Below are 109,435 nucleotides of genomic sequence, written 5' to 3' on the forward strand. Positions count from 1 at the left end.
CTCATGTGGAGCCGCTTGGCGAGCGTTCCGTAGCTGAGCCCGGACCGGTCCTTCAACTCCCGCAGCAGCCGGGCGAACCCGGCCCCATCAGTGTCTTCCGACACTGCTTCCTCCCACCCCGTGTCCCGTCCCGCGTCCCAGGAACGAACCGTTTCAGCAGCTCAGAGCCTGTCTAACCGTCCCTGTATCCCTGACCGCGCGCCGGATGTCGCGGCTGGGACGGATCACCGCACAGGCTGAGGCCATCCAAGCACACGGCCCCCGGCACCGGTCCCGACCGACCACCGCCCTGGCCATGCCATATGAGAGGGAATCAGCCATGACCGCGCTCCGCACCGCACGCATCAACCGCACCGCCCGCACCACCCGACGTCTCGCGAGTGCAGCCGCCGTCGCCCTCACCGCGCTCGCCGTCACCGCGTGCCAGAACGACACGGGCCTCAAGGACGGAGGACCCGCGACCTCCTCGGGCTCCGTTACGGACACCCCCTCCCCGGCGGGCGGTTCGAGCACCCCGACTCCCGGCTCCACGACAACTCCCGGCGCCACGAAGGCCGGCACCGGCACCGGAACGGGCTCCGGAACCGGCGGCGCAGACGCGAAGGGATCGTCGGCCCCGTCCGCCGCTGGCGACCGTGCCCTGTGCAACGGCTCCAACACCGAGGTGACCGTCCAGCCCGTCACCCGCCCGCTCAACCACATGCTGATCTCGGTGAAGAACACCGGCTCGAAGCCCTGCGACCTGACGTACTACCCCGTGCTCCGCTTCGACGAGATGCAGTGGGCGCCGACCGCCCTGAAGGAGACCCGGCCCCAGGCGGTGGTGTCCCTCGCGCCCGGCGAGTCGGGCCACGCGGGAGCCCTCCTGGAGGCGGCCGACGGCAGCGGTGAGGGCGGGATGACCGCACAGCGGCTCACGATCGCCTTCCAGGGCCGTACGCCCAACAGCAGCGGCGGCGCGTCCGCCACCCCGGCCCTGCCGGCCAAGGGCGTCTACTACGACAGCTCGCTGACGGTCACGTACTGGCAGCAGAACATCGAGGACGCACTCGGCTCTTGAGCCGGAGCGCGGAGCCACGGGGTCCGACGCATGTGCGACGCCCCTTCGCCATACTCTCCGGTATGAAGATCACCCCCGTCGTCCCGGCCGGACGGATGCGTTCGCTGCCGCAGCCCGTGCTCGACCTGCCCGGCGGGTGGCTGCTGCGGCCGTGGGAGGCGGGTGACGTTCCGACGCTCGTCGCCTCCGGCGCCGACCCGGACATCCAGCACTGGAACCGCACCGGCCACTTCACCGAGGCCGGCGCCGCGGAGCGGATCGCGCGCTACCGCGACAACTGGGACACCGAGAGGGCCGCGATCTGGGCCTTCGCCCCCGCCGCCGACGGCCCGGCCGCCGGCCTGATCGGGCTGGCCGACCTCGACCTCACCGGAGGCAGCGGCGAGATCCTGTACTGGCTGCTGCCCGCCGGCCGCGGCAGCGGCCTCATGGTGCCGGCCACGGAGGCCGTCACCCGCTGGGCCTTCGACGACCTCGGCCTGCACCGCGTCCGCATCACCCACTCCGTGGCCAACCCGGCTTCCTGCGCCGTCGCGACGAAGGCCGGGTTCCCGCTGGAGGGCACCATGCGCGGCGCACTCCTGCACACGGACGGCTGGCACGACGAGCACCTTCACGCCCGCCTGCGCACCGACTCCCCGGTGTAGCGGGGTCACTTGGGCGGGCTCGGACTCGCCGCCTTCTCGCCGGAACGTGCCTTCTCCAGGAGCTCCCGGTACGGCGTCTGCGCCGTGGCGCCGCGCACCTGCGAGAGGCCGTACCGCTCCGTGGCCTCTCGGTTCTGCAAGGGCAGGTTGGGAACGAAGGAGATCCGTTGACCCGGGGGTGACACATGCACATCGACACGCGGCCAGTTGCCCATGTCGACCCTCCACACGGTGATGCGCTGCCGACCTCGGGTCACGTTCAACATTTCGCTGCTGTTCGAAATGTTGGTCCAATAACGCGACTTCGCACCGGGCGGATCCCCCTGCTCGCACCTCACTCCGAAACTCGGCTTCTCCAGGTTGGCGCGCTTGAAGTCCGTGGCCAGTGTCATTCTGTCTTTCCTGATCACGTACACCTCGGTCTGGGCCCTGATCGCCTCATAGCCGCGCTTCTCAGGATCCTTGATCTCCACGACCACGTCCTGCGCGACTTCTTCCCCCGGATTCAACACCTGGCCCACCGGAGTCACGAACTCGCCATCGTAGATCAATTTGTAGTCGGTGGCCTTCACCTCGGGCGGACCGCTCGCAGGTCCGCCATGGATCCAGTAGATGCTGCCGAGGACGTAGACGGGAACCTGTCCGGCGTTCTTCACGTACAGATGGGCCGTCACATACAACGACGCCCCGGCCTTTTCCTGGTTCGACTCCTTGAACTCGGCCCCACTCAGTATCAGCGGGGTCGTCACATAGGGAACGTAGATCTGCGCATACGCCAGGTTGGCGATGGCGACAAGGGCGGAACCGATCACCCCGATCGTAATTTTTTTGGGAATGCTGAGACCCTTCCACGCCCGACATTTGGCCAGTTCGACCAGGACCGCCGAAGACCAGACGAGGAGGCCTATCGCGATCAGGGTGTAGCCGGTGAAACGCTCGCCTATCTGCAGCAGAACGACGGAAGTGCTGCAGAGGAGGGTGATGACGACTCCGATCAGAACGACCACCCCCGAATAGCGCCACAGCCGCATTTCCCAGAAGTCGACAGCGGCCACGGCGGCGATCACCTCCACACCGGCCACGACAAGAATGGTGAATCCCGCGATGCGTCCGCCGTAGGTCAGGGCATCACCACTGTCTGCTATTCCGATCCGGAACAGCAGACATGCGGTCACGAGGAGGCCGAAAACCACGATGCCGCCGATGGCTCGTCGGCTCCGCGCATGGTCCGGCCAGTAACTGCCGTCCTCGCCGAGAAAACGGATGGGGTGTCCGTCCTCCACACCTTCACGCGTGAGGAGTTTCTTGAGTTCCTCCTCGGACCAGACCCTGCCCACCGACCTGCCGTCGATCAGAACCTTCCGCAGACCAAGGTCATCCGGCGCTCCCACGGTCACGATGCGCGTGTTCGCCATGACTCCAGCCTGACGCTTGTCCGCGGGACGCGCTTCCGGAGCGCGCACTGCCCGTGTGCCCGCACGTCAGGGTGCGCCCGGCGCGGCGCAGGGGGACGCTGGTGTGGAGGTGTTGGCGTCCCTCGTCCCCCACGGGAGTTCTCATGCGAACACGACTTCTCGGCTTCACCGCTGCCCTCGTACTGGCCGCGCTCGGTGCCACGGTCCCCGTTGCGCAGGCCGCCGTACCGGCTGTCACCGGACCGGCGTGCGCGGACGGAAGCGGAGCGGTGCAGTACGACTCCACGTCCGGCCAGTGGATCTGCATAGGCGGCGCGTACGACGGCGAGCTCATCACCAAGACCTGAGCGCCGGCCGCACGCGCTTCCCGCAAACGACTCAGCCAGCGGCGGTACGCAGGAACCGCGCCAGGTCATCGGTGGTGTAGCCGAGCTTCGGGCCGCGTTCGGCGGCCATCAGCAGCAGCTGGCCCACGATCTCCGCGCCCCAGCCGTCCGCACCGTCCTGCGACCACTCCCACAGCTTCTCGATGCCGAGGTCGGACATGAGCAGCCCGTGCTCCGCCCGGATCCCCCGGCAGGTCTCGGCGACGGCATCCAGCAGCCGCGCGCCCGGCCGCTCGCAGCGGAGCCCGAAGTACCCGCCGACGTCCTCGACCACGCACCCCTCGGGCGGCCTCGCCTTGAGCCCCTCGTAGCGCGGATCGTCGAACCCCGGATGTTCCCCGAACGGGCAGTGGATCAGCGTGAACCGCTGCCGGCCCGGCGGCAGGGGCGGCAGCGGCCGCCGCGCCGTCAGTCCGAAGGCCTCGTGCACCAGCGCCCCGGCCTCGTCCGCCGTACCGGCCGACCGCCGCTCCCGCCGGTCCCCGTCATCGCCGACCGCGGTCCACTGCCCGCTGTCCTCGTCGTACTGCACGCGCACCGAAAGCCCCATGCCCCTGCGCTTCCACCCTCCACAACCGAGCGCGGCCTCCAAGCCGCGCAGCTTCCAGCCGAGTTCGAAGGCGAACTGGGCGGCGTCGACCGCCTCGCTCACGCGCCCGCCGCCCGCTCGTGCAGGACGGCGGCCAGCCGGAGGGCGGTGTCCAGGTTGCAGCGGCCCAGGTCGACCAGGGGCAGCCCGTAGCTGCCGGCGGCCGAGACCCGTTCCACGTCCAGGGAGGGGAAGACCACACCCACCCCGCCGAGGGCCTCCTTCAACTCCCGTACGGCCTCCTCGGCCGCCTGGACCCGTTCCGTGGGCGTGAGCACCATGACATGTCACCTTTCTACTCTGAGTGGTCGGGTTCTGCACACAGAGTGGCGACGCGCTGGCTAGCCTTTCAAGGAAGCACCGAGAACAACCCCACCTGTTGGCCCGGGAGTTGCCATGGCAGGTAAGAACCTCGACCCCTCCTCCTCACCCCGCGCCCTGCTCGGCGCCGAGCTGCGCGTGGCGCGCGAACGAGCCGGACTCAGCCAGGCCGAGTTGGGCGAACCGCTCTTCGTCAGCGGCTCGTTCATCGGCCAGCTCGAAGCCGGCACGCGCCGCATGCACATCGAGTTCGCGCGCCAGATAGACGACATCCTCGACACGAACGGCTTCTTCGTCCGCAACTGCGGGGCCTTGGCCAAGTCCAAGTACCCGAACCACTTCGCTGAGGCGGCTGAGGCAGAAGCCGAAGCGAAAACGATCCGCGAGTACGCGCCTCTGGCACTGCCCGGGATGCTCCAGACGGAGGCGTACGCACGGGAGGTCTTCATCGCCTACCAGCCGACGGCCACGGACGAAGTCATCGCCGAGCTGGTCGCGAACCGGCTCGACCGCGCCAAGCTGCTGGCAAATCCAACAACCCCACTGTTGTGGTGTGTGCTTGACGAGGCAGTCATCCGGAGGGTCGTCGGCACCAGGAAAGTGATGGCAGAGGCACTACGGCACATCGCGACCCTGATCCGTACGCGCCGGATCTTCGTGCAGGTACTGCCGTTCAGTGCAGGAGCACATTCGTCGATGGGAGGCACCCTGAAGCTGATGACCTTCGAGGACGCTCCTCCACTCGCCTACGTCCAAGGCAACGCGATAGGCGTACTGGTGGACGATCCGGCCACGGTTTCCCGTCACTCGCTGACCTACGATCTCCTCACGGCCAGCGCGCTGTCACCGACCGAATCGCTGGCCATGATCGAGTCCGCGGCGGAGGATTACGAGCATGACCAGCATGCGTGAGTACGACCTGTCGGCGGCCATCTGGCACAAGTCCAGCTACAGCGACGGAACCGGCGGCGACTGCCTGGAGATGGCCACCTGGCGGAAGTCCACCCACAGCGGCGGCGACGGCGGCAACTGCCTCGAAGTCGCCGACGGCCACCCCGGCATCGTCCCGGTTCGGGACTCCAAGGTCCCGGACGGACCCCACCTCACCTTCCGGGACACCGCCTGGACGGCGTTCGTCACCAGCCTCTGACCTTCGCCAGCACCACGTACGACGGCAGTTCACCGGCCGGGTCCAGGTTCACGAACGTGTAGCCCTCGGGGCCCTGCGGGTAGATCTCGAACCGTCTGCCCAGCGGGACCTCGCGGAGGATCGTGGGCTCGGCCTTCGCCCTGCCCGTGGTCCCGTCCAGGTGCCACAGGTGCGTCCGCGCGGCGGTCGACGTCACCACGTCGACCCCGCCCGGTCCGCGGCCCTGCACCAGCCCGAGGACCGTCGCACCGTCCAGCGCGGCGTGCCACACCCGCTTGCCGTCCAGCACCGAGTACGCGGAGACCCCCGGGACCTTGCCCTTCACCGGGGTGATCAGCAGGTCGCCGCTCACCACCGGTGCGGGCCCCTCGGTCAGGTCCTCCTTCGGGCCTGCCACCGGCACCGCGCCCCGCTCCCGCCCGGAGTCGTCGAAGAACCGCACCGAGCCCCCCGCACGCAGGACGATCGGCTGCGCCGACAGCATCCGTACCTCCGCCGACTGGCCTGCGGTGCGCAGCGGGCTCTGCCAGGCCTGGGTGCCGGTCCTGGCGTCCAGCGCGATCAGCCGTGCCGTGCCGCCGCCGGGGCAGTCCTCCACGTACAGCACGCGGTCGGCGGCCCCGTCGAGCGCGCGGACCCGGCAGCCGGCCGGTACCGGCGCCCGCCAGCGTTCGTCGCCCGTGCGCAGGTCCAGGCCGAGGAGGGCGCCCTCCGTCACGGCGACGGCCGTGTCGCCGACCGCGGCCACGGGCACCTCGTCCGCGTCCCGGCCCGGCGCCGCCGGGAGGTCCTTGGCCCACAGCTTCTCGCCGTCGTTCAGGTCCACGGCCAGCACCTTCGCGCCGCAGCCGTCCGGGGTGCGCGCGGCGGCGACCAGCCCGATGTCGTTCGGGATGGTCCGGCTCACGGCGCAGAAGGTGACGTCCCCGCCCGCGCCCAGTCCTCCGGCCGAGCGGCCCCCGCTGTTGTAGAGGTGGAGGCCGTCCGTGCGGACGCGTACGAGCCCCGCCGACGGGCGCAGCCAGGCGCCGACCGGCCGGGCCGACTCCGGCTTCTCCCGCTGCCACCAGGTCCACACGTACGCCTGCGGTCCGCGCATCCCCTCGTACGCCTGCCAGGCGGGCCACAGCGCGGCCAGCGCGACGGTCGCGGCGAGGCACCAGAGCAGCGCGCCCCTGGCGGCACCGCGGGCTCGGGCCAGCAGCACGTACGCGAGGAGCCCCAGGGCGGGGGTGAGCAGGAGCAGCCGGCCCCTGCCCCGGGTCCAGTCGACGAAGGCCATCCGGCCGAGCAGGACGAGGTACAGCACGGTCACGGTGGCGACCGCCGTGCCGGCAACGAACAGGGCGCGCGGCAGCCACCGCGCGCCCTGAGATGTGTGGTTGTCCATGATCCCCCCTGGACGCAGCCTAGTTGGCGTGCCCCTCGGGGGATCCGGTCACCCGGTCCGGGTCAGAGACCGGCGGTGAAGAGCAGCTTGTTCGGGCTGGCGGGGCTGAGCTTGCTCAGCACGTCCTTGGTGGTTTCCTGCTCGAGGAACTCGGCGATCTCTTCGGGCGCGGCGCTCGGGTGCGCCTGCTTGTAGAGGACGGCGACACCGGCGGCGTGCGGTGCGGCCATGGACGTGCCGTCCAGGGCCACGCTGCCACCGCCGAGCTTGGCGGAGACGATGGCCTGGCCAGGTGCGTACAGGGTGACGCACTGACCCCAGTTGGAGAAGTCGGTCTCCTCGTCCCACTGGTTGCTCGCCGCGACCGTGACCACCTTCCCGGCAGACGCCGGCGAGACCCCGCACGCGTCCTTCGCGGAGTTGCCGGCCGCGACGACCGGCAGCACACCCGCGTCGGTGACCGCGTCCGCGGCGTCGTTGACCGCGGCGGACTTGTCCCCGCCCAGGGAGGCGTTCAGCACCGCCGGCTGCTTGGCGTTCTTCGCGACCCAGTCCAGGCCCGCGATGATCCCCGACCAGGTGCCCTTGCCGTCGCAGCCGAGGACGCGAACGCTGACCAGGCTCGCCTTGCTCGCGATCCCGTACGTCTTTCCGGCGACCGTGCCGGCGACGTGCGTGCCGTGGCCCTGGCAGTCCTGCCCGTTGCGCCCGTCACCGATGGCGTCGAAGCCGAAGGTGGCACGGGTGGCGTCGGGCCCGCCGAATTCGGTGTGGTGGTAGTCGATACCGGTGTCGAGGATGTACGCGGTCACCCCGGCGCCGTTGCCCTCGGTGGTGAAGCTGCTGTCCAGCGGCAGGTTCTTCTGGTCGATGCGGTCCTGGCCCCACGAGTCCGACGGGGACCGCATCCCCTCCGCGGAAGCCGGCATCGGCACGGACTGGACCGAGGCGTCCTCCTCGACCGACTTCACCCCCAGGCTGTTGCGGACCAGCGTCAGCTCCAGCGAGTTCAGCGGCACCGCGAAACCGGTCATCGCAGACGTGTAGACGAACGACGGCTTCAGGCCCAGCTTCTTCGCGAGCTTCGCCGCGTCCTGCCCCTTCTCCAGGGTCACGATGTACTTGCCGGGCACCGGGTTGGCCGACTTGACCAGCGGGGCCGGGTCCGGCTCCGGGGCCGCGGCGGAGGCGGTACCGGCCGCTACCGGGGTGACGGCGAGGAGCGTGGCGGTGGCCAGGCGTGCGAGCAGGCGCATGGAAAGAACTCCCTGACGGGGTTGCAGATCGGCATGGGTGAGCCGCCCTCACGGCACCAGGTGCTCCTGCGGGGCGGCCCTCAGCTCCATCGGTGCCACCTCTCGGCGGCTTGAACCACCCGCTCACCTGGATGCCCCTCCGGCGCCCGCGCCGACGCGGGCGGTCGCACGCCGTGCAGAAAGGGTTGTCCCGCTGCGCCTCCACGTCCGCGCCCCGGACCGCGCACCCCACACCACCCCACCAAGATCACCCGTACGGCCCGCCCCCACACCAGGGAGCGCACGGCCAGTGCGCCGCCCGTGCCCCCGCCTCACCCCGGGACCTCGTTGACCTGCACCTCAGCGCGTGGTGCCCTCCCCCCATGCGCAACCGTCTGAGCCGAGCCCTGCCCGTGGCCGTCGCCGTCCTGGCTGCCGTCACCGTCGCCCTGCCCGTGTCCGCAGCCACCGCCGCCGAATCCGTACCCGTATCGCACACGGCTCCCGCCGACCACGCCACGTACATCGTCACCGTGCACCCCGGCCTCGACCCGGCCGCCGTCGCGGACGCGTACGGGATCACCCCGCTCCACGTCTACCGCGAGACGCTGAACGGCTTCGCCGCCCGCCTCTCCCCCGAGCAGGTCGAGGACCTGCGGGGGACCGCGGTCGTGGAGTCGGTCGAGAAGGACGGCAGCGCGTCCTCGTTCGGCCCCGGCGTCTGACTTCCGCGGGCTCCCCGACCACTCACCGCCCTGTCGCGTTGCTTAAAGTGATGCGGATCAACTCATCGGTTGATCGGGGCGGTCGGGGGGATCGGGGAGGCCGATGAACAGCGCGACCGAGGTGTTCGAGCCGCTGCACGCGGAGGATCCGCAGACCGTCGCCGGGTACCGCCTCGCGGCCCGGCTCGGCGCGGGCGGCATGGGCCGGGTCTACCTTTCGCACACCCCGGGCGGCCGCCCGGTGGCGATCAAGGTGGTCCGGCCGGAGCTGGCCGAAGACCCCGCGTTCCGGCGGCGGTTCCGCCGGGAGGTGGTGGCGGCCCGGCGGGTCCGGGGGGCCTACACCGCCGAGGTGATCGACGCCGACGCGGACGCGGTGCCGCCGTGGCTGGCCACCCTGTACGTACCCGGGCCCTCCCTGTCGGAGGCCGTCGCCAGGCGCGGACCGCTGCCGGTGCCCGCGCTCCTGTGGCTGGTGGCGGGCATCGCCGAGGCCCTGCAGGCCATCCATGCCGCGGGCGTCGTGCACCGTGACCTCAAGCCGTCGAACGTGCTGCTGGCCGCCGACGGGCCCCGGGTCATCGACTTCGGCATCTCGACGGCGTCCGACACCACCGCGCCCACGGCCACGGGCGGCACCATCGGCACGCCCCAGTACATGGCCCCCGAGCAGGCGCTGGCGGGCGAGACCACCCCCGCCACCGACGTCTTCGCGCTGGGTCAGACGGCGGCGTACGCGGCGCTCGGCGAGCCGCTGTACGGCACCGGTCCGTCCATGACCGTGCTGTACCGGATCGTGCACTCCGAGCCCGACCTGTCCCGGCTGCCGGAGCAACTGCAGCCGCTGCTCGCCCGGTGCCTGGCCTCCGATCCCGAGAAGCGGGCCACCCCGACGGAGATCGTGGAGTGGTGCCGACAGCAGCTGGGCGAGGACGCCGACGACACGAGCGGCGGCAGCCCGGCCGTCTGGCGGGAGATCCTGGGGCCTGAGGTGGAGGTCCCGGATCCGGCCCCGCAGCCCGCCACGGGGCCCGCGACGCCGATGGTCTGGGGGCCCACGCCGCAGACGCCGGAGGAACGGCGCAAGAGCCGGCGGCGTGCCGCGGTGGCCGTCACCGCGGCGATGACGGTGGGAACGCTGGTGCTGGGCGGCCTGGCCTGGACGGTCAAGGAATCCGCGAAGCGAATGCTCGACGGGGAGGCGTCCGCGGCCAGGTCCCCCGGCCCGGCCGTGTCCGCCTCGGGCCCGGCCGGCGCGGCCGCCACACCCGGCCCGAGCGCGTCCCAGCCGCCCAAGGCGAACCCGTACCCCGCTTTGCGCCTGGACGACGAGCAGAGCTCGATCACCCTGGGGGAGACGCTCGTGCGCCAGGACCGCAGCGGAGAGATACGCATGAGCTGCAAGAGGAGCATCTGCAGCCTGGAGAGCGACACCGCCACGATCATCATGCTGTACGGCCAGACGCAGGGATCCCTCGACTCGTGCCGGGCCACGCTGGAGCTCACGACCGACCGGAGCTGGACGCTGGCCGGGGCGGCGGGCGGCAGCCAGTTCTGCATCAGGAACAAGGCGGGGGACGTCGGGTTGTACGTGCTCCAGTTCAAGTCGACCGCAGACGTGGCGGGGATGCCCCAATGGATCTCCGGGGACATGACCGTCTGGCGGCAGGCGATGCCCGCGACCTGACGGTCCGTCCCCGCCGGGCCGCCGGCCCGGACGCGGCTCAGAGGCCCGCGCCGCCGGTCGCGTCGACCACCCGCCCCGTCACCCACCGCGCGTCGTCGGAAGCGAGGAAGCCGACGATGTCGGCGATGTCCTCGGGGCGGCCGACCCGGCCGAGCGCGGCGAGCGAGGCGGCGTGCGCCTCGGCCTCCGCGTTGCCGCGCAGCCAGTCGGCGTTGACGTCGGTGTCGACGATGCCGGGGGCCACCGAGTTCACGGTGATCCCGCGCGGGCCGAGGGCCTTCGCCAGGTTGAGCGTGAGGGTGTCGAGCGCACCCTTGGTCGCCCCGTAGGCGAGGATCTCGGGCATCGCGATCCGGGCGGCGCCGCTGGAGATGTTGATGACCCGGCCCCCGTCGCGCAGCCGCCCGAGGGCCTCCTGCACCACGAAGAACGGCGCCCGTACGTTGACGGCGAAGACCCGGTCGAAGTCCTCCTCGGCGACCTGGCCGAGCGGAACGGGCAGTCCTGTGCCGGCGTTGTTGACGATGATGTCGACCCCGTCGAGCCCCAGCGCGTCGTACGCCGCCCAGAGCGCGGCGGCGTCGCCGTGGTGCCCGAGCTGCGCGTGGAGCGCGTGGGCCCGGCCGCCGTCGCCGGTGATCCGCTCCACGGTCTCGCGGGCCGCCGCCTCGTCGTTCGCGTACGTCAGCACGACGGTGGCCCCGTCGGCGGCGAGCCGCTCGGCGATGGCCCGGCCGATGCCCCTGCTGCCGCCCGTGACCAGCGCGTTCTTGTTCTGCATGGGTCCCCCAAATTCCGTAATGATCACTACAGAAAGACCGTAACACGATTTCCGTAACGGTCACTACAAAAACTTGGAGCCCCGGCTAACCGCGCGCGGCCTCGACGAAGGCGCGGATCAACTCCGGCGACTTCACCCCGCGTTCGCGCTCCACCCCGCTGGACACGTCCACACCCCAGGCCCCGGTCACCTCGACCGCCTCCCGCACATTGCCCGGATTCAGCCCGCCGGCCAGCAGCCACCGCCCCTCGGGCGCGGTGAAGTCCGCCGAGCCCCAGTTCCACGGCTTGCCGGAGCCCGGGTCCGGGGCGTCGAGCAGGAGCAGGTCCTCGCCGTACTCGCCGCAGCGCTTCACGTGCTCGGCGGTGGCCCGCAGCAGCGTCCGGCCCCCGGCGCGCAGCGCCGCGAAGTCCTCGGGGCCCTCCTCGCCGTGCAGCTGCACCCCCCGTACGCCGCTCTCCTCGGCGAAGCGGCGCACCTCCTCGACCGCCTGCCCCCGGAACACCCCGACGGTGAGCACCGAGTCCGGCACCCGCGCGGCGAGCTCCCGTGCGGTGGCGGCATCGACCGTGCGCGGACTGCCGGGCGCGAACACGAAGCCCACGGCATCGGCCCCGGCCGCCACCGCGGCATCGACGTCCCGCGCGGTCTTGAGCCCGCAGATCTTGACGAAGAGATCAGCCATGCGCCCAGCCTATGCCGACCCGGCCGGGGGAACGCCCGAGGGCGGCACCCCCCGTGGGGGGTGCCGCCCTCGTTCGAGAACAGCCGATCAACCGGTGGCCGGAGCCAGGGGTCGATCAGAAGTCCATGTCGCCGCCCGGCATGCCGCCCGGGGCGCCGGCGCCGGCCTTCTCGGGCTTGTCGGCGATGACGGCCTCGGTGGTGAGGAACAGCGCGGCGATGGACGCGGCGTTCTGCAGGGCAGAGCGCGTGACCTTCGCCGGGTCGATGATGCCCTCGGCGATCATGTCGACGTACTCGCCGGTCGCGGCGTTCAGGCCGTGACCGATCGGAAGGTTGCGCACCTTCTCGACGACGACGCCACCCTCGAGACCACCGTTGACGGCGATCTGCTTCAGCGGGGCCTCCAGGGCGAGCTTCACGGCGTTGGCGCCGGTCGCCTCGTCACCCTCGAGCTCCAGCTTGTCGAAGACCGCGGAGGCCTGCAGCAGGGCCACGCCACCACCGGCGACGATGCCCTCCTCGACGGCCGCCTTCGCGTTGCGAACGGCGTCCTCGATGCGGTGCTTGCGCTCCTTGAGCTCGACCTCGGTCGCGGCGCCGGCCTTGATGACGGCCACGCCGCCGGCCAGCTTCGCGAGGCGCTCCTGGAGCTTCTCGCGGTCGTAGTCCGAGTCGGAGTTCTCGATCTCGGCGCGGATCTGGTTCACGCGACCGGCGACCTGGTCGCTGTCACCGGCACCGTCGACGATGGTGGTCTCGTCCTTGGTGATGACGACCTTGCGGGCGCGGCCGAGCAGGTCGAGACCGGCGTTCTCCAGCTTGAGGCCGACCTCCTCGGAGATGACCGTGCCGCCCGTGAGGATGGCGATGTCACCGAGCATGGCCTTGCGGCGGTCGCCGAAGCCCGGGGCCTTGACGGCGACGGACTTGAAGGTGCCGCGGATCTTGTTGACGACCAGGGTCGACAGGGCCTCGCCCTCGACGTCCTCGGCGATGATCAGCAGCGGCTTGCCGGACTGCATGACCTTCTCCAGGAGCGGCAGCAGGTCCTTGACCGAGCCGATCTTGGAGTTGACGATCAGGATGTACGGGTCGTCGAGGGACGACTCCATGCGCTCCATGTCGGTGGCGAAGTACGCCGAGATGTAGCCCTTGTCGAAGCGCATGCCCTCGGTGAGCTCGAGCTCCAGACCGAAGGTCTGCGACTCCTCGACGGTGATGACGCCTTCCTTGCCGACCTTGTCCATGGCCTCGGCGATGAGCTCGCCGATCTGGGTGTCGGCGGCAGAGATGGAGGCCGTGGAAGCGATCTGCTCCTTGGTCTCGACATCCTTGGCCTGGGCGAGCAGGGCGGCGGAGACGGCCTCGACGGCCTTCTCGATACCACGCTTGAGGGCCATCGGGTTGGCGCCGGCGGCTACGTTGCGCAGGCCCTCGCGGACGAGCGCCTGGGCGAGCACGGTGGCGGTGGTCGTACCGTCGCCCGCGACGTCGTCCGTCTTCTTGGCGACTTCCTTGACCAGCTCGGCGCCGATCTTCTCGTACGGGTCCTCGAGCTCGATCTCCTTGGCGATGGAGACACCATCGTTGGTGATCGTGGGGGCGCCCCACTTCTTCTCAAGGACGACGTTGCGACCCTTGGGGCCAAGGGTGACCTTGACGGCGTCGGCGAGCTGGTTCATCCCACGCTCGAGGCCGCGACGGGCCTCCTCGTCGAACGCAATGATCTTGGCCATCTGAAGTGGTCCTCCCGGACAGCGGTGGATTGCTCCCAGGACCGCGCCCGCGCCCGCGACGGACGGCCTGCGTGCCCGGCGGTTCCTTCCCACCGGACCCTGCGGGCCTCACCGACCCGGTCCTCGTTCAGTAGCACTCTCACCGGGAGAGTGCTAACGCCAATGATTAGCACTCGACCCCTCCGAGTGCAAGCGGCTCGGGTGAACGCCCCGCCACTACCGGGCACACAACGCGAGGGGCCCACATCCCGTGTCCAGGATGTGGGCCCCTCGTGGGTCTTCCGGGGGTCTTCCACGGAAGACCGAGCGTCGGTGGTCGATGCTCCAGGACTAGCCGAGCGCGAGCTTGACCATGTCCGCCTGCGGACCCTTCTGGCCCTGCGAGATCTCGAACTCGACCCGCTGACCCTCTTCAAGGGTGCGGTACCCGTCCATCTGGATGGCGCTGTAGTGGACGAACACATCCGCACCACCGTCGACCGCGATGAAGCCGTAGCCCTTCTCCGCGTTGAACCACTTGACGGTGCCCTGAGCCATGCCTAACTCCCCTATTACTGGCCCTTGCGCGGGAACGCACTTCGCGTTCCCGGGTCAGAACTTGCGTCGGAACGCGTCGACCGAGGCTGAATGTATCTGCGCGAGTGCTGTCTGCAACAGGTCAATCCGACGAGAATTCTGGACACGGGGAAACATTGAAATAGAGTGAAAATTTGCCATACGTCAGGGCAACTCGGGCCCCGCATATCTCGCCAAAGCCCCATACCGCACTTGCATGTTGACCCGATGTCGACCCTCACGCGACCCGCACATATGCGGCGGGCAAGTCCGGCGGAGGGGACTTCCCCAACTCTACCGCGCCCAATCAAGCAGAATTGCCCCCTCCGCTTTTAGCGGAGGGGGCAATTTCGGTTTGCGCGTGTCACCTATCAGGTGACAAAGGGACCGACGGGATCAGCAGCCGCCCGCGACGGCCGGGATGATCGAGACGCCGGCGCCGTCCGGCGTCTTCGCCTCCAGCCCGCCCTCGAAGCGCACGTCGTCGTCGTTGACGTAGACGTTCACGAAACGGCGCAGCTTGCCCTGGTCGTCCAGGACGCGCGCGGCGATGCCCGGGTGGCTCGCCTCCAGGGACTGGATGACCTCGGCGAGGGTCGCGCCCTCGGCGGGCACCTCGGCCTGACCGCCGGTGTAGGTGCGCAGGATGGTGGGGATGCGGACGTTGACGCTCATGGCGCTACTGCCTTTCCGGTAGAGCAGGGGGAGATGGTCAGGCCAGGCCGGCGGCGCGGAACGCGTCCAGGCTCGGGCGGATGGTGGCGGTCTGCCCGCTCTCCGCGGCCACCGCCTCCAGGGTCTTGAGGCCGTCGCCGGTGTTGAGGACGACGGTGGTCAGCGTCGGGTCGAGCTGCCCGTTCTCGATGAGCTTCTTCGTCACGCCGACGGTCACGCCGCCCGCGGTCTCGGCGAAGATGCCCTCGGTCTGCGCGAGGATCTTGATGGCCTCGACGACCTGCTCGTCGTTCACGTCCTCGACGAAGCCGCCGGTGCGGCGGGCGATGTCCAGGACGTACGGGCCGTCCGCCGGGTTGCCGATCGCGAGGGACTTGGCGATGGTGTTCGGCTTCTGCGGGCGGACCACGTCGTGACCGGCCTTGAAGGCGGTCGACACCGGGGAGCAGCCCTCGGCCTGCGCGCCGAAGATCTTGTACGGCTTGTCCTCGACGAGGCCGAGCTTGATCAGCTCCTGCAGACCCTTGTCGATCTTCGTCAGCTGCGAGCCGGACGCGATCGGGATCACGAGCTGGTCGGGGAGCTGCCAGCCGAGCTGCTCGCAGATCTCGTAGGCGAGGGTCTTGGAGCCCTCTCCGTAGTACGGGCGCAGGTTGACGTTGACGAAGCCCCAGCCCTCGCCCAGCGGGTCGCCGATGAGCTCGGAGCAGAAGCGGTTGACGTCGTCGTAGTTGCCCTCGATGCCGACCAGGTCGCCGCCGTACACACCGGCCATGACGACCTTGCCCTGCTCCAGGTCGTGCGGGATGAACACGCAGGAGCGGAAGCCGGCCCGGGCGGCCGCGGCGCCGACGGCGCCGGCCAGGTTGCCCGTGGAGGAGCAGGAGAGGGTGGTGAAGCCGAAGGCGCGGGCGGCCTCGACGGCGATGGCCACGACGCGGTCCTTGAAGGAGTGCGTCGGGTTGCCGGAGTCGTCCTTGACGTAGAGCTTGCCGGTGACGCCGAGCTCCTTGGCCAGGTTGGCGGCGTCCACGAGCTTGGTGAAGCCCGGGTTCAGGCTCGGCTTGGAGGCCACGTCCGCGGGGACGGGCAGCAGCGGCGCGTAACGCCAGATGTTGTTGGGGCCGGCCTCGATCGCGGCGCGCAGGGCCTTGGGGTCACCGGTCGGGAGGTCGTAGGCGACTTCCAGCGGTCCGAAGCACTCGGCGCACGCGAAGATGGGGCCGAGCTCGAAGCGGGTATCGCACTCGCGACAGGAAAGACCGTTGGCAGGTCCGAGATCGACAGAGGTGGCGACAGTCTGTGCAGCCATGATGGCGAGGCCCTTTCTCCTCATCTTCCCCATGGCGCACTTCGCCATGAGACGGAATTGGCACCTTCCCTAGCCGGGGACCTCGCTGACGTCGCTGACGAGCGATCGCGAGAACCGACTGGAGGGTTGCCGGGGCTTCAACGGGCCGTGTCCCTCTGCCCCTCTGGATGAGCGGTATGGCACCGGCACACGCGCTCTGTGGCGCGCCGGTGCGTTTGTACGCGGGGACCCCCGGCATGCGGTGGTCCTTCGCGTTGTTCAAGACTGTAACCGAAGGGCCGGGCGGTTGAGACAGCCGTCCGAACCGCGAGATGGATCACATAACGGCCGATAACGCCGACAAGCAGGGAGTGCTGAGGGTGCTGGAAGAGGTGGAGCGCTGGCTGGCAGACCGCTCCTGGTCAGCCGCCGACCGACCGCTCGACCAGCTGCTCGACCGGAAACGGGCGGCCGGGACCACGGTCAGCGTGGTGCTGCCCGCGCTGGACGAGGAGGCGACGGTCGGCGCGATCGTCGAGGTCATCCGGCGCGAGCTGATCGAGGGACTGCCGTTCCCCCTGGTGGATGAGCTGATCGTGATCGACTCGGGCTCGACCGACCGTACGGCGGAGGTCGCGGCGAAGGCCGGAGCCCGGGTGGTGCACCGCGACGAGATCCTGCCGAGGATCCCGGCGCTGCCCGGCAAGGGCGAGGTGCTGTGGCGCTCGCTGCTGGCCACCAGCGGGGACATCGTCTGCTTCGTCGACGCCGACCTGCGGGACTTCTCCTCCGCCTTCGTCTCGGGGATCGTGGGACCGCTGCTGACCGAACCGGACGTGCAGTTCGTCAAGGCCATGTACGACCGCCCGCTCGGCGACGCCCCCGGCCAGGGCGGCCGGGTCACGGAACTGGTCGCCCGCCCCCTCCTCAACCTGCACTGGCCGCAGCTGGCCGGCTTCGTCCAGCCGCTGGGCGGCGAGTACGCCGTACGCCGCTCCCTGCTGGAGCGGCTGCCGTTCCCCGTCGGGTACGGCGTCGAGCTGGGCCTGCTGGTCGACGCCCTGCACACGGTCGGGCTGGACGCGCTCGCCCAGGTGGACGTGGGCGTACGCGTCCACCGCCACCAGGGCGGGCAGGCGCTCGGCCGGATGGCCGCGGCGATCTACCGCACGGCCCTGGTGCGCCTGTCGCGCGGGCACCTCCTGCGGCCGGAGCTGACGCAGTTCGAGCGGGGGCCGGAAGGGTTCGTGCCGCGGACGTACCCGGTGGACACCGAGGAGCGGCCGCCGATGCTGGACATCAAGGAGTACGCGCTGCGCCGCGTGGCGTGACGTCGGTCTGGAAAGTTTGAGCGAGTGCGGGCCGGGCTAGGTTCGCCGCATGGCTTCTCAGGTACTCGTAGCCGCCAACCGCGGCCCCCTCTCGTACGCGATCGATGCCGAAGGCGGTCTCAGCGCCCGGCGCGGCGGGGGCGGTCTCGTCTCCGGGCTCTCCGCGGCCCTCGCGGAGCAGCCGGGGGCGCTGTGGATCTGCGCGGCCCTGTCGGAGGCGGACCGGGAGGCGGTCCGCCGGGGGGTGGCCGAGCCGGGCGTCCGGATGCTGGACATCGATCCCACGGTGTACGACGCCGCCTACAACGGCATCGCCAATTCCGTGCTCTGGTTCACACACCACCACCTGTACGACGTCCCGCGCGAACCGGTCTTCGACGCGGAGTTCCGGCGGCGGTGGGGCTCGTACGTCGCGTACAACGAGGCCTTCGCGCGCGCCCTCGCCGAAGAGGCGGCGGAAGGGGCCCGTGTCCTGGTGCAGGACTACCACCTGGCGCTGGTCCCCGGGCAGTTGCGGGAGCTGCGGCCGGACCTGCGGATCGGGCACTTCACGCACACGCCGTGGGCCTCGCGGGAGTTCATGGAGATGATCCCGGACGACATCCAGAGCCAGCTGGTGTGGGGGATGCTCGGCGCGGACCGGCTGGGCTTCCACACGTGGAGGTGGGCGTCCAACTTCGCCACCGGCGCGAGCAGGGACGACGCGGACGGCATCGCGGAGGCGTACTTCCCGTCCGGGTCCCCGGAGCGGGGAGTGTGGCACCGCCGGGCGTCCCCGGACGGGCGCGGCTACGGGAAGCGGCAGTTCACCGAAGTGACCGGCTACCCCCTCGGGGTGGACGCGGACGAACTGCGGGCGCTGGCGCACCGGCCGGAGGTGGACGAGAAGCTGGCGCAGCTGCGGGCGGAGGTCGGCGGCCTGAAGACGATCGCCCGGGTGGACCGGACCGAGCTGTCGAAGAACATCCTGCGGGGGCTGCTGGCGTACCGGGAACTGCTGACGGTCCACCCCGAGTGGCGGGGCCGGGTCGTCCACCTGGCCTCGGCGTACCCGTCGCGGCAGGACCTCGAGGTGTACCGGGCGTACACGCAGTCGGTGCGGGAGCTGGCGGCGGAGATCAACGAGGAGTTCGGGACGGCGGACTGGCAGCCGGTGCTGGTGTCGGTGCAGGACGACTTCGCGCGGTCGCTGGCGGTGTACCGGATGGCGGACGTGGCGCTGGTGAACCCGGTGCGGGACGGGATGAACCTGGTGGCGAAGGAGATCCCGGTGGTGTCGGAGGCGGGGTGCGTGCTGGTGCTGTCCACCGGGGCGGGGGCGTACGAGGAGCTCCGCCAGGACGCGCTGACGGTGAACCCGTACGACGTGTCGGCGACGGCCGAGGCGTTGCACACGGCGCTGGGCATGCCGGACGCCGAGCGTGCGGAACGCACGAAGCGCCTGGCCGCCGCCGCCACGGCCCTCCCCCCGGCCGCCTGGTTCGCAGCCCAACTGACCGACCTCCTGCCGTGACCGGCCACATCAGCCTCGCCGGCGTTTGAGGCGCGGGGGTTCGGGGGCTGGCCCCCGGCGACGGCGCCGCGCCTGACCACGTACTTCGGCGCCCGCGCCGCTGCTGGGGCTCCGCCCCAGACCCTCCCCCAGACTCCGTCCGGGGGGACCCCCACTCCTCAAACGCCGGAGGGGCTGGATTCTCCAGCCTCGCCGGCGTTTGAGGAGCGGGGGTCCGGAGGCTGGCCCCCGCAGCGGTGCGGCAGGGGCCTACGGCCTGGTCAGGCTCGGGCGGCCTTGGCCAGGGCGGCCAGGAAGGCGACCACCTCGCCGGGTCCGGCCAGGACCACGTCGGCCCGCGCGGCGAGCTCGGGGACCTCGGCGGAGCCGCTGCACACCAGCAGGCCCGGGAGGCCGTCGGCCCGGCGTTTCTCGACCGCCGAGTACGCCGCCAGGTCACCCAGGTCGTCGCCCGCGTACAGCACCGCCTCCGCGTCCCGCTCCGCCAGGAACTCCGTCAGGGCGACGCCCTTGTCCATGCCCGGGGGACGGAGCTCCAGGACCGCCCGGCCCGGCTCCACCATCAGCCCGTGCCGCGCCGCCAGCTCCGCCAGGGGCTCGCGCAGGGCCGCGAAGGCCGCCGCGGGGTCCGCGGCCCGGCGGGTGTGCACGGCCAGCGCCCGGCCCTTCTCCTCGATCCAGGTGCCCCGCCAGGCCCCGATCGAGTCGAGGAACCCCGGCAGCTCGGCCCGTACCGCCGCCACCCCGGGGTGCTCGGCCGGGGCGTGCACGATCCCGGTGACCGCGTCCCAGCGCTCCGCGCCGTAGTGGCCGAGGACGACGAGGTGTTCCAGTCCGGGGACCCCGGCGAAGCCCCCGTAGCGGACGGCGACGCCCGCCGGCCGGCCGGTGATCACGGCGACCGAGGCGACCTCGGGGGCGAGTGCGGAGAGGGCCGGGACGGCTCCCGGGTGGGCTCTGGCCTGGTCCGGGTCCGGGACGATGTCGGCGAGGGTGCCGTCGAAGTCCAGGGCGACCACGGACCGGCGGGGTGCGCGGAGCAGGGCTTCGAGTCCCTCGCGTCCGGCTGCGGTGACGGGCATCGGCAGGTCGTGCGGATGGCTCCCCATACGGACGACCCTAACGGCCCGGCCCGGCGACGGCTATGGCACGGGCAGGGGCTATCGCCGGGCCCGCTGGGCCTCGCGGATCCGCCGCAGCCGGTTGACCGTGCCCGGTGCGTGGGCCAGCGCCCGCGGGTCGTCCATCAGCGCGTTGAGCAGCTGGTAGTAGCGGACGGGGGTCATCCCCAGTCCTTCCCGTATGGCCCGTTCCTTGGCTCCGGGCCCGGGCCAGGTACGTCCCTCGTACGCGAGCACCGCGGCCTCCGTGGCCGTCAGCTGCCCGTCGTCCGTCATACCGCCAGATTAACGCCGCACGCCGACAGCGGCCGATGCCGGCATCGGGACCGCCGGCATCGGCCCCGCCGCACCGGCCGGCGCTACCTCGGGTCCGCCGCCCGCGCCGCCGTGGCGATGTCCTCCAGGACCTTCGCCGGCTGTCCGCCCGGCTGGACGGTCTTGCCGATGTCCTGCTTGATGTCCTCGCTGACGCCGGCCCAGGACTTCTTGCCGACCGGGTACAGCCGCGAGCCGGGCAGCGCCGTCAGGAAGGGCTTCAGCTTGGCCGCCTGACCGCTCGTGGCGGCCTGCTTGGCCTGGTAGCCGCTGGTGGTGGCCGGCAGCAGGTCGTACTGGTCCGTGAAGGCCGCCACGTTCTTCGGCTGGTACAGGAAGTCCAGGAACTTCCCGGACTGCTCGCGGTGGCCGTTCTTGAAGGCCATGACCCAGTCCGCGACGCCCATGGCCGGCTCGTCGGACCCGGTGGCGGTCGGCAGCGGCACCATGCCGAACTTCACGCCCTTGGCCTCGGCCTGCTTCATCAGCGACGGGTGTCCGTTGAGCATGCCGACCTCGCCCTTGGTGAAGGCGTCGAAGGCGGCCTGCCGGTCCAGCTTCCCCGGCTCGACGGGTCCGGTCAGCCCCTGGCCGACCATCTTGTCCCGCAGGAACTCCAGCGTCTTGATGTTGTCGGCGGAGTCGATGGAGTACTGCTCTTCGTTGTCGGTGTAGCCGCCACCGCCCGAGAGCATCCACATCATCGTCTCGGCCTGCGCCTCCTCGCGGCCCAGCGGCAGCGCGAAGGGGGTGGGCACGCCCGCGCCCTTGAGCTTCTTGGCCGCCGCCTCCAGGTCCGCCCAGCTCTTCGGCTGCCAGCCGGCCTTGGCGTCCTTGCCGATCACGCCCGCGTCGGCCAGCAGCTTCTCGTTGTAGAAGAGCAGCCGGGTGCTCGACACGAAGGGCAGCCCGTACTGGACCTGCTTGACCTTGCCCGCGTCCGCGAGCGGTCCGAGGAAGTCGGCCTCGGTCTTCACGGAGAGCAGCTCCGACGCCGAGTACAGCTTGCCGGCGGCCGCGTAGTCGGCGTAGGCGCCGATCTGCGCGATGTCGGGGGCCTTGCCGGCCTTGACCATCCCGGCGACCTTGGCGTCGACCTCGGACCACGAGAAGACGGAGACCTCGACCTTGACGCCCGGGTTGGCCTTCTCGAAGCCCTCGGCGAGGCCCTTCCAGTACGCGGCCGAGGAGTTCTGCGGATTGTCCCCGTAGTCGGCCGCCACGACCCGCAGGGTCACCTCGTTGTCTTCGGTGAGTCCGCCGAGGGCTCCGCAGCCCGTCAGCGTCACGGCAGTCAGGCACAGCGCGGCGCCGGACGCGGCCAGGCTCAGGTAACGGCCCTTCACAGTTCTCGATCCACCCCTTGTTGTACGTACGATCCACGTAAGGTCTACACCACTTTGGCGGCTCGTCCACATCCGGATCCCGACCAGGGTCCCCAATTTGTATGGCCACTCAACAATCCCTCCCAATGGACTAGACCTTTCCCCGCCGAGCACGCGAGACTGTCTCTGTGAAACCCGTGAAACACGTCATCGCCCTCGATGTGGGCGGCACCGGGATGAAGGCCGCCCTCGTCGCCGACGACGGCACCCTGCTCCACGAAGCGCGCCGGGCCACCGGCCGCGACCGGGGCCCCGACGCCGTCGTCGAGACGATCCAGGACTTCGCCGCCGAGCTGCTCGACACCGGCCGGGACCGCTTCGGACGGACCGCCTCCGCCGCCGGAGTCGCCGTCCCCGGCATCGTCGACGCCGACAACGGGATCGCCGTCTACGCGGCGAACCTGGGCTGGCGCGACGTGCCGATGCGCGCCCTGCTCAGCAGACGCCTCGGCGGCATCCCGGTGGCCCTCGGCCACGACGTGCGCACGGGCGGACTCGCGGAGGGCCGCATCGGCGCCGGCCGCGGCGCCGACCGCTTCCTCTTCGTCCCCCTCGGCACCGGCATCGCCGGCGCCATCGGCATCGCCGGCCGCATCGAGGCCGGCGCCCACGGCTACGCGGGCGAGATCGGGCACATCGTGGTACGCCCCGGCGGCCCCGCCTGCGGCTGCGGCCAGCATGGCTGCCTGGAGACCCTCGCCTCCGCCGCCGCGGTCAGCCGCGCCTGGGCGGCCGCCTCGGGCGACCCCGGGGCCGACGCCGCGGACTGCGCCAAGGCCGTCGAGTCCGGCGACGCGCGCGCCCGGGAAGTCTGGCTGGCCGCCGTCGGCGCCCTCGCCGACGGACTGGTCACCGCGATCACCCTGCTGGACCCGCGCACGCTGATCATCGGTGGCGGGCTCGCCGAGGCGGGGGAAACCTTGTTCACACCACTACGGACGGCCGTGGAGGAGCGCGTGACGTTCCAGCGGCTCCCCCACATCGTGCCGGCGGCCCTCGGGGACACCGCCGGCTGCCTGGGCGCAGGGCTGCTCGCCTGGGACCTACTCGCCACGGAGGTACCTGCCTGATGTCCGGAAGCGCACACAGCACTGTTCTCTCCGGTGCCAGGGTGGTGCTGCCCACCGGAACCGTGGCCAACGGCCGGGTCATCGTCGACGGCGACCGCATCGCCGGCAGCGCCCGCGAGGGCTCGCGGACCGTGGACCTGTCCGGGCACTGGATCGTCCCGGGCTTCGTGGACATGCACAACCACGGCGGCGGCGGCGCCTCCTTCACCTCCGGCACCGCCGAGGACGTCCTCAAGGGCGTCCGCACCCACCGCGAGCACGGCACCACCACCCTGATCGCCTCCACCGTCACCGGCGACCTGGACGAACTGGCCCGGCGCGCCGGGCTGCTCGCCGAGCTGACCCGGCAGGGCGAGATCGCGGGCATCCACTTCGAGGGGCCGTTCATCAACCCCTGCCGCAAGGGCGCGCACAAGGAGGACCTGCTCCGCGACCCCGACCCGGCCGAGGTCCGCAAGCTGATCGACGCCGCGCACGGCACCGCCCGCATGTTCACCCTCGCCACCGAGCTGCCGGGCGGCCTGGACTCCGTACGGCTGCTGGCCGAGCACGGGGTGATCGCCGCGATCGGGCACACGGACGCCACGTACGAGCAGACGCGCGCCGCCATCGACGCGGGCGCGACCGTGGCCACCCACCTCTTCAACGCGATGCCGCCCCTCGCACACCGCGAACCCGGCCCGATCGCCGCGCTGCTGGAGGACGAGCGGATCACCGTCGAGCTGATCAACGACGGCACCCACCTGCACCCGGCCGCCCTGGAACTGGCCTTCCACCACGCGGGCGCGCACCGCGTGGCGCTGATCACCGACGCGATGGACGCCGCCGGCTTCGGCGACGGGACCTACCACCTCGGCCCGCTGGAGGTCGAGGTCAAGCAGGGTGTGGCCCGGCTCGTGGAGGGCGGCTCCATCGCCGGCTCCACGCTGACCCTGGACACCGCCTTCAAGCGCTCGGTGACCCTCGACAAGCTGCCGGTGGAGTCCGTGGTCCAGGCGATCTCCGCCAACCCGGCCAAGCTCATCGGCCTGTACGACGAGATCGGCTCGCTGGAGCCCGGCAAGTACGCGGACCTCGTCGTCCTCGACGCCGCCTTCGACGTCAAGGGCGTCATGCGGCGCGGTGAATGGGTCGTCAGCCCCCTCGCCGCGGCGGCGGTCTGACGGCCAAGCGGCTGTAGATGCGAAGGCGGTGGGCCCGAGGGCTGGGCCGACCGCCCCGCGTTTGGCATGATCCCGGCAGCAACAGACCCGGGGGTGCCCATGATCCTGACCGTGACGCTCAACACCGCACTCGACGTCACGTACCGCGTGCCGAGGCTGCTCCCGCACGCCTCGCACCGGGTCGCCGCCGTCACCGAACGTCCCGGGGGCAAGGGGATCAACGTCGCCCGCGTCCTGGCCGCGCTCGGCCACGAGGTGACGGCGACGGGCTTCACGGGCGGCCCGGTCGGCACCGTCGTACGCGAACTGCTCGCGCGGTCCCCGCGGGTGGTGGACGCCCTGGTGCCCTGCGCGGACGGCAGCCGCCGCACCCTGGCCGTGGTCGACGACTCCTCCGGCGACACCACCCAGTTCAACGAGCCGGGCCCGCTGATCACGCCCGCCGAGTGGTCCCGGTTCCTCGCACAGTACGGGGAGCTGGTCCGCGGCGCCCGCGCCGTGGCCCTGTGCGGCAGCCTCCCGCCGGGCGTGCCGGTCGGCGCGTACGCGGTCCTCGTACGGGCGGCCCGCGCGGCCGGGGTCCCCGTCCTCCTGGACACCAGCGGCGAGGCCCTGCGCCGCGGGGTCGCCGCCCGGCCCGAGATCATCAAGCCGAACGCCGCCGAGCTGGCCGAGCTCACCGGATCCCGCGACCCGCTGCCCGCCACCCGCGACGCCCGCCGCCGGGGCGCGCACGCCGTGGTCACCTCGCTGGGCCCGGACGGCCTGCTGGCCGCCACCGCCGAGGGCACCTGGCGGGCGGCCCCGCCGCGCGCCCTGTCCGGCAACCCCACCGGAGCCGGCGACTCCGTCGTCGCCGGCCTGCTGTCGGCCCTGGTGGAGGGTGCGGACTGGCCGGACCGCCTCACCCGCGCGGTCGCCCTGTCCGCGGCCACGGTCGCGGCCCCGACGGCGGGGGAGTTCGACCCCGTCGTCTACGAAGAGCTGCGGCACGCCGTCTCCGCCAGTGTCGCGATCGGAAGTTGAATGCGAAGGAAATGAGCGTCCGTCAATATGGGGTGCAGCTCACGCTGTTGACGGACCATCGCGCACACGAGCAGGAATAAGGGCCATCTGAGATCAACACGCACAAATGATCTTCAAGGGCTCGTGTGGCGCCGGGTACCGCCAGCAGGACACCTTCCCGCTCGGCGACAACCAGGGCGTCTCCGGAGCCGGCGTCCTCTTCCTGTACTACAACGGCTCCAACGGCACGAACTACGCGATCCTGCGCCGCGACTCCCGGTTCAAGGTCACCGACGGCATGGGCGTCTCGCTGAAGGACAACGCCGGCAACGGCGTCGCCGACGGGCAGCGCGCCTACACCCAGTTCGCGGGCCCCGTCTACCTCAAGGCGCCGGGCCGGTGCGTGCAGGTCCGGGGCACGGTCACGGGCTACTGGCTGACGGAGAACTCCACCTACCTGGATAAGGAGCACGACGGCGGCAGCGGCTGGGTCCACTGCGGCTAGACGTCCCATGTGAAACGAGTCCGGCTCCACCGCGCGTGCGGTGGAGCCGGACTCGTTTCGCGTGTCGGTGGAGCGAGGGCCCGGGCGAACCCCTGGGGATCAGAAGTTCTCGAGCCAGAGCTGGTCGATGTTGACGTTGCAGCTGTTGCCGGCCTCGCACGACAGCTTGATCGTGTTGGTGCCCTTGTCGAGGTTCACCTGGCCCCAGGTCGTCTGCCAGCCCTTCTCCCAGTCGCCCTTGGGCGACTTGGCGAAGTTGCGCATGCTGATGGGAGCGTCGTTCGCCTTGCCGTTGACGGTCAGGGTGCCGTTGGCGTCCTCACCCGGGATGCCGAAGCGCACGTAGAACCTGTACTTCCCGGCCTTGGGGACCTCCAGGGTCCAGGTCACGGCCGCGCCGGGCTTGTTGAACCCGCCGACGTACTGGCCGCCCGAGCTCTTCGCCCCGGGCACCGTGCTCTCCAGGGCCGCACCGCCCGTGATGGACATGCCGGCGCCGGCCGCCTCGCCCTTTGGCAGCGTGGCCTGGGAAGGCGCGGGAGAGCCGCTCGGGGGCGCGGACGAGGGGTTCTGCGGGGCCGCCGACTGCTGGCCTCCGTTCGCCTCGTCCCCGCCCTTCTTGTCCTTGTCCTTGTCGCCGAAGGCCAGGGCGGCGCCGATGCCGATCACGACCGCGCCGACCACCGCGACGGCGGCGATCAGCAGACCGCGACGGCTGGAACCGCCGCCACCGCCGCCGTGGCCGCCGGAGTGCGCGATCGCCTGGGTCTGGTGCTGCGGGGCCTGCGGCTGCTGCGGAACGCCGTAGCCGCCCGCCTGGAGCGCCTCCGGGGCCTGGTACTGGGCCTGGTAGGCCGGCTGCTGCGCGGGCACCTGACCGCGAGGGCCGCCGTTGCGGCGGTCGCCGACCGTCCGCACCTGGTGGTGCGAGGTACGGGGGACGCCTGGCTGCGCTCCGGGGTGACCGCCGGCCGACGCCCCGGGATACCCGTATCCACCGCCCGACGTGGGCGGGGTGGCTCCGGCCGCCTGGCCATCCTCGTAGAGGTAGCCGAACGGATCGTCGTCCTCGGGCTTGTTCGCCCCACCGTGCGGGCCGTTGTTCGCGGGCGTCGTCATCGCAGGTCACTCCTTTCGACCCCCGGGAGCCTACCCCGAACAGGTGCGCCCACGGGCGACAGACCGCCTCAGCCGGCCCTGCGGTGCGCCTTGGAGCGGGACCGCTTCTCGATGTACATCCGCTGGTCGGCGGAGCGCAGCACCTCGTCCGCCGACATCCCGCAGCTCGCCCATCCGATGCCGAAACTGGCGCCGACACGGACCGCACGGCCGTCGACCCGGATCGGCGGGATGATCGCGTTGCGCAGCCGGACGGCGAGATCGGCGGCGTCCGCCGCACCCAGGCCGTCGGCGAGGACGACGAATTCGTCACCACCCAGCCGAGCGACGGTGTCGCCGTCCCTGACGCCCGTCGTCAGCCGCCGCGCGACCTCGATCAGGACCGCGTCGCCCGTGTGGTGCCCGAACCGGTCGTTGATCGACTTGAAGCCGTCGAGGTCGCAGAAGAGCACCGCGAGCCCCTTCGTCCCGTCGTCGATGTCGGTCGCGGGCGCCACCGTGTGCACGTGGTGGTCGTACGGGCCGTCCGCCGCCGGGGCCGGCGCCCCGGGGAACTCGAAGGGATCGGACCCCGTGTACCGGTCGGATCCGTCGGCCTGAAAGCCGTGCTCACCGGCACCACCCGCCTCGGCACGCACCTCGTGGCCGTCGTACACGGCGCGCCCGTCGTGTCCGTCGCGCCCCTCGAAGGCCGCGTCCAGGGCCTCGACCGCGGTGGCGCGCACTGACTGTGGCCTGCGGCACAGCCGCGCGCCGAGCCGGGACCTCAGCTCGGCGCTGTTGGGCAGGCCGGTCAGCGAGTCGTGGCTGGCCCGGTGGGCGAGCTGCAGCTCGTGCCGCTTGCGCTCCTCGATGTCCTCGACGTGCGTGAGGAGGAACCGGGGCCCGTCGGCGGCGTCGGCGACGACGGAGTTGCGCAGCGAGACCCATACATACGTGCCGTCGCGCCGGCCCAGGCGCAGCTCGGCGCGGCCGCCCTCGGCGGAGGTGCGCAGCAGGGTGCCGATGTCCTCGGGGTGGACCAGGTCGGAGAAGGAGTAGCGGCGCAGTACGGAGGCCGGCCGGCCGAGCAGCCGGCACAGCGCGTCGTTGGTCCGCAGCAGCCGGCCGTGCTGGTCCCCGCCCATCTCGGCGATGGCCATCCCGCTGGGCGCGTACTCGAAGGCCTGCCGGAAGGACTCCTCGCTGGCACGCAGTGCCTGCTGTTCACGCTCCAGCCTGACCAGGGCCCGCTGCATGTTCGCGCGCAGCCGCGCATTGCTGATCGCAATCGCGGCTTGGAAGGCGTACATCTGGAGCGCTTCGCGGCCCCAGGCGCCGGGCCGGCGCCCGTTGCGCGGTCTGTCCACCGAAATGACACCCAGAAGTTCCCCGCCGGACGCGTACATGGGGGCGTAGAGCCGGTCCTCGGGGTGCCACTCGTCCTCGAAGCGCGGATCGGGGCCGTCCGTGTGCCACTGCGGGACGTCGTCCTCCAGGAGGACCCAGCCCTCGGTGTGCGGGATGAACCGGAGCCCGTCCCAGTTCTCACCCATCGTCAGGCGGCGTTCCCAGGAGGCGCGGGAGCCGACGCGGCCGGTGATGAGGGCCTCCGCAGCAGGGTCTCCGGCGAAGGCGGCGACGACCAGATCACCGTCCGGGCGTACGAGGTTGACACAGGCGAGTTCGTAGCCGAGGCCCACGACGATGCCGTCCACGACGGTCTGCAGAGTGTCCGCCAGGCTCCTGGCCGTATTGAGATCGGCCACCACCCGGTGCAGCTGCCGCAGGGTCGCAAGACGGACGTACGGCTCCGACTCGGTCTCCATTGCTCGCTCTCCCCGAGACCTCGACAGCAACTCCAGGTTTGTCATCGGCGTTTCGTTGCGGTGTCCCGTCCACTGAATCACAGTGAGCTGTGCGGCAGGTACACAGGGTCAACAAATCTTGCCCTCTGTGACTCAAGTCACATGGGATGAAAATCGGTGCGTGGTGGGGCTCGTGACGACTGGGAGCGCTCCCCCACATTCCCGAGAGCAAACGATACGCCCGGGCCTAGGCCAAGGGGCGGGGGCGCGACTCGGACCAGGGCCCGATGTGCGGCGCGAGGGGCGAGATTAGCGTTCCACCGTGCTGAAGACGACCCCCCTGCCCCGCCCGCCCCACGGAAACCCGCATGCTGAGGGAGTGAGCAATGACGAGTTCCGGGCCGCGATGTCCCGGCTGGCGGCGGGCGTGTGCCTGATCACCGCGCACGAGACCCCCCTGGCGGCGGACGGGCCGCGCGGCGAGGACGTCGGCATGACGGCGACCGCCTTCATGTCCGTGTCCCTGGACCCGCCGCTGGTCCTGGTGAGCCTGCGCGAGGGCTCCCGGATGGACGACCTGCTCGCGGAGCAGCCCCTGTGGGCGGTCTCGGTCCTCGCCGACCACCAGCTCCAGGTCGCGGGCCGCTTCGCGATGAAGGGCCGCATCAGCGACCGGCTGCTCTTCGCGGACCTGCCGTACGTACGCGGCGAGGCCTCCGGCGCGCCCCTGCTGACCGGCGCCCTGGCCACCCTGGAGTGCCGCACCGAGAACCGCGTCGAGGCGGGCGACCACACCCTGGTCATCGGCCGCGTCCTGACGGCGGCCCTCCCGTCCCCGGACCACCAGCCGCTGACCTACTTCCGAGGCCGCTACCGGCACTTGGGCCAGTAGGCCGGATCGGCCGCGGCGACCGGACGACTGGGCGACTGGGCGACTGGGCGACTACCAGTCGCGCCCGGTCCGCCCCCGCTTGGTCTCGGCCCGCGCCTTCTTCTCCCGCAGCCGCCGCTCGTTGATCCCCCGCGGGATCTTCGTCGCCCGCCGCTGCCTCGGCGGCGGGGCCGTCGCCTCCGCCAGCAGCGAAGCCATCCGGACCAGCGCCATCTCCCGGTTGCGGAACTGCGAGCGGTGCTCGGAGGCCCGTACGGTCACCACCCCGCCCACCAGGCGGGACGCCAGCCGTTCCAGCGCCCGCTCCCTCCACACGTCCGGCAGCGCCTTCGTCGCCGCCAGGTCGAACATCAGCTCCACCCGCGAGTCGGAGGTGTTGACGTGCTGCCCGCCGGGCCCGGAGGACCGCGAGAAGCGCCAGGCGAGCTCGCCCTCGGGGAGCACGACCGAACCACGGATGACATAAGGACCAGGCATGCCCCCTATGATCCGCGCCCGCCCCCGTCCCCGTCACTCAGATTTCACGGCGGGAACCCGACAGGCCTCTCGTCGCGTTATAGGGGGCAGCGGTAGTTTGACCGCCTGTACGTGCATGTTGGATGAGGAAAGGGACATTCCCATGGCTGTCAGCCTGTCCAAGGGCGGCAACGTCTCGCTCACGAAGGAGGCCCCCGGCCTCGCTGCCGTCACGGTCGGCCTCGGCTGGGACGTCCGTACGACGACCGGTGTCGACTTCGACCTCGACGCCTCGGCCATCGCGGTCAACCCGACCGGCAAGGTCGTCTCCGACGGCCACTTCGTCTTCTTCAACAACAAGTCCACCCCGGACCAGACCATCGTCCACACCGGTGACAACCGCACCGGCGAGGGCGCGGGCGACGACGAGGCCATCAACGTCAACCTCGCCGGCCTGCCGGCCGACGTGGACAAGATCGTCTTCCCGGTCTCCATCTACGACGCCGAGGCCCGCAGCCAGAACTTCGGTCAGGTCCGCAACGCGTACATCCGCGTCGTGAACCAGGCCGGCGGCGCCGAGATCGCCCGCTACGACCTCTCCGAGGACGCGGCGACCGAGACCGCCATGGTCTTCGGCGAGCTCTACCGCAACGGCGCCGAGTGGAAGTTCCGCGCGGTCGGCCAGGGCTACGCCTCGGGCCTCACGGGCATCGCGCAGGACTTCGGCGTCAACGTCTGAGTCCGGTAGGCAGCCCGGGTCGCCCCGGCGATCAGCCCCCGTACGCCGGGCGCTGATCGCCGAGCGGACACCTGTGCCGAAGCCCCCTCCCGGCCGTCCGGGGAGGGGGCTTCGCTACCGTTCGGTAGGTGATCCTCCAACCGCTCGTCCCCGTCGACGGCGCCCTCCCCGGCCCGGTCCTCACCGAAATCGCCGCGCTCTACTCGACGAACCACGCGTTCTTCGAACTCAGCGGCGACTTCCCCGACCCGGACCGCATCACCGTCGAACAGGTCGCCGCCGCCCTCGCCGACGAACTCGCCCATGACGGCGCCGAGGTCCTCCTCGCCCGTTCCGCCGGCCGCCTCGTCGGCCTGGCCGCCACCCTGGCCCACCACCCGGACCCGGCCTCCGCCGGCACCGACCCGTGGATCGGCCTGCTGCTCATCGACGCCACCGCGCACCGCGAGGGATACGGCCGCGCCGTGGCCACCCTGGTCGAGGACCGCTTCCGCGCCGCCGGACGCACGGGCGTGCAGATCGCCGTACTGGACAACAACCCCAAGGCCCTCGCCTTCTGGCGGTCCCAGGGGTACGCCGAACTGCGCCGGGCCGAGGACCGCGAGCTCGGCCGCGACTGCACGGTGCTGCGCAAGCCGCTCGAAACCCCGTAGAAGACCGGCCGGCCACGTGGCGGCGGCCGACTACCCGGCGGCGGCCGGCTACTTGGGGCGGCCCTCGCCGTACAGCCAGACGTCCCAGACCTTCTTCAGGTCGTGCCCCGTCTTCTCCTGCGCGTAGGCGGTGAAGTCGGCCGTGCTCGCGTTCCCGTGCCGGTGGTCCGCGGCCCAGCCGCGCACCAGGGCGAAGAACTTCTCGTCGCCCACCACCTGGCGGATCCGGTGCAGGACCATCGCACCCCGGTAGTACACCGGCGCGTCCGAGATCCGATCGGGCCCCGGCGGGGAGGCCGGCGGGAAGGCGTCCCAGTCGGAGTCGGCCGCCTCGTCGACGGCCGTGTCGCCCGCCAGGAACGCCTCGAAGTGCCGCTGCGCGGTGGGCCCGCCGTGGTCCTCGGCCCACAGCCACTCGGCGTAGGTCGCGAAGCCCTCGTTGAGCCACATGTCCTTCCAGGACTTCGGCGACACCGAGTCGCCGAACCACTGGTGGGCGAGCTCGTGCAGGACGAGTTCCTCGCTCTCGGGCGCACCGGAGAAGACGGGCTTCGTCTGGGTCTCCAGCGCATAGCCGAGGGTCCCGGCCGGCAGCACGACCGCGCCCGCCGTGCCGAAGGGGTACGGACCGAACCGGCCGCTGCCCCACTCCACCATCTCCGGCAGCCGCGCGAGCGCGCCCGCGCTCGCGGCCGCCTCCCCGGGCGCCACGGCGTTGTAGAGGCCGGTCCCCGACGGCGTCCGCCCCGTCGTCACCTTGTACGGGCCGACGACGGCGGTGGCCAGGTAGCTCGCCATCGGCTCGGGGCTGTGCCACGCGAACGCGGTCCGCCCGTCCGCGCCTTCGGTGCGGGAGCGCAGCTCCCCGTTGGACACGGCCTCGTAGCCGCGCGGGACGGTGAGCGTGATGTCGTAGGTGGCCTTGTCGCTGGGGTGGTGGTTGCCCGGGAACCAGGTCATCGACCCGACCGGCTCGCCGACGCCGACCGCACCGGCCCGCGCGTCCGCGTCGGCGGGTGCGCCCCCGCCGTCCTCGGTGGTGATCCACCCCTCCTTGGAGCCGTCCGCGTCCGTGAGGGCCTTCGGCTTGCCGCCGTACTCGACCTCCGTACGGAAGACCTCGCCCTTCTTCAGGTCCTCGGCCGGGCGTACGGTCAGCTCGTTGCCGGTCCGGTTGTACCGGGCCCCGACGCCCTGCACGGTCACGCCCTCGACGTTCAGGCCGCTGAGGTCGAGGTTGAAGGAGCTGAGCCCCTGCTCGGCGCGGGCGGTGATGACGGCCGTGCCGTGCAGCTCACCATCGGCGGGGTCGTAGTCCAGGTCCAGCGCGTAGTGGTCGACCTGGTAGCCGCCGTTGCCGGCCTTGGGGAAATACGGGTCGCGCAGCCCCGACGCACCCGGCCGCCCCTGCACCGTGCCCCCCGTACACGCCGTGGTGAAGGCGAGAAGGGAGGCGACGGCAGGGACGGCGAGACGGGAGAGCGCGCGGTGTTCCACGCACTCGATCCTAGGCGGGCTGCCCGTATGAGCTGCTTACCTTACTTACCGAGCGCGTCGACGCCGGCCTTGGCGAACTTCTCGTCCAGGTCACCGCTCGGGGCGCCGGCCACGCCGATGCCCGCGACGGGCGCGCCGTTCGCCTGCACCGGGGTGCCGCCGCCGAGGAAGAGGGTGCCGGGGATGTCCTTCAGGTTCGGGGTCTGGGCGAGGCGGCCCACGAGCACCGAGGTCGGGGCGTTCCAGGACACGGCGGTGAAGGCCTTGCGCTGCGCGGACTCGTAGGACTGCGGGCCGGCGCCGTCGCCGCGCAGGGTGACGATGGTGTTGCCGTTGCGGTCCACCACCGCGACCGTCACCTTCTGGTTCTCGGCCTGCGCGGCCTGCAGCGCGGCCTGCGCGGCGCGGGTGGCGGCGTCGACGGTGAGGTGCGTCGTGGTGGTGAAGTTCTTGTCGCTCGGGCCGTCCTTCTTCGCGGCGACCTCGGCGGCGACCGGAGCGGCGTCGGCGGCGGGGGTGGCGCTGGCGCTCACGGCACCGAAGGCTCCGGCGCCCAGGGCGACGGCGAGGGCGGTACCGGTGAGAACGCGGGTGCGGGTGTTCATCTCTGCTCCTGAGAACGGTGACACGGTGACGGCATCGGGTCGGTCCGGGCCGGTCGGACCGGCTCCTTCACTGCTCCAAGCCTGTCCCCGAACCCCCCGCCACCCCGTCCCCGTACCGGCTCGCCCCGCCCACCGCACCGGTTGACCCCAGGGTCATCCAATCGGTCGATGCGGCCCGCCTCCGGCGCGGTATTTCCTGGTCAGACCCTCGCAAGCCCAGCCCCGCCGGCGTTTGAGGCGTGGGGGTCCCCCCGGACGGAGTCTGGGGGAGGGTCCGGGGCGGAGCCCCGGCAGCGGCGACGCACCCGCCCCACGCACCGCCACCGCCACCGCCACCGCCACCGCCACCGCCACCGCCACCGCCACCGCCACCGCCACCGGCGACAATGGACACACCCGCGAACCAGGAGCCCCGGTGAGCCACCCCACCCGCAATCCAGACACCCGGACGCTGGCCACGGTCGCCCACACCGCCTTCTTCCTCCTCCTCGGCGCCTCCCTGCTCCGCTTCCTCCTGCGCCACCCCGGCGAACCCCGCACCCCGTGGATCATCGCCCTCAGCATCACCCTGGCCCTGCTCTACGTACTCGGCCCCGCCCTCGGCGCCGCCCCCACTGCCCGCCGGCTCCTCTGGCTCGGCCTGGTCGTCACCACCTGGGTGGTCCTGGTCGTCCTCGCGCCGAGCTTCGCCTGGTGCGCCGTACCGCTCTTCTTCACCGCCCTGCGCACCCTCCCGCCCCGCGCCGCCGTCGTCCTGGTCGCCCTCCTCACCGGCTTCGTGGTGATCGCCCAGCTGAAGCTGTCCAAGTCCTTCGACCCCAACCTGCTCCTGGCCCCGCCCGCGGTCGCCGCCCTCGCCACCGCCGTCTTCGTCCACATGGAGCGCCAGGCCCAGGCCCAGCGGGAGCTGATCGACGACCTGATCCGCACCCGCCGGGAACTGGCCGCCACCGAACGCCGCGAAGGCACCCTCGCCGAACGGCAGCGGCTGTCCATGGAGATCCACGACACCCTCGCCCAGAACCTGTCCAGCCAGCAGATGCTGCTGCAGGCCGCGGACCGCACCTGGGACACCGACCCGGCCACCGCCCGCGGGCACGTCCGTACCGCCACCGGCATCGCCGCACACGGCCTGGCCGAGGCCCGCCGGCTCGTCCACGACTTGGCCCCGTCCGAGCTCGCCGACGGCGCCGGCCTCGCCGAGGCCCTGCGCGCCCTGGGCGCCGGCCCGGACATCGAGGTCCGCTTCCACCTCGAGGGCACCCCCGCCCCGCTCCCGGACCGCGTCCAGTCGGCGCTGCTGCGCATAGCCCAGGGCGCGCTGGCCAACATCCGCGAGCACTCCGGCGCCCGCACGGCCGCACTGACCCTCAGCTTCCTCGGGGACCAGGTGGTCCTGGACATCGCCGACGACGGCCACGGTTTCGCCGAGCCCCGCACCGGCGCCGCCGAGCGCGGGCACGGCCTCCCCGCGATGCGGGCCCGCGTCCGCCAGCTCGGCGGCACCCTCACGATCGAATCCACGCCGGGCGAGGGCACCGTCCTCTCCGCGGCCATCCCCCTGGAGCCGGCCCCATGACGACGATCCTGCTCTGCGACGACCACGTGGTGGTCCGCGCCGGCCTGCTCGCCCTCCTCGGCAGCGAGCCGGACATCGAGGTCCTCGGCGAGGCGGGCAGCGGCGAGGAGGCGGTGGCCCTGGCCGCCAAGCTCCGCCCCGACGTGGTCCTCATGGACCTGCAGCTCGGCGAGGGCATCGACGGGGTGGAGGCCACCCGCCGCATCACCGCCGCCCCCAATCCCCCGCACGTCCTGGTCCTCACCACGTACGACACCGACGCGGACATCACCCGGGCCATCGGCGCGGGCGCCACCGGCTACCTCCTCAAGGCCGAGCGCCCGGAGGAGCTCTTCGCCGCCATCCACTCGGCCGCCCAGGGCCGCACCACCCTGTCCGCACCCGTCGCCAGCCGCGTGATGGCCCACATGCGCGGCACCCGTCCCACGCTGACCGACCGCGAGCTGGACATCCTCGGCCAGCTCGCCCGCGGCCTCGGCAACCGCGACATCGCCCGCGCCCTGTTCATCAGCGAGGCCACGGTCAAGACCCACCTGGGCCGCATCTACGACAAACTCGGCGTCGACACCCGCGCGGGCGCGGTCTCGGTGGCGAAGGAACAGCGCCTCCTCCCTTCCTGACGCGTCCCCCGCACTACTAGGCCGGCACCCGTCCGGGGTGGGGACGTCCCGGGACCCGTGACACCATCGGGTACGTGCTCGACATCGGCTACTCCCTCTCCCGGCGTTTCCCGGACCCCCCGCAGACCGACTACCGCTCGGCGGACGTCCACTCCCTGCGCCACGACCTGTTCTGCGGGGACGTCTACCTCGCCGACACCAACGCGGACCGGGAAGTGTCCACAGCCTGGGGATGGGTGCCCGTACTGGACTTCGCCTGGGCGCTGTGCGACATCGTCGAGCAGCTCGACCAGGACCCCCGCGGCAACCGCTCCGCCAACCGCCAGCACGCCGAGCTCGACTTCACCGAGTCCACGGACCGGATGCTCTTCGAGCGCCGCTTCGGCTGGGTCGACGTCGAGGCCGACTGGATGCCGGCCGAGGAAGCCCCGCTGACCTTCAGCCACCGCCTGCTGCGCCGCGAGGCCCGCGACTTCCTGCACGACCTCGTCGCGGACCTCATCGACATGCACGACGGCCTCGCCGACAACCCGGTCATCTGGACCCTCCAGGCCAAGTTCCCCCGCGTCCCGGCGTGAGCACGACCGATTCCGGCGCGACCCGTCCCGGCCTGACGGACGCCGGCGCGGCCGACCCCGAGGCGGCCGACCCCGATGAGGCCGACCCCGACGAGGCCGCCGCCCGCGCGCGGCTCGACCGGGCCCTGGACCGGCTGGCCGTCACCTTCCGCGGGATGACCGCCCGCGCCGACGAGGTCCAGTGCGACTGCCACTGGGGCAGCGCCGAGGAGCTCGCCCGGTTGAAGGTCCCCGACACGGAACTCGACCCCGACCTGCTGCACCTCGCCTGGAGCACACCCGACTGGAGCGACCACGGCGCCGTGCTGCGCCGCGTCCTGCCGCAGTTCGCCCGCGAGCTGACCGCCGGCCTCGGCGCCCACGCGTACGCCATCGACCACGTCGGCACCTCCTTCGAGCGCGGCGAGTGGCAGCAGTGGCCCGCCGAGCAGAGCGCGGCCGTAGGGGAATTCCTGCACGCCTGGTGGGCCCACACCCTCCGCACCCCGGACCCGGCCTTCCCCGCCGAGGACCTCCTCCCGCTGTGCAGGGAGGCCTCCGGCGCGCTGGGCCCGTGGCTGGCGGTGTGGGAGGCGGCCGAAGGCCCCGTCGCCGACCGCCACCTGGCCGAGACCCTCGACTCCTGGACGACCCAGCTGCTGGTGGGCTACCTGCCGTGGTTCTCCAGGAGCAGCACCTGGGAGGAGGACGAGGCCGTCCACGACGAGCTCACCTCCTGGTTCGCGCGCCACGCCCCCGCACGGCTGCGCGCCCACGGCGCCTCCGAGGAGCTGCTCGAAGACGTACGCCTGCTCGGGCTCCCCGGCCCCGTCCGCGAGGCGGACCCGCACTGGCAGGTCGTCCGCCGCCGCATCCGGGCAGCGGCGGACCGTGCCGCCCAAGCAGCGGCTACGCCTCCACCCGCAGCCCCAGCTGCGCCGCCAGCGCCGGAGCCAGATCGAACAGCTGCGCCGGGCTGATCACCGCCCCGGCCAACGCGTCCACTCCCCGCGCGATCCCCAGCTCCGTGGCCTCCCGCAGGTCCACGTCCTGCATCCGCACCCCGCTGAAGTCCACCCCGCGCAGCGCGCAGTCCCGGAACTCCACCCGCTCCAGCACCGCGCCCCCGAAGTCCGGCTCCACCAGCACGCACCCCTCGAAGACCACGTCCTTGAGCCGCGCCTTGCGCAGGTTCAGGTAGTCGATCTTCCCGCCGCGGACCACCACCCGTTCCAGCACGGCCCCGTGCAGCTGCACCCCGCCCAGCCGGGCGTCCACCAGCTCCACGTCCCGCAGCGAGGCCCCGGACAGGTCCGTCCCCACGCCCCGGACCCCCTCCAGCACCGAGTCCAGGATCCGTGCCTTCGCCAGCCCCGCCTCGTCCAGTACGCAGCGCCGCACCGCGCAGTCCATGAACCGGGCCCCGATCCCCTCCTGCCCCGCCAGGTCCAGGTCCGCGAACTCCAGCCCGTCGTAGTCCCCGTCCGGCTCCAGCCCGCCCCCTTCCCACGCCACCAGCCCCGGCAGCCGTACCTCCGGCCGTCGCGCCGCCTTCACCGTCCGCTGCTGCCCCTTGCTCGCCATGCCCCCATCGTGGCCCACCCCACCGACAATCCCCTTGACCTCAACCATGCTTCAGGTATGAACGTGGGACCCATGACCACCGTGCCCACCATGAACGCGATCCGCCTCCACGCCTTCGGCCCCGCCGAGAACCTCACCTACGAAACCGTGCCGGCGCCCGTCCCCGCCCCCGGCCAGGTCCGCATCGCCGTCGCCGCCGCCGGCGTCCACCTCCTCGACACCGCCCTGCGCGAGGGCGAGCGCGGCCCCGCGCCCGCCCTGCCCGAGCTCCCCGCCGTCCCCGGCCGCGAGGTCGCCGGCACCGTCGACGCCCTCGGCCCCGGCACCGACCCCGCCTGGCTCGGCCGCACCGTCGTCGTCCACCTCGGCTTCGCGCCCGGCGGCTACGCCGAGTACGCCGTCGCCGACGCCGGCCGCCTCCACCCCGTACCGCCCGGCCTCGACCCCGCCGAGGCCGTCGCCATGATCGGCACCGGCCGCACCACCCTCGGGATCCTCCAGTTCGCCGACCTCGGCCCCGGCTCCGTCGCCCTGGTCCCCGCCGCCGCGGGCGGCATCGGCACCCTGCTCGTCCAGTACGCCGTGAACGCCGGCGCCACCGTGATCGCCCTCGCCGGCGGCCCCGCCAAGACCGCCCGCGCCGCCGCCAACGGCGCCCACCTCGCCCTCGACTACACCGACCCCGCCTGGCCCGAGGCCGTACGCGCCCGGTACCCCGCCGGCGCCACCGTCCTCTTCGACTCCGTCGGCGGCGAAACCGCCCGCGCCGCCCTTGCCCTGCTCGCCCCCGGCGCCCGGCACCTCGTCTTCGGCTGGTCCGGCGGCCCCCTCGACCTCACCGATGCCGAACGGGCCGACCTCACCGCCCGGGGCATCACCACCCGCGGCGTCCTCGGCCCGGCCATGCTCCAGCAGGTCGGCGCCCCCGACCCGCTGCGCGTCCTGGAGACCCGGGCCCTCGCCGAAGCGGCCGCCGGCCGCCTGCGCCCGGCCCTGACCCGCTACCCGCTCGCCGAGGCCGCAGCCGCCCACCACGCCCTCGAAACCCGCGCCACCACCGGCAAGGTCGTCCTCGAACCGCGACCGGCCCGACCGGCCTGACGACCCGACCGACCCCACCGACCCGGCCGGCCTACGCGGAGCCCAGCGCCGCCAGCGCCCCGTCCGTCAGCCGGTACACCGACCACTCCTCCTGCGGCCGCGCGCCCAAGGCCTCGTAGAAGGCGATGGTCGGCGCGTTCCACTTCAGCACCGACCACTCCAGCCGCTCGTAACCCCGCTCCACGCACGTCCGCGCCAGCTCCGCCAGCAGCGCCTTCCCGTGGCCGCCCCCGCGCACGCCCGGCCGCACGTACAGGTCCTCCAGATAGATCCCGTGCACCCCGCGCCACGTCGAGAAGGAGAGGAACCACACCGAGAAACCGACGGCCTCCCCGTCCTCCGTCTCCGCGATGTGCGCGAACACCGCGGGACGCTCGCCGAACAGCGCCTCCCGCAACTGCTCCTCGGTGGCCCGCGCTTCGTGCGGCACCTTCTCGTAGTCGGCGAGCTCGCGGATCATCGCGTGGATGACGGGGACGTCGGTGACTTCAGCACTACGGATCATGCGCGCAGCCTAGAGGGGCCGATCGCCCGCACGTCAGCGCCCCAGCAGCACCTGCGCGACCGTCAACTGCTCCTCGTCCAGGCGCTCTTCCCCGTCCTCCACGTCCCACAGGCAGTTCTGCAGCACCCGCCCCAGCGTCCACGCCCGCGCCCGCTCCCGGTCCAGCCCAACCGCCTCCGTCAGCAGGTCGAACCGCCACCGCACCTCCTGCGGACGGAAGTTGTTGACGATCGCCGGCAGCAGGTCGAAGCCCGGATCCCCGGCCAGCGGCTTCGGATCGATCGCCAGCCACGGCTCCCGGCCGCCCGCCAGCACGTTGTCGTAGTGCAGGTCCCAGTGCAGCAGCCGGTCCCCCGGCTCGCCCGCGACCTCCGCCACCGCCGCCGCGCAGTCCCGCAGCAGCCGCCGGTCCCGCTCCTGCGCCAACAGCCCCGCCGAGCGCGGTACGTCCTCCAGCATCCGTGCCGCGATCTCCCCCAGTCCGCGCAGCCCGGCCGGCGCGGCCACCGCCGTCAGCTGCGCCAGCAACTCCCCGACCACCGCCACCGCCCGCCGCGCGTCGCGCCGCGCGAGCGCCGACAGGTGCTGACGCTCGTCCAGCCGTTCCAGCAGCAGCGTGCCCGTCTCCGCGTCGTGCTCCAGCAGCCGTACGCACCCCCGCCCGCCCCACGCGCGCAGCGCGACCGGCTCCCCCGCGCTCTCCTCGTCCAGCGACACCAGCTTCAGTACGGCCGCACTCCCGTCGGCCCGCTCCACGGGCAGCACCAACGCCGTCACCCCGTGCATGACCGGCCCGGCGCACCGCAGCTCCCACCGTTCCAGGAAATGCGCCGCCCGCCCCGGCAGCGCCGCGATGAACTCCCGCCCCGCATCGCCGTTGAACCTGAGCTGCGCCTCGACCAGCCCGTCCGGAATCGCCCCGATGTCCACCATGATCCGAAGGTAACCCGGCACACCGCACCGGCGGGCCCGGAAGGACGGCCAACCGATCCCGCGCGCCCTGCCCTGCGTACCATCAACCGGATTTCTCACCCGAAAACACAGCAAAACCCCCACCACCCTACGGTCCCCGCCACCCCTCCCACATCGGCCATCCGGCCTGGAAACCCGCCCCAACGCACGACAACCAGCCCCTGGACGCCCCACCGGAACCGGGTGTACCAACTCCCCCATGACGATCAACGGCGGTATTTCCTTCTGGTACGCGACCGACCCGGGCGCCGCGGCCACCCCACCCCGCGCCCCCCTCACCGCCGACAGCACCGCCGACGTCGTCATCGTCGGCGGCGGCTACACCGGCCTGTGGACCGCCTACTACCTCAAGCAGGCCGCCCCCGACCTCCACATCACCGTCCTGGAACAGAAGTTCTGCGGCTACGGCGCCTCCGGCCGCAACGGCGGCTGGCTCTACAACGGCATCGCCGGCCGCGACCGCTACTCCGCACTCCACGGCCACGAGGCCGCCCGCCGCCTCCAGCACTCCATGAACGAGACGGTCACCGAGGTCATCGACGTCACCGCCAAGGAGGGCATCGACGCCGACATCCACCGCGGCGGCGTCCTCGAAGTCGCCCGCACCCCCGCCCAGCTCGGCCGCCTCAAGGCCTTCCACGCCGCCGAGCTCTCCTTCGGCGAGAGCGACCGCGAGCTGTTCGACGCCACCGAGACCCACCGGCGCATCAACATCGCCGACGCCGTCGGCTCCAGCTGGAGCCCGCACGGCGCCCGCATCCACCCCCTCAAGCTGGTCAAGGGCCTCGCCGCCGCCTGCGAACGCCTCGGCGTCGTCATCCACGAGTCGACCCCCGTCACCGAGATCGCCCCGCGCCGCGCCGTCACCCCCTACGGCACCGTCCGCGCCCCGTACGTCCTGCGCTGCACCGAGGGCTTCACCGCCGCCCTCAAGGGCCAGAAGCGCTCGTGGCTGCCGATGAACTCCTCGATGATCGTCACCGCCCCGCTCCCCGCCGCGACCTGGGACCAACTGGGCTGGTCGGACTTCCCGGTCCTCGGCGACATGGCCCACGCGTACATGTACGCCCAGCGCACCGCCGACGACCGCATCGCGATCGGCGGCCGCGGGGTCCCGTACCGCTTCGGCTCCCGAACGGACAATGACGGCCGCACCCAGCCCGCCACGATCGAATCCCTCCGCGACCTCCTCTTCTCCTTCTTCCCGCAGCTCACGGGTACGGAGATCACCCACGCCTGGTCCGGCGTCCTCGGCGTCCCCCGCGACTGGTGCGCCACCGTCACCCTGGACCGCACCACGGGCCTGGGCTGGGCCGGCGGTTACGTCGGCTCGGGCGTCGCCACCGCCAACCTCGCCGCCCGCACGCTGCGCGACCTGGTCCTCGGCGAGTCCACCGACCTGACCGCCCTCCCCTGGGTGGGCCACAAGGTCCGCCGCTGGGAGCCGGAGCCCTTCCGCTGGCTCGGCGTCCAGGCCCTCTACGCCGCCTACCGCGAGGCGGACCGCCGCGAAACGGCCACCCACCGCCCGACGACAACACCCCTGGCCCGCCTGGCGGACCGGATCTCGGGCCGCCACTGACGCCCGGCCGCCCAGGACATGCCGAAGGCCCCGGACCATGCAGGTCCGGGGCCTTCGGGCACGGAGCCCCCTGTCGGGTTCGAACCGACGACCCCCGCTTTACAAGGTCTTCCAAGTCGAACAGCTGACCTGCGACGCAACCGCGGCAGCGCTCTGACCAGCCGTTTTCCCGTACCGGCCAGTCCTCGACTATCCCTGACAGTCCCGGGGTTGTGTGTACGCCATGTGTACTGAAATCGCGGTTGCCATCCCTGCGGATGAGTTGCTTATCGACTCATTCGGGTCTATGGTGGACTCATCGCCTCGGAAACGAGGACGGCCCCGGCAGGTGCGCTAACACCTGGCCGGGGCCTGGATCCGAACCCTGACTAGAGGGAGTCGAACCATGAGCAACACCGTACCTGCCGCCGTCCCGTCCGTCTTCCACCCCGAGCCGAAGCTGTCCGCGGTCCCGAGCCAGCCGACGGCCCGTGAGCGGGAGATCGTCGAGCTCGAGGCCGCGCAGCGCTCCGTCGACACCCAGTTCCCCCTGGTCGCCAAGCTCGTCGCCGAGCCGTCGGCCCCTCGCACTTGGACGTTCCTGGACCGCACCACCAGCAAGCTCCAGGAGGTGACCTGCCTGCAGGGCTGCACCGTCAACCACGACATCGACCGCGAGACGCCCACGCACCCGGCCGACATTTGGTGCGCGACCGACGCCACCGACATGTACCTGCCCGTCGAGACCGGCGGCAACAAGGTCGAGGAGATGCGCGTCATGGGCGCCCTGATCCGGCAGGAGCCGTTCTCCCGGCACATGCACGAGCGGGTCCCCCACGCCATCGTCGAGCTCGTCGACGACCACTGGACGGAGAGCCTGGACCCGGACGGCCTGGCCTCGGTCATCCTCACGCTCGAGTCGCAGCTGGCCCGCTTCCGTGAGGTGCACGCGCAGCTGACCGCGCTCCGCGCCCAGGGCCGGGTGGAGCTGTGAGCGCCCCCCGCATCGTGACGGTACGAACGGTCGACCACGGTGTCGTCGAGGTGCCCGAGCCGTCCTGGTGCGCCATCGCGCACCGCGATGACATCCACCGGGCGGACATCCACCACCAGGGCGTCGAGCAGCCCGCGACCCTGCACATCCCCGGCACCGGGGACGTCACCCTGCTGACGGCGTTCCTGTCGCAGTACCCGTATTCGGAGCACGGGCACCGCGGGGTGTGGGCGGCCGTCGAGATCGAGGGCGAGCACTACGAGTTCGGCCCGGCCGGCCTCGGCGACCTGGCGGCCACCCTGACCGCGCACGCCCTGTACACGCTGCTGCCGCTGCGGGCCCGCCTGCAGTCGCTGCAAGAGGAGCTGTGAGCTCGCACTGGCCGATCCGCCGGCCGACGGAGAACGCCGCGCTGCGTTCCCTCGGCCGGACGGCCCGGCCTCTCCCCAGCGTCCCGGCCCTGATGGCCGCCCTCATCATCGCGAACCGTGCCGCTGACCGGCACGGCGCCAACCTGGCCGCTCACCGTGTGGTGCGCGTAGCCGAAGGAGTCACCGATGAAGTTCCTCAATGAGGTCCGGACCCGCATGGTCGACCGGACCATCGACGGCACCACCCACCAGGTACCCGAGCCGTACACGGTGCGCATGCCGAAGCTGCCCCGCGACAAGGACACGATGGCGCTCGTCGGCGTCAGCGGCCTCGTCCTGGCTCTCACCCTCGTCGCCATCGTGTGGTCGACCGTCAGCATCGGGCGACTCCTTGGCGGCGGCGTCGGGTACGCGGCTGGCGCGGTGTTCGACATCGCCTGGCTGTCGGTCCTCGTGCTCGAGTACCTGGCTCGCTTCGACCCCGCGAAGCGGGAGTTTCCCCGCAGGGTCGGCTGGCTCCTCGTCCTCGTTGCCGCGGGCGCCATCTTCCTCGAGGGCATGATGGCCGGCGGCTGGGAGATGGCCGCGGTCGGTGCCGCCGTGTCGCTCGTGTCGAAGATGCTGTGGCTGGCCGTCTTCAAGCACATCGAGAAGGAGCTCACCCCGGCCGACGCCGCGTGGGTCGCGGCGGAGATGTCGAAGGCCAGCGCGAAGCTCGCCATCGCCGGGGCCCGACGCCAGGCCGCGAAAGCGGAAGTCGCCGCGCGCCTCGAGCTGCTCGCCGCGGAGCGGGACCTGGGCGAGATCGCCGGGCTTGATCACTTTCCCGCTGCCGCGAAGATCACGGCCGAACAGGTCACCGAACATGGCGGAACCGTGGATGTTATGCACGGTTCCCCGGCCCCTTTGAACAGGGCGAACACGGTTCGCGAACCGTCCGAACCTGAGGCGAACATCGCGCACCTGGCCCGCGTCGAGCTGACCCGCGGGGCGTCCCGGCAGGAGGCCGTCGAGGCGATCCTGCAGCGGGTCCCCGACGCCAAGCAGACGTCCGTCGAAGCGACCGTGCGGCGAGAGCGGAACAAGCTCGACCGCGTGGCGTACCGATGAAGCCGCGCTACGGCCGGACGGCCGTCATCGGAATCCTCATCGGCGCCGGCCTGCTGGTCTTCCAGCACTACTTCGGGGTCACGGCCGGCCGATTCGCCCTCGGAGCGTTCATGGCCACCGTCATCCTCCCCACCCTGATTCGCCCCTCTCGCGACTGACCCGACCCCTTCCGTCCCCCGCACCGAGCGTGCGGGGGAGCGGTGGGGACCGGGATCAGCCCAGTCCGAAGCTGGAGGAGATCGGATGCCGATCAACGGGCAGCGCACCAGCAGCACGCCGCGGTCGAACCCGCAGAGCAAGGGCGGCAAGACCAAGCACGGGCCGTCGTTCAGCTTCGGCCCGAACATCAACGTCAACTCGACCAAGACCACCACCACCGGCGGCGGCCAGGGCGGCGGCGGGGCCGGCCGCTCCCAGTTCATGCTTCCCGACCCGTCGTTCGCGTCGGCGGCCGACCTGCGGAACTACTGCAACACCCTCCGCGCGTTCGGCGTCCACGCCTCCATCGAGGTCATGGTCGCCGCGGAAATCCTGCAGGCCGCCCTCTCCCAGGCCAACGGCCTCAAGGACGACAACTTCATCCAGCACAAGATGAGGGCCCGGAAGGTCGCCCGGAAGCTGAAGAAGTCCGGCGAGGCCCTCGCCGACGCTGCAGCCCTGGCCGCCGCCACCTACGCGTCGTTCCAGCGCGAATACGCAGACATCATGTCCGCCCGCACCCCGAACCGGCCGGCACAGTCCCGCCCGTTCCAGTACTGAAAGGAGGCACCCAATGACCGGTAAGGACATCGAGCAGCGTCACGAAGAGCAGCTCAAGGGCAGCTCCGACGGGGGCGGCATCAGGGCCTACCTGCTGCACCGGGCCAAGCCGTACCTGCCGCCGTGGCTGGGCGTCGGCGGGCTCGGCGTCACGGGTTTCGTCGGCAACCTGGTGTGGTCGGGCGACGCGGGCATGGGGATGGGCCTCACGCTCGGCTCCGTCGTCCTCACCGGCGCGACCTGGTGGGCCGGCAAGGGGGTCGGCCCCCAGCGGCGCCTGCACTCCGCCATCACCGTGGCGGCCGGCTCGGCCTGGTTCACGTCGGCCGCCATCTTCGACCCGTCGTACAACGCGCTGGCCGTCGGCGGCACCGTGGCCGCTCTGACCTGGAACATCCGACAGATATACCGCCGCGACCCGGACGGTGTCAGGGCTGCGGGCTCGGACGCGTCGGGCCTGCTGGAGAAGGTCGGGCTGGCCAAGGCCAAGTTCGGAGCGGCCAAGGTCGAGCCGAATCGGGTGACCGTACCGCTCGCCCTCGAGCCTGGCGAGCAGACCAACGACGACGTCGCCCGTTCCCTGGCCCGCATCGCGTCCGCGCTGGACCTGCCGACCACCGCCGTCCGCTACAGTCCCGACCCCGACTCCGCTCGCCGCGGCGACCTGGTCATCGTGCCCATGGACATGCTTTCCGAGATCGTCCTGTGGGAGGGCCCGGCTCTGCCCGGCGGCTCGATCGCGGATCCGCTCATCATCGGCCGGTACGACAACGGCGACCCGCTGATGATGTGGCTGCCCGCAGACGTTCCCGCAGGCCGCAACGGAACCCACCTGCTCATCGCAGGCGGCACCGGATCCGGCAAGGGCGACGGCGCCCTGAACGTCCTGACCGAGATCCTCTCGAGGAAGGACGTCATCGTCTGGCTGTCCGACCCGAAGAGCTTCCAGGACTTCCGGCCCCTGCTGCCCGGCATCGACTGGGCGGTGGAGGCCGGCGCCGGCACCGAGGCGATGGTCGCGGCGGTGCAGGCGGTCATCCCCGCCCGGACGCGGTGGCTCGGCGTTCACAAGTACCGGGCCTGGGAACCCCAGTGCGCGGTCCCCCAGAACGATCCCGACCACTCCTGCAAGGCGGACGGGCCGTGCGGCTGCGAGGGCATGCCGTTCCTGGTCACGTGGTTCGAGGAGGCGGCGAATACCCTGCGCGCCCTCGGCGACGACGCGTTCACCGGCATCGCCCAGGAAGCCCGCTCCGCCGGCGTCTCCCTGGTCGTCTCGCTCCAGCGCCCCAGCCACGACCAGATGTCGACCAGCACCCGAGCGTCCCTGCCCTCGGTCCTCTGCTTCGGTGTCGACAAGCGCGACGAAGGCTTTGCCCTGCCGGACACCGTCCTGGACGCCGGCGCGCACCCGGGCGTCTGGGGCAACCGCCGTCCCGGTTACTGCTACCTCGTCACGCCGGGAGTGGACGAAGCTCTGTACGCGTCGCCCGCCCGCACCCGCCGTTTCACCTGGGATTCCGTGTCCCTCATGGAGACGCTCGCCGCGTGGGCGGCGCGCAACGGCGCCAAGCCGGACCCGGTCACCGCGGGTGCTGCTGCCAGCGTGGTGGGTAAGGCGTACACGGAGCGCGCCCGGCACGAGGAAGAGAACCCGGAGGCCGGCGACGAGGACGAGGAGAAGACCGTGAGCCGCTTGGACGACGAGGACCTCGACATCGACCCGAACGAGGAGCTGCCGCCGGCCCGGCCCGGCGAGGAGAACGTCATCTTCGACCAGGGCGACGGCGCCGAACTCAGCCGGGAGGAAGCACGCGCGGCCCTGCAGGAGATCCTTGCCGAGTTCGAGGGCGAGGGCACGATGGTGATCGGCGTGAAGGAAGTCATGGACCACGCCGAACGCTTCGGACGCAAGCGCGCATGGGTCTCCGGGGAGCTGCAGACGCTCCTGAAGGAGGGGCGCCTGGCCATCACCTCGAAGCCCGGCCGGTACCGGATCGTGCCCGCCATGGCCGACGCCTGACAGTCCTGACACCTTCTGACGCGTCAGACGGGCCTGACACCCAAACCCCTAGGCGGGAGCGGGTGTCAGGCGGCTCTGACACCCGACCTGACACACGAGAGCGGCCTACCCTGACACTCGGGGTGGGCCGCTCTTCTGCGTTCCGGCCTACCCCCTTCGTCCAGGCTGGGTCGTCTGACTCAGGTGCCGCATCCCGCCCACGACTCGGGCATCCGCGCGCTCATCAACGTAAGCGTCGAACTCACGCTCGCCCACGCGGAGGGTGAGACGGTCGCCAGCGGTCAGGCCCCCGCTGGTTGCGGCGAGGGAGGAGACCGCCCGCCACTGTGGTGCGGTGAGGATTGCCTCCGGCCGCCCAGAGGCGTTGACCGCGGTGGTGACTCCTGGCTGGAGCCAGCCGCCCGAGTCGTACTTCTTCAGCGCGGGCGCGAAGCCGTACCGGGTTTGGAAGAGGGCGTTGTCGTAGCCACGTGCGCGCGCACCCACGACGACGCCGTCACCGCCTCGGCTTTCGACGTTCATGCCGGCCAGGGTTCCGGCGGTGTGGCCGACCCCGTCATTGGTGATACCGATCATGAACGGTGACCGCAGGTTGCGATGCCAGCCGGCCGGGGCTGTGTCCCCCTGGAAGGAGAACGTCGACCACAAGCGGCCGCCGGGACTGAGGCCCTGGATGACCTTCTGGATGCCGGACATGAAGCCCGAGCAGTCCCACGAGGGATCGCCCGCGCCGCCCCACTGGTAGGGCTTGCCGGCCTGACTGCGGGCGAAGCCCATCGCCGCAGCCACGGATCCAGACGCCGAGCCGCCGATCAGGCCCTCCGCTGCGGAGACGACCTTCTCCTTCAAGCTCTGCAGCATCTTGATCGGAAACTGGCTCAGAGCCTGCGCCCACTGGGAACCGGAAAGGTGGGACCCGACCTGGTCGCGAATGAACTTGGTCGCGACATCCCACGCCTTGCTCGGACTGGTCATGAACTCAATGCCATCCATGAGGGCGCCACCAATCTGGCGGGCCTTGCCGGACAGCCAGTCAACGACACCTCCGTCCGCGAACCGCGGGAGGCCGACGGCGCCGCCCTTGGCGAAAGCGGAACCGCCGCGGGCGGCCTGCGCCCGGAGGGCCTCAACAGCAGAGTGCCCGCCGGCGCCGCGGACCTCGGCGGCCGTCCACACGTGCTCACCGTTGGAGAGCAGCGCAGGGATGGAATCCGAGGTGGCAGTGCCAGCCCCGAAGACGGAGCCGCCGCTGGCGAAGGTGAGGACGCCGAGCTGCTTGGAGCCGGTGAACTCGGCGACCGCATTCCACACCTTGCGGATGCCGTTGTTGTAGACGGTGTCGATGATGAACTGGACGGGCTTACGGGTGATGTCCTTCAGGCCCTCCCAGATGCGGCCGATGCCGCTGACGCCAGTCTCGAAGGAGTCGCGGACATAGCCGACGCCTTTCGAGACGTTGTCGAAGGCCGGCTTGATGAAGTTCTGCCACACCCATTTGATCGCGGTTCCGATTCCGTCCCAGGCTGGCTTGATGGCGTTCTGCCAGAGCCACATGGCCCCGTCACCGACGAGGCGCACACCGGTCATGATGTTGTTGAATGCGGGCTTGATGCCGTTGTTCCACAGCCACAGTGCGCCAGCGACGATGCTGTCCCAGGCCGGCTTGATGGCATTGGTCCACAGCCACATGGCGCCCGCGCCGACGAGCTTTACGCCGGCGACGATGGAGTCGAATGCGGGCTTGATCCCGTTCGTCCACAGCCACATCGCTCCCGCGGCAACGAGGTCGAAGACAGGCTTGATCGCCACGTCCCATAGCCACCAGAAGACGGCACCAAGGACCTTGACGGCAATGATGGTCGGGGTGACGAAGACGACGATGAACGCCGTGGCGACGAGCTTGATCGCTTCCCAGATGGCGCCCAGGGCGGGCTTGAGGGCGTTCTCCCACAGCCAGACGGCTGCGTCACCGACAGCGCGAAGGCCAATCATGAAGCCCTCGAAAGCGGGCTTGATGATCGACTCCCAGGCGTACTTCACCGCGGTCTGGATTCCGGCCCAGGCGGCCTGGACGATGGCGCGGAAAGTCTCCGACCGCTTGTAGGCGACGATCAGGCCCGCGGCCAGAGCGACGAGGGCGATCACGATGAGGGTGATCGGGTTGAGGGCGAGCACGGCATTCAGGACCGCCTGTGCGGCCGCGAAGGCCTTGGTGATGGCGCCCGCCGTGCGCATGATCCCGGTGACGAGGAGGATCCCTGCAGCGTTCGCGCCGGCCGCGGCAGCGGATACGAGCATCTCCGTGGCCAGGGCGCCGACGAGGACGATGAGCGGAGAGAGCAGCAGGCCCCATTCCCGGAACCATTGGATCGTGCCGGAGACTGCTGCACCAACGGAACGGATCGCCGCCGGCAGGTTGTCCTGAAGCCAGTGAGCCACGTCCATGATGACCGGCAGAACCTCGCCGCCGACCAGGTCGACGAACCCCTGCTTCAGCCCGCGGGTGAATACCTCGAGCTCGTGCGCCGGCCCTGAATGGATGGTGGTCCCCAGCTTTGCGGCGGCGCCCGTCACTTGACCGAAACCGTCGATCGCGCCCTTCGGATCAAGGGCGAACAGCGCTGAACCCAAGTCCTCTGCCTGCGTTCCGAAGAGGCCGACCGCGGCCGCGTTCTGGGCGACCGGGTCCTTGATCTCGCGGAGTTTGTCGAGGACGATCTGCAGACCTTCGCCCGCCGTGTCGCCGCCTTTCGCGATCTGGAGGGACATCTGCTCGGCGTCCAGGCCGATTGCCTTGTACGCGTCCTGCGAGGACTGGGACATGTCGATCGCGCGGATGCCGAATTCTTTGAATGCATCCGCGATGATGTCGGTGTCCCGGGCGCCCGCGATAATGCCCTGCTGGAACAGGCCGATGGCTTCCTTGCCGTCGATGCCCAGCTTCTTGAATTGGATCGAGTACTCCTGGAACGTGTCCAAGAGATCCTCGGCGTTCGGGCCCAACTTTTGGAAGCCGACCGTGATGAGGTCGAGGGCCGATTCCGCGTCCGGCGCGAGGCCGTTCTTGAACATCGCCGAGACCGCTTCGGTCTGCCGCGCCATGTCCGTACCGAATACCGTCGCAACGTCCGACATCTTCGCGGACAGCGATTCCAGCTGGGCATTCGTGGCGTCCGGCGAGACAAGGCCGGCGTTGACCACGGCACGGATCGCGTCCGCGCCTTCCTGGAACGTCGACGTCAGGCCCTTGCTGTACAGCTTCCCGGCGACCTCGCCGTAGCGGCCGGCATCTTTGCTCGTCGCGCCCAGCTGCGCCTGCAGCATGGACGTGACACCGGCCTGCTCGATCGCCTCGGTGATGCCCTTCATCAGGACGGCGCCGGCAGCCACGCCGGCCGCGGCCGCGCCGACGAGGAGTTGCTTCTTCAGACCGCCACCGGCAGCGTCACCCGCTTGCGCGCCCGCGTCACCGGCAGGGGCTACCAGCTGCTGCTGCAGCTCCCTGCCGATGCCACGAATACTGGGTATGACGGTGAGGGTGGCGTAGCCCACGTTGGGCATAGCCAGCCCCTTACGCGGTCAGGTCGATTTCGACGATCGCCGAGGGCTGGTAGATCTTTAGCCCGGCGTCCATCTCCGCACGGAAGCGGATCATGTTCCGCTGGAAGTCCGAGGCGCCCACACCCGCGCTGACCCCGTCCGGGTCATAGGTGTTCTCGCTCCAGTCGAGGCGAAGATCCTCGGCGATCTGCAGCTCGGTCGCGAGCTTGAAGTTCGCCAGGTGCGCAACACCCGCGGTCTGCGCCGTCGTCGTCACCACCGGCAGGCCCCACAGTCGGCGCGACGTCACGTCGACCGTCTGCACAGGACCGCCCAGGTAGTACTGCGCCTCGTTGTCGGCAAGGAGCTCGATCGTCTCCCAGTCGTTCGGGTGGACCACGTAGGCCGCCCCGTCCGAGAAGGACAACACTTCGAGCTTCGTCTTGGCCTTGCGGGTGGTGGTGAGAATGTCCGTGTCCCAGGCCTGCGCCTGGCTGCCGGAAACGTTCGCGATGCCGGTCATGTTCTCGCCCGACCCGGACCCGTTGATGATCTGCGCCTCGAGAGCCTGTTCCACACCGAGCCGCATCTCGACGTCGAGGAACCGCTGCAGCGACGACTGGTCGCGCAGGTCCTGGCGAGAGATCGCCTCCGACAGGTGCGCGATCGTCCGCGTCCGATCGTCGACGCGGGTCATCGTGAAAACGCTCGTGGGCTTCAGAGCGCCGCGGGCAACCACGGCGGCGTTGTTGGTGCGAACCGTCTGACGCAGGTACGAGAAGCGGGACGGTCCGGAGACGGTCGGGATGAGCTGCCGCAGCACCAGCGCGGGCACACCGATACGCACCGGCTCCGAGTCCAGGGGGACCGTCAGCGGTACAGCGCCGCCCGACAGGAGACCCTTGTAGCCCTCGGGGCCGGATACGGCACGCAGGACCTTGTCGCCCCAGTCGGAGCCACCCGCGGCCTTCACGCGCGGGTGCAGGTTCCCCGTCTTCATGGCGGACGGGCGGGCGATGCTGTCGCCGAGCTTGCTCAGCTCTTCGCGGAAGCCGGCGCCGCCGTCCTTCGCCTTCTCCTGGTTCGCAGCCAGCGTCACGCGGTCCATCAGGCCCCGGACCTGCTTTACGTGAGCCGCGACCTGCGCGGCTTCTTCGTCGGTCAGGTCACGCTTGGCGCCGTCGGCCGCATCCACGATTGCCCGCGCGGCGTCGGCGGTGGTACGCATTTCAGCCTTGAGAAGTTCGATGCTGTCGCTCATGGTGTTCGTCCTCAGGAAGTAGTGGTTACTTCCCGCACGTCCGGAGGCTGGCCGCACAAGGCGTGCTGGCGGGCCTGCAACGGAGGGTCCGGGCGGTGCCGAACTGGGCGGACGACATGAACGGCCGGCGCTGCACCAGGAGGGCGGCCGGGGCGGGCGACTTGGCGGGCGGGTTTCCCCGATGGCCGCCGCTCTCGCCCCTGGCTTCCCTGCTACCGGAACAAGCTGCCGACGAGACATGACCTGGCCGTCGATCAACCTGAGATCATTTTAGCTGGTAGGAGCCACTTCGCGGAAGATCTCCGCACCATCCTGGTATGTCGTCAGCTCCGGACACGCGCACCCGCAGGACAGGTACTTGAGGCGCGTGACGCCCTGCCCGCCCTCGGCGACGAACCAGACACCGCCCTCCGCGTCCATCAGCCGGCCCGCCGAAGCCTCCGACACCCAGCCACCCGCCGGCAGCGCCTCCGGATCCGCGTGCTCCACCACGAACGTCAGCAGCCGAACACCGGCCGCCTCCCTACCGTCGATCGCCTTGACCCTCATGACTGCCTCCATTTCGGATAAGTGCTGGTCATAGACCTGTGACCCCCTGGTGAAAATTCTGAGCGCGCGCGTTCCGAGCTCACCGCGGCGCTGTCCAGGCGATCTTGTTTCATGATTCCGACTCCCCTCCCCCCGAGGGGAGGGATTCGACCTCACGCATCGCCTCTTGAGCGGTCCGAATTCGGTCTGGAGAGGCGGCCAGAGCGAGCTCTGAGACGGCTCCGAGGGCCACTGAGGCGGCCTGCAGGGCCTGTTGGGGCGGCATGGAGGCCATCAGGAGGGCCACACCCTGATGGTCCCGCCTCAGCGCGGCCAGAGCGATGCTCATGGCGGTCTGTTCGGTGGTGCGGACGAGGGCGAGCTTGGCCCTGTGTCGGGCTGTCAGGCCGTGCTTGCGTGCTGCTGCGAGCTCCTCGCGCTGCCTCTTGGCTGTCTGTCGTTTGCGTGCTGCAGCCGTTATGCGTTGCTGTACGACGTCGTCAGCGTTCACTGCTCCTCCAGCGATAGGGGGTGGGGTGTGTGGTTGGGACAGATGGGGGCGTGTGCGTCCATGCATGGGCCGCTGGGCATGGTGTGGAGCTTGGCCCCGCACCCCCGAGGGCAGGTCCGGTAGCGCCCCCGGCGTACCCCTCCCCCACATGCCGTGCAGACGAGGGGGAGGCGTCGCCGGGGGCGGGGCATGGCTACTCCTAGTGATGCAGGGGTGGGTCTTGGGGGCGGGTACGAAAGAAGCCGAAGGAACGAAAGAAGCTGGTCAGAGGGCTTTGGATGGAGGGACTTAATGCGTAGCTACGAACTAAGTCCCCGAAGTCATCTCGCGTTTGCGCAGGTCAGCGACTTACTTCGTTAGTTGGGCTTCTTTCGTCGGTACTCCTTCACCGGCCTCCCTCCCGTCGGGCGCTGTGACTCCTCGTAGCCGGGAATCTTCAGGAGCTCCTCGACGAGAGCGTCGATCTGCCCGGCCTTCTTGTTGCGGCCGAAGCACTGCGCGGTGATCGCTGTACGCGACACCCAGGCGCCGTCGCCGGCGTCGATGAAGGTCCGCAGTCGGTCGAGATCCGGGTTGCCCGACCCCCCGCCGAACACGTACCAGGCGGAGTCTTCGGCGTAGTCCCACATGGCCTCGGCTGCCTGCAGGTGGGCAAGGTCCACGTAGTCGTGGCCGTCGAGAAGTGCGGCCGTGACAGACAGGCGGAGTACCTGGGGGGCGGCTCGGGCCACGACCTGGGCGACGGGGCCGTCGCCGGCGTGGTCGGCGGCCAGGCGGGCGTAGACCTCGCGCCAGTGCTCGGCAGCGGCGACGCTGCGGCGCATCCGACCTACGCCGCGGGCCTTGTCGATGACGGCAGCCAGCTCTGTCCCCAGGGCCTTCAGGTCCGCCTCGACGAGCTCCCCGCCGTCCGGGAGGAGCTTGGACCGCCGGGACAGGACGGGAAGGAAGCGGTTCATGGTGCCGCCGGCCCGCTCGGCCTCGTTCAGCTTCACCCGCAGTTCGGTCGGCGTGATGTGGCCGACGATGCCGATGTGCGGCTCGGTCGCCACCTTCGGCTTCACGGTCATCGTGCGAAGCGTCCCGCCATCCCACGCCTGCCGGATGAGCGGAAGGAGCGTGTTGCCCTCCCGCTTGCCCTGCGCGAGGACCGACGCGAACTCAGACTCGATGATCAGTAGGCGCTTGTCTTCTACGCCCTCGTCGTAGTTGTCAGAGTCGGGATCGCCGTGCGGGTCCCGTACCTGCGTAATGAGGCCCTCGGCCGAGGACAAGCCGCTCATCACCCGATCGGCGCTGAACGTCTCGTCGGCGTACCGGAAGACTCGACGCGTCTCGGCGTAGGACGTGCCTTTCACACCGCCGGCGGTGCGGCCGATGATCAGGGACCAGACCCGGGCACCGTGATGTACGCCGCCCGTGAGGATGTGCGGGCCCTTGCCGATCATCGCCCCAGCTGCGCTGTAGAGGGTGAAGAGCATTGCGGCCGGGTCGGCTTCGGTGTGCGGGAGGATTGTGTCGACGATGTGGCCAGCGAGGCCGTGATAGGCGAGGCCGCCAAGCGTCGGCCATGGGCGGCCGGTGGGGGACGGCTCCGTGTCCGCCTCGGCGGCGAGGGTTTCATTCATGCCGCCTCCTGGCGTTGGTCGTTGTAGGTGAGGTAGCGGCCGTTACTGCCGGGGATACGGATGGGCGGCCATCCGGGGGTGGCCGTGAGGACGTGTGGCGCGCGCTTCACCTGGCGGGCTTCCCGGATCTCCTGGAAGCCGCGGATGCGGTTGGTGGCGGCGAGGATCTGTGCGGCCATACGGCGGGCGTCTCCGAAGGTGTGGACGTACCACTCGACGTCGTCGAGCTCGTCGAGGGCGACGCCCTGTAGCCGCCACTGCTCGGCGGCCACGAACACGCTGAACCGCTTCTCGCGGCTGAACGGGTCGGCGGCGTAGAACTCGGGGGTGCCGTACTCGGGCCAGCTGGTGATCGGTGGCAGCGTGGGCCACGCGCCGGGTACCCGTGCGGCTGGCTCCTGTGGCAAGCTGGGCGTAGTCGAACCGCCAGCCGCGGAGACTTCCTGAAACGCCCCGGATACCAGCCGGGGCGTTTCTGCGTTCTCGCTCATGCTGCGGCGCCCCCGCTCACGGTGCGCGCGCTCAGCCAGGCCTCGACCGCGCTCCGCTTGTACCGGATGCGGCCGCCCCTGCCGGGGCTCAACTTGATGTAGTCGGGGCCCTGCTCCATGTACCGCCAATTCCGGAGCGTCTGCACGCTGAAGCCGTAGTCGGCCCCTACCTGCTTCGGACTCATGAGTTCCTCGGGCACTATCCCTCCTCGGATGAGTTGTTTTACGACTCACATGGATCTACATTGGACCCATGACAGTGACAGTAGCAGACACCCCGGGACCCAAACAGCTCCATCCGAGTGCGCGAATTAGGCTGTTGGGCATGACCGAGCAGCCGAGGAACCGCACCCAGATCACCGACGAGACCGGAAAGACGGTTGCCGCGAACGTGCGTCGACTGCGCGAGGCACGTGGGCTCTCCACCTACGACCTCTCTCGGGCGCTGGCCGAAGCCGGGCGCCCGATCGCGCCTTCCGCGATCGCCAAGGTGGAGCGCGCCGAACGACGCGTGGACGTAGGGGATCTGATGGCCCTGGCCGTCGTTCTCGGCGTCTCACCCGTGACCCTGCTCCTGCCGGCCAACGCCCGCGGGGGGAAGGACGCCAACGGCATCCCGCAGGAGGCGCGGACAGAGGTCACGGGAGCCGGTGAAGTCGGCGTGGTCAGCGCCTGGCGCTGGGCGTGGTGCCAGGACCCGCTACAGCCCGGTGACCCTGACATGGGCGAGGAAGAGGCCGATCGCCGCCTGATGGACTTCCTCCTGAACTCGCGCCCGATCGGCCTGCTCAGCGCCCAGGGTGACGACAGGATCATGTCCGCGGGTATCGGTACGCGAAGGAGGCGGCCCGATGGCCCGAGTGTGGATTGAGGATCGGGAGACCCACGCGGACTACCAGCTGGCCATGGAGAAGTGGCAGGCCGCGAAGCGCGCAGGCAGCAAGCGGCAGCCGCCGGGCCGGTGGCGGGTCCGGTGGTACGGGCCCGACAACAAGGGCAAGGCGCTGACCTTCCAGAAGCTGCCGCAGGCCGAGGCCGAGGTCCACGCCCTCACGGCCAAGCTGGACAAGGGTTCGTACCGCGATCCGAAGTCCGGCAAGGCCGCGGTGAAGATCGTGGCCGAGGAGTGGTTCACGTCGAAGCGGAAGATCGGGCGGACCACCCGGCAGGACTACCGGGAGCTCCTCGACAACTACGTCATCCCGAAGTGGGGTGACTGGCAGGTCGCGGCGATTCAGTGGGAGGACGTGTCCGCCTGGGTGACCGAGCTCTGCACAAAGCCCGGGAAGTCGGGCAGGATCCTGGGTCCCCATCGCGTCCTGAAGACGTACCGGGTGCTGTCGATGACGATGAAGCACGCCGTGTTCTCGAAGCGGATCTCCACGAGCCCGTGTCACGATCACGAGCTTCCGCGGCCGGACGACGAGGACGAGCACGTCTACCTGACCTACGACCAGCTGGAGTCTCTGGCCGAGGCGGCCGGCGAGTACCGACTGCTGATCCTGACGCTGGGCTACTGCGGGATCCGGTGGGCCGAAGCCTCCGCCGTCAAGGTGGGCCGGCTGCAGGTGCCGAAGCGGCGGATCCGGATCGTCGAGAGCTACACGGACGTGAATGGCGAACTGGCCATAGGGCCGGTGAAGAACCACGAGAAGCGGTCCGTACCGCTCCCCCGGTCATTCGCCGACGAGCTCGGCACGCTGGCCCGCGGCAAGAACCACGGAGGGCTGCTCTTCACCGCCCCCGAAGGCGGCCCCCTCCGGTACAACAACTTCCGCAATCGGATCTTCAACCCTGCCATCCGCAATGCCGGCCTCGAGGGCTTGGGCATCACCCCGCACAAGCTCCGCCATACCGCCGCCTCGCTGGCCATCGCGGCCGGCGCGGACGTGAAGGTGGTGCAGACGATGTTGGGCCACAAGGACGCGTCGATGACGCTGAACATCTACGGCCACCTGCTGCCGGACCGCCTCGACGAAGTCGCCGACGCGCTCGACGTCGGGCGAAAGGTCGCACTGGCACTGCGAAGTGCGCCGATCGTGACGACCTAGCCAAGTGGATCACGCGTACTAAATGTGTACAGGCCCCCCGGAGATCATGACCGGGGGGCCTGCGCGTACCGGCTCTCACCTGCCGGTATCCATCTGAGCCCCCTGTCGGGTTCGAACCGACGACCCCCGCTTTACAAGAGCGGTGCTCTGGCCAGCTGAGCTAAGGAGGCAAGCCGCCATCACTCTACACAGACCGCTCTTGCGCGGGCCATCACATTGAAAGCAGCAGACGTCACCCGGCCGGTTACTTCGCGTCGCCGTTGAACTTCGCGGCCGACCAGAAGTAGCCGAGCACCGCGAGACCCAGGCACCAGGCGACCGCGAGCCACCCGTTGTGGCCGATCCCGCTGCCGAGCAGCAGTCCGCGCAGGGTCTCGATGACCGGCGTGAAGGGCTGGTACTCGGCGACCGGCTGGAACCAGCCCGGCATCGCGTCGACCGGGACGAACGCACTGGACAGGAGCGGCAGCAGGATCATCGGCATCGCGTTGTTGCTGGCGGCCTCGGCGTTCGGGCTGATCAGGCCCATGCCGACCGCGATCCAGGTGAGCGCCGTGGCGAAGAGCACGAGCAGCCCGAACGCCGCCAGCCACTCCAGGGCGGTCGCGTCGGTGGACCGGAAGCCGATGGCCACGGCGACGGCGCCCACGAGGACCACGCTCATCACGCACTGCAGCACGCTGCCGACGACGTGCCCGATGAGCACCGACCCGCGGTGGATCGCCATGGTGCGGAAGCGGGCGATGATCCCCTCGGTCATGTCGTTGGAGACGGACACCGCGGTCCCGACGACCGTGCCGCCGACGGTCATCAGCAGGATGCCCGGGACGACGTACGCGATGTACGCGGAGCGGTCCGCGCCGCCGCCCATGCCGGCGCTCATCACGTCTCCGAAGATGTAGACGAAGAGGAGCAGCAGCATGATCGGCGTGAGCAGCAGGTTCAGGGTGAGCGAGGGATAGCGCCGGGCGTGCAGGAGGTTGCGGCGCAGCATCGTCGACGAGTCGCGGACGGCGAGGGAGAAGGAGCTCATCGGACAGCCTCCTCGGGCTGGTTGGGGATGCCGGCTCCGCCGGTCAGGGCGAAGAAGACGTCGTCGAGGTCGGGGGTGTGGACGGTCAGTTCGTCGGCCTCGATGCCGGCGGAGTCCAGCCGGTCGAGGACGGCGCGGAGCTCGCGCTGGCTGCCGTCGCTGGGGATCTGCAGGGCCAGGGCCTCGTCGTCCCGGGTCACCTCGCCCAGCGCGAGGGCGGCGCTCCGGTACGTGGCCGGATCGGCGAAGCGCAGCCGCACGTGTCCGCCGGGGATCATCCGCTTCAGCTCCTCGGCGGTGCCCTGGGCGGCGATCTTCCCGTCGTTGAGCACGGCGATGCGGTCGGCGAGCTGGTCGGCCTCCTCCAGGTACTGGGTGGTGAGGAAGACGGTGACGCCGCCCGTGACCAGCTCGCGGATGATCTGCCACATGGTGTGGCGGGAGCGCGGGTCGAGGCCGGTGGTCGGCTCGTCGAGGAAGATGATCCGCGGACTTCCGACCAGGGTCATGGCGATGTCAAGGCGGCGCTTCATGCCGCCGGAGTAGGTGGAGGCGGGCTTCTTCGCGGCCTCCACCAGGTCGAAGCGCTCCAGCAGCTCGGCGGCGACCCGCCGCCCCTCGCTCTTGGACAGGTGGTGCAGGTCCGCCATGAGGAGCATGTTCTCCTCGCCGGTGATCAGTCCGTCGACGGCGGAGAACTGCCCGGTGACACCGATCGCGGCCCGCACCGCCTGCGGGGCGGCGGCCAGGTCGTGGCCGGCGACGTACAGGTCGCCGGCGTCGGCGCCGACGAGGGTGGAGAGGATCTTGACGGCGGTGGTCTTGCCGGCGCCGTTCGGGCCGAGCAGGGAGAAGACCGTTCCTTCGGGGACGGTCAGGTCGACGCCGTCGAGCACGACCTTGTCGCCGTACGACTTGCGCAGCCCGTTCGCCGCGATGGCCAGGTTGGTCATGATGGGTGCTCCTCAGGGGCTGCGGGTCAGATGCTGCGGGCGGTGATGTCGCCGTAGGCGGTGGTGGCGTGGATGGTGAGGCCGGCGGCGGCGCCGTCGGTGTTGTCGAGCGCGTCGTGGATGCGGCCGTAGCCGGTGCCGGCGTCGAGGCTGGCGGAGACTCCGCGGGCGGCGCCGACGGTGACGTCGCCGGCCTGGGTGCGCAGCTCGACGGCGCCGTGGACGGCCTCGGCGACGCGGATGTCGCCCTTCTGGGTGCTGATCCGGGCGGGGCCGCCGAGGCGTCCAACGGTCACGTCGCCGGCCATGAGCGTCAGCTGGGCGGCGGCGGTCTCGTCGAGCTTGACCGTGCCCTCGGCGCTCTCGAAGGCGACGTCGCCGAGGCGTCCGACGCCGCGGAACTCGGCGCTGGCCGCCTTCGCCTCGACGCGGGAGCCGGCCGGGAGCTGCACGGTGACCTCGACGGACCCGCAGGCGCCGAGGATCTGGTTCTTGGCGTCGGGGGTCTTGATCCGCAGGACCCCGTCGGCGTACTCGACGGTGGTCTGCTCCGCGGCCTTCACGTCACGGCCCTTGGAGGCGTTCGCGGGGAGGACCTCGACGGTGGTGTCGGTGCGGTCGGCGGCGATGAAGCGGATGCGGCCCGCGGGGATGTCCAGGACGGCGGAGACGGGGGTGGCGGTGGCGAACTTCTGCATCGTTCTTCTCTTTCTCCAGTGGCGGACCCTGTCGGCCCACCGTTTCTGATGAACGAAAAGCTACGTTGCATTCACAGATTCAGCAACGAGTTCGTTGCGCATGAAAGACATCACTGCAGTTCAAAGCGTGTATTTCATTGCAATGGATTGGATTTCAATGCAACACTCGACACCCGTCACGTTGCAATGAATGAAGAGTGAACGCTATGCTCGACCCACCACGGACCACGAAGGAGGCCGCAATGCCGGGAGGCAGACTCACCCAGCAGGAACGCCAGCAGATCGCGGTGGGGCTGGCCGACGACCTCGCCTACGCGGAGATCGCCAGACGCCTCGACCGGCCGACCTCGACGATCACCCGCGAGGTCATGCGCAACGGCGGCCCCGCCGCCTACCGCGCGGAGCTGGCCCACCGCGCCACCGAACGCCGCGCCCACCGCCGCAGGCAGCCCGCACCCCGGGGGGCACAGGCCCCCGAGCAGGCCCACGGACGCGACGCCGAAGCCGTGCGCGAGTACGAGGAGACGTTCACGACCCTCTTCACACAGCAGGGCCTGCCCACGATGACGGCCCGGGTGCTGGCGTCCCTCTACACGACCGACGCGGGCAGCCTCACCGCGTCCGAACTCGTCCAGCGCCTCCAGGTCAGCCCGGCGTCCATCTCCAAGGCGGTCGCGTTCCTCGAAAGCCAGGGCCTCATCCGCCGGGAGCGCGACGAACGCCGCCGCGAGCGGTACGTCGTCGACGACGACGTCATGTACCAGTCGACGATCGCCGGCGCCCGGGCCAACGCCCTGCTCGCCGAGACCGCACGCCAGGGCGTCACCATCCTCGGCCACGGCACCCCGGCCGCCGCCCGCCTGGAGAACATCGCCCGCTTCGTCGACTTCGTCTCCGAGAGCATCGCCCGCGCCGCGGACCAGGCCCGCGAAATCCTCCACACGAAACCCGAACCCCCCTCGGACGAAACCACCTGAGAAGCCCGGACAGCCGCCCGGCTCCGTCAGCCCGCCGCCGGGTAACCGATCCGCTCCGCCGCCCGCATCACCCCGGCGAGGTCCGCCTCCGGGTTCAGGGCCGTGAGCACCGCCTCCGTGAGGGGGCGCAGCGCGAGGACGTGGCGGATCGCGTCCAGGTCCAGGGGGCGCGCGGGCTCGTAGTAGTCCTCGGCGAAGTCGCGGTAGGCCTCCGGCGTGCCCGCGGCCAGCACCCCGAAGAGGTCCGCCGCGCCGTCGGCGTACCCGTGCGGGTCGTCGGAAGGGAACTCCACCGGCCCCGCGCGCCAGGCCCCGTCCCCGGTCTCGCGCCAGAACACCACCGTCGCGCGCGGCACGCCCTCGTCGCAGAACGCCGGCTCCGTCACGTACCGCCGGAAGGCCGGCGGCACGTCGTCCACCAGACCGGGCCAGACCGCCGGGTCCTCGTCGCCGTACGGGCTCATCCGCGACTCGTGGGCGAAACCGCGCGCGTAGGCGCCCGCCGGGGAGAACACGATGGCGTAGTCGTCGCCGGAGCCGTTGTCCATCAGCGCCGCCTCCTCCGTTTCGGACCAGGAAGCGGCGTACGCGAAGAAGCCGAAGCCTGAGGCGTCCATCACGGCCTCCAGCACGGCCAGCGCCCGGCAACGGTCGCGCAGGGCCGGGATGTCGGGCAGGGCCGGGAGGATTTCGTGGACGGTCACGGTGGCATGGAAGCAGGTCACGCCGACAGCCCGGTGGCCCAGGGTGCTGACAGACGGCGTTCGGGCAGGTAGCGTCGGGCGGAGTTCGGTGTTACTGGACTAGACCCATTCTTCCTTCCACTCGGATCGTCCGGCACGTTCCTGCCGGTAGAAGGGATTCATCACCATGGCTTCTGTCACTTTCGACAAGGCGACCCGTCTGTACCCCGGCGGCGACAAGCCCGCCGTCGACCAGCTGGAGCTGGAGATCGAGGACGGCGAGTTCCTCGTCCTCGTCGGTCCTTCCGGCTGCGGCAAGTCCACCTCGCTGCGCATGCTCGCCGGCCTGGAGGACGTCAACGGCGGTGCCATCCGCATCGGTGACCGCGACGTCACGCACCTGCCGCCCAAGGACCGGGACATCGCGATGGTGTTCCAGAACTACGCGCTCTACCCGCACATGTCCGTCGCCGACAACATGGGCTTCGCGCTCAAGATCGCCGGCGTGGACAAGGCCACCATCCGCAAGAAGGTGGAGGAGGCGGCCGACATCCTCGACCTGCGTCCCTACCTCGACCGCAAGCCCAAGGCGCTCTCCGGCGGTCAGCGCCAGCGCGTCGCGATGGGCCGCGCGATCGTGCGCCAGCCGCAGGTGTTCCTGATGGACGAGCCGCTGTCGAACCTGGACGCCAAGCTCCGCGTGTCGACCCGTACGCAGATCGCGGGCCTGCAGCGCCGCCTCGGCATCACCACCGTCTACGTCACCCACGACCAGGTCGAGGCCATGACGATGGGCGACCGCGTGGCCGTGCTGAAGGACGGGCTGCTGCAGCAGGTCGACACCCCGCGCAACATGTACGACCGTCCCGCGAACCTCTTCGTGGCCGGCTTCATCGGCTCCCCGGCCATGAACCTGGTCGAGGTCCCGATCACCGACGGCGGCGTGAAGTTCGGCGACAGCGTCGTCCCGGTGTCGCGCGAGGCGCTGTCCGCCGCGGCCGACGCCGGCGACCGCACCGTCACCGTCGGCGTGCGCCCCGAGCACTTCGACCTCGCCGAGACCGGCGGCCTGACCATCGACGTGAACGTCGTCGAGGAACTCGGCGCCGACGGCTACGTGTACGGCTCCACCCCGGGCGAGAAGGGCTCGCAGGAGCTCGTGGTCCGCGTCAACGGCCGCCAGGTGCCGGAGAAGGGCTCCAGCCTGCACGTGGTGCCGCGCGCCGACGAGATCCACGTGTTCTCGACCTCCTCCGGTGAGCGGCTCTCGGGCTGACCGGCACTCCGCAACAGCGCACGACCGGAGGGGCGTTCCGTCAAGGGGCGCCCCTCCGCCGTGCGTTGCCCAACTCCGGCAGACCGGGCCATACACCCCTCCCCGTCAACCCGTAATTCGAAAAGCCACGTCGAACCGTCCCTCGACAGAGTGACTAAATGTCGCCAAATCTTCACCGAGCGCTACTCTCGCCCTCGTGACCCACACTGCCCGCCGTATCGGCCGTTCCCTCGCCCTGGTCCTGCCCGTCGTCCTCGTCCTGTCCGGGACCCTCGCGGTCACCATGGTCCCCTGGGCGGACACGTCCTCCTCCCAGATCCTGACCGCCTCCGCCGAGGGCGTCTCCGCCCCGGCGAAGCCGCGCGCCCCGCACGAGGTGCTGCGCGAACAGCTCGTCGGTGATCTGCAGCAGGGCCAGGCGCCGGACGACGTCCTCACGCACCTCCAGCAGGAGGTGAACCGGCGGCCGTCGCTCGCCGAGCACTGCGTGGGGATCGCCAGGGCGCTGGGGCGGGCCGCCGTCGACGCGTACGGCCCGACGAAGGCCCAGTCCTTCGCCCGTCCCGTCTGCGACACCTCGTACGCCTCAGGCGTCGCCTCCATGGGCTGACGCACCCCGCGTCCCTACGCTGGCCGCCATGACCGACGACCACCGATCCGCCCCCTCTTCCCCCTCCGCAGCCGCGTTCCCCGCCGCCCCCACCCAGGCAGTCGTCCTGGCGGGCGGCCAGGGTTCGCGGCTGCGTCCGTACACGGACGACCGCCCCAAGCCGATGGTCGAGATCCCGGGGACGGGGGTGCCGATCATCGGGCACCAGCTGGCCTGGCTGGCGGCGGAGGGGGTCACGGACGCGGTGGTCTCCTGCGGGCACCTCGCCGGGGTGCTCCAGGACTGGCTGGCCGGCGCCCGGCTGCCGCTCCGCGTGACCACGGTGGTCGAGGAGGAGCCGCTGGGGCGCGGCGGCGGCCTCAAGTACGCCGCACGGCACCTCCCGCACCCGGACCTGGCCTGGTACGCGACCAACGGCGACATCTGGACCCGCTTCTCGCTGCGCGAGATGGCGGCCTTCCACGCCGAACGCGGTGCGGTGGCGACGCTCGCGCTGGCCCGGCCGCGGATCCCGTGGGGGGTGGTGGAGACCAACGAGTTCGGGCACGTACTGGACTTCATCGAGGCTCCGCCGTCGCCGTATCCGGTCAATGCTGGCGTGTACGTCTTCGGGCCCGAATTCGCCTCCCTGCTCCCTGACTTCGGGGACCACGAGCGGACGACGTTCCCGCGGCTGGCGCGCGAGCGGCGGCTGGCGGGCTTCCCGCTGCCCCAGGGGGCCTACTGGCGGGCCATCGACACCGCGAAGGACCTGACCGAGGCCGCACGGGAGTTGGCCGCGCAGACGGGCTCCTGAGGCCGCGCACGGCTCGCGGCGCCCACTGCGCACCCCACCCACCCCACCCGCCCGCCCTCCCGCGTACGGAGCTCCGCACGCGGCCCGGCGCACGCGGAAGGGCCCGGCACGCTCGCGCGCGCCGGGCCCCGGTCGTCGTACCGATCCCCGCCGGTGGGGCTCAGCCGATGAGACCGCCGATGAGGCCGGGCTGCTTCGTCGGAGTCCCGCCGCCGCTGTTCGAGCTGCCCGAGGAGGACGGCTGCCGGGGCGACGTGGACTGGCGGGGGGTGCTGCGCGGGGTCTGCTGCCTGCTGCTGGTGGTGCCCCGCGTCGCGGTGGGCGACTGGGAGCCCGTCCCGGCGGTCTCCCGGGCCGGTGCACCCGAGGCGCCCTTGCCGGACTTCGTTGCGGGCGCGGTGGGAGTGGCGGAGGCCGAGGGGGTCCCCGCCTTGGCGGTCGGCTGCGGGGAGGGCTGCTGCCTGGCCGGGGCCTGCGGCAACGGCCGGCCCGGCAGGTAGTTGGTCGGGGCCTGTCCGGGCCCGGGGACGGTGACGACGGTGGTGGAGCGGACGGCGCCGCCGAGGAGCGAGCCGACGAGCAGGGTGAGCCCGCACACGACGGTGGCCATGACGGCCCCGCGGCGCAGCACGCGCCGCCGCAGCCGCCAGATCTCGGAGCGCGGCCCGAGGGTGCGCCAGGCCTCGCCGGCCAGACGTCCGTCGAGGGAGTAGACCGGCGCGCCCGCGATGATCAGCGGGCTCCAGGCGGCGAGGTAGATGATGTCGGGCGCGTCGTAGGCGGGGACGGTCTTCCAGCTCACCGTCATCAGCAGCGCGGCGGACAGGAGCGCCCCGAAGCAGGCGGCGAACCGCTGCCACAGGCCGAACACCGTCAGCACGCCCACGATGACCTGGAGGAAGGCCACGCTCAGGCCCGCGCCGACCGGGTGCGCGAGGGCGAAGTCGCGCAGCGGCTCGGCAAGGGCCCACGGGTTGAGCGTGTGCAGCCAGGTGACCATGGAGCCGCGCTCGCCGCCGTCGAAGTAGACGGGGTCGCACAGCTTGCCCATGCCGGCGTAGACGGAGATGAAGCCGAGGAAGACGCGCAGCGGGAGGAGGACGACCCCGAGGTTCATGCGGCGGCCGGGGTAGTACGAGGCCTGTCCGCGGGAGTCGGCGGCGGAGCGCCGGGAGTCCGGCCCGGGCCCGGAGCCGGGCGGCTCCTGGCGGGGCAGGTCCCGTACGGCGGCCAGCGGCCGCGTCTCGGCGGGGTCCCCGTAGCTGCGCTGGCCGATGACGGTCGGCGTGGCGAGGGTGTCCTCGGCGAGGTCGTGGGCGAGGTCGATGCGCGGAATGACCTGGGTGGCTCCGCCGTCGTACTCGCCGCCGTCGAAGGCGTCGCGGCCGCGCCCGGCCTCGCGTACGGCCTGGAGCAGTCCGCCCATGGCCGCGGCGTCGCCGGCGTCGGACTTGCCGCTCCAGACCACGGGGGCGCGGCGCCGGGTGGCCCCGGCGGCCGCCACCACGGCGCCGCCCAGGACGGGCGCGCGGCCGGGGGCCTTGGCGGGCTTGGAACGCGCGCTCGGGCTCGGTGCGAGCCGCACGCGGAAGCTGGCGTGGTTGACGATGACCTGTGCGGGATCGCACGGCACCTTGACCATGCTCAGCGCGGGCTGGTCGTCGAACCCTGACGTTCTGGTGTCCACACTCATCTAACCGAGTGATCAGTGTTTAGGACACTGCCTTGACGCCAGGGATGTGTCCATGACCCGTCAAGATCAAGCCACCCCGCCCGAAACGGGCGGGGTGACACGCTCACGGGTCACATTCCGTGAGCCAAGTGGATCAAGGGAGCGGGGCTCCGGATGATCAGACGCGGCCGCGGTCGGCGCGGCGGCGGGCCGCCTCGTAGAGCACGACGCCCGCGGCGACACCGGCGTTGAGGGACTCGGCGCCGCCCGGCATCGGGATGCGCACGAGGTAGTCGCAGTTCTCGCCGACGAGGCGGCCGAGGCCCTTGCCCTCGGAGCCGACGACGATGACGACCGGGCCGCCGAGCACCTCCAGGTCGTTGACCGTGTGCTCGCCCTCGGCCGCGAGGCCGACGATGGTGATGCCGGCCTTCTTGTAGTCCTGGAGGGCGCGGGTCAGGTTGGTGACGCGGGAGACCGGGGTACGGGCGGCGGTGCCGGCCGAGGTCTTCCAGGCACCGGCGGTCATGCCGGCGGCGCGGCGCTCGGGGATGACCACGCCGTGGCCGCCGAAGGCGGAGACGGAGCGGACGATCGCGCCGAGGTTGCGCGGGTCGGTGACACCGTCGAGGGCGACGATCAGCGGGTCGTCGCCGTCGTCGTACGCGGCCGCGGTGAGGTCCTCGGGGTGCGCGTACTCGTACGGCGGGACCTGGAGGACCAGGCCCTGGTGGTTGAGCCCGTTGGTCATGCGGTCGAGCTCGGGGCGCGGGGCTTCCATCAGGTTGATGTTGCCGCGCTCGGCCGCGAGCTGGAGGGCCTCGCGGACGCGCTCGTCGTTGTCGATGAACTGCTGGACGTAGAGGGTGGTGGCGGGAACGCCGTCGCGCAGCGCCTCGAAGACCGGGTTGCGGCCGACGACCATCTCGCTGGTGCCCTTGGGGCCGCCACGGCGGGGTGCCGGGCGCCGCTTGGCGGCCTGGCGCGCGATGGCGTTGCTGATGCGGTTCGCCTTGTGCTTCTTGCGGTCCTCGGCCTTGGGCGTGGGGCCCTTGCCTTCGAGGCCCTTGCGCCGCTGGCCACCGCTGCCGACCGTCGCGCCCTTCTTGTTGGACGTGCGGCGGTTCCTGCGCTGGCTGTTCCCGGCCATGACTTCTACCTGTTTTCGTTGATGCTGCGATATGTACGTATGAAGAGTGTGCCGCCCGGGACGCCGGGCAGCACACCAAGCTCAGCTGCCCGGGCTCAGCGGGGGCCGAGCGTCCAGCGCGGGCCCGTCGGGCTGTCCTCGATGACCAGGCCGGACTGCTGGAGCTGGTCGCGGATGGCGTCGGCCGTCGCCCAGTCCTTGCGGGCCCGCGCGGACTCGCGCTGGTCGAGGACGAGGCGCACGAGGGTGTCGACGGCGCCGTGGAGGTCCTCTCCGCGGTCGGTCTCCCCGGCCCAGTGCGGGTCGAGCGGGTCCAGGCCGAGGACGCCCAGCATGGCCCGCACCTCGGACAGGCGCGCGATGGCCGCGTCCTTGTCGTCGGCGGCCAGCGCGCTGTTGCCCTGACGGACGGTCGTGTGGACGATGGCGAGCGCCTGCGGGACGCCCAGGTCGTCGTCCATGGCCTCGGCGAAGGCGGGCGGGACCTCGCCCGCGGCCTCGACGGCGCCGCCGGCCTTCTCGATGACCCGCTGGTAGAAGCCCTCGATCCGGGCGAAGGCCGACTCGGCCTCGCGCAGTGCCTCCTCGCTGTACTCGATCATCGACCGGTAGTGCGGGGTGCCGAGGTAGTAGCGCAGGACGATCGGACGCCACTGCTTGACCATCTCGGAGACGAGGACGGAGTTCCCGAGGGACTTGGACATCTTCTCGCCGGACATGGTGACCCAGGCGTTGTGGACCCAGTACTTGGCGAACTCGTCGCCGAAGGCCTGGGCCTGGGCGATCTCGTTCTCGTGGTGCGGGAAGATCAGGTCGAGCCCGCCGCCGTGGATGTCGAAGGCCTGGCCGAGGTACTTGTGCGCCATGGCGGAGCACTCCAGGTGCCAGCCGGGACGGCCGCGGCCCCAGGGCGTCTCCCACGAGGGCTCGCCGGGCTTGGCGGACTTCCACATGGCGAAGTCGCGCGGGTCGCGCTTGCCGGTCTCGCCGGTGCTCTCCGGCTGGCGGATGTTGTCGAGCTCCTGGCGGGAGAGCGAGAGGTAGCCGGGGAAGGACTTCACGTCGAAGTAGACGTTGCCCTCGGACTCGTACGCGTGACCGCGCTCGATGAGCCCGCGCATCATCTCGATCATCTCCGGGACGTGCCCGGTGGCGCGCGGCTCGTAGGTGGGCCGCAGGCAGCCGAGCGCGTCGTAGCCGGAGTTGAAGGCCAGTTCGTTCTCGTAGCCGATGGACCACCAGGGGCGGCCCTGTTCGGCCGCCTTGGCGATGATCTTGTCGTCGATGTCGGTGACGTTGCGGATGAAGGTCACGTCGTAGCCGCGGTACGCGAACCAGCGGCGCATGACGTCGAAGTTCAGGTACGAGCGGATGTGCCCGATGTGCGGGGCGGCCTGCACCGTGGCGCCACACAGGTAGATCGAGACACAGCCCGCGGTGAGCGGGGTGAAGTCGCGGATCTGCCGGGCGCTGGTGTCGTACAGGCGAATAGTCACGGCATCCAGGGTAGTGCGCCTGTAGCAGTGCCCCGCGCCCTTTGGGGACGCGGGGCACCTTTGTTGTGGAAGATGTGCCGTCGCTACGGGTGTTCAGGCCGGGTTCGTCCGGTACACGAGGGCCGTGGCGATCGCGGCGAGCCCTTCGGCCCGGCCGGTGAGGCCCAGGCCGTCGGTGGTGGTGCCGGATACGGAGACGGGGGCGCCGGCAGCGGCGGCGAGCGCCTTCTGCGCCTCTTCGCGCCGCTTGCCGATCTTCGGGCGCACGCCGATCACCTGGATGGCGATGTTGCCGATCTCGAAGCCCTCGGCGCGGACGATCCGGGCCGCCTCCGCCAGGAGGGTGACACCGGCGGCGCCGGACCACTCGGGGCGGGAGGTGCCGAAGTGCGCGCCGAGGTCGCCGACGCCGGCGGCGGAGAAGAGCGCGTCGCAGGCGGCGTGCGCGGCGACGTCGCCGTCGGAGTGGCCGGCGAGGCCGTCCTCGCCCTCCCACAGCAGGCCGGCGCACCACAGCTCGCGGCCGGCCTCGAAGGCGTGCACGTCGGTGCCGATGCCGACGAGCGGGATCAGCGGGGCCTGCGGACTCTGCGGACTCTGCGGACTAGAAACCATCGGTGGCCCTCCTGCGGGCGAGTACGGCCTCTGCGAGGACCAGGTCGAGCGGGCGGGTGACCTTGAAGGCCTCCTCGTGGCCGGGGATCACCACGACGGTGACGCCGAGCCGTTCCACCATTCCGGCGTCGTCCGTGGCGCCCTCGCCGTCGACGGCGATCGCGGCGTGCGCCCGCAGGAGGGTGGCGAGGTCGAAGCCCTGAGGGGTCTGCACGGCGCGCAGCCGGGCCCGCTCGGGCGTGGCGAGGACCGGCTCGGCCTCGCCGGGCTTGCCGGGCTCGACCTCCTTGACCGTGTCGGCCAGGGGCAGCGCGGGCACCACGGCCGGGGCTCCGTCGCGTACGGCTTCGACGACGGAGTCCACGGTGTCCACCGGGACGAGCGGGCGGGCCGCGTCGTGGATGAGTACGGAGGTGACGTCCTGCGGCAGCGCGTCCAGGCCGGCGCGTACGGACTCCTGGCGGGTCTCGCCGCCGGGGACGACGAGGAGTTCGGTCCTCTCGGGCAGCGCGTGCTCGCCCAGGAGGAGGCGCACCTCGGCGGTCTCGGCCGGCGGGGCGACGACCACGACGAGGGAGACCGCGCGGGAGCGGGCCATCGCGCGTACGGCGTGGACGAGCATGGGCGTGCCGCCGAGGGCCCGCAGGGCCTTGGGGGCACCGGGGCCGAGGCGTACCCCGCGGCCGGCGGCCGGGATCACCGCGGCGGTGCGGTGGGGACGCGTTACGTCAGACATCAGTAGCTCCGAGCCAGGTTTGTGACTTCGGCCGACATGGGTATGGCCTGAAGGGTGCCGGGTGCGACACCCCTCGCCCCTTCCGTGACGACCGGTCGAGCAGGCTGCCCGGCCCGGCACGCCATCGAGACGGTGGCGGTGTGGTAGTGCAGAAGAGTACGGATACGCCTGCGGATACAGACATGCCGCAGCGCCCGGCAACAGGTCTCTCGTGGAGGAGAGACGTTGTCATCGGGCACCGCGGCAGACTGTGCACAGAGGCTGTGCACGGGATGCCTCGCGTCAGGACGCGAGCACCTCGTCGAGGAGGGCCTCGGCCTTGTCCTCGTTCGTGTTCTCAGCGAGCGCGAGCTCGCTCACCAGGATCTGGCGTGCCTTCGCGAGCATGCGCTTCTCACCCGCGGAGAGCCCGCGCTCGCGCTCACGACGCCACAGGTCACGCACCACTTCGGCGACCTTGATGACATCGCCAGAAGCGAGCTTCTCCAGATTTGCCTTGTAGCGCCGGGACCAGTTCGTCGGCTCTTCTGCATACGGTGCGCGGAGCACCTCGAAGACCCGGTCCAGCCCGTCCTGGCCGACTACGTCGCGAACGCCGACGAACTCCGCATTGTCCGCAGGCACACGAACCGTCAGGTCGCCCTGGGCGACCTTGAGCACCAAGTAGGTCTTGTCCACGCCTTTGATCTGACGAGTCTCAATGGCCTCGATCAGCGCGGCCCCGTGATGGGGATAGACCACGGTGTCGCCAACCTTGAACGTCATGTGACAGGTACCCCTTCCGTGGCTATCCAGGGTAACACGAGAACTGACTGTTATGAATGGCGTTTTCGCAGGTCAGGGCACATCTCGGGGCTTGACAACAGCAACAGGAACGTGCTGCGGAAGGCTTGCGGAAGGGGGTATTCGCAGGTCGGGGGCGCTGCGCGGACCAGGCGAAAGGGCCACGCTACACCTGCCCGGCACCCCCATCAGTGTGACGTACGTCCCGTTTTGCCGGTTTTCGAGTCGGGAAACCGAACTACTCCGTTCGACTGGCGGCCCTCCGTGCGGATCGGGTTCCGGCCCAATCCTGAATTGATCACGAAGTGGCGTTCGGCGGAATCCGGAAATTGATCAACGGTGGCCGGAGCACGATATGCGAGCGCCACATGATCGGCGAGGTGAACGCGAAGGCGCACGGCAACGGAATGCAAGATCGCGGGGGGCCTCCCCGGGTGGTGGCCCCGCTGCGGAGGGTCGGGTGCGGGGGCGGGGCGGCGGCTCGGTAACCTAAGCGCGCTGACACACCCTTAGAGCGGCTTTACCTCGGCCGTTCCGAGCGTCCACCCGCCCCTTCCGTTCGTCCAAGGAGTTGCCGCCGCCGTGAGCCGCAGCCTTCGACGCGGCGCCCTCGCCGCCACTGCCGTCGTGTTCTCGATCGCCTCGCTGGCCGCGTGCGGTGCGGGCCAGGACGCGCAGACCCTCCAGATCAAGCCGGACAACGCCGCCGCCGCCAAGGGCGAGATCGAGGTCCAGAACGCACTGGTGATCACCCAGGGCCAGAAGGGCGAGAAGGGCCCCGCGGTCGTTTCGGCGACGCTCTTCAACAACGGCACCAAGGCGGAGACCCTTGACGGCATCACCCTCCCGGGTGGCAAGGGCAAGGTCGTGCTGAAGCCGGCCGAAGGCTCCGGCAAGGTCACCGTGCCGGCCCTCGGCTCCGTGGTGATCGGCGGCAAGGGCAACGCCTCCGCCGTGATCGAGAACGGTGCCGCGGCCGTCCGGGACGGCGAAGTGCAGAAGGTCGTCTTCCAGCTGAGCAGCACGGGCGGCGTCGAGCTGGAGGCCTTCGTGGTCCCCAACACCGGCATGTACGCGCCCTACGGCCCGACCGCGGCCCCGGCCGCCACCCCGGCCGCCGGCTCCACCCCGTCCGGCACCCCCTCCGGCTCGCCCTCGGGCGCGGCCACCGGTGCGGCCCCGGGCCCGTCCGGGTCCCCCTCGGGCAGCGCCGCCGGCACGCCGTCGGGTTCTCCCTCGCACAGCGCGGGCCACTGAGCCCGAGGGCGGCGTAGCACCGTCCGCGTACGCATACGGGAAGGGCCCCCATCCGCATCAGCGGCTGGGGGCCCTTCCCGTACTGCCGGGAGCTTCGGTTTACGGCTCGAACTTGTAACCGAGGCCGCGGACCGTCACCAGGTAGCGCGGCGCGCCCGGGTCCGGCTCGATTTTGGCGCGGAGGCGCTTGACGTGGACGTCGAGGGTCTTGGTGTCGCCGACGTAGTCGGCGCCCCAGACCCGGTCGATCAGCTGCATGCGGGTCAGTACGCGGCCCGCGTTGCGCAGCAGCATCTCCAGCAGGTCGAACTCCTTCAGCGGGAGGTCCACCTTGCCGCCCGCCACCGTGACCACGTGGCGGTCGACGTCCATCCGTACGGGACCGGCCTCCAGCGCCGCCGGGGTGACCTCCTCCGGCTCGCCGCGGCGGCGCAGGACCGCGCGGATGCGGGCGACCAGCTCCCGCGAGGAGAAGGGCTTGGTGACGTAGTCGTCTGCTCCTATCTCCAGCCCGACGACCTTGTCGATCTCGCTGTCCTTGGCGGTCACCATGATCACGGGAACGTTGGAGCGGCCGCGCAGCTGCCGGCAGACCTCCGTGCCGGGCAGGCCGGGCAGCATCAGGTCGAGGAGGACGAGGTCGGCGCCGTTGCGCTCGAACTCGTCCAGCCCGTCGGGCCCGGTCGCGGCGATGGCGACCTCGAAGCCCTCCTTGCGGAGCATGTACGACAGGGCGTCGCTGAAGGATTCCTCATCCTCGACGACGAGCACTCGGGTCACGGAAGGACCTCCGGGGCAGGAATGGCTGATGCGGTTCTGGTTCAGGCAGGGGTGGGGTGGGTGTGGGGGGCCGTCGCCGGGGCCGGCGCGGCTGCTTCGGGGAGTCGCAGGGTGAAGGTGGAACCCTGGCCCTCCGAGCTCCAGACCGACACCTCCCCGCCGTGCGAGGCCGCCACGTGCTTCACGATCGCAAGGCCGAGGCCCGTTCCTCCCGTGGCACGGGAGCGGGCGGGGTCCACGCGGTAGAAGCGCTCGAAGATGCGCTCACGGTCCTTTTCCGGGATGCCGATGCCCTGGTCGGTCACGGCGATCTCGATCAAGTCTCCCCCAGGTGCCGTCACCCTGCGCCCGGCTATGCCGACGCGGGTGCGGGCGGGGCTGTAGTTGACGGCGTTCTCGACCAGATTTCCGAGGGCGGCCGCGAGCTGTCCGCGGTTGCCCCAGACGCGCAGGTCGGCGGTGCCGCCCGCGGCCATGGTGATCTGCTTCGAGGACGCCGTGTGGCGGCAGCGGTCGATGGCCTCGGCGACGAGCGTGTCCACGCGCACGGGCTCGGCGTCCTCCAGCGGGTCGTCGTTCTGTACCCGGGAGAGGTCGATGAGCTCCTGCACGAGGTTGATCAGCCGGGTGGCCTCGATCTGCATGCGGCCCGCGAAGCGGCTGACCGCCTCGGGGTCGTCCGCGGCGTCCATGACGGCCTCGGACAGCAGGGAGATCGCCCCGACCGGGGTCTTCAGCTCGTGCGACACGTTGGCCACGAAGTCGCGGCGTACGGCCTCGATGCGGCGGGCCTCGGTGAGGTCCTCGACCAGGAGGAGCACCAGGCGGGAGCCGAGCGGGGCGACGCGCGCCGAGACCGCGAGGGCCTCGCCGCGGCCGGTGCCGCGCCGGGGCAGGTCCAGCTCCACCTGGCGTATCTCCCCGTCGCGCCGGGTGTCACGGGCCATGTGGAGCATGGGCTCGACGGCGAGCTTGCCGCCGCGGACCAGGCCGAGGGCGTACGCCGCCGAGCTGGCCTTGACCACCGCGTCGCCCTCGTCCAGTACGACGGCGGAGGAGCGGAGCACGGAGAGGACGGTGTCCACGCCGGGCGGGAGCACCGCATTGATGTCGGGGCGCATGGAGCTCCGGGTGGGGCGGGCCTGGTCGCGCTCACTCCAGCGGAACGCCAGCATCGCGATCACACCGGTGCAAAGACCGGCGATCGCTGCAGCTGCGGCGACCGCCGCGTTCACGTCCATGGATCCAGGTTAAGCAGGCCCGACGACACTTCCACAGCCGTTCGGGTGGCACCTCGAACAGTCGTCGCCCAGAGTTCACCCTGGCGACGGGGTTGATTCACTTGTGATGCCGGAGTCGGACGCGTTTGCGGCTCACCGTGTCAACGTGGGGCCAAAGGCCGCCCCGGCCCGCCCCGGGCAGTACAGCAGTAGTAGGTCGAGAGAGGGACACGAGACATGCGCGACGCGTACCACGAGGAACTGGACTCGATCGGAGAAGGCCTGGTCGAGATGGCCCGGCTCGTCGGTTCCGCGATCGGGCGGGCCACGACGTCCATGCTCGACGCCGACCTGAAGCTCGCCGAGAGCGTCATCGCCGCCGACCAGAAGGTCGACGACCTCCAGCACGACCTGGAGGCCCGTGCCATCGCCCTGCTGGCCCGCCAGCAGCCGGTCGCCACCGACCTGCGCATCGTCGTCACCTCGCTGCGCATGAGCGCCGACCTGGAGCGCAGCGGCGACCTGGCCCAGCACGTGGCGAAGCTCGCCCGGCTGCGCTTCCCGGACACGGCGGTCCCGCGGGACCTGCACGCCACCATCCTGGAGATGGGTCAGCTGGCGCAGCGCCTGATGGCGAAGGCCGCCGAGGTGATCATCACGAAGGACGTCGACCTCGCCCTCCAGCTGGAGCAGGACGACGACGAGATGGACCAGCTGCACCGCACCCTGTTCCAGCACCTGATGGACGACCGCTGGAAGCACGGCATCGAGACCGCGGTGGACGTGACGCTGCTGGGCCGCTACTACGAGCGCTTCGCGGACCACGCGGTGTCGGTGGCCAAGCGCGTCGTCTACCTGGTGACGGGTGAGCACGCGGACGACCTCCAGCAGCCGACCCAGGTCGACGGGGTCTGACACCCGGGGCACGCCGAGCCCCAATGCGCCGTTGACGCGCCGGTGGCCCTGGGCATGAATGAGGCGAAGGCAGTACGACTCCCTGTACACCGCCTGCGAGGAGGAACCATGCCCGATTCCCCCGTCCCCATCACCCCGGAGCAGGAGCAGCCGCCGAGGCCGGAGCCCCTGCGCCTCCCGCTGCTCGCCGCATGCGGCTGCGGCTCGGGCTGCGGCTGCGGCTGCCAGTCCGGCGCCCCGTGCCAGTGCGGCGGCTGACCGCCGCCGTCACCGGCTCGAGCACACGTGGGGCCCCGTCCGAGTCCTCTCGGCCGGGGCCCTTCGCGCGGGTCCGGCCCGCAGGCGACGCCGGGCCCGCGGCCGATCGGCTCAGGGCCGGGGGTGCAGCGGCACGGGCAGCCGGTCGAGCACGATGCCGAACTCGGTGCGGTAGGCGGCCCGCACCTCCTCGTCGGTCGTCAGCTCCTCCTCCGTGCGGTCGCCGTCCGCCGAGGTGGCGATGAGGGTGTGGTCCCGCAGGGTGATCCGGCCGCCGTCCTCGGTGAGCCGCGAGCAGACCGGGCCCTTGGTGAAGCCGGACTCCGGACTGGTGCGGTGCCACCAGGCGCCGGTCCGGAAGTCGGCGAGCACCCGGGGGCGGGTCTCCAGCCGGTACACCGGCACCCCGTCGTGCAGCACCTCGAGGTCGCCGCCACCGCCCTCCCCGTCGTCCCGGGCCGGCCGGACGAGGAACACCCCGGCCGGATCCTTCTGCTCCCCCGGCTCATCCAGGTCGAGCGGGTGTGCGGTGTGGTCGCCGAAGCCCACGTCCGCGAGCCAGCGCCCGTCGACGCGCAGCGCGAGGTGGTCGTACGGGATGCCCGGCACGCCGTCCTTCCCGTACACGCGGGCCTGGAGGAGTTCCACCCGGTGGCCGAGTGCGCCCAGCAACTCGGCGAATCCGGCGTTCAGTTCGTAGCAGATGCCGCCGCGCCCGGCGGTAACGATCTTGTCGAAGACGGCCTCCCGGGTGAGCACGAGGTCCTCGCCCAGGTGGATCGACAGGTTCTCGAACGGCACCGTGCGCAGGTGGCACAGGTGCAGCTCGCGCAGCGAGGCGGCCGTGGGCCGGGCGGGGCGCTCCGCTCCCAGGCGGCGCAGGTAGGCGTCGGTGCGGGCGGTGCCGAGAGGTTCCATGACCACCACTCTTCCCAGCGCCCGCCCACCGCGCCATGCGCCATTGGACCTAGGCCCCGCCGTCGGCCCCCGCCCGGCCCGATTCCCGGCTCAGGCCGCTGATCCGGTCAAGCCCGCCGCGCAGGCGGCGGGAGCACCTGCCGTCGACCCGGCCAAGGGTGCGGCGGCAGGGTTCGGGACCTTTCGTTCAAGCGGCTGCAGCACGGCCCAGGGACGGCCCGAAGACGGCAGAAGGCCCCCCACCCGCTGAGAACCAGCAGGTGGGGGGCCCTGTCGCGCCTTGGGGCTACTTCTTGCCCTGGTTCTTGACGGCCTCGATGGCGGCCGCGGCCGCGTCCGGGTCGAGGTAGGTGCCGCCCGGCTTGAGGGGCTTGAAGTCGGCGTCCAGCTCGTAGACGAGCGGGATGCCGGTCGGGATGTTCAGGCCCGTGATGTCGGCGTCCGAGATGCCGTCGAGGTGCTTGACCAGACCGCGCAGGGAGTTGCCGTGCGCGGCGACCAGCACCGTGCGGCCGGCCAGCAGGTCCGGGACGATGCCGTCGTACCAGTACGGCAGCATGCGCTCGACGACGTCCTTGAGGCACTCGGTGCGCGGACGCAGCTCGTTCGGGATCGACGCGTAGCGCGGGTCCTCGGACTGCGAGAACTCCGTGCCGTCCTCGAGGACCGGCGGCGGGGTGTCGTACGAGCGGCGCCACAGCATGAACTGCTCCTCGCCGAACTCGGCGAGGGTCTGCGCCTTGTCCTTGCCCTGGAGCGCACCGTAGTGGCGCTCGTTCAGGCGCCAGGAGCGGTGCACCGGGATCCAGTGGCGGTCCGCGGCCTCGAGCGCGAGCTGCGCCGTGCGGATGGCGCGCTTCTGGAGGGACGTGTGCAGCACGTCGGGCAGCAGGCCGGCGTCCTTGAGCAGCTCACCGCCCCGGACCGCCTCCTTCTCGCCCTTCTCGGTGAGGTTGACGTCCACCCAGCCGGTGAACAGGTTCTTCGCGTTCCAGTCGCTCTCGCCGTGGCGGAGGAGGATCAGCTTGTACGGTGCGTCGGCCATGCGTACGAGCCTAATGGACGGGCGGGCGCGCTCGCGCGCGAGGCAGGGTCCTGCCGATTGACGCCGCACGTCAATCGGGTGGCGCCCGGGGGCCCGGCACTCGTAATGTGCACACTGCTCAAGTGACACTTACGTCTCCGGGGGGATTCCTTATGTCCGCTGCCAGTCTGAGACGGGCCGCCCGGGAGAGCGTCTCGGGTCTGCCCCGCGCCTTCTGGTGGCTCTGGACGAGCACGCTGGTCAACCGGCTCGGCGCCTTCGTCGCCACCTTCATGACCTTGTACCTGACGCTGGACCGGGGCTACTCGGCCTCCTTCGCGGGACTCGTGGTCGCCCTCCACGGGCTCGGCGGTGTCGTCTCCTCGCTCGTCGCGGGGGTGATGACCGACCGGCTGGGGCGGCGCCCCACACTGCTGGCGGCCCAGGCCTCGACCGCGTTCTCGGTGGCGCTGCTCGGCTTCATGGAGCACCCTGCGGCGATCGCCGCGGTGGCCATGCTCGTCGGCATGACCTCGAACGCCTCCCGGCCGGCGGTCGCGGCGATGATGGCGGACATCGTCCGCCCGGAGGACCGCGTACGGGCCTTCGCGCTCAACTACTGGGCCATCAACCTCGGCTTCGCCGTCAGCGCCACGGCGGCGGGGGTGATCGCGGAGTACAGCTACCTGGCCGGCTTCCTGGGCGAGGCGGCGCTGACGCTGGTCTGCGCGGTGCTGGTCTTCGTCAAGCTGCCCGAGTCGCGGCCGGACCGGCCCGCCCGGCCCGAGGGCGCGTCGGCCACCGCCGACGAGGAGCCCACGATCGGGCTCGGGAGCGTGCTGCGGGACGGGCGGTTCATGAGCGTGGTCGGGCTGTCGTTCCTGATCTCGCTGATCTTCACGCAGGGCTCGGTCGGCCTGCCGGTCGCGATGGGCGCCGCCGGGTTCTCCCCCGGGGACTACGGGCTGGTCGTCGCCGTGAACGGGCTGCTGATCGTGCTGCTGCAGATACCGGTCACGGCGTTCATCGAGCGCCGCGACCCGCAGAAGCTGCTGGTGATCTCGGCACTGCTGGCCGGGTACGGGTTCGCGCTGACGGCCTTCGCCGGGCCGGTGTGGGCGTACGCGCTGACGGTGTGCGTGTGGACGCTGGCGGAGATCGTGAACTCGCCGACCCAGATGGGCCTGGTCGTACGGCTCTCGCCGGTGCACGGGCGCGGCCGCTACCAGGGGGTCTACAACCTGTCCTGGGCGGTGGCCTCGCTGGTGGCGCCGCTGATGGCGGGCTTCGTGATCGACCGGTACGGGGCGGACTGGCTCTGGGGGGCCACCGGCGTCCTCGGCACGGTCGCGGCGGCCGGCTACTGGCTGCTGATGCGGGGTCTGTCCGAGGGCGACGCGGGTACGGGCACGACCGTGGCCGGTGGTGCTCCCGCACCGGCGGCCGAGCGGCTTCCCGCGGGCTGACCGCGTCAGGCCAGGTGCCCGAAGATCGCGGCCAGCAGGACCCCGGCCGCGAGGAGGAGGACCGTCAGCACCGCCATGGCCGTCTTCTGCTCCGCCGTCACCTCCGCCTCCGGCATGGCCATGCCGGAGGCACCCGCGTGGGCGGCGGCGGCCGGGAGCGGCTCGCCGCCCTCGCCCAGCGCCCGTACCGTCCCCATCCCGTGCTTGAGGTGGTTGGCGACCAGCCACACGTTGACCGGGTACGCGAAGGCCAGGCCGGCCAGCACCGCCAGCGAGAACGTCGCCCAGAAGCGCACGTCGCCGACGTCCCGCGCCCCCGGCACCTGGCTGCGCACGATCACGTTCACCGCGACCATGGCGCCCATCACGCAGTTCATCGAGAGCCACTCCGCGTACACCGTCGAGCGGACGGCCCGCACGTAGCTGCCGCCGAGCATGTCGCGCATGAACAGGGCCTGGAAGACCAGCAGCCCGAAACCGAAGCCCACCGCGTACTCGAAGAGGGCGTCGGCCCACGGCGGGAGGCCGAGCAGCGAGGCGACGACGGCCGCGACCATGATGCCGGTCGCGTCGCCGGCCACGCAGTGGATGGTCGAGCCGAGCGCCTGCTTCCACAGCGGCGCCACGAACCGCTCGTGGGTCCCCGGACGCGGCTCCTTGCAGGACAGCACGTAGAGCGCGGCGCCCACCGGGCCGATGTAGAGGGTCACCAGCACCCAGCCCCACTTCATCACCGTGAGCTCGGGGTTCCTGGTGAACGCGTCGTGGGCGACGTAGCCGGCGGACAGGAGGGCCAGGGCGAACCAGGTGCACATGAGTGCTTCGGCTGTGGTCCCGCTCATCCCGTCACGGTGCGGGCGTCCGGGCCCGGCCGGGCGGGCCGACACGCCGTCCCGCGCCGTTCGGTGCCGCGTGTCAGCCGATCGGAGTGCCGGGGCCGGCCGGTTCGCCCTGCGGGCGGGTCAGGTGCTTGAACGCGTCGAGGTTGAAGGTCGGCTCGCCGCGCGAGACCCGCCATTCGTACTCGCGGCGGATCGCGCTCGCGAAGCCCAGCTCCAGCAGGGTGTTGAAGGAGCCGTCGGCCGCCTCCAGGACCGTGCCGAGGAGGCGGTCCAGTTCGTCGGCGGTGACGACCGACAGCGGGAGCCTGGCCGTCAGGTAGATGTCGCCGAGGCGGTCCACCGCGTACGCCATCCCGAAGAGCTTGAGGTTGCGCTCCAGCAGCCAGCGGTGGACGCCCGCCTCGTTCTCGTCGGGGTGGCGGATCACGAAGGCGTTGACCGACAGCGAGTGGCGGCCGACCCGCAGCGAGCAGGTGGTGCTCAGCTTGCGGGTGCCGGGGAGCTGGACGACGTAGGAGCCCGGCGAGGGGCTCTCCCAGCTCAGCTCGGCGCCGTTGAGCGCGCTTTCGATGATCTCGGCGGTGTCAGCGTCAGCCATGGTGGGAGCGTACGCGACGGCGGTGATCATGCATGGCCGCCGTGTAGACGTCGGCCGTACCGCTCGCCGCGGTGTCCCAGCCGAAGAACTGCGCGTGCCGCGCCGCGTCGGCGCCCATCCGGTCCGCGAGGCCGGGATCGTCCACGAAGCGCCGCAGCTCGCGCGCGTAGTCCACCGGATCGTGCCCGGGTACGAGGATCCCCGTGACCCCGTCGTTGACGGCGACGGGCAGCCCGCCGACCTCGGCGGCGAGCACCGGCGTACCGGCGGCCTGGGCCTCTATCGCGACGAGCCCGAACGACTCGCTGTACGAGGGCATGACCAGCACGGACGCCGCCCGGAACCAGTCCGCGAGCCCGTCCTGCGCCACCGGCGGGTGGAAGTGCACGAGGTCGGCGATGCCGAGCTTCGCGGCGAGCTTCTGCAGGCCCTCCGGCTTGGCGAGGCCGCTGCCGCTGGGGCCGCCGACGACGGGGACGAAGAGACGGCGGCGCAGCGAGGGGTCCCGGTCGACCAGGACGGCGACGGAGCGCAGCAGGATGTCGGGGGCCTTCAGCGGCTGGATCCGCCCGGCGAAGAGCGGGATGACGGCGTCCTGCGGCAGACCGAGGCGGGCGCGGGCGGCGGCCCGGCCGTCGCCGACCGTGAAGCGGTCGAGGTTCACTCCGGGGTGGACGACGGCCACCTTGCCGGGGTCGGCCTCGTAGTGCCGGACGAGCTCGTCGGCCTCCTCGGCGGTGTTCGCGATGAGCCGGTCGGCGGCTGCCACGATCTGGGTCTCGCCTATGACGCGGGCGGCGGGTTCGGGGGTGTCGCCCTCGGCCAGCGCCGCGTTCTTGACCTTGGCCATGGTGTGCATGGCATGGACGAGGGGCACGCCCCAGCGTTCGGCGGCGAGCCAGCCCACGTGGCCGGAGAGCCAGTAGTGGGAGTGGACCAGGTCGTAGTAGCCGGGGCGGTGGCCGGCCCAGGCCTGCATCACGCCGTGGGTGAAGGCGCACAGCTGGGCCGGGAGCTCCTCCTTGGCGAGGCCTTCGTACGGGCCCGCGTCCACGTGCCGTACGAGGACTCCGGGGGCCAGCTCGACCACGGGCGGCAGCCCGCCGGTGGTGGCCCGGGTGAAGATCTCGACCTCGATGTTGATCGCGGCGAGCCGCTTGGCCAGCTCCACGATGTAGACGTTCATCCCGCCGGCGTCGCCGGTGCCGGGCTGGTGCAGCGGCGAGGTGTGCACGCTGAGCATGGCCACGCGGCGCGGCTTGCGGTGGTGGCCCACGGCCGGCAGCCGCAGGCGCGGCGGCTCGTGACGGGTGGCGCGGGCGGCGGCGAGACGGCTACTGAGGCTGCCGCCGAGGCGGGACACGTACTGGCTCAAGGGAGCAGTTCCTCTCGGCTCGGACGGTGCGCGCACAAAACGCTCGGACAACAGGGCGGACGGACGGCAGGGCGGACGGCGTGACTGGATGGCATGCCGACGAGGGCGCGGAAGGCGCCCTGCAAGGAGTGCAACCCGGATGGCGGCCCCCCGCATTCCGGGGTCTCCGGTTTTCCTTGCGGTTTCCCCGTCTTTCTCGCGGCACCGCCGGATTTTCATCCGGCGCGGGCACTCCGCTTACCCTCGGCTCATGGCCTCCCGCACCACCCCGCCCACCAGCCGCGCGCCCGGTCGCGCCCCTGGCCGCCCCGTGGGCTCGGTGACGCGCGGGACGACCAATCCGAACCGGTTGCGCCGGATGGACCGCTGGATCGCGGCCACGCACGGGCCCGCGCTGCGGCGCGCGGAGGCGCCGGTCGCGGTCGACCTCGGCTACGGGGCCGCGCCCTGGACCGCGGTCGAGCTGCTGGCGCGGCTGCGGGAGGCGGCGCCCCGGGTGCGGGTGGTCGGCATCGAGATCGAGCCGGCGCGGGTGGCGGGGGCGAAGCCGTACGAGCGGGAGGGGCTGAGCTTCCGGCACGGCGGCTTCGAGGTTCCGCTGGACGGCGGGGCGCGCCCGGCGCTGATCCGTGCGGCGAACGTGCTGCGCCAGTACGACGAGGAGCAGGTCGCGGAGGTGTGGGCGCGGCTGTGTGCGCGGCTGGCCCCGGGCGGGCTGCTGGTGGAGGGGACCTGCGACGAGATCGGGCGGCGGCACGTGTGGGTGGCGCTGGGCCCGGAGGGGCCGCGCACGGTGACGTTCGCGACCCGGCTGGGCTCCCTGGAGCGCCCCTCGGACCTGGCGGAGCGGCTGCCGAAGGCGCTGATCCACCGGAACGTGCCGGGCGAGCCGGTGCACGCGTTCCTGCGCGACTTCGACCGGGCGTGGGCGGCGGCGGCCCCGTACGCCTCGTACGGGGCGCGGCAGCGCTGGATCCGCACGGCGCGGGCGCTGGCCGTCGACTGGCCGCTGGCGGACGGGCCGGGGCGGTGGCGGCAGGGGGAACTGACGCTGCGCTGGGAGGCGTTGCGCCCGGTGGGGTGAATGCGGTGCGGTGGGGAACCGGGGGTGCGGGCGGGCCGTTGATCCATGAGGGGCGGGACACGACGTCCGTTGGGGCGGACAAGATCGGAAAGACATCCACAAGGGTGTCGGAATTCATCGACTCGTGGCACCATCCCGATGGCAGTGGGAAGTTACTGATGAATAGTCAGATCTGATACGAGGTCTGACCCGGGTGCCTGGGGGGACCATGGGGGCCGTAAGGCGACGACGTGGCGCAAGTTCGCTCGTGCTGCTGTGCGCGATGGCGATATTGACGGCGCCGGGTCTCGCGACGGGCACGGCGTACGCGGCACCGGCCGCGCCCGCCGCACCGGGTGCGCCCGCCACACCCGCCTCTCCCGGGAATCCCGGCGCTCCGCTGCCCGGGCCGGGCGGGAAGTCCCTCGAGCAGGTCCGCAAGGACATCGAGGAGCTCTACCGGCAGGCGGGCACCGCCACGGACGCCTACAACCTCGCCGAGGCCGAGACCAAGACCCAGTCCGAGAAGATCGTCGAGATCGCCAACCTGGTCGTCGCCGGCCAGGAGCGGATCACCACCCTCAAGAGCCGTGCGGGCGCGGCCGCCCGCGCCCAGTACCGCTCGGGCGGACTGCCGCCGGGCGCGCAGCTGGCGCTGAGCGACAGCCCGGGGCAGTTCCTCGACGGGGCGGGCCGGCTGCGGCAGGGCGAGAAGGCCACCTCGGACCTCCTCTCCGAACTGGGCCGGACCCAGAGCGACTTGCAGCGCTACGCCCAGGAGGCGAGCGACCGCTGGAAGACGCTGGAGGCCAACCGGGTCAAGCAGGAGGAATCTAAGAAGCAGATCGAGGAGAAGATCAAGGCGGCGGAGGAGCTGGAGAGCAAGCTGGAGGCCGAGGAGAAGGCCCGGCTGATCCAGCTGGAGCAGGAAGCCCAGTACAAGGCGCAGACGGCGTGGCTGTCGACGGGCGCGATGAAGGACGTCAACGGCAAGGCGACGGAGGCCGGCAAGCGGGCCGTGCAGTTCGCCACGGCGCAGATGGGCAAGCCGTACCGCTGGGGCGCCGTGGGCCCGGGCTCGTTCGACTGCTCCGGGCTGACCTCGCAGGCCTGGCTGGCGGCGGGCCGTGGCATCCCGCGCACCTCGCAGGAGCAGCTGCGGCTGCTCCCGAAGGTCGCGCTCAAGGACATGCGCCCCGGCGATCTGATCATCTACTTCGACGACGCGAGCCACGTCGGCATGTACGTCGGCGACGGCGCGATGGTCCACGCCCCGCGCCCCGGCCGCAACGTGACGATGGCGGGCGCGGGCTCGATGCCGATCAAGGCCGTGGTCCGCCCCGACGCGTAGCCCCTCGCGGGGAGCCGAACGGGTACTTCCTGGCCCGGGCCCCGGGCCCCCGGGCCGCCTGGGCCCAGGCCCCGAGGCCCGGGCGCGGGCGCCGCCGGCTGTGCCGGACGGGCTGGAAATGCAGCCTCGCCGGCGGTTGAGGCGTGGGAACCCGGACGGAGGCTGCGGGCAGCCGTCGGGCGGGGGAGGCAACCAACGGGGTGTGGCGCACGTCTCGGTAGGCGGGACGGATCGCGACCCCCGCCGTGACCTTTGTCATCCAGTGAGGACGTTTTTCCCCCGCGATAACGGCATATGCCGGAGGCCTCGGCGAAGAACGGCATTCCGCTCGCCGGGCCGGGACCGCTAGGGTCTGCCGGACGAGCGCACCCTCGGGGGGAGGGAAGGAACCGGAGACGATGTCCGTACCCGTACCGCGGCAGAGGGACACCCCGGCCCCGGAGGGCGGTCAGGCCGTTCTGCACACCGCCGCACCGACCGCCGCCACCGCAACCGCCACCGCCGTCGCGCAAGCGACTCCGCAGGCGACCCCTCACACGATCCCGCTGACCCTCCTGGTCATCGAGGACGACCCGGCCGGCGGCCTCACCGTCCCCGAGATCCTCGACGCCGACGGCCACCGCATCCGGCTCCGCACCGCCCGCAACCTCACCGAAGCCGAGCGACTGCTCACCCCCGACGTGCACTGCATCCTCCTCGACCTGTCCCTCCCGGACGCCAGCGCCCGCATGCCGGGAGCACCGGGAGCCGCCGGCACCGCCACGGCCACCGCCGTGGACCGGCTGGCGGCCCTGCGCCAGGTGCTGCGCATCGCGCCCCGGCACGCCGTCCTCGTCCTCACCGGAGAGGACGACGCCGAGCGCGCCGCCGAGGCCGTCCGCGTCGGCGCCCAGGACTTCCTCTTCCGGGACGAGCTGGACGGCCGGCTGCTGAGCCGCGCCATCCGCTACGCCGTGGAGAGAAAACGGGCCGACATCGCCCAGTACAAGCTTGCAGAATCGAAACTGCGCGCCCAGGAGAACGCCCGCCTCGAACGCGGCCTGCTCCCCACACCGCTCCTGGAGGGCTCCGACCTCCGCTTCGCCGCCCGCTACCGCCCCGGCCGCAGCCGGGCCCTCCTCGGCGGCGACTTCTACGACACCGTCCGCACCCCCGACGGCACCGTCCACGCCATGATCGGCGACGTCTGCGGCCACGGCCCCGACGAAGCCGCCCTCGGCGTCGAGCTCCGCATCGCCTGGCGCGCCCTGACGCTGGCCGGCCTGTGCGGTGACGACCTGCTGTCCACCCTCCAGGAGGTCCTGGAGGTGGAGCGCCCGAACGAGGAGATCTTCGCGACGCTGTGCACGGTCGACATCGCCCCGGACGGCCGCCGCGCGGGCCTGTGCCTGGCCGGCCATCCGGCCCCGCTGATCTCCCGGCCGGGCCGCCGCGCGCGACTGCTCCCGTACGAGAACAGCGGCCCGGCCCTCGGTCTGCTGCCCCGGGCCCGCTGGCCCCGCCGCCAGGTCGAGCTCGGCGGCAGCTGGAGCCTGATGCTCTACACCGACGGCCTCATCGAGGGCAGGATCGGCGAGGGCAAGGAGCGGCTGGGCCAGGACGGCATGGTGGAGATGATCAACCGCCACCTGGACCGCGGGCTGAGCGGTGAAGGCCTGCTGGAGGCCTCCGTCACCGAGGCCCGCCGCCTCAACGGCGGCGAGCTCACCGACGACGTGGCCGTGGTCCTGCTCTCCCGCGCCGAGGGCTGACCGCCGGGCGGGGAAAAGCCCGGCGGGCCGGGCCGGGGCTACCGCCCGCCGTTGTAGGGCCCGTACGGGCCGTCGCTGCTGCTGCCGCCGCGCCGGCCACCACGGCCGCCGCCCGACACCTGCTTGAGGGCGGGTCGTACGTCGACGAAGAACACGATGGTCGCGACGAGACCAGCGATCTGCAGGAAGAGCATCCCCAGGAACGCGTCCACCACGACGGTGATGCCGAGGATGACCAGCCAGAAGGTCTTGCTCTGCTTGTCGGCCGCCCGGTACGCGTCCTCGCGCGCCAGCAGCGCGAAGACGAAGGCCACGACGGCGAGCAGCAGCATGGCGTACCCGAACAGCGGGAGCACGCCCTGATCGAACCCGTCCATCAACATCGCTTCGACCGCCTTCTCATGCTCTGCTTCGCACTTCCGATGCCGCCCGACTCCACGCTACCGGCACGGGCGCCCTCACGAACGTCAACGGGCCGGGCCCCTGAAGGGTGCCCGGCCCGCCGTCGCTCATGCCGTTCCGGTTCAGCTCGCGTCGTCCGCGGTGACGGCGGCCTTCTTGGCGGAGGTCCTGCGCGCGGTGGACTTCTTCGCGACCGGCTTCTCCTCGCCGGCGGCCTCGGCCACGGGCTCCGGGTCGGCAGCCGGCTCGGCCGCCTCCGGCCCGGGCTCGACGGCCACGGCGATGTCGACGATCTCCTCGGAGAACTCGCCGCGCCAGGTCCGCACGGCCTGCTCGCCGTGCTCGGCGACCTTGTCGTACGTCTCCTTGGCGCGCACCGCGTACTCCGCGGCCACGCCCACGCCGCGCAGCGCCAGGTCCTGGGCGGTCTCCCCGAGCTTCTTCGGGTCGATCGCGCCGAACACCTCGGCGACCTTGGCGGTGAGCGCCTCCTGCACGGCCTTCGGGTCGGTGTTCTTCACGGCCTCGATGCGCGCGGGGGCCTCGGCGCGCAGCTGCTCGATCAGCTCGGGAACCTTCTTGGCCTGCTGCACGGCCAGGTCGGCCGTGCCTGCGGCGAAGTAGAGGGGGGTGGGGTCGGTGAGGGTCTTCTTCAGGTCATCGGCGATGGCCATGTGCTGGTCCTCCCGGATCAACTTCAGTTCGTCTTCGACGGCATCTCGTCGGCGGGTTCGGCGGGTGCGGCAGGCGCATCGAGCGCGTTCTCCTTGCGGAACGACTCGTAGATCTGGAGCAGCACCTGCTTCTGCCGCTCGTTGATGGTCGGGTCGGCGAGGATGACGGCTCGCGTCTCCACCTCGTCGGGGTCCCGCTCATCCAGGATCCCGGCCTGCACGTACAGCGTCTCCGCGGAGATCCGCAGCGCCTTGGCCAGCTGCTGCAGGATGTCCGCGCTCGGCTTGCGCAGCCCGCGCTCGATCTGGCTCAGGTACGGATTCGACACCCCCGCCGCCTCGGCCAGTTGCCGCAGCGAAAGCTGGGCCTGCCGACGCTGCTCACGGAGGTACTCGCCGAGGTTTCCGACGTTGAGCGATGCCATGCTTCGATCCTGCCGCACCTTGCTAACTTTTGCAAGCACACTGCTTGCAGAAGCTCCCACCACCGCGTGCTCGGTCGTGGGGGCCCAGCGCCGAGGCCCGGGGTCAGACCGTGCCGATCACCACCGTCGCGTACAGCTCCTCCGAGGTGACCGCCCGGACCGCGAGCCCCGCCGACGCCAGGGCCGAGGCCGTCGACGGGGACTGGCGGGCGCTCGTCTCGATCAGCAGGTGACCTCCCGGGGCCAGCCACGGCACGGCGCCCGCCGCGACCCGGCGGTGGACGTCGAGGCCGTCGGCCCCGCCGTCCAGCGAGACCAGCGGCTCGTGGTCCCGCGCCTCCGACGGCATCAGGCCGATCTCCTCCGTCGGCACGTACGGGGCGTTGACCACCAGCACGTCCACCCGGCCCTTCAGCGACTCCGGGAGCGCGGCGTACAGATCGCCCTCCCACACCCGGCCGCTGTACGGGGCCACGTTGCGCCGCGCGTACTCCAGCGCCCCCGGGTCGATGTCCGCCGCGTGCAGCTCCACACCGCCCGGCAGCTGGGCCGCCACCGCCGCGCCGAGGGCGCCGACCCCGCAGCACAGGTCGAGCACCACCGCACCGGGCCGAGCCAGCCCCACCGCCTCCTGCACCAGGAACTCGGTGCGCCGGCGCGGTACGAAGGCCCCCGCGCCGACCTCCATGCGCAGTCCGCAGAACTCCGCCCAGCCCACCACGTGTTCCAGCGGCTCGCCGCCCACCCGGCGGGCCAGCAGCTCCGCCAGGTGGCCGTCGTCCCGGGCGGCGCCGGTCAGCAGCTCCGCCTCCTCCTCAGCGAAGACGCAGCCGGCCGCGCGCAGGGACTCCACAAGTGACTTCAAAAACCTCAGTCCTCAGTTTTCGGTGCGGGAACACAGCTGCTCCCGGCAGACGCGGGCGACGGCGGCCGGCCGGCCGCCGGGGCACGGGTCAGAAGATGTCCGGGCACCACGGCCGGCGGGCCGTACGGAACACCGCGTCCGCCAGCGCGAGCGCCCCCGGCCGCTCCTCCGTCACCCGCCCGAGCGCGGCCAGCCGCACCGCGGACTCGTCGCCCAGGAACAGGGAGCCCAGCACGGACACGTCCAGCCGCAGGTCCGCCGCCTCCTCGGTCCGCTCGCACACACCGGCGCCCGCGTCCAGCCGGTAGCGGCCGGCCGCCGGTCCCGTCCCGTCGGCGACCTCCAGCACGAGCACCCCGGGCACCTCGTACGTCCGCGCGCCCAGCGCCCGTACGACGTCCAGCACCCGCACCCACAGGAAGTCCGCGGAGGTGACGATCCGGGCCGAGCGCGGGTCGGGCAGCAGCTGCGGGACGAGGTCGTCGGGGGCCCGGTAGCCCGTGCGGACCTTCAGCACCCAGTCGATCGAGCACAGGAACTGCCACAGCGCCCGCTCCACCTGCGGGGTGGCGGCCAGCAGGTCGCGGACCTGCACGGTGTTCTGGGGGACCTTCGCGTCCGTCCAGTGGTCATCGGCCTGGTACGCGACCAGCCCGGCCACCTCGCCCTCCGCCGTGCGGTACACCGCGAAGAACTTCTCCCGGTACGGGCGGTAGGACATCTCCTCCAGACCGGTCATCAGGTTCCACCAGCGCTCGTCCCGGCTCACCATGCCGGGCGTGCGCGCCCGCAGCCGCTCGTGCAGCTCCGGGCCGACCTGCCGCACCTCGGCCTCGTCCACCAGGTCGATCCGGCCGCCGTCCGCGGGCGCCGCCTGCCGCAGGTCCAGTCCGGTGCGCGATACGTCGATCTCCCACTCCGAGAGGGAGGTGGCGGGCCCGAACCCGTACCGCCCGTAGATGGGGTACTCGGCGGCGATCAGGGTCGCCAGCACGTCTCCGCGCGCCCGGGCCGCGGCGAACTCGGCGGCCATCATCCGGGTCAGCAGGCCCTGGCGGCGATGGGTGGGCAGCACGCCCACACTGGAGACCGCGGTGCACGGGACGGCCGCCCCGCCGGGCAGGGTCAGCTCCTGCGCGAAGGAGCGGAAGGCCGCCACACAACGGCCGGTGTCGGAGTCGAACGCGCCCTGCAAGCGGGCGAGGTCGCTGTACTTGGCCCAACGGGCCACGTCGGAGTCGGTCACCTTCGACGCGGTCAGGAAACCGGTGCTCACGGTGCGCAGCCAGTCGGGGAGTTCGGATTCGGCGATCGGCCGGACGTCAGCACTCATAGCGGCCCACGCTAATCGCCCGACCGGCGCCAGTCGCCTGAATTTCCTACGCCAGCAGGTCGTCCACCTGCGCCTCTCCCTCCCGGTAGCGCCGGGTGATCTCCGCACTGCAGTCGTCCACCGTCCGCTGGAGCTGCTGCCGGCGCCGCGAGACCTGCTGCTCGTACCGCACCAGCCGCCCCATTCCGTCGTGCAGTTCGCCGTCCGTGCGGGCGCCCAGATCCGAGAGCTCCACGTCGGCCAGCATCTCCGACGCCAGCAGCCGGTACTCCTCGCTGTGCGGGGTGCCGAGCGTGACGTGCCGGGCGGAGGCGCTGCGGCTGGAGGGGGCGTCGGCGAGGATCACCGAGAGCCGGTCCACCACCGGAGCCTCGGGGTCGTCCCGGCGGGCGAGCCCGGGGTCGCTGCGCCGGGCGAGCTCGGCGCGCAGGATGTCGATGCGGCCCTGGAGCAGTCTGCGCACATAGCTCAGATCGGCCTCGTCGCGCTGCGCGTCGCGGCGCAGCGCGCGCAGCTCCGGCAGCTCGAGCGCGGTGGTCGGGGTCGGCGTCCCCTGGGTCTCGGCCGTGCGCTGCGCGGGCGGTCGTACCGCGGCAGCTGCGATGGAAGCGGGTGATGCAGGTACGGAGGTACCAGAAGTATTCATACGAACGAGTCCGTCCCCTCGACCGGTGCGGCGCACCCGCACCGCCTGCGTGCATCGTGCCACTCTCCGTGGCCCCGACGCAGTCCCACTCCACCCGATCGGCCCCGGACGGGTGCACGGCTGGTACACAGGTGGTATGCGAGCTGTGGTGCAGAGGGTGGACGGCGCGAGCGTCGTCGTGGGCGGCGAGACCGTGGGCGAGATCGTCGGCGAGGGACTGTGCGTGCTGGTGGGGGTGACCCACGACGACACGCCGGAGAAGGCTGCGGTGCTGGCCCGCAAGTTGTGGTCGGTGCGGATCCTAGAGGCGGAGAAGTCCTGCAGCGACGTGAACGCGCCGCTGCTGGTGATCTCCCAGTTCACGCTCTACGGCGACGCCCGCAAGGGCCGCCGCCCCACGTGGAACGCGGCTGCGCCGGGCCCGGTGGCCGAGCCGCTGGTCGACGAGGTCGTGGCGCAGCTGCGCGCGCTGGGCGCGACGGTGGAGACGGGCCGGTTCGGCGCGGACATGCGGGTCTCGCTGACCAACCACGGCCCGTTCACCATCGTCATCGACGTCTGACCCCCGGGGGCCCTCAGGGGGCCACGACGACCTCTTGTGCGGCGGCCGTCTTCCCGGCCAGCAGCGGGGCGTCGACCGGCACGTTCCGCTTGACCAGCGCGAGCGCGATCGGGCCCAGCTCGTGGTGGCGGACGGCGGTGGTCACGAAGCCCAGCTGGCGGCCCTCCTCCCCGTCGGCGGCGAGCCGGACCGGGGTGCCGTGCGCCGGGAGCAGCACCTCCGAGCCGTCCAGGTGCAGGAAGACCAGGCGGCGCGGGGGCTTGCCCAGGTTGTGGACGCGGGCCACCGTCTCCTGCCCCCGGTAGCAGCCCTTCTGCAGGTGCACGGCGGTGCCGATCCAGCCCAGCTCGTGCGGGATGGTCCGGTGGTCGGTCTCCAGGCCGAGCCGCGGCCGGTGCGCCTCGACGCGCAGGGCCTCGTAGGCGAGGAGGCCCGCGGCCGGGCCGTGCGAGGCGGCGAAGGACTCCAGCTCGGCGCGGGGCAGGAAGACGTCACGGCCGTGCGCGGTCTCCCGTACGACGTGTTCCTTGGCGACCTCGGCGATGGAGCCGGCCGGCAGGTGCACGACCGCGAACTCCTCGGTGCGGTCGGCCACTTCGACGCGGTAGAAGAACTTCATGGACTCCAGGTAGGCGATCAGCTCGCCCTGGGTGCCCGGCTCCACGTGCGCCCACGTGGTCTCGCCGTCGTCGACGAGGTAGAGCGCGTGCTCGATGTGGCCGTTCGCGGAGAGGATCAGCGCCTCGGTGGCCTGCCCGGCCTGCAGCCCGGTCACGTGCTGGGTGAGCAGCAGGTGCAGCCAGCTCAGCCGGTCCGGCCCGGTGACGGTGACGACGCCGCGGTGCGAGAGGTCGACGAAGCCGCGTCCGTCCGCGAGGGCGCGCTGTTCGCCGTACAGCTCGCCGTAGTGGGCTGCGACGCCCTCGTCGCGGCCTTCGGCCTGCACGGCGCCGGGGAGATGGAGCAAGGGGCTGCTGGTCATGGGACCAAGCGTACGACCCGGCTACGCCTGGGCGGCACGCTGTCGGGCCGCGCACTTCTTGCACAGGCCGAAGATCGCGAAGTGCTTCATGTCGGTCTCGAAACCGAAGGTGGTCCGGAGCTTCGCCGTGAACTCGGCGGCGATGTCCACGTCCGCCTCGATCACGTCGCCGCAGTCGCGGCAGACCAGGTGGATGTGGTGGTGCCGGTCGGCGAGGTGGTAGGTGGGGGCCCCGTGCCCGAGGTGGGCGTGCGAGACCAGCTTGAGCTCCTCCAGGAGCTCCAGGGTCCGGTAGACCGTGGAGATGTTGACCCCGGAGGCGGTCTTGCGCACCTCCACCAGGATCTCGTCCGGAGTCGCGTGCTCCAGGGCGTCGACCGCTTCCAGCACGAGCTGGCGCTGCGGTGTCAGCCGGTATCCGCGCTGCCGCAGGTCGCTCTTCCAGTCAAGGGCTGGGGTTCCATCGGTGCTCTCGGTGCTCACCACCCCGCCAGTGTATGTGTGCGAAGGGGACCGCGGGCGAGCCCGCGGTCCCCTTTCGTGCACAGCCTGTGGACGCTGCGCTCAGCGGAAGAAGGCGATGCCGTCGTCCGGCATGTCCGGGAGGTTGCGCGCCATCTCGGCGACCTCCTCGGGCGTGACGACCTTCTTCAGCTGCGCCGACATGTACGGACGCAGCTCGACGTCGGGGGTGGCCTTCTCGCCGACCCACATGAGGTCGCTCTTCACGTAGCCGTAGAGCCGCTTGCCGCCGCTGTACGGGCCGGAGGCCGCGGTGCGGGCGACGGCGTCGGTGACCAGGTCGATCTGCGGCTTCTGGTCGGCGAGCTCGCCGTACCAGACCTCGACGACGCCCTGGTCGCGGACCATGACGATCTCGACCTTGCGGTCCTTGTCGATGCGCCAGTAGCCGGACTCGGACTCCAGCGGCCGCACCTTGTTGCCCTCGGCGTCGAGGACCCAGGTGTGGGAGGTGTACTCCAGGAAGTCCCGGCCGTCGTGGCTGAAGACGACCTCCTGGCCGAAGTTGCACTTCTCCTCACCGGGGAAGTCGAAGACTCCCGCACCCTCCCAGTTGCCGAGGAGGAAGGCGAGGGGGACGAGGCCCGGGTTCAGGTCGGACGGGATCTGGATCATGAATGGCTGCTCAGGCGATCTGTGGGAGGGGTTCCGGGGCGGTCTGCCGGGCCGACGCTCAGCGCTGACCCTGGTACAGCTTCTTGACGGCCAGGCCGGTGAAGGCCATGACGCCGACGCAGACCAGGACCAGCAGGGAGGTGAAGACTGCCTCAAGCACGGGGTGCTCCTCGGAATTGTTTCGGGGCTGTACGGGGCCGGTCCCCAAGCCTACTGGCCCGGGGACCGGCACACGGTGTGAGGTGGGCCGTACCGGTCACCGCCGGCGGTGACCGGTGAGTCGGCCCGGAGATCAGCTCAGCAGCTGGCTCTGCAGGATCACCGTCTGGTGGAAGGGGACGGGGGCCACCTCGCCCTTGCGGGTCTGGATGACCATGCCCAGGACATCACCCGACTGGAGGCACCCGACCTTGGTCTGCTCGTCCCCGAGGACGGGCTTCACCTCCTGGTACACGCTGACCTCGCTCTGGCCGGCCATGCCCGAACCCGGGAAGCGCAAGGGGACGATGGCGCTCTGCGTGGTCTTGACCCCGGTCCAGACGTCGTCCAGCTCCAGGGCCGAGACGCCGTTCAGCCGTGCGTTGGTGTCACAGCCCTTGAAGGCGTCCACGAAACCCGACGCGTGGAAGCGCAACAGGTAGACGTGCGTACGGGTGCCGTCCGGCATCGTCCAGCCCCGGCCGGTGATCTGGCGCAGCCCGTCCCATTCGAGGGACTGCTTCAGCTTCTCGCGCGCGTCGGGCGCGTACTCCTCCAGGAAGGCGTCGGCCGACACCGCCCCGTCCTTGTCCGCCTTGACCGCGTCGTCGGCCTTGGCGCCCTCGGGAGCGGGCAGGAGCAGGCCGGTGAGCTGCGCGTAGTGCGTCTCGTCCTTGTTGTCCGGGCCCTGGGCCAGGGGGGCGCCCGCGGGCAGCGCCGGCTGCGACAGCGCCGGGAACGTCCAGCGGCCGTCGTCCGCCGTGGAGAGGCCCGGGATGCCGGTGCGCTCGGGCTGGGTGATCCCGTACGCGACCCCCGCGCCGACGACGGCGAAGACGGCGACGGCGGCGGTCCAGCGCAGCGCGGCGAACAGGCGCCGCCGGTCCTTGGGCGCGATCGGCGCGGCCTCCGGGACGGGGGCGTCCGAGACCGCGGCGGCCGCCGCCTCGGGACTCTCCGGCGTCTGCGGGGCCGGCCCGGCAGTGGGCCCGGGCACGAGCCCGTCCTCGGACCCGGCCTCGGGCCCGGGCTCACGGCCGGGCTCGGTGCCGGTGGTGGTCTGCTCGCTCACACGGACTCCCCGGGGGACTTGAGGTGGTTCAGCTGCTCCTTGAAGAGGGCTGTGACATCACTCGCCGAGAAGCCCGGGGACCACCCGTAGGCCCGGTAGGTCACCAGCACGTCTCCCTCGAGGGCCACGCATTCGAGGGTGGCGATCTCCTGCTTCTTGCCGTCGACGACGGAGCCGCGCGCGCACTTGGCGTCGGGGAAACCGTCCACCTTGGGCGCCTGACCGTCGGCCCCGGTGAGTTCGAGGATCTTCTTGGCGAACTCGGCGAACTTCCCCAGTTCCTTGGGGTCCGCCTGCATGAGCCGGATCTCGGAGACCATCGCTCCGCCGCCGTTCCCCCGGGCATAGCTGCGCCCGGCCAGGCCCTTGAGCTTCAGGTCCGCCAGATCCTTGTCCCGAGCCTCGCGGTCACCGGTGGACAGTCCCGAGTGGTCGTCCTTGAAGGCCTGCACCGCCCGCTCGCCCGAGACGAAGTAGTCGTTGCCCTCGGCGTCGATGTCGGGGCCGGGCCAGTAGCCCGTGGCCAGCGGCAGCAGCTTGGCCTTGAGCTCGGCCCCCGGCACGGGCGGGACCGGGGCGGGCGAGCCGGTGGGCGCGCTCTCCGGCATCCAGTACCGCGTCGGCGCGGTCCGCTCGGCATCGTCGAGCACGGCGGAGCACCACAGGCCCCCGCCCACGAGGACGACGACGCCCACGGCCGCCGCCACCAGCCTGACCGCCCCGGTCTTCAGCCTGCGCGTGGGCCCGGTGGCGTCCTGGGCGGCCTCGGCGGCGTCCGCGACTACGTCCGGCACGGCGTCCGCGACGGCTCCGGTCTCGTTCTCCCGCTCGCTCACAGCCGCTCCATCTGCCGCTTGGCCAGGTCGGCCACGACCTTCTCGTCGACCTCGCCGCGGTTGTTCACGTAGGCGATGTGCATGACGATGTCGCCGCGGCGGACCACCGCGGTGCCCCGCCGGACCGGGAGGTAACCGGGCTTCTCACTCGCCTCGGAATTGATCCACAGGTGGCCGAAGTCCGCGGGAACACCCGGAACCTCGACTCCCGCGTTGCCCGCGTGCTTCGTGGTCGGCATGTAACCCTGCACCCCCGACTGGAACCTCTCGGCCCCATCCCGGTTCTGGAACTGGAGCAGCCGGATCTCGACGAAGTTCGTGTGGTCCTCGGACCACCGCACGGTGGCGATCCTGCGGACGTTTTGCCGGATGACGGAGCCGATCCCCGCGGGAGGGTTCGCGTAGAAGTCCGCGGCGAACGCGTCCGTGGACTGGGCGCCCGAGAAGGCGACCGTCGCGCCCGCGGGGGCCTCCAGCAGCTTCGCGACGAGGTCCTCGTCCGCCTTGTGCCAGCGGTTGGCGTTGATCGAGCGCGTGCTCGTCGCGTCGTTCACCGCCAGCGGCTTCGGGGCGGCGATGTTCTGCTGGGCCAGGGGCGGCAGCGGGGTGGGCTCGCGGTGGTACTGGACCGCGTAGCCGGTGATCGTCCCGGCGAGGACGCCGAGCACGGCCGCGCCCGCGATCAGGAGGGTGGTGCGACCCGTCCGGCGGCGCGGGGGAGAAGTGTCCGGCTCCGGTGCACTCTCCTCCCCTTTTGGCTGCTCAGGGATGGTCTGTTCGTGTTCCAAAGGAGTCCCCCACAAAACCGGCGGCGCAGGCTGGACACCCGCGCGTACCCCTTGACGCGCACCGGAGGGGAGCAGTTGTACGAACGTAGATCACGTTCTCGTCTCGTGAGGTTTCACTCCTCGTGGCGCCGCTTTCCGTCCAGCTCGTCCCACCACTCGTCGGACTTCGGATCGCCCGAGGGGTCGTCCCACCAGCGGTCGTCCGGGCCGCGCCGGTTGGCGACCATCGCGGCCACCGGCGGGATGACCATGGCGACCACGCACAGCGCCACCGCTGCCTCGACGGACAGCAGGCGCACGAAGGTCCAGGCGGAGACGAAGAGGACCAGGCATCCGCCCATGAGCAGGAAATAGGCGCGCCGACGCCGCGCGTACATGCCTCCAGCGTAGAGCGGCCGCCCGCGAACACAAGGCGGACGGCACGAAGGGCCGCACCCCGTCCAGTGGCGTCCAACCCCCTGGGGTGCGGCCCTCCGGCCGATCTATCGAGCGATCACACGCGCGGTGCTCAGACCGCGATCGCCACGTCCGTCACGCCGCCGGCCTCGGCGACCACGACGGCACGGTCCGCCTGGGCACCGGGGACGAGCGCCCGCAGCGTCCAGGTGCCGGGAGCGGCGTAGAAGCGGAACTGGCCGGTCGCCGAGGTCGGGACCTCGGCGGTGAACTCGCCACCGCCGTCCAGCAGCCGCACGTAACCGCTGATGGGCTCGCCGCCCTTGGTCACCTGGCCCTGGATCGCGGTCTCACCGGGCTTGAGCGTCGCGAGGTCGGGCCCGCCGATCTGTGCTCCACACATGTTCTCTGTCCTGTCCTAGAGAGGTCGTACTACGGGGCGTCGCGTGCCCGGGATTACTTGTTGGGGCCGAGCTCGATCGGCACGCCGACGAGCGAGCCGTACTCGGTCCAGGAGCCGTCGTAGTTCTTGACGTTCGTCTGGCCCAGGATCTGGTGCAGCACGAGCCACGTGAGCGCGGAGCGCTCACCGATGCGGCAGTAGGCGATGGTGTCCTTCGACAGGTCGACGCCCTCGGCCTCGTAGAGGGCCTTGAGCTCCTCGTCGGACTTGAAGGTGCCGTCGTCGTTGGCGTTCTTCGACCACGGGATGTTGCGGGCGCTCGGCACGTGGCCGGGGCGCTGCGACTGCTCCTGCGGGAGGTGCGCCGGGGCGAGCAGCTTGCCCGAGAACTCGTCGGGCGAGCGGACGTCGACCAGGTTCAGGTTGCCGATCGCGGCCACGACGTCGTCGCGGAAGGCGCGGATCGAGGTGTCCTGGGCCTTGGCCTTGTACGCGGTGGCCGGGCGGTTCGGGACGTCCTTGCCGTCGACCAGGTCGCGGGAGTCGAGCTCCCACTTCTTGCGGCCGCCGTCGAGGAGCTTCACGTCCTGGTGGCCGTAGAGCTTGAAGTACCAGAAGGCGTAGGACGCGAACCAGTTGTTGTTGCCGCCGTAGAGGACGACGGTGTCGTCGTTGGAGATGCCCTTGGCGGAGAGGAGCTTCTCGAAGCCCTCCTGGTCCACGAAGTCACGGCGGACCGGGTCCTGGAGGTCCTGCTTCCAGTCGATCCGGACGGCGTTCTTGATGTGGTTCTTGTCGTAGGCGGACGTGTCCTCGTCCACCTCGACGACGACGACGTTCGAGTCGTTCAGGTGGGCCTCGACCCAGTCGGCGTCTACGAGGACGTCGCTGCGGCTCATGATGTTCTCCTCCGGGGCAGTGTGCGGCGGGGCGGTGCTGGTGACGCGTGCTGCGTGCCTGCGGGTGCGCTCCGGATCCTGCGCGGGGAGGCGTCAGGTGATCAGGAGGCGGGTGCGGTCACGCGGGAAGGGCCGTAGGGCCGTCGTCCGGCTGATGGAGCGGATGCGCTCACAGTTCACATGGATCGACAGAGCATGGCGGCGACGCGACACAGGTCTACTGCCCGTCGCTTCGTGAGGTCCGCCTGCTGATGCTTCATAGCCATGGATCGTAGGGACGAATCAGCCGCCCTGTCACCGGTGTGTCATATTCCGAGACAGGATCGTCCGAATACTGGGATGTGAGACCCCCGGGCGGCCGCCGCGCCGCCCCCGGGAGCCGCCGTGCGGCCCGTCCTTCTGCGGATCGGACCGCACCGTCTCACGATCCGGCCACCACCACGTTCGAGCCGCCCAGCGTGAGGTGCACACCGGCCTCGTCCGAGGTCAGGGCCGAGAGGTGGAGCCCGGCCGGCATGCCGACCTCGAGGTTGCGTTCGAAGTCGGTCTTCTTGCGGATCAGCTTCTCGACCCCGGGTATGCCCGAGCCCGGCACCTCGTCGGCGTGCACCCGGACGAGCTTGCCCTTTCCGTCCGGCGCGTCCACGAGGGAGATCGTCGACACCACGCTGTGCGCCACGGTCTTGCCGAACACGTCCACGGCGGCACTGACCTTCACCTTGCCCGGCGCCCCGCCGTAGGTGAGGGTCGCGCCCGTCTGCGAGGCCGCGGTCAGGTCCGCGTACGTGATGCGCCCGGTGCCCTCGGCCCGCTCGGCGGTGCCGCCGCTGTAGTCGCTGTTCAGCTTCACGCTGCGGAAGCTCGCGTCGAGCTCCGAGAGCCGCGTCTTGCGGCCCTCGGCGACGACCTCGACACCTCTGAGCTTCAGGTCGACCTGGTCCAGTTCGTGGCTGAACGCCTGGGTCAGGAAGGGGAATCCGCGGATCTCCACTTCCGAGGTGCCCGCCAGGCCCTGGCGGGCCTGGATCTTGCCGGCCAGCTGGTTCTCGACGTAACCGGCGGCCCACCGGTCCACGCCGGCGAAGATCGCCCCCAGCACCACTCCGATGATCACAACGATCCGCAGAGCACGCACGTGCCCCTCCCCCTACTAGTCGGTACTCGCGATCTAGTGGAACATGTGCGCCCGTCAGCGGAACGTCAGCCCACCACCCGGCCGATCAGGTACACGGCGGGAGCGGCGGCCGCGAGCGGCAGCGCGACACCGGCCGTCATGTGCACGAACTTCGACGGGTAGTCGTACGCCGCCACCCGCAGCCCGATCAGCGCGCACACGCCGCAGACCAGGCCGAGCAGCGCCCCGCCCACCCCGACGGAGGTCATTCCGCCGACCGCGATGCCCGCACCGGCGGCCGCGGCCAGCGAGACGCCGACCGAGGGGGCGGTGGGCAGCGGCAGCGCGCGGGCGAAGACGGCGACCGCCACGGCGGCCGCGCCGACCGTCACTGCGGCGGAACCGGCGGCCAGGTAGCCGGCGCAGATGATGGCGAGGGCGGCCGAGGCCACCGAGGCCATCAGCCCGTACATCCGCTCGTCGGGATCGGCGTGGCTGCGCAGCTGGAGGACGAGGGTGAGCAGCACCCAGGCGCCGAGGGTGCCGACGATCGCGCCGGGGCCGTACGTACGGTCCACCGCGAGCACGGCCACGTCGGCGACCAGGGCCCCGGCGAAGGCGAGGGCGATGCCCTGGCGGGCCGGCCACATGCCGTTGAGGCGGAACCAGCCGGCCGCGGTGAGCCCCTGCAGCGCGATCAGCGGCACGAGCAGGGCGTACTGGCCGAGGGCGGCGGCCACGGCGAGCAGCAGGCCGAGCGCGGCGGTCAGTATGGCCGACTGCGGGCCGGGGTCGATGATCGGCGACCGGCCTTCGGCGCGGGCCTGGGCCGGGTCGACGGCGCGCAGGGTGTTCCCGGCGAGGGTGGGCGGGGACCAGGCGGTGACCTCCACCGCTTCCGCGCCGTCCTCGGCCGGGGCCGGGGCGGCGGCCGCCTGGGGCGGGAGGTACGCGGTCTGCTCGGCGGCGGCCTCGTCCGTGCGCTCCACGCCGGGCACCGGCGGCAGGTACGCCGTCTCCTCGGCCGGGGCCTGGGACTGCGCGGGACCGGGGTACGGCGGCAGATAGGCCGTCTCGGCGGCCGCAGCGGGCATTCCCGCGCCCTGGCCGCCCTGACCACCCTGGGACCAGTCCTCGGCGGCGGCCGGAGCCGACGCCTGCACCTCGTCGCGGAACCAGCCCTCGGGGGCGGCCGGCTGCTGCGCCGGGCCGGGGTACGGCGCCAGTCCCCCGGCCACCGCCGGGTGGTGCCCCCAGTCGGTCTCCTCGGCCGGGGCCTGGGACTGCGCGGGAGCGGGGTACGGCGGCAGATAGGCCGTCTCGGCGGCCGCGGCGGGCATCGCCGCGCCCTGACCGCCCTGGGACCAGTCCTGGGCGGGAGCCGGGGCCGGCGCCTGGGCCTGCGCCTCGTCCCGGAACCAGCCCTCCGGAGCCACGGGCTGCTGCGCGGGCCTGCCGGCCGCCGGGTAGTCGTACGACGCCGCGTAGGAATCGGCGGACCCGGCCGCGGAACCGTCCGGCCAGGGCGCACCGGGACCGCCGGCCGGAGCCTGCGGCTGCGCCTGGGCGGCCGGGGCCTCGTCGCGGAACCAGCCCTCGGGCGCCACCGGCTGCCCCGGCACCGCGCCCAGCGCCGGATACACCGGCTGGTGGCTGGTGTCCCAGGTGTCGGACTGCCAGGTCTGGGTCCCGTACGGGTCCTGCTGCTGCGCGTACTGCTGCCGCCGCAGCTCGTGCTGCTCGTGCTGCTCCTGCTGTTCGCGCTGCTGCTGGTGCTGCTGGTGTTCTTCAGGCGTGCTCATCGGCTCCCGCTCACCCGCCCGCGAACGGGGGAAGCACCTCGACGGTGCCCCCCTCGGTCAGCAGGACGGAATCATGCGGGCGCTTGCCCACAGGCTCGTCGTTCACGAGGAAGGAGCAGCGCAGCAGCACCCGGGTCAGCTCCCCGGGGTGGCGCTCCCGCACGGCGTCGAGCGCCTCGGCCAGTGTGCGCGCCGCGTACGGCTCCTCCGCCGTCTTGGCCGCGGCCTTGGCCGCCGCCCAGTAGCGGATGGTTCCGGTTGCCACTGCAGCTCCTATCGTCGGCTCTCTACCGTCGGCCTCCATGATGGCCCCTCCGGCCGTCCGCCCCGGCGTGCACCAACGCGTCGCGTGTGCGCCGGGGCGGCGCCGCGTCACCGCCCGGCGGGCCGCCGATCCGGTGAAACCGGGGCATACGCAGGGGGCGGGCGTGGCAGAACCCACAGGAGGGGATGTCGCAGATGCCTCTGCCCCGCACCGGCGGGTGGGCTATTCTGCTTGGCGAGAGGATCCGGGCAACGTTGCCCCCGGGTCCTTTTGTGCTTTCAGCGCGTTGAACGAACCGAGAACAGTGGTATCCATGCGGACCCCAGGGCGCGGGGACCGCAGGGGTGCCAGGCAAGACGTACGAAGCAGTACCGCGCACGTCCTCGACGGGACCGAGGAGGAACCGACGTGATGGACCAGCGAACCGTGCACCGTCCGACCCGGGCAGGTGGTCGGTCATGAGCTCTCTCCTGCTGCTCACCAACGCGCTGCAGCCCTCGACCGAGGTGCTGCCCGCACTCGGCCTGCTGCTGCACAACGTCCGGGTGGCACCGGCCGAGGGCCCGGCCCTCGTGGACACCCCGGGCGCCGACGTCATCCTCGTGGACGGCCGCCGCGACCTGCCGCAGGTGCGGTCGCTGTGCCAGCTGCTCCGCTCGACCGGGCCCGGCTGCCCGCTGATCCTCGTCGTCACCGAGGGCGGCCTCGCGGCCGTCACCGCCGACTGGGGCATCGACGACGTCCTCCTGGACACCGCCGGCCCGGCCGAGGTCGAGGCGCGGCTGCGGCTGGCCACCGGTCGTCAGCAGCTGGGCTCGGACGACTCCCCGATGGAGATCCGCAACGGCGACCTGTCGGTGGACGAGGCGACGTACTCCGCCAAGCTCAAGGGCCGGGTGCTGGACCTCACCTTCAAGGAGTTCGAGCTGCTCAAATATCTCGCGCAGCACCCGGGCCGGGTCTTCACCCGCGCCCAGCTGCTGCAGGAGGTCTGGGGCTACGACTACTTCGGCGGCACCCGGACCGTCGACGTGCACGTACGGCGGCTGCGCGCGAAACTCGGCCCCGAGCACGAGTCCCTGATCGGCACGGTCCGCAACGTCGGCTACCGCTTCGTCACGCCGGAGAAGGTCGAGCGGGCGGCGGCGGAGGCCGCGGCCCAGGCAGCGGCCAAGGCCGCCGCACAGGCCACCGCGCAGACGTCCGCACAGCCGGCCGCGGACGTCACCCGATCGGCGGAGGAGCCCGCGATCGTCCACTCGGCAGGACGGCCTGCCCAGAGGTAGGTCACCCCGCGTAGACTGCCGCGCGTGGCCAAGGTGACGCGGGATGACGTGGCACGACTTGCGGGTACGTCTACCGCCGTCGTGAGCTACGTCATCAACAACGGACCCCGGCCGGTTGCCCCGGCCACGCGCGAGCGTGTCCTCGCCGCGATCAAGGAACTGGGCTACCGCCCGGACCGGGTCGCCCAGGCGATGGCGTCGCGGCGCACCGACCTCATAGGCATGATCGTCCCGGACGCCCGTCAGCCGTTCTTCGCGGAGATGGCGCACGCGGTCGAACAGGCCGCCGCCGAGCGCGGGAAGATGGTGCTGGTCGGCAACTCCGACTACCGCACCGAGCGCGAGGTCCACTACCTGCGGGCCTTCCTCGGCATGCGGGTGTCGGGCCTGATCCTGGTCAGCCAGGGCATGAGCGAGCAGGCCGCCAGCGAGATCGAGGCCTGGGACGCGCGGGTGGTCCTCCTCCACGAGCGCCCCGAGGCCATAGACGACGTCGCCGTCGTCACCGACGACATCGGCGGCGCCCAGCTCGCCACCCGCCACCTGCTGGAGCACGGGCACGAGTACGTCGCCTGCATCGGCGGCGTCGAGAACACCCCGTCCGTCGGCGACCCGGTCGCCGACCACGTCGAGGGCTGGCGGCGCGCCATGCAGGAGTCCGGCCGCTCCGTCGAGGGCCGGCTCATCGAGGCCCCGTACAACCGCTACGACGCGTACAAGGTCGCCCTGGAGGTCCTGGCCCGGCCCGACCGGCCGACCGCCATCTTCTGCGCCACGGACGACCAGGCGATCGGTGTGCTGCGCGCTGCCCGCGAGCTGCGCATCGACGTGCCCGGGGAACTGGCCGTGGCCGGCTTCGACGACGTGAAGGAGGCGGCCCTCACGGACCCGCCGCTGACCACGATCGCCTCGGACCGCCCGGCGATGGCCCGCGCCGCGGTGGACCTCGTGCTGGACGACGGCCTCCGCGTGGCCGGCTCGCGCCGCGAACGCCTGAAGCAGTTCCCGTCGGCCCTGGTGATCCGCCGCTCCTGCGGCTGCCGCTGACGCCGGTCCCGCGGCTTCATCGCCGGAGGGGCTGGATGGTGCGGCGGGCTGGAAGATCCAGCCTCGCCGGCGTTTGAGGCGCGGGGTCTGGGGCGGAGCCCCAGGGCCTTGAGCCCCGCCGGCGATTGAGGCGCGGTGCTTCCGGGGCCGACCTCCTCAACGGCGGGCCTTATAAGGGGCATACGAGGTTCTGTCGGGCTTCTCAGGTCAGGCTCAGGAAGCTCTCATCATCGGCGAGCAGAGTCAGAGCCATGACCGACAGCTTCCGCCGCGAAGGCGAGTACCCCCAGGACCGCCCCACTCCGCACGCGCCTTTCGGCGAGGACTGGCAGCGCGGGCGCGACCGGCTGGCGCAGGACTCCGCGGCGGGGGCGTACCCGCCGCCGCCCTCGTACCCGCCCGCCGCACCCGGCTGGCACGAGGCGCACCAGCCCCCGGTCATCCGCGGCGAGACGGTCCCGGCAGGCGGCGGCAGCGGTCCCCGCCAGCCCGCGCACGCCGCCCCCGCGCCCCGCGCGAAGCGGCCCGTGGCCCTGCTGGCGGCCGTCGCGCTCGCCGCGGCCCTGGTCGGCGGCGGCACCGCGGCCGCCGTCCAGCAGCTGATGGTCCACCAGAACGGCGGCGCCGGCGGAGTCAACGGCACCAACGTCTCGCAGAACACCGGCACGGGCACCGGCACCGTCTCCGGCGTCGCCGAACAGGTCAGCCCCTCGGTCGTCCGCATCGACACCCGCACCGCGTCCGGCCAGGGCACCGGCTCCGGCATCGTCGTCACCGCCGACGGCGAGATCGTCACCAACAACCACGTGGTGAGCGGCGCCGCCGAGATCCAGGTGACGATGAGCGACGGCAAGAAGTACAAGGCCAAGATCGTCGGCACCGACCCCGACAAGGACCTGGCCCTGATCAAGCTCCAGGGCGCCACCGGCCTCAAGCCGGCCAAGCTCGGCGACTCCGGCAGCGTCAAGGTCGGCGACCAGGTCGTCGCCATCGGCTCCCCCGACGGCCTCACCGGCACCGTCACCAGCGGCATCGTCTCGGCGCTGAACCGCGAGGTGAAGGTGGCGAAGTCCGAGCAGCAGTCCCCGCAGGGCCGGCAGCAGGACGGCGACGGCTGGCCCTTCTCCTTCGGCGGCCGCGAGTTCAACGGGGACACCGGCTCGAACACCACCTCGTACAAGGCCCTGCAGACCGACGCCTCCCTCAACCCCGGCAACTCCGGCGGCGCCCTGGTCAACATGAACGGCGAGATCGTGGGCATGCCCTCCGCGATCTACTCCCCCTCCTCCGGCGGCTCCGCCGCGGGCAGCGTCGGCCTCGGCTTCGCCATCCCGGTCAACACCGTCAAGGCCGACCTGGAGTCCCTCCGCAAGGGCGGCCCCGGCGGTTCGGGCTCCGGCGGCTCCTCCGGCAGCGGCTCCGCCGCCAACGGCTTCGGCACCTCGTTCTAGCCCGTCCGTGCGAGGCTGGAAGCGCCGTCACCCGTCGGACTCCACGGCCGACCACCACCTCTGGGAGACCCATCCATGATTCCCGCCGAAGGCGAAGCGCGGATCCTCGTCGTCGACGACGAACCGGCCGTACGCGAGGCCCTGCGCCGCAGCCTCGCCTTCGAGGGGTACGCCGTGCAGACCGCCGTCGACGGGCTCGACGCCCTCGACCGGGCGGCCTCGTACTCCCCCGACCTGATCGTCCTGGACATCCAGATGCCCCGGATGGACGGGCTGACCGCGGCCCGCCGGCTGCGCGCCGCCGGCAGCGTCACGCCGGTCCTGATGCTGACCGCCCGCGACACCGTCGGCGACCGCGTCACCGGCCTCGACGCGGGCGCCGACGACTACCTCGTCAAGCCCTTCGAGCTCGACGAGCTCTTCGCCCGCGTCCGCGCCCTGCTGCGCCGCAGCTCCTACGCGGCCCAGCAGGCCGGCGGCGAGAGCCACGAGGAGGCCCTGACCTTCGGCGACCTGCGCATGGACCTCGCGACCCGCGAGGTCACCCGGGGCGGGCGGCCGGTGGAGCTGACCCGTACCGAGTTCACGCTGCTGGAGATGTTCCTCGCGCATCCGCGCCAGGTCCTGACCCGCGAGCAGATCCTCAAGACCGTCTGGGGCTTCGACTTCGAGCCCAGCTCCAACTCCCTGGACGTGTACGTGATGTACCTGCGCCGCAAGACCGAGGCGGGGGGCGAGGCCCGCCTCGTCCACACCGTGCGCGGGGTGGGCTACGTCCTGCGCGCCGGCGAGAGCGGGCCCGAGTGAGCCCGACCGCCAGGTTCCGCGCCCTCCCGCTGCGCTCCCGGCTCGCGCTCCTCGTGGCGGTGGCGGTGGCGGTGGCCGTGGCGGCCGTCGCCGCGGTGTCCTGGGTGATGGTGCGGACCCAGCTCCGCAACCAGCTGGACAGCTCGCTGCGCGCCACCAACGCGGGTGCCCAGGCCAACCAGGTGTTCGACGCCTTCGGTGGCTGCGTGTCCGGCGAGGCCCTGCCGGAACGGCCCGCGAACAACCTCAGCGCGCAGGTGCAGATCGTCCTGCCGGACGGCAAGACCTGTTGGGTCGACGGCAAGAACACCCTGAAAGCCACCACCATCGACCGGGAGGTCGCCCAGCGGCTGCGCGGCCCGGTCCTGTACGACTCGACCACCTCCGACGGCGTCCCGGTCCGCGTCTATACCCAGCCCGCCCTGGTGAACCGGCAGTTCGCCGCGCTGTCCGTGGCCAAGCCGCTCGCCGACGTCGACAAGCCACTGTCCACGCTGGCCTGGGTACTGCTGCTGGTCTCCGGCATCGGCGTGGTCGGCGCGGGCGCGGCCGGACTGTGGGTGGCCCGGACCGGGCTGCGGCCGGTCGACGAACTGACCGGCGCCGTCGAGCACATCGCCCGCACCGAGGACCTGACCGTCCGCATCCCCGACGAGGGCGACGACGAGATCGCCCGGCTGTCGCGGTCCTTCAACTCGATGACGGCGGCCCTCGCCTCCTCCCAGGAGCGGCAGGCCCAGCTGATCGCGGACGCCGGGCACGAGCTGCGCACCCCGCTGACCTCGCTGCGGACCAACATCGAGCTGCTGGCGCGCAGTGAGGAGACCGGCCGGGCCATCCCGCCCGACGACCGGCGGGAGCTGCTGGCCTCGGTCAAAGCGCAGATGACGGAACTGGCCTCGCTGATCGGCGACCTGCAGGAGCTGTCCCGGCCGGACGCCGGAGCGGGGAACCCGCTCCAGGTGGTCGCCCTGCACGAGATCACCGGGGCCGCGCTGTCCCGGGCCCGGCTGCGCGGGCCGGAGCTGAGCTTCGACTCGGACCTGGCGCCCTGGTACGTACGGGGCGAGGCGGCCGCGCTGGAGCGGGCGGTGGTCAACGTCCTGGACAACGCCGTGAAGTTCAGCCCGCCGGGCGGCGCGGTCGAGGTGACGCTGCGGGCGGGCGAGCTGACCGTACGGGACCACGGGCCGGGCATCCCGGCCGAGGACCTGCCGCACGTCTTCGAGCGGTTCTGGCGCTCCCCGTCGGCCCGCGCCCTGCCCGGCAGCGGGCTGGGCCTGTCGATCGTGGCCCGTACGGCGGCCCGCGCGGGCGGCAGCGCCGAGCTGCGGGCGGCGGCCGACGGCGGCCCGGGCACGGAGGCGGTGCTCCGCATCCCGGGGGCGCCCACCCCGCCGCCCGCCGATCCGTCAGTTGTGCCGGATCAGTGAGGCGACCAGGCCGGAGCGGGTGTTCGGGAAGTCCAGCGGGACGATGCCGAGCCCGGTCCGGCCGGCCATCTCCCCGCCGTCGACGAAGCCGTGCACCTGCGGATTGAGGCGGTCGGAGTTCCAGCGCGGCGGCATGTAGGCCGAGGTGCTGACGTAGTTCACGAAGAGCTTGCCGGGCTGCTGGACGGCCTTGCGGAAGTGGTTCTCGATCTTGCCGCGCTTGGCGAAGGGCTCGGCGTTCCAGTCGTCCTGGATGTCGAAGACGTTGCCGTCGCCGTAGCGCAGGCCGGGCAGGCCGCCGTTGTCGGCGAGCAGGACCACCTTGCCGCGGGCCTGGCCGAGCGAGGGCAGGGTGTCGGCGATCCGGAACAGCGGGCGCCAGCCGCGGTGGTCGAGGTAGTCGTCGAAGACGGCGCGGAAGGTGGCGTCGCTGTCGGTGGAGTACTCCTGCTTGAGGCGCATCAGGACGGTCTCGGAGGGGTGCGCGGCGAGGAAGTTCGAGCAGGCCACGAGCACGTCCCCGAACATCAGGTCCTGGAAGAACGCCGCGTGGTGAATGGCGAAGGAGCCGCCCGTGACCCGGCAGCGGACGTCGAGGAAGCGGATGCCGGAGTCGAGCTGCTGTGCGATCGAGGTGTTCTGGCAGGCGACGTAGAGGCCGCCCTTGGTGGCGCCGGAGTCGTGCGTGCCGGGGATGGTCATCCGCTGGAGGGCGGTGGAGTCCCCGAGTCCGGCCATCCAGTCCTGCGTGCCGAGGGCCGCGGCCGAGGCGGGGGCGGCTCCCAGCCCGAGGGCCGTCCCCGCGGCCAGTGCTCCGGCCAGGAACGTCCGCCGGCCCATTGCCGTTCTGGTGACCGCGCCCGCGCCCGTGCTGGTACCCGTGCCCATGCCGATGCCCATGCCCGCCCCTTTGCCGACCCGGTGATGGCCGGATTATGGCGTGCACACGTCAGCTTTGCTACCTGTCGGTAGCAGTCAGCTTCCGAGCAACTCGACCATGGACCGCAGCCCCTGGAGGAGTTCGCGGCCGTCCGGCGCCTGCTCCGGATCGGTCAGGGTCTGCACCATCACCCCGCTGAGCAGCGCGATGTGCATCGAGCCGAGAGCCCGTACGTCCGCCTCGGAGACCTCTTCCGGCGACACCCCGCGCAGGGCCGCGGCCACCATCCGCCGGTTGCGGCGCTGCCCCTCGGCGAGGATCGCGAGCAGTTCGGGCGAGGACTGCGCATGGACGAAGGCCTCGACGGAGGCCAGCCAGAGCCAGCGCATCTCGCCGAAGTCGCGGATCTTGCGGTCCCAGGTGTCGGCGTAGCGCTCCCCCGCGGTCTCGCCCTCACCCGCGAGGCGGCCGGATCCCGCGGCCCACTCCTCCATGGCGGCGAACAGGGCCTGGTTGAGGAGGGCCTCCCGGGACCCGAAGTGGTAGCCGATCGCGGCCATGCTCACCCCCGAGGCCGTGGCGATGTCGCGCACGGTCGTGCGCAGGTAGCCCTTCTCCTCCAGGCAGCGCCGGGCTCCGGCCAGCAGGTCCTCGCGATTTCCCATGCCGGGATCGTATCCGCGCCAAGTTTTGGGCAAGCGCGCAAGACATTCGTATTGCGCGCTTGCCCAAGTCCTGGCAGGGTGGAGCCACCGGAAGATCCACGGGCCTACGGGAGGCACGAACCATGCGCCACGAGCTGACGATCGACGACCGGACCCTCTCCTACCTGGACTTCGGCGGACCCGGCCGACCGCTCCTCGCCCTGCACGGCGGCATGTCCGAAGCCCTCGCCTTCACGGGCCTCGCCGCCGCCCTCGGCGACGGATGGCGGGTCATCGCCCCCGACCAGCGCGGCCACGGCGAATCCGGCCGGGCGCCCGACTACCGCCGCGAGGGCTACGTCTCCGACGCCGTCGCGCTCCTCGACCACCTGGGCCTCGACGCCCCGGTGGCCCTCCTCGGCTACTCCCTCGGCGGGCTCAACGCCTACCACCTGGCCGCCGCCCACCCCGACCGGATCTCCGCGCTCATCGGCGTCGACGCCACCATCGAGATCCGCATCCCCACCGGACCGAACTGGTACGACTTCCTCGAGGGCCTCCCCTACACCGCCCCCACCCGCGAGGAGCTCCTCGCCGCCGCCGGGCCGGCCGCCGCGCCCTTCATCGCCGACGGAATGCGCCCCCTGCCGGACGGCAGCGGCTGGCGCCTGGCCTACCACCCCCAGGACATGCTCGACTCCATCCGGGCCTGCGACGGCGACCACTGGGACGCCTGGCTCGCGAGCACCTGCCCGGCCCTGCTGGTCCACGGCACCCGCAGCCAGGCCCTCACCCGGGCCGCGGCCGACGCCATGGTCGCCCGGCGCCCGAAGACCTCGTACACGCCCCTCGACGGCGACCACTTCGTACCGTTCACGGACCCGGAGGGATTCCACGCGGCCGTCGGGACGTTCCTGGCGACCCTCTGATCCCTGCTCCACGGGGGTGCGCGGGGTCCGCGGGGTGCGCGCGGAAAAGCCGAAGGGGCGGCGGGCCGACTGGCCCACCGCCCCTTCGGGCGCGCTCTGCGCGGGTACTGCCCGGTACTACTTGACGACGGTGATCCGGTTCGCCGCCGGCGGGGCGATCGGGGACTGCGCCGAGGAGTTCTTCGTCAGGTAGGCGTTGAAGCAGTCCAGGTCGGACGCGCCCACCAGCTTGTTCTTGTGCTCCTTGAGGACGGTGAAGCCGTCACCGCCGCCCGCGAGGAACTCGTTCATCGCGACCCGGTAGGTCTGGGCGGGGTCGATCGCCGCGCCGTTCAGCTTCACCGAGTCCACGACGATGCGGTCCACGCCCGTCTTCGTCAGGTCCAGGGTGTACGTGAAGCCCTTCGACACCTGCAGGATCTTCGGGTTCGCACCGTTGACCGGGCCGCTGACCTGCTGCTGCAGCGCGGTGATCAGCTGTGCGCCGGTCAGGTCCACGATGTTCATCATGTTGGTGAACGGCTGGACCGTGAAGGACTCGCCGTACGTCACCACGCCGTCGCCCTCGTCACCCGAGGCCTTGTAGGCGAGGTCCGAGCGGATGCCGCCCGGGTTCATGATGGCCAGCTGC

Annotated in this window: 117 protein-coding genes, 1 tRNA gene and 1 riboswitch (2 of these 119 running past the window's edge); of the genes, 48 read left to right on the top strand and 70 right to left on the bottom strand. The window is 71.4% G+C overall.

The features are described 5' to 3' along the window. Positions 1 to 104, bottom strand: the start of a protein-coding gene (locus tag OG472_RS21060; RefSeq protein ID WP_405941893.1) for a helix-turn-helix domain-containing protein. It extends 1,321 nt beyond the left edge of the window; the window shows 104 of its 1,425 coding nt (coding positions 1–104); it begins with the start codon at positions 102 to 104; the stop codon falls past the left edge of the window. Positions 105 to 319: 215 nt separating this feature from the next. Here OG472_RS21060 and OG472_RS21065 point away from each other — a divergent pair, with 215 nt between their 5' ends. Beyond that, entirely contained in the window at positions 320 to 1,060 is a 741-nt protein-coding gene (locus OG472_RS21065; protein WP_405941894.1) for a DUF4232 domain-containing protein, read from the top strand. A 62-nt stretch (positions 1,061 to 1,122) separates the two neighbouring features. Then, positions 1,123 to 1,707, top strand: coding sequence for a GNAT family N-acetyltransferase (locus OG472_RS21070; protein ID WP_405941895.1), 585 nt, complete (start codon positions 1,123 to 1,125; stop codon positions 1,705 to 1,707). 5 nt (positions 1,708 to 1,712) lie between these two features. Here the strand turns inward: OG472_RS21070 and OG472_RS21075 are convergent, their stop codons facing one another. Then, complete coding sequence (locus tag OG472_RS21075) at positions 1,713 to 3,122, bottom strand: hypothetical protein (protein WP_401608128.1); 1,410 nt, start codon at positions 3,120 to 3,122, stop codon at positions 1,713 to 1,715. Positions 3,123 to 3,265: 143 nt separating this feature from the next. Here OG472_RS21075 and OG472_RS21080 point away from each other — a divergent pair, with 143 nt between their 5' ends. Next, positions 3,266 to 3,469, top strand: coding sequence for a hypothetical protein (locus tag OG472_RS21080; RefSeq protein ID WP_401608125.1), 204 nt, complete (start codon positions 3,266 to 3,268; stop codon positions 3,467 to 3,469). A gap of 31 nt (positions 3,470 to 3,500) precedes the next feature. Here the strand turns inward: OG472_RS21080 and OG472_RS21085 are convergent, their stop codons facing one another. Together OG472_RS21085 and OG472_RS21090 are read right to left on the bottom strand one after the other, a co-directional pair. Beyond that, positions 3,501 to 4,160, bottom strand: coding sequence for a hypothetical protein (locus OG472_RS21085; RefSeq protein WP_405941896.1), 660 nt, complete (start codon positions 4,158 to 4,160; stop codon positions 3,501 to 3,503). Then, positions 4,157 to 4,378, bottom strand: coding sequence for a hypothetical protein (locus OG472_RS21090; RefSeq protein WP_383569812.1), 222 nt, complete (start codon positions 4,376 to 4,378; stop codon positions 4,157 to 4,159). The genes OG472_RS21085 and OG472_RS21090 overlap by 4 nt, the downstream gene beginning before the upstream one ends. Positions 4,379 to 4,493: 115 nt before the next feature. Between OG472_RS21090 and OG472_RS21095 the strand changes: the two genes are divergently transcribed. Further along, positions 4,494 to 5,330 (top strand): Scr1 family TA system antitoxin-like transcriptional regulator, encoded by an 837-nt coding sequence (locus OG472_RS21095; RefSeq protein ID WP_405941897.1) that lies wholly within the window; start codon positions 4,494 to 4,496, stop codon positions 5,328 to 5,330. Next, entirely contained in the window at positions 5,314 to 5,568 is a 255-nt protein-coding gene (locus OG472_RS21100) for a DUF397 domain-containing protein (protein WP_405941898.1), read from the top strand. The genes OG472_RS21095 and OG472_RS21100 overlap by 17 nt, the downstream gene beginning before the upstream one ends. Here the strand turns inward: OG472_RS21100 and OG472_RS21105 are convergent. Further along, entirely contained in the window at positions 5,555 to 6,958 is a 1,404-nt protein-coding gene (locus OG472_RS21105; RefSeq protein WP_405941899.1) for a PQQ-binding-like beta-propeller repeat protein, read from the bottom strand. The two genes, OG472_RS21100 and OG472_RS21105, sit on opposite strands and share 14 nt — an antisense overlap. Positions 6,959 to 7,020: 62 nt before the next feature. After that, positions 7,021 to 8,214, bottom strand: a complete 1,194-nt coding sequence (locus OG472_RS21110) for a S8 family serine peptidase (RefSeq protein WP_405941900.1) — start codon at positions 8,212 to 8,214, stop codon at positions 7,021 to 7,023. Between the two features lie 362 nt (positions 8,215 to 8,576). Here OG472_RS21110 and OG472_RS21115 point away from each other — a divergent pair, with 362 nt between their 5' ends. Continuing rightward, positions 8,577 to 8,918, top strand: coding sequence for a protease inhibitor I9 family protein (locus OG472_RS21115; protein ID WP_401608112.1), 342 nt, complete (start codon positions 8,577 to 8,579; stop codon positions 8,916 to 8,918). A gap of 103 nt (positions 8,919 to 9,021) precedes the next feature. After that, positions 9,022 to 10,605, top strand: a complete 1,584-nt coding sequence (locus OG472_RS21120; RefSeq protein ID WP_405941901.1) for a serine/threonine-protein kinase — start codon at positions 9,022 to 9,024, stop codon at positions 10,603 to 10,605. 37 nt (positions 10,606 to 10,642) lie between these two features. Here the strand turns inward: OG472_RS21120 and OG472_RS21125 are convergent, their stop codons facing one another. The 6 genes from OG472_RS21125 to thrC all read right to left on the bottom strand — a co-directional run bounded on the left by OG472_RS21125 (position 10,643) and on the right by thrC (position 16,351). Further along, positions 10,643 to 11,386: an SDR family oxidoreductase gene (locus tag OG472_RS21125; RefSeq protein WP_405941902.1), complete on the bottom strand. Its 744-nt coding sequence runs from the start codon at positions 11,384 to 11,386 to the stop codon at positions 10,643 to 10,645. Positions 11,387 to 11,471: 85 nt separating this feature from the next. Then, positions 11,472 to 12,071 carry a phosphoribosylanthranilate isomerase gene (locus OG472_RS21130; RefSeq protein ID WP_401608105.1) on the bottom strand — a complete coding sequence of 200 codons (600 nt, stop codon included), beginning with the start codon at positions 12,069 to 12,071 and terminating at the stop codon, positions 11,472 to 11,474. A 115-nt stretch (positions 12,072 to 12,186) separates the two neighbouring features. Then, on the bottom strand, positions 12,187 to 13,809 hold the full coding sequence (groL, locus tag OG472_RS21135) for a chaperonin GroEL (protein ID WP_361759067.1): 1,623 nt from the start codon (positions 13,807 to 13,809) through the stop codon (positions 12,187 to 12,189). 330 nt (positions 13,810 to 14,139) lie between these two features. Next, the gene (locus tag OG472_RS21140; RefSeq protein WP_030009783.1) at positions 14,140 to 14,346 is read right to left on the bottom strand and encodes a cold-shock protein; all 207 of its coding nucleotides are present in this window, start codon (positions 14,344 to 14,346) and stop codon (positions 14,140 to 14,142) included. A 414-nt stretch (positions 14,347 to 14,760) separates the two neighbouring features. Continuing rightward, positions 14,761 to 15,039, bottom strand: a complete 279-nt coding sequence (locus OG472_RS21145) for a MoaD/ThiS family protein (protein ID WP_030718872.1) — start codon at positions 15,037 to 15,039, stop codon at positions 14,761 to 14,763. A 37-nt stretch (positions 15,040 to 15,076) separates the two neighbouring features. Continuing rightward, positions 15,077 to 16,351: a threonine synthase gene (gene thrC / locus OG472_RS21150; RefSeq protein WP_405941903.1), complete on the bottom strand. Its 1,275-nt coding sequence runs from the start codon at positions 16,349 to 16,351 to the stop codon at positions 15,077 to 15,079. Positions 16,352 to 16,368: 17 nt separating this feature from the next. Then, a riboswitch (SAM riboswitch) is annotated at positions 16,369 to 16,525 on the bottom strand. Between the two features lie 185 nt (positions 16,526 to 16,710). On the opposite strand from thrC, the gene OG472_RS21155 reads away from it, so the two are divergent. Together OG472_RS21155 and OG472_RS21160 are read left to right on the top strand one after the other, a co-directional pair. After that, complete coding sequence (locus tag OG472_RS21155; protein ID WP_383570052.1) at positions 16,711 to 17,661, top strand: glucosyl-3-phosphoglycerate synthase; 951 nt, start codon at positions 16,711 to 16,713, stop codon at positions 17,659 to 17,661. Positions 17,662 to 17,710: 49 nt separating this feature from the next. Continuing rightward, positions 17,711 to 19,174 carry a trehalose-6-phosphate synthase gene (locus OG472_RS21160; RefSeq protein ID WP_401608099.1) on the top strand — a complete coding sequence of 488 codons (1,464 nt, stop codon included), beginning with the start codon at positions 17,711 to 17,713 and terminating at the stop codon, positions 19,172 to 19,174. A gap of 260 nt (positions 19,175 to 19,434) precedes the next feature. Here the strand turns inward: OG472_RS21160 and otsB are convergent, their stop codons facing one another. The 3 genes from otsB to OG472_RS21175 all read right to left on the bottom strand — a co-directional run bounded on the left by otsB (position 19,435) and on the right by OG472_RS21175 (position 21,956). Continuing rightward, positions 19,435 to 20,283 carry a trehalose-phosphatase gene (otsB, locus tag OG472_RS21165; RefSeq protein ID WP_401608096.1) on the bottom strand — a complete coding sequence of 283 codons (849 nt, stop codon included), beginning with the start codon at positions 20,281 to 20,283 and terminating at the stop codon, positions 19,435 to 19,437. A gap of 51 nt (positions 20,284 to 20,334) precedes the next feature. Continuing rightward, positions 20,335 to 20,571, bottom strand: a complete 237-nt coding sequence (locus OG472_RS21170; protein ID WP_037924728.1) for a DUF3263 domain-containing protein — start codon at positions 20,569 to 20,571, stop codon at positions 20,335 to 20,337. A gap of 83 nt (positions 20,572 to 20,654) precedes the next feature. Further along, entirely contained in the window at positions 20,655 to 21,956 is a 1,302-nt protein-coding gene (locus tag OG472_RS21175) for an extracellular solute-binding protein (protein WP_405830758.1), read from the bottom strand. Positions 21,957 to 22,132: 176 nt separating this feature from the next. Between OG472_RS21175 and OG472_RS21180 the strand changes: the two genes are divergently transcribed. The 4 genes from OG472_RS21180 (at position 22,133) to OG472_RS21195 (ending at position 25,738) form a co-directional block, all read left to right on the top strand. Beyond that, a complete protein-coding gene (locus tag OG472_RS21180) occupies positions 22,133 to 23,065 on the top strand; it encodes an ROK family protein (RefSeq protein ID WP_401608846.1) in 933 nt (310 codons plus the stop codon). Then, entirely contained in the window at positions 23,065 to 24,228 is a 1,164-nt protein-coding gene (gene nagA, locus OG472_RS21185; RefSeq protein ID WP_405830760.1) for an N-acetylglucosamine-6-phosphate deacetylase, read from the top strand. The genes OG472_RS21180 and nagA overlap by 1 nt, the downstream gene beginning before the upstream one ends. Before the next feature lie 99 nt (positions 24,229 to 24,327). Beyond that, positions 24,328 to 25,254, top strand: coding sequence for a 1-phosphofructokinase family hexose kinase (locus tag OG472_RS21190; RefSeq protein ID WP_405830761.1), 927 nt, complete (start codon positions 24,328 to 24,330; stop codon positions 25,252 to 25,254). A 106-nt stretch (positions 25,255 to 25,360) separates the two neighbouring features. Beyond that, a complete protein-coding gene (locus OG472_RS21195; RefSeq protein ID WP_405830762.1) occupies positions 25,361 to 25,738 on the top strand; it encodes a hypothetical protein in 378 nt (125 codons plus the stop codon). A 99-nt stretch (positions 25,739 to 25,837) separates the two neighbouring features. Here OG472_RS21195 and OG472_RS21200 read toward each other — a convergent pair whose 3' ends face one another. Together OG472_RS21200 and cdgB are read right to left on the bottom strand one after the other, a co-directional pair. Next, entirely contained in the window at positions 25,838 to 26,857 is a 1,020-nt protein-coding gene (locus OG472_RS21200) for a CBM35 domain-containing protein (RefSeq protein ID WP_405830764.1), read from the bottom strand. A gap of 68 nt (positions 26,858 to 26,925) precedes the next feature. Then, a complete protein-coding gene (gene cdgB / locus OG472_RS21205; RefSeq protein WP_401608082.1) occupies positions 26,926 to 28,665 on the bottom strand; it encodes a diguanylate cyclase CdgB in 1,740 nt (579 codons plus the stop codon). A gap of 385 nt (positions 28,666 to 29,050) precedes the next feature. On the opposite strand from cdgB, the gene OG472_RS21210 reads away from it, so the two are divergent. Continuing rightward, entirely contained in the window at positions 29,051 to 29,536 is a 486-nt protein-coding gene (locus OG472_RS21210) for a flavin reductase family protein (RefSeq protein ID WP_383570046.1), read from the top strand. Between the two features lie 51 nt (positions 29,537 to 29,587). Here OG472_RS21210 and arfB read toward each other — a convergent pair whose 3' ends face one another. Next, positions 29,588 to 30,013 (bottom strand): alternative ribosome rescue aminoacyl-tRNA hydrolase ArfB, encoded by a 426-nt coding sequence (gene arfB, locus OG472_RS21215; RefSeq protein ID WP_327414723.1) that lies wholly within the window; start codon positions 30,011 to 30,013, stop codon positions 29,588 to 29,590. A gap of 142 nt (positions 30,014 to 30,155) precedes the next feature. Here arfB and OG472_RS21220 point away from each other — a divergent pair, with 142 nt between their 5' ends. Then, positions 30,156 to 30,731, top strand: coding sequence for a TerD family protein (locus OG472_RS21220; protein WP_030718836.1), 576 nt, complete (start codon positions 30,156 to 30,158; stop codon positions 30,729 to 30,731). A 128-nt stretch (positions 30,732 to 30,859) separates the two neighbouring features. Beyond that, positions 30,860 to 31,384 carry a GNAT family N-acetyltransferase gene (locus OG472_RS21225; protein ID WP_405941904.1) on the top strand — a complete coding sequence of 175 codons (525 nt, stop codon included), beginning with the start codon at positions 30,860 to 30,862 and terminating at the stop codon, positions 31,382 to 31,384. A 48-nt stretch (positions 31,385 to 31,432) separates the two neighbouring features. Here the strand turns inward: OG472_RS21225 and OG472_RS21230 are convergent, their stop codons facing one another. Next, positions 31,433 to 32,881, bottom strand: a complete 1,449-nt coding sequence (locus OG472_RS21230; protein ID WP_405830768.1) for a M1 family metallopeptidase — start codon at positions 32,879 to 32,881, stop codon at positions 31,433 to 31,435. 41 nt (positions 32,882 to 32,922) lie between these two features. After that, positions 32,923 to 33,486: a heme-binding protein gene (locus OG472_RS21235; protein WP_405830769.1), complete on the bottom strand. Its 564-nt coding sequence runs from the start codon at positions 33,484 to 33,486 to the stop codon at positions 32,923 to 32,925. A 415-nt stretch (positions 33,487 to 33,901) separates the two neighbouring features. On the opposite strand from OG472_RS21235, the gene OG472_RS21240 reads away from it, so the two are divergent. From OG472_RS21240 to OG472_RS21255, 4 genes are all read left to right on the top strand, one after another. After that, on the top strand, positions 33,902 to 35,065 hold the full coding sequence (locus OG472_RS21240; protein ID WP_405830771.1) for a sensor histidine kinase: 1,164 nt from the start codon (positions 33,902 to 33,904) through the stop codon (positions 35,063 to 35,065). Next, positions 35,062 to 35,685, top strand: coding sequence for a response regulator transcription factor (locus OG472_RS21245; RefSeq protein ID WP_361759020.1), 624 nt, complete (start codon positions 35,062 to 35,064; stop codon positions 35,683 to 35,685). Before OG472_RS21240 ends, OG472_RS21245 begins: the two co-directional genes overlap by 4 nt. 74 nt (positions 35,686 to 35,759) lie before the next feature. After that, on the top strand, positions 35,760 to 36,263 hold the full coding sequence (locus OG472_RS21250) for a hypothetical protein (protein WP_030718823.1): 504 nt from the start codon (positions 35,760 to 35,762) through the stop codon (positions 36,261 to 36,263). After that, entirely contained in the window at positions 36,260 to 37,222 is a 963-nt protein-coding gene (locus tag OG472_RS21255) for a hypothetical protein (protein ID WP_405830773.1), read from the top strand. The genes OG472_RS21250 and OG472_RS21255 overlap by 4 nt, the downstream gene beginning before the upstream one ends. On the opposite strand, the gene OG472_RS21260 is transcribed toward OG472_RS21255, so the two are convergent. Next, a complete protein-coding gene (locus tag OG472_RS21260) occupies positions 37,152 to 37,826 on the bottom strand; it encodes a pentapeptide repeat-containing protein (protein ID WP_401608064.1) in 675 nt (224 codons plus the stop codon). The two genes, OG472_RS21255 and OG472_RS21260, sit on opposite strands and share 71 nt — an antisense overlap. A 90-nt stretch (positions 37,827 to 37,916) precedes the next feature. On the opposite strand from OG472_RS21260, the gene OG472_RS21265 reads away from it, so the two are divergent. Beyond that, positions 37,917 to 38,927 carry a zinc-binding dehydrogenase gene (locus OG472_RS21265; protein WP_405834896.1) on the top strand — a complete coding sequence of 337 codons (1,011 nt, stop codon included), beginning with the start codon at positions 37,917 to 37,919 and terminating at the stop codon, positions 38,925 to 38,927. A 31-nt stretch (positions 38,928 to 38,958) separates the two neighbouring features. Here the strand turns inward: OG472_RS21265 and OG472_RS21270 are convergent, their stop codons facing one another. Together OG472_RS21270 and OG472_RS21275 are read right to left on the bottom strand one after the other, a co-directional pair. Continuing rightward, the gene (locus OG472_RS21270; RefSeq protein ID WP_401608061.1) at positions 38,959 to 39,432 is read right to left on the bottom strand and encodes a GNAT family N-acetyltransferase; all 474 of its coding nucleotides are present in this window, start codon (positions 39,430 to 39,432) and stop codon (positions 38,959 to 38,961) included. 33 nt (positions 39,433 to 39,465) lie between these two features. Then, the gene (locus tag OG472_RS21275) at positions 39,466 to 40,365 is read right to left on the bottom strand and encodes an aminoglycoside phosphotransferase family protein (RefSeq protein ID WP_405830776.1); all 900 of its coding nucleotides are present in this window, start codon (positions 40,363 to 40,365) and stop codon (positions 39,466 to 39,468) included. Between the two features lie 238 nt (positions 40,366 to 40,603). Between OG472_RS21275 and OG472_RS21280 the strand changes: the two genes are divergently transcribed. The 7 genes from OG472_RS21280 to traB all read left to right on the top strand — a co-directional run bounded on the left by OG472_RS21280 (position 40,604) and on the right by traB (position 47,222). Continuing rightward, the gene (locus OG472_RS21280; protein WP_401608056.1) at positions 40,604 to 41,986 is read left to right on the top strand and encodes an NAD(P)/FAD-dependent oxidoreductase; all 1,383 of its coding nucleotides are present in this window, start codon (positions 40,604 to 40,606) and stop codon (positions 41,984 to 41,986) included. A 385-nt stretch (positions 41,987 to 42,371) separates the two neighbouring features. Beyond that, entirely contained in the window at positions 42,372 to 42,959 is a 588-nt protein-coding gene (locus tag OG472_RS21285; RefSeq protein ID WP_405830778.1) for a DUF6907 domain-containing protein, read from the top strand. Further along, positions 42,956 to 43,330, top strand: coding sequence for a DUF6907 domain-containing protein (locus OG472_RS21290; protein WP_405830779.1), 375 nt, complete (start codon positions 42,956 to 42,958; stop codon positions 43,328 to 43,330). Before OG472_RS21285 ends, OG472_RS21290 begins: the two co-directional genes overlap by 4 nt. Before the next feature lie 186 nt (positions 43,331 to 43,516). After that, positions 43,517 to 44,440: a hypothetical protein gene (locus OG472_RS21295; RefSeq protein WP_405830781.1), complete on the top strand. Its 924-nt coding sequence runs from the start codon at positions 43,517 to 43,519 to the stop codon at positions 44,438 to 44,440. Continuing rightward, on the top strand, positions 44,437 to 44,598 hold the full coding sequence (locus OG472_RS21300; protein ID WP_405830783.1) for a hypothetical protein: 162 nt from the start codon (positions 44,437 to 44,439) through the stop codon (positions 44,596 to 44,598). Before OG472_RS21295 ends, OG472_RS21300 begins: the two co-directional genes overlap by 4 nt. Before the next feature lie 85 nt (positions 44,599 to 44,683). Beyond that, positions 44,684 to 45,199, top strand: a complete 516-nt coding sequence (gene traA / locus OG472_RS21305; RefSeq protein WP_405830785.1) for a plasmid transfer protein TraA — start codon at positions 44,684 to 44,686, stop codon at positions 45,197 to 45,199. A gap of 13 nt (positions 45,200 to 45,212) precedes the next feature. After that, positions 45,213 to 47,222, top strand: a complete 2,010-nt coding sequence (traB, locus tag OG472_RS21310; protein ID WP_405830786.1) for a plasmid transfer protein TraB — start codon at positions 45,213 to 45,215, stop codon at positions 47,220 to 47,222. 147 nt (positions 47,223 to 47,369) lie between these two features. On the opposite strand, the gene OG472_RS21315 is transcribed toward traB, so the two are convergent. The 7 genes from OG472_RS21315 to OG472_RS21345 all read right to left on the bottom strand — a co-directional run bounded on the left by OG472_RS21315 (position 47,370) and on the right by OG472_RS21345 (position 55,366). Beyond that, positions 47,370 to 50,783, bottom strand: coding sequence for a phage tail tape measure protein (locus OG472_RS21315; protein WP_405830788.1), 3,414 nt, complete (start codon positions 50,781 to 50,783; stop codon positions 47,370 to 47,372). A 10-nt stretch (positions 50,784 to 50,793) separates the two neighbouring features. After that, positions 50,794 to 52,023 (bottom strand): phage major capsid protein, encoded by a 1,230-nt coding sequence (locus OG472_RS21320; RefSeq protein WP_405830790.1) that lies wholly within the window; start codon positions 52,021 to 52,023, stop codon positions 50,794 to 50,796. A 270-nt stretch (positions 52,024 to 52,293) separates the two neighbouring features. Continuing rightward, entirely contained in the window at positions 52,294 to 52,572 is a 279-nt protein-coding gene (locus tag OG472_RS21325; RefSeq protein ID WP_405830791.1) for a hypothetical protein, read from the bottom strand. A 109-nt stretch (positions 52,573 to 52,681) separates the two neighbouring features. Beyond that, on the bottom strand, positions 52,682 to 53,062 hold the full coding sequence (locus OG472_RS21330; protein ID WP_405830792.1) for a hypothetical protein: 381 nt from the start codon (positions 53,060 to 53,062) through the stop codon (positions 52,682 to 52,684). Between the two features lie 356 nt (positions 53,063 to 53,418). Further along, positions 53,419 to 54,690 (bottom strand): hypothetical protein, encoded by a 1,272-nt coding sequence (locus OG472_RS21335; protein WP_405830794.1) that lies wholly within the window; start codon positions 54,688 to 54,690, stop codon positions 53,419 to 53,421. After that, positions 54,687 to 55,097, bottom strand: coding sequence for a hypothetical protein (locus tag OG472_RS21340; RefSeq protein ID WP_405830796.1), 411 nt, complete (start codon positions 55,095 to 55,097; stop codon positions 54,687 to 54,689). The genes OG472_RS21335 and OG472_RS21340 overlap by 4 nt, the downstream gene beginning before the upstream one ends. Positions 55,098 to 55,177: 80 nt before the next feature. Next, positions 55,178 to 55,366 carry a helix-turn-helix transcriptional regulator gene (locus tag OG472_RS21345; RefSeq protein ID WP_405830798.1) on the bottom strand — a complete coding sequence of 63 codons (189 nt, stop codon included), beginning with the start codon at positions 55,364 to 55,366 and terminating at the stop codon, positions 55,178 to 55,180. Between the two features lie 140 nt (positions 55,367 to 55,506). Between OG472_RS21345 and OG472_RS21350 the strand changes: the two genes are divergently transcribed. Beyond that, positions 55,507 to 56,052, top strand: a complete 546-nt coding sequence (locus OG472_RS21350) for a helix-turn-helix domain-containing protein (RefSeq protein WP_405830800.1) — start codon at positions 55,507 to 55,509, stop codon at positions 56,050 to 56,052. Continuing rightward, positions 56,033 to 57,232, top strand: coding sequence for a tyrosine-type recombinase/integrase (locus OG472_RS21355; protein ID WP_405830802.1), 1,200 nt, complete (start codon positions 56,033 to 56,035; stop codon positions 57,230 to 57,232). The genes OG472_RS21350 and OG472_RS21355 overlap by 20 nt, the downstream gene beginning before the upstream one ends. A 96-nt stretch (positions 57,233 to 57,328) precedes the next feature. Here the strand turns inward: OG472_RS21355 and OG472_RS21360 are convergent. The 4 genes from OG472_RS21360 to OG472_RS21375 all read right to left on the bottom strand — a co-directional run bounded on the left by OG472_RS21360 (position 57,329) and on the right by OG472_RS21375 (position 59,916). After that, a tRNA-Thr gene (locus OG472_RS21360) sits at positions 57,329 to 57,402 on the bottom strand. A 74-nt stretch (positions 57,403 to 57,476) separates the two neighbouring features. Then, positions 57,477 to 58,265 (bottom strand): ABC transporter permease, encoded by a 789-nt coding sequence (locus tag OG472_RS21365; RefSeq protein WP_401608053.1) that lies wholly within the window; start codon positions 58,263 to 58,265, stop codon positions 57,477 to 57,479. Beyond that, a complete protein-coding gene (locus tag OG472_RS21370) occupies positions 58,262 to 59,218 on the bottom strand; it encodes an ATP-binding cassette domain-containing protein (protein ID WP_405830803.1) in 957 nt (318 codons plus the stop codon). Before OG472_RS21370 ends, OG472_RS21365 begins: the two co-directional genes overlap by 4 nt. Positions 59,219 to 59,244: 26 nt before the next feature. Then, on the bottom strand, positions 59,245 to 59,916 hold the full coding sequence (locus OG472_RS21375; protein ID WP_405830805.1) for a DUF4097 family beta strand repeat-containing protein: 672 nt from the start codon (positions 59,914 to 59,916) through the stop codon (positions 59,245 to 59,247). 242 nt (positions 59,917 to 60,158) lie between these two features. On the opposite strand from OG472_RS21375, the gene OG472_RS21380 reads away from it, so the two are divergent. Next, a complete protein-coding gene (locus tag OG472_RS21380; RefSeq protein ID WP_405830806.1) occupies positions 60,159 to 60,893 on the top strand; it encodes a helix-turn-helix domain-containing protein in 735 nt (244 codons plus the stop codon). A 26-nt stretch (positions 60,894 to 60,919) separates the two neighbouring features. Here the strand turns inward: OG472_RS21380 and OG472_RS21385 are convergent, their stop codons facing one another. Next, positions 60,920 to 61,597, bottom strand: coding sequence for a hypothetical protein (locus OG472_RS21385; RefSeq protein WP_405830808.1), 678 nt, complete (start codon positions 61,595 to 61,597; stop codon positions 60,920 to 60,922). A 166-nt stretch (positions 61,598 to 61,763) separates the two neighbouring features. Here OG472_RS21385 and OG472_RS21390 point away from each other — a divergent pair, with 166 nt between their 5' ends. The 3 genes from OG472_RS21390 (at position 61,764) to OG472_RS21400 (ending at position 64,258) form a co-directional block, all read left to right on the top strand. Continuing rightward, positions 61,764 to 62,852 (top strand): sn-glycerol-3-phosphate ABC transporter ATP-binding protein UgpC, encoded by a 1,089-nt coding sequence (locus OG472_RS21390; protein WP_361753234.1) that lies wholly within the window; start codon positions 61,764 to 61,766, stop codon positions 62,850 to 62,852. A 196-nt stretch (positions 62,853 to 63,048) separates the two neighbouring features. Next, entirely contained in the window at positions 63,049 to 63,462 is a 414-nt protein-coding gene (locus OG472_RS21395; protein WP_383569711.1) for a hypothetical protein, read from the top strand. Between the two features lie 28 nt (positions 63,463 to 63,490). Then, positions 63,491 to 64,258 (top strand): NDP-sugar synthase, encoded by a 768-nt coding sequence (locus OG472_RS21400; RefSeq protein ID WP_401608040.1) that lies wholly within the window; start codon positions 63,491 to 63,493, stop codon positions 64,256 to 64,258. 160 nt (positions 64,259 to 64,418) lie between these two features. Here OG472_RS21400 and OG472_RS21405 read toward each other — a convergent pair whose 3' ends face one another. The 6 genes from OG472_RS21405 to OG472_RS21430 form a co-directional block, all read right to left on the bottom strand. Further along, a complete protein-coding gene (locus OG472_RS21405; protein ID WP_405830811.1) occupies positions 64,419 to 65,951 on the bottom strand; it encodes a DoxX family membrane protein in 1,533 nt (510 codons plus the stop codon). 157 nt (positions 65,952 to 66,108) lie between these two features. Then, a complete protein-coding gene (gene rlmB, locus OG472_RS21410; protein WP_383569703.1) occupies positions 66,109 to 67,080 on the bottom strand; it encodes a 23S rRNA (guanosine(2251)-2'-O)-methyltransferase RlmB in 972 nt (323 codons plus the stop codon). A gap of 95 nt (positions 67,081 to 67,175) precedes the next feature. After that, positions 67,176 to 68,576 carry a cysteine--tRNA ligase gene (gene cysS / locus OG472_RS21415; RefSeq protein WP_401608036.1) on the bottom strand — a complete coding sequence of 467 codons (1,401 nt, stop codon included), beginning with the start codon at positions 68,574 to 68,576 and terminating at the stop codon, positions 67,176 to 67,178. 93 nt (positions 68,577 to 68,669) lie between these two features. Next, complete coding sequence (gene ispF / locus OG472_RS21420; protein WP_405830814.1) at positions 68,670 to 69,191, bottom strand: 2-C-methyl-D-erythritol 2,4-cyclodiphosphate synthase; 522 nt, start codon at positions 69,189 to 69,191, stop codon at positions 68,670 to 68,672. Further along, positions 69,181 to 69,927, bottom strand: a complete 747-nt coding sequence (gene ispD / locus OG472_RS21425) for a 2-C-methyl-D-erythritol 4-phosphate cytidylyltransferase (protein ID WP_405830815.1) — start codon at positions 69,925 to 69,927, stop codon at positions 69,181 to 69,183. Before ispD ends, ispF begins: the two co-directional genes overlap by 11 nt. A gap of 282 nt (positions 69,928 to 70,209) precedes the next feature. Continuing rightward, complete coding sequence (locus OG472_RS21430; RefSeq protein ID WP_003953493.1) at positions 70,210 to 70,692, bottom strand: CarD family transcriptional regulator; 483 nt, start codon at positions 70,690 to 70,692, stop codon at positions 70,210 to 70,212. 600 nt (positions 70,693 to 71,292) lie between these two features. On the opposite strand from OG472_RS21430, the gene OG472_RS21435 reads away from it, so the two are divergent. Next, on the top strand, positions 71,293 to 71,967 hold the full coding sequence (locus OG472_RS21435; RefSeq protein WP_405830816.1) for a DUF461 domain-containing protein: 675 nt from the start codon (positions 71,293 to 71,295) through the stop codon (positions 71,965 to 71,967). Between the two features lie 99 nt (positions 71,968 to 72,066). Here OG472_RS21435 and OG472_RS21440 read toward each other — a convergent pair whose 3' ends face one another. Together OG472_RS21440 and OG472_RS21445 are read right to left on the bottom strand one after the other, a co-directional pair. Beyond that, a complete protein-coding gene (locus OG472_RS21440) occupies positions 72,067 to 72,747 on the bottom strand; it encodes a response regulator transcription factor (protein ID WP_030387286.1) in 681 nt (226 codons plus the stop codon). A 41-nt stretch (positions 72,748 to 72,788) separates the two neighbouring features. Beyond that, entirely contained in the window at positions 72,789 to 73,988 is a 1,200-nt protein-coding gene (locus tag OG472_RS21445; RefSeq protein ID WP_383569689.1) for a sensor histidine kinase, read from the bottom strand. 216 nt (positions 73,989 to 74,204) lie between these two features. Between OG472_RS21445 and phoU the strand changes: the two genes are divergently transcribed. Continuing rightward, positions 74,205 to 74,882, top strand: coding sequence for a phosphate signaling complex protein PhoU (gene phoU / locus OG472_RS21450; RefSeq protein ID WP_030387284.1), 678 nt, complete (start codon positions 74,205 to 74,207; stop codon positions 74,880 to 74,882). A 108-nt stretch (positions 74,883 to 74,990) separates the two neighbouring features. After that, positions 74,991 to 75,140, top strand: coding sequence for a hypothetical protein (locus OG472_RS21455; protein ID WP_167344738.1), 150 nt, complete (start codon positions 74,991 to 74,993; stop codon positions 75,138 to 75,140). Positions 75,141 to 75,251: 111 nt separating this feature from the next. Here the strand turns inward: OG472_RS21455 and OG472_RS21460 are convergent, their stop codons facing one another. Together OG472_RS21460 and OG472_RS21465 are read right to left on the bottom strand one after the other, a co-directional pair. Next, positions 75,252 to 76,058, bottom strand: coding sequence for an arylamine N-acetyltransferase (locus tag OG472_RS21460; RefSeq protein WP_405830819.1), 807 nt, complete (start codon positions 76,056 to 76,058; stop codon positions 75,252 to 75,254). A 286-nt stretch (positions 76,059 to 76,344) separates the two neighbouring features. Next, the gene (locus OG472_RS21465; protein ID WP_351300049.1) at positions 76,345 to 77,103 is read right to left on the bottom strand and encodes a phosphoglyceromutase; all 759 of its coding nucleotides are present in this window, start codon (positions 77,101 to 77,103) and stop codon (positions 76,345 to 76,347) included. A gap of 152 nt (positions 77,104 to 77,255) precedes the next feature. On the opposite strand from OG472_RS21465, the gene OG472_RS21470 reads away from it, so the two are divergent. Then, complete coding sequence (locus OG472_RS21470; RefSeq protein WP_401608024.1) at positions 77,256 to 78,548, top strand: MDR family MFS transporter; 1,293 nt, start codon at positions 77,256 to 77,258, stop codon at positions 78,546 to 78,548. A gap of 5 nt (positions 78,549 to 78,553) precedes the next feature. On the opposite strand, the gene OG472_RS21475 is transcribed toward OG472_RS21470, so the two are convergent. The 3 genes from OG472_RS21475 to mshA form a co-directional block, all read right to left on the bottom strand. Continuing rightward, positions 78,554 to 79,390, bottom strand: a complete 837-nt coding sequence (locus OG472_RS21475) for a DUF4396 domain-containing protein (RefSeq protein WP_405830820.1) — start codon at positions 79,388 to 79,390, stop codon at positions 78,554 to 78,556. Between the two features lie 73 nt (positions 79,391 to 79,463). Continuing rightward, positions 79,464 to 79,988 carry a YbjN domain-containing protein gene (locus OG472_RS21480; RefSeq protein ID WP_401608020.1) on the bottom strand — a complete coding sequence of 175 codons (525 nt, stop codon included), beginning with the start codon at positions 79,986 to 79,988 and terminating at the stop codon, positions 79,464 to 79,466. Further along, positions 79,981 to 81,363, bottom strand: a complete 1,383-nt coding sequence (gene mshA / locus OG472_RS21485; RefSeq protein ID WP_405830822.1) for a D-inositol-3-phosphate glycosyltransferase — start codon at positions 81,361 to 81,363, stop codon at positions 79,981 to 79,983. The genes OG472_RS21480 and mshA overlap by 8 nt, the downstream gene beginning before the upstream one ends. A gap of 250 nt (positions 81,364 to 81,613) precedes the next feature. Between mshA and OG472_RS21490 the strand changes: the two genes are divergently transcribed. From OG472_RS21490 to OG472_RS21500, 3 genes are all read left to right on the top strand, one after another. After that, on the top strand, positions 81,614 to 82,447 hold the full coding sequence (locus OG472_RS21490) for a class I SAM-dependent methyltransferase (RefSeq protein ID WP_383569663.1): 834 nt from the start codon (positions 81,614 to 81,616) through the stop codon (positions 82,445 to 82,447). A 208-nt stretch (positions 82,448 to 82,655) separates the two neighbouring features. After that, positions 82,656 to 83,777, top strand: coding sequence for an NlpC/P60 family protein (locus OG472_RS21495; RefSeq protein WP_405830823.1), 1,122 nt, complete (start codon positions 82,656 to 82,658; stop codon positions 83,775 to 83,777). 398 nt (positions 83,778 to 84,175) lie between these two features. Continuing rightward, a complete protein-coding gene (locus tag OG472_RS21500; protein ID WP_383569656.1) occupies positions 84,176 to 85,528 on the top strand; it encodes a PP2C family protein-serine/threonine phosphatase in 1,353 nt (450 codons plus the stop codon). 38 nt (positions 85,529 to 85,566) lie between these two features. Here OG472_RS21500 and OG472_RS21505 read toward each other — a convergent pair whose 3' ends face one another. The 6 genes from OG472_RS21505 to OG472_RS21530 all read right to left on the bottom strand — a co-directional run bounded on the left by OG472_RS21505 (position 85,567) and on the right by OG472_RS21530 (position 89,873). Further along, positions 85,567 to 85,911 carry a DUF2516 family protein gene (locus OG472_RS21505; protein ID WP_401608011.1) on the bottom strand — a complete coding sequence of 115 codons (345 nt, stop codon included), beginning with the start codon at positions 85,909 to 85,911 and terminating at the stop codon, positions 85,567 to 85,569. 141 nt (positions 85,912 to 86,052) lie between these two features. Next, positions 86,053 to 86,604 carry a hypothetical protein gene (locus OG472_RS21510; protein ID WP_401608008.1) on the bottom strand — a complete coding sequence of 184 codons (552 nt, stop codon included), beginning with the start codon at positions 86,602 to 86,604 and terminating at the stop codon, positions 86,053 to 86,055. Positions 86,605 to 86,627: 23 nt separating this feature from the next. Then, the gene (locus tag OG472_RS21515; RefSeq protein ID WP_383569647.1) at positions 86,628 to 87,029 is read right to left on the bottom strand and encodes a helix-turn-helix domain-containing protein; all 402 of its coding nucleotides are present in this window, start codon (positions 87,027 to 87,029) and stop codon (positions 86,628 to 86,630) included. Positions 87,030 to 87,132: 103 nt separating this feature from the next. Beyond that, positions 87,133 to 87,894 (bottom strand): putative protein N(5)-glutamine methyltransferase, encoded by a 762-nt coding sequence (locus OG472_RS21520; RefSeq protein ID WP_405830825.1) that lies wholly within the window; start codon positions 87,892 to 87,894, stop codon positions 87,133 to 87,135. A gap of 88 nt (positions 87,895 to 87,982) precedes the next feature. Beyond that, the gene (locus tag OG472_RS21525) at positions 87,983 to 89,227 is read right to left on the bottom strand and encodes a GNAT family N-acetyltransferase (protein WP_405941905.1); all 1,245 of its coding nucleotides are present in this window, start codon (positions 89,225 to 89,227) and stop codon (positions 87,983 to 87,985) included. 46 nt (positions 89,228 to 89,273) lie between these two features. Next, positions 89,274 to 89,873: an AmfC protein gene (locus OG472_RS21530; RefSeq protein WP_405830826.1), complete on the bottom strand. Its 600-nt coding sequence runs from the start codon at positions 89,871 to 89,873 to the stop codon at positions 89,274 to 89,276. 136 nt (positions 89,874 to 90,009) lie between these two features. On the opposite strand from OG472_RS21530, the gene dtd reads away from it, so the two are divergent. Continuing rightward, on the top strand, positions 90,010 to 90,435 hold the full coding sequence (dtd, locus tag OG472_RS21535) for a D-aminoacyl-tRNA deacylase (protein WP_319724899.1): 426 nt from the start codon (positions 90,010 to 90,012) through the stop codon (positions 90,433 to 90,435). Between the two features lie 13 nt (positions 90,436 to 90,448). Here dtd and OG472_RS21540 read toward each other — a convergent pair whose 3' ends face one another. The 13 genes from OG472_RS21540 to OG472_RS21600 form a co-directional block, all read right to left on the bottom strand. Next, positions 90,449 to 91,417 (bottom strand): YgfZ/GcvT domain-containing protein, encoded by a 969-nt coding sequence (locus OG472_RS21540; RefSeq protein ID WP_401607997.1) that lies wholly within the window; start codon positions 91,415 to 91,417, stop codon positions 90,449 to 90,451. 21 nt (positions 91,418 to 91,438) lie between these two features. After that, a complete protein-coding gene (locus tag OG472_RS21545; RefSeq protein ID WP_383569632.1) occupies positions 91,439 to 91,903 on the bottom strand; it encodes a Fur family transcriptional regulator in 465 nt (154 codons plus the stop codon). Positions 91,904 to 91,981: 78 nt separating this feature from the next. Then, complete coding sequence (locus OG472_RS21550; protein WP_030659031.1) at positions 91,982 to 92,554, bottom strand: FABP family protein; 573 nt, start codon at positions 92,552 to 92,554, stop codon at positions 91,982 to 91,984. Between the two features lie 292 nt (positions 92,555 to 92,846). Beyond that, the gene (locus tag OG472_RS21555) at positions 92,847 to 93,824 is read right to left on the bottom strand and encodes a hypothetical protein (protein ID WP_401607995.1); all 978 of its coding nucleotides are present in this window, start codon (positions 93,822 to 93,824) and stop codon (positions 92,847 to 92,849) included. Continuing rightward, positions 93,821 to 94,660: a hypothetical protein gene (locus OG472_RS21560; protein ID WP_401607994.1), complete on the bottom strand. Its 840-nt coding sequence runs from the start codon at positions 94,658 to 94,660 to the stop codon at positions 93,821 to 93,823. The genes OG472_RS21555 and OG472_RS21560 overlap by 4 nt, the downstream gene beginning before the upstream one ends. Then, the gene (locus tag OG472_RS21565; protein WP_405830829.1) at positions 94,657 to 95,448 is read right to left on the bottom strand and encodes a hypothetical protein; all 792 of its coding nucleotides are present in this window, start codon (positions 95,446 to 95,448) and stop codon (positions 94,657 to 94,659) included. Before OG472_RS21565 ends, OG472_RS21560 begins: the two co-directional genes overlap by 4 nt. A gap of 113 nt (positions 95,449 to 95,561) precedes the next feature. Beyond that, positions 95,562 to 95,825, bottom strand: a complete 264-nt coding sequence (locus tag OG472_RS21570) for a DUF3099 domain-containing protein (RefSeq protein ID WP_401607989.1) — start codon at positions 95,823 to 95,825, stop codon at positions 95,562 to 95,564. 131 nt (positions 95,826 to 95,956) lie between these two features. Further along, positions 95,957 to 96,247, bottom strand: coding sequence for a DUF1416 domain-containing protein (locus OG472_RS21575; protein WP_030718391.1), 291 nt, complete (start codon positions 96,245 to 96,247; stop codon positions 95,957 to 95,959). 53 nt (positions 96,248 to 96,300) lie between these two features. After that, positions 96,301 to 97,146 (bottom strand): sulfurtransferase, encoded by an 846-nt coding sequence (locus OG472_RS21580; RefSeq protein WP_401607987.1) that lies wholly within the window; start codon positions 97,144 to 97,146, stop codon positions 96,301 to 96,303. Between the two features lie 176 nt (positions 97,147 to 97,322). Then, positions 97,323 to 97,412, bottom strand: coding sequence for an Ms5788A family Cys-rich leader peptide (locus OG472_RS21585; RefSeq protein ID WP_350875872.1), 90 nt, complete (start codon positions 97,410 to 97,412; stop codon positions 97,323 to 97,325). Between the two features lie 155 nt (positions 97,413 to 97,567). After that, positions 97,568 to 98,281 (bottom strand): DUF2993 domain-containing protein, encoded by a 714-nt coding sequence (locus OG472_RS21590; RefSeq protein ID WP_401607985.1) that lies wholly within the window; start codon positions 98,279 to 98,281, stop codon positions 97,568 to 97,570. Between the two features lie 65 nt (positions 98,282 to 98,346). Beyond that, complete coding sequence (locus OG472_RS21595) at positions 98,347 to 100,062, bottom strand: hypothetical protein (protein ID WP_405830832.1); 1,716 nt, start codon at positions 100,060 to 100,062, stop codon at positions 98,347 to 98,349. Positions 100,063 to 100,072: 10 nt separating this feature from the next. Continuing rightward, the gene (locus OG472_RS21600; protein WP_383569611.1) at positions 100,073 to 100,327 is read right to left on the bottom strand and encodes a MoaD/ThiS family protein; all 255 of its coding nucleotides are present in this window, start codon (positions 100,325 to 100,327) and stop codon (positions 100,073 to 100,075) included. 458 nt (positions 100,328 to 100,785) lie between these two features. Between OG472_RS21600 and OG472_RS21605 the strand changes: the two genes are divergently transcribed. The 5 genes from OG472_RS21605 (at position 100,786) to OG472_RS21625 (ending at position 106,351) form a co-directional block, all read left to right on the top strand. Continuing rightward, positions 100,786 to 101,613 carry a response regulator transcription factor gene (locus OG472_RS21605; protein ID WP_401607979.1) on the top strand — a complete coding sequence of 276 codons (828 nt, stop codon included), beginning with the start codon at positions 100,786 to 100,788 and terminating at the stop codon, positions 101,611 to 101,613. A 24-nt stretch (positions 101,614 to 101,637) separates the two neighbouring features. Then, positions 101,638 to 102,660, top strand: a complete 1,023-nt coding sequence (locus tag OG472_RS21610; protein WP_383569605.1) for a LacI family DNA-binding transcriptional regulator — start codon at positions 101,638 to 101,640, stop codon at positions 102,658 to 102,660. A gap of 251 nt (positions 102,661 to 102,911) precedes the next feature. After that, the gene (locus OG472_RS21615) at positions 102,912 to 104,111 is read left to right on the top strand and encodes a S1C family serine protease (RefSeq protein ID WP_401607975.1); all 1,200 of its coding nucleotides are present in this window, start codon (positions 102,912 to 102,914) and stop codon (positions 104,109 to 104,111) included. A 75-nt stretch (positions 104,112 to 104,186) separates the two neighbouring features. Next, positions 104,187 to 104,918 carry a response regulator transcription factor gene (locus OG472_RS21620; RefSeq protein ID WP_383569599.1) on the top strand — a complete coding sequence of 244 codons (732 nt, stop codon included), beginning with the start codon at positions 104,187 to 104,189 and terminating at the stop codon, positions 104,916 to 104,918. After that, positions 104,915 to 106,351 carry a sensor histidine kinase gene (locus OG472_RS21625; RefSeq protein WP_405830835.1) on the top strand — a complete coding sequence of 479 codons (1,437 nt, stop codon included), beginning with the start codon at positions 104,915 to 104,917 and terminating at the stop codon, positions 106,349 to 106,351. The genes OG472_RS21620 and OG472_RS21625 overlap by 4 nt, the downstream gene beginning before the upstream one ends. On the opposite strand, the gene OG472_RS21630 is transcribed toward OG472_RS21625, so the two are convergent. Then, the gene (locus OG472_RS21630; RefSeq protein ID WP_401608839.1) at positions 106,331 to 107,239 is read right to left on the bottom strand and encodes a phosphatidylinositol-specific phospholipase C; all 909 of its coding nucleotides are present in this window, start codon (positions 107,237 to 107,239) and stop codon (positions 106,331 to 106,333) included. The two genes, OG472_RS21625 and OG472_RS21630, sit on opposite strands and share 21 nt — an antisense overlap. A gap of 87 nt (positions 107,240 to 107,326) precedes the next feature. Next, entirely contained in the window at positions 107,327 to 107,896 is a 570-nt protein-coding gene (locus OG472_RS21635) for a TetR/AcrR family transcriptional regulator (RefSeq protein ID WP_327414781.1), read from the bottom strand. A gap of 122 nt (positions 107,897 to 108,018) precedes the next feature. Between OG472_RS21635 and OG472_RS21640 the strand changes: the two genes are divergently transcribed. Next, positions 108,019 to 108,804 (top strand): alpha/beta fold hydrolase, encoded by a 786-nt coding sequence (locus OG472_RS21640; RefSeq protein WP_405830837.1) that lies wholly within the window; start codon positions 108,019 to 108,021, stop codon positions 108,802 to 108,804. A gap of 117 nt (positions 108,805 to 108,921) precedes the next feature. Here the strand turns inward: OG472_RS21640 and OG472_RS21645 are convergent, their stop codons facing one another. Next, on the bottom strand, positions 108,922 to 109,435 hold the final stretch of the coding sequence (locus tag OG472_RS21645) for a bifunctional metallophosphatase/5'-nucleotidase (protein WP_401607967.1). It continues 1,304 nt past the right edge of the window; only the last 514 of its 1,818 coding nucleotides appear in the window; its start codon lies beyond the right edge, outside the window — the gene reads right to left on this strand; it ends in the stop codon at positions 108,922 to 108,924.

It is taken from the genome of Streptomyces sp. NBC_00207 (genome assembly GCF_045160965.1).
Lineage (GTDB): Bacteria > Actinomycetota > Actinomycetes > Streptomycetales > Streptomycetaceae > Streptomyces.

Excerpts from the sequence above, each read along its gene's own strand:
- OG472_RS21375 (WP_405830805.1), bottom strand. The coding sequence starts at position 59,916 with ATGCAGAAGTTCGCCACCGCCACCCCCGTCTCCGCCGTCCTGGACATC.
- OG472_RS21640 (WP_405830837.1), top strand. The coding sequence starts at position 108,019 with ATGCGCCACGAGCTGACGATCGACGACCGGACCCTCTCCTACCTGGAC.
- OG472_RS21245 (WP_361759020.1), top strand. The coding sequence starts at position 35,062 with ATGACGACGATCCTGCTCTGCGACGACCACGTGGTGGTCCGCGCCGGC.
- OG472_RS21615 (WP_401607975.1), top strand. The coding sequence starts at position 102,912 with ATGACCGACAGCTTCCGCCGCGAAGGCGAGTACCCCCAGGACCGCCCC.
- OG472_RS21210 (WP_383570046.1), top strand. The coding sequence starts at position 29,051 with ATGTCCCGGCTGGCGGCGGGCGTGTGCCTGATCACCGCGCACGAGACC.
- OG472_RS21125 (WP_405941902.1), bottom strand. The coding sequence starts at position 11,386 with ATGCAGAACAAGAACGCGCTGGTCACGGGCGGCAGCAGGGGCATCGGC.
- OG472_RS21455 (WP_167344738.1), top strand. The coding sequence starts at position 74,991 with ATGCCCGATTCCCCCGTCCCCATCACCCCGGAGCAGGAGCAGCCGCCG.
- OG472_RS21355 (WP_405830802.1), top strand. The coding sequence starts at position 56,033 with ATGGCCCGAGTGTGGATTGAGGATCGGGAGACCCACGCGGACTACCAG.
- OG472_RS21400 (WP_401608040.1), top strand. The coding sequence starts at position 63,491 with ATGACCGACGACCACCGATCCGCCCCCTCTTCCCCCTCCGCAGCCGCG.
- OG472_RS21605 (WP_401607979.1), top strand. The coding sequence starts at position 100,786 with ATGAGCTCTCTCCTGCTGCTCACCAACGCGCTGCAGCCCTCGACCGAG.
- OG472_RS21080 (WP_401608125.1), top strand. The coding sequence starts at position 3,266 with ATGCGAACACGACTTCTCGGCTTCACCGCTGCCCTCGTACTGGCCGCG.
- OG472_RS21320 (WP_405830790.1), bottom strand. The coding sequence starts at position 52,023 with ATGAGCGACAGCATCGAACTTCTCAAGGCTGAAATGCGTACCACCGCC.
- OG472_RS21130 (WP_401608105.1), bottom strand. The coding sequence starts at position 12,071 with ATGGCTGATCTCTTCGTCAAGATCTGCGGGCTCAAGACCGCGCGGGAC.
- OG472_RS21090 (WP_383569812.1), bottom strand. The coding sequence starts at position 4,378 with ATGGTGCTCACGCCCACGGAACGGGTCCAGGCGGCCGAGGAGGCCGTA.
- OG472_RS21100 (WP_405941898.1), top strand. The coding sequence starts at position 5,314 with ATGACCAGCATGCGTGAGTACGACCTGTCGGCGGCCATCTGGCACAAG.
- OG472_RS21300 (WP_405830783.1), top strand. The coding sequence starts at position 44,437 with ATGAAGCCGCGCTACGGCCGGACGGCCGTCATCGGAATCCTCATCGGC.
- OG472_RS21220 (WP_030718836.1), top strand. The coding sequence starts at position 30,156 with ATGGCTGTCAGCCTGTCCAAGGGCGGCAACGTCTCGCTCACGAAGGAG.
- OG472_RS21275 (WP_405830776.1), bottom strand. The coding sequence starts at position 40,365 with ATGGTGGACATCGGGGCGATTCCGGACGGGCTGGTCGAGGCGCAGCTC.
- OG472_RS21630 (WP_401608839.1), bottom strand. The coding sequence starts at position 107,239 with ATGGGCACGGGTACCAGCACGGGCGCGGGCGCGGTCACCAGAACGGCA.
- OG472_RS21160 (WP_401608099.1), top strand. The coding sequence starts at position 17,711 with ATGGCTTCTCAGGTACTCGTAGCCGCCAACCGCGGCCCCCTCTCGTAC.
- OG472_RS21195 (WP_405830762.1), top strand. The coding sequence starts at position 25,361 with ATGATCTTCAAGGGCTCGTGTGGCGCCGGGTACCGCCAGCAGGACACC.
- OG472_RS21115 (WP_401608112.1), top strand. The coding sequence starts at position 8,577 with ATGCGCAACCGTCTGAGCCGAGCCCTGCCCGTGGCCGTCGCCGTCCTG.
- otsB (WP_401608096.1), bottom strand. The coding sequence starts at position 20,283 with ATGGGGAGCCATCCGCACGACCTGCCGATGCCCGTCACCGCAGCCGGA.
- ispF (WP_405830814.1), bottom strand. The coding sequence starts at position 69,191 with ATGGTTTCTAGTCCGCAGAGTCCGCAGAGTCCGCAGGCCCCGCTGATC.
- OG472_RS21585 (WP_350875872.1), bottom strand. The coding sequence starts at position 97,412 with ATGGCTATGAAGCATCAGCAGGCGGACCTCACGAAGCGACGGGCAGTA.
- OG472_RS21260 (WP_401608064.1), bottom strand. The coding sequence starts at position 37,826 with ATGGCGAGCAAGGGGCAGCAGCGGACGGTGAAGGCGGCGCGACGGCCG.
- OG472_RS21635 (WP_327414781.1), bottom strand. The coding sequence starts at position 107,896 with ATGGGAAATCGCGAGGACCTGCTGGCCGGAGCCCGGCGCTGCCTGGAG.
- OG472_RS21095 (WP_405941897.1), top strand. The coding sequence starts at position 4,494 with ATGGCAGGTAAGAACCTCGACCCCTCCTCCTCACCCCGCGCCCTGCTC.
- OG472_RS21445 (WP_383569689.1), bottom strand. The coding sequence starts at position 73,988 with ATGGACGTGAACGCGGCGGTCGCCGCAGCTGCAGCGATCGCCGGTCTT.
- OG472_RS21105 (WP_405941899.1), bottom strand. The coding sequence starts at position 6,958 with ATGGACAACCACACATCTCAGGGCGCGCGGTGGCTGCCGCGCGCCCTG.
- OG472_RS21370 (WP_405830803.1), bottom strand. The coding sequence starts at position 59,218 with ATGACCAACCTGGCCATCGCGGCGAACGGGCTGCGCAAGTCGTACGGC.
- OG472_RS21325 (WP_405830791.1), bottom strand. The coding sequence starts at position 52,572 with ATGAGGGTCAAGGCGATCGACGGTAGGGAGGCGGCCGGTGTTCGGCTG.
- OG472_RS21540 (WP_401607997.1), bottom strand. The coding sequence starts at position 91,417 with ATGACCAGCAGCCCCTTGCTCCATCTCCCCGGCGCCGTGCAGGCCGAA.
- thrC (WP_405941903.1), bottom strand. The coding sequence starts at position 16,351 with ATGGCTGCACAGACTGTCGCCACCTCTGTCGATCTCGGACCTGCCAAC.
- OG472_RS21390 (WP_361753234.1), top strand. The coding sequence starts at position 61,764 with ATGGCTTCTGTCACTTTCGACAAGGCGACCCGTCTGTACCCCGGCGGC.
- rlmB (WP_383569703.1), bottom strand. The coding sequence starts at position 67,080 with ATGGCCGGGAACAGCCAGCGCAGGAACCGCCGCACGTCCAACAAGAAG.
- OG472_RS21460 (WP_405830819.1), bottom strand. The coding sequence starts at position 76,058 with ATGGAACCTCTCGGCACCGCCCGCACCGACGCCTACCTGCGCCGCCTG.
- OG472_RS21480 (WP_401608020.1), bottom strand. The coding sequence starts at position 79,988 with ATGGCTGACGCTGACACCGCCGAGATCATCGAAAGCGCGCTCAACGGC.
- OG472_RS21110 (WP_405941900.1), bottom strand. The coding sequence starts at position 8,214 with ATGCGCCTGCTCGCACGCCTGGCCACCGCCACGCTCCTCGCCGTCACC.
- cdgB (WP_401608082.1), bottom strand. The coding sequence starts at position 28,665 with ATGGAGACCGAGTCGGAGCCGTACGTCCGTCTTGCGACCCTGCGGCAG.
- OG472_RS21285 (WP_405830778.1), top strand. The coding sequence starts at position 42,372 with ATGAGCAACACCGTACCTGCCGCCGTCCCGTCCGTCTTCCACCCCGAG.
- OG472_RS21145 (WP_030718872.1), bottom strand. The coding sequence starts at position 15,039 with ATGAGCGTCAACGTCCGCATCCCCACCATCCTGCGCACCTACACCGGC.
- OG472_RS21065 (WP_405941894.1), top strand. The coding sequence starts at position 320 with ATGACCGCGCTCCGCACCGCACGCATCAACCGCACCGCCCGCACCACC.
- OG472_RS21495 (WP_405830823.1), top strand. The coding sequence starts at position 82,656 with ATGGGGGCCGTAAGGCGACGACGTGGCGCAAGTTCGCTCGTGCTGCTG.
- OG472_RS21140 (WP_030009783.1), bottom strand. The coding sequence starts at position 14,346 with ATGGCTCAGGGCACCGTCAAGTGGTTCAACGCGGAGAAGGGCTACGGC.
- OG472_RS21515 (WP_383569647.1), bottom strand. The coding sequence starts at position 87,029 with ATGGCATCGCTCAACGTCGGAAACCTCGGCGAGTACCTCCGTGAGCAG.
- OG472_RS21235 (WP_405830769.1), bottom strand. The coding sequence starts at position 33,486 with ATGAACACCCGCACCCGCGTTCTCACCGGTACCGCCCTCGCCGTCGCC.
- OG472_RS21315 (WP_405830788.1), bottom strand. The coding sequence starts at position 50,783 with ATGCCCAACGTGGGCTACGCCACCCTCACCGTCATACCCAGTATTCGT.
- groL (WP_361759067.1), bottom strand. The coding sequence starts at position 13,809 with ATGGCCAAGATCATTGCGTTCGACGAGGAGGCCCGTCGCGGCCTCGAG.
- OG472_RS21465 (WP_351300049.1), bottom strand. The coding sequence starts at position 77,103 with ATGGCCGACGCACCGTACAAGCTGATCCTCCTCCGCCACGGCGAGAGC.
- OG472_RS21595 (WP_405830832.1), bottom strand. The coding sequence starts at position 100,062 with ATGAGCACGCCTGAAGAACACCAGCAGCACCAGCAGCAGCGCGAACAG.
- OG472_RS21120 (WP_405941901.1), top strand. The coding sequence starts at position 9,022 with ATGAACAGCGCGACCGAGGTGTTCGAGCCGCTGCACGCGGAGGATCCG.
- ispD (WP_405830815.1), bottom strand. The coding sequence starts at position 69,927 with ATGTCTGACGTAACGCGTCCCCACCGCACCGCCGCGGTGATCCCGGCC.
- OG472_RS21475 (WP_405830820.1), bottom strand. The coding sequence starts at position 79,390 with ATGAGCGGGACCACAGCCGAAGCACTCATGTGCACCTGGTTCGCCCTG.
- OG472_RS21405 (WP_405830811.1), bottom strand. The coding sequence starts at position 65,951 with ATGAGTGTGGACACCAGAACGTCAGGGTTCGACGACCAGCCCGCGCTG.
- OG472_RS21575 (WP_030718391.1), bottom strand. The coding sequence starts at position 96,247 with ATGTGTGGAGCACAGATCGGCGGGCCCGACCTCGCGACGCTCAAGCCC.
- OG472_RS21620 (WP_383569599.1), top strand. The coding sequence starts at position 104,187 with ATGATTCCCGCCGAAGGCGAAGCGCGGATCCTCGTCGTCGACGACGAA.
- OG472_RS21550 (WP_030659031.1), bottom strand. The coding sequence starts at position 92,554 with ATGATCCAGATCCCGTCCGACCTGAACCCGGGCCTCGTCCCCCTCGCC.
- OG472_RS21570 (WP_401607989.1), bottom strand. The coding sequence starts at position 95,825 with ATGTACGCGCGGCGTCGGCGCGCCTATTTCCTGCTCATGGGCGGATGC.
- OG472_RS21345 (WP_405830798.1), bottom strand. The coding sequence starts at position 55,366 with ATGAGTCCGAAGCAGGTAGGGGCCGACTACGGCTTCAGCGTGCAGACG.
- OG472_RS21070 (WP_405941895.1), top strand. The coding sequence starts at position 1,123 with ATGAAGATCACCCCCGTCGTCCCGGCCGGACGGATGCGTTCGCTGCCG.
- traB (WP_405830786.1), top strand. The coding sequence starts at position 45,213 with ATGACCGGTAAGGACATCGAGCAGCGTCACGAAGAGCAGCTCAAGGGC.
- OG472_RS21270 (WP_401608061.1), bottom strand. The coding sequence starts at position 39,432 with ATGATCCGTAGTGCTGAAGTCACCGACGTCCCCGTCATCCACGCGATG.
- arfB (WP_327414723.1), bottom strand. The coding sequence starts at position 30,013 with ATGCCTGGTCCTTATGTCATCCGTGGTTCGGTCGTGCTCCCCGAGGGC.
- OG472_RS21380 (WP_405830806.1), top strand. The coding sequence starts at position 60,159 with ATGCCGGGAGGCAGACTCACCCAGCAGGAACGCCAGCAGATCGCGGTG.
- dtd (WP_319724899.1), top strand. The coding sequence starts at position 90,010 with ATGCGAGCTGTGGTGCAGAGGGTGGACGGCGCGAGCGTCGTCGTGGGC.
- OG472_RS21470 (WP_401608024.1), top strand. The coding sequence starts at position 77,256 with ATGTCCGCTGCCAGTCTGAGACGGGCCGCCCGGGAGAGCGTCTCGGGT.
- OG472_RS21580 (WP_401607987.1), bottom strand. The coding sequence starts at position 97,146 with ATGAGCCGCAGCGACGTCCTCGTAGACGCCGACTGGGTCGAGGCCCAC.
- OG472_RS21295 (WP_405830781.1), top strand. The coding sequence starts at position 43,517 with ATGAAGTTCCTCAATGAGGTCCGGACCCGCATGGTCGACCGGACCATC.
- OG472_RS21430 (WP_003953493.1), bottom strand. The coding sequence starts at position 70,692 with ATGACGTTCAAGGTTGGCGACACCGTGGTCTATCCCCATCACGGGGCC.
- OG472_RS21335 (WP_405830794.1), bottom strand. The coding sequence starts at position 54,690 with ATGAATGAAACCCTCGCCGCCGAGGCGGACACGGAGCCGTCCCCCACC.
- OG472_RS21280 (WP_401608056.1), top strand. The coding sequence starts at position 40,604 with ATGACGATCAACGGCGGTATTTCCTTCTGGTACGCGACCGACCCGGGC.
- phoU (WP_030387284.1), top strand. The coding sequence starts at position 74,205 with ATGCGCGACGCGTACCACGAGGAACTGGACTCGATCGGAGAAGGCCTG.
- OG472_RS21505 (WP_401608011.1), bottom strand. The coding sequence starts at position 85,911 with ATGTTGATGGACGGGTTCGATCAGGGCGTGCTCCCGCTGTTCGGGTAC.
- OG472_RS21265 (WP_405834896.1), top strand. The coding sequence starts at position 37,917 with ATGAACGCGATCCGCCTCCACGCCTTCGGCCCCGCCGAGAACCTCACC.
- OG472_RS21350 (WP_405830800.1), top strand. The coding sequence starts at position 55,507 with ATGACCGAGCAGCCGAGGAACCGCACCCAGATCACCGACGAGACCGGA.
- OG472_RS21200 (WP_405830764.1), bottom strand. The coding sequence starts at position 26,857 with ATGACGACGCCCGCGAACAACGGCCCGCACGGTGGGGCGAACAAGCCC.
- OG472_RS21530 (WP_405830826.1), bottom strand. The coding sequence starts at position 89,873 with ATGAATACTTCTGGTACCTCCGTACCTGCATCACCCGCTTCCATCGCA.
- OG472_RS21075 (WP_401608128.1), bottom strand. The coding sequence starts at position 3,122 with ATGGCGAACACGCGCATCGTGACCGTGGGAGCGCCGGATGACCTTGGT.
- OG472_RS21190 (WP_405830761.1), top strand. The coding sequence starts at position 24,328 with ATGATCCTGACCGTGACGCTCAACACCGCACTCGACGTCACGTACCGC.
- OG472_RS21525 (WP_405941905.1), bottom strand. The coding sequence starts at position 89,227 with ATGAGTGCTGACGTCCGGCCGATCGCCGAATCCGAACTCCCCGACTGG.
- OG472_RS21490 (WP_383569663.1), top strand. The coding sequence starts at position 81,614 with ATGGCCTCCCGCACCACCCCGCCCACCAGCCGCGCGCCCGGTCGCGCC.
- OG472_RS21510 (WP_401608008.1), bottom strand. The coding sequence starts at position 86,604 with ATGGCCATCGCCGATGACCTGAAGAAGACCCTCACCGACCCCACCCCC.
- traA (WP_405830785.1), top strand. The coding sequence starts at position 44,684 with ATGCCGATCAACGGGCAGCGCACCAGCAGCACGCCGCGGTCGAACCCG.
- nagA (WP_405830760.1), top strand. The coding sequence starts at position 23,065 with ATGTCCGGAAGCGCACACAGCACTGTTCTCTCCGGTGCCAGGGTGGTG.
- OG472_RS21365 (WP_401608053.1), bottom strand. The coding sequence starts at position 58,265 with ATGAGCTCCTTCTCCCTCGCCGTCCGCGACTCGTCGACGATGCTGCGC.
- OG472_RS21500 (WP_383569656.1), top strand. The coding sequence starts at position 84,176 with ATGTCCGTACCCGTACCGCGGCAGAGGGACACCCCGGCCCCGGAGGGC.
- OG472_RS21170 (WP_037924728.1), bottom strand. The coding sequence starts at position 20,571 with ATGACGGACGACGGGCAGCTGACGGCCACGGAGGCCGCGGTGCTCGCG.